This window comes from Halomonas sp. (genome assembly GCF_034520545.1).
GTDB lineage: Bacteria > Pseudomonadota > Gammaproteobacteria > Pseudomonadales > Halomonadaceae > Halomonas.
In genome coordinates, this window is sequence record NZ_JAXHNN010000011.1 from 56,659 (window position 1) to 146,981 (window position 90,323).

General features: G+C 64.9%; 86 protein-coding genes and 1 pseudogene (1 of these 87 running past the window's edge). 46 read left to right on the forward strand and 41 right to left on the reverse strand.

Annotated elements, in window-relative coordinates; all coding sequences use genetic code 11:
- A protein-coding gene (locus U5L98_RS14585) for a prolyl oligopeptidase family serine peptidase (RefSeq protein WP_322559033.1) crosses the window boundary here: on the forward strand, nt 1-1,026 show its 3' portion. Its footprint begins 24 nt before the window's first position; the window shows 1,026 of its 1,050 coding nt (coding positions 25-1,050); its start codon lies off the left edge, out of view; its stop codon occupies nt 1,024-1,026.
- 25 nt (nt 1,027-1,051) lie between these two features.
- Here U5L98_RS14585 and U5L98_RS14590 read toward each other — a convergent pair whose 3' ends face one another.
- Both U5L98_RS14590 and U5L98_RS14595 read right to left on the reverse strand, forming a co-directional pair.
- Nucleotides 1,052-1,648: an SCO family protein gene (locus tag U5L98_RS14590; protein WP_322559034.1), complete on the reverse strand. Its 597-nt coding sequence runs from the start codon at nt 1,646-1,648 to the stop codon at nt 1,052-1,054.
- A gap of 2 nt (nt 1,649-1,650) precedes the next feature.
- Nucleotides 1,651-2,160, reverse strand: a complete 510-nt coding sequence (locus U5L98_RS14595; protein ID WP_322559035.1) for a hypothetical protein — start codon at nt 2,158-2,160, stop codon at nt 1,651-1,653.
- A gap of 110 nt (nt 2,161-2,270) precedes the next feature.
- On the opposite strand from U5L98_RS14595, the gene U5L98_RS14600 reads away from it, so the two are divergent.
- Nucleotides 2,271-3,185, forward strand: a complete 915-nt coding sequence (locus U5L98_RS14600) for an AEC family transporter (protein WP_322559036.1) — start codon at nt 2,271-2,273, stop codon at nt 3,183-3,185.
- Between the two features lie 196 nt (nt 3,186-3,381).
- On the opposite strand, the gene trmB is transcribed toward U5L98_RS14600, so the two are convergent.
- On the reverse strand, nt 3,382-4,122 hold the full coding sequence (gene trmB, locus U5L98_RS14605) for a tRNA (guanosine(46)-N7)-methyltransferase TrmB (protein WP_322559037.1): 741 nt from the start codon (nt 4,120-4,122) through the stop codon (nt 3,382-3,384).
- A 122-nt stretch (nt 4,123-4,244) separates the two neighbouring features.
- Here trmB and U5L98_RS14610 point away from each other — a divergent pair, with 122 nt between their 5' ends.
- Nucleotides 4,245-4,637: a DUF423 domain-containing protein gene (locus U5L98_RS14610; RefSeq protein ID WP_322559038.1), complete on the forward strand. Its 393-nt coding sequence runs from the start codon at nt 4,245-4,247 to the stop codon at nt 4,635-4,637.
- On the opposite strand, the gene U5L98_RS14615 is transcribed toward U5L98_RS14610, so the two are convergent.
- Complete coding sequence (locus U5L98_RS14615) at nt 4,613-5,026, reverse strand: PaaI family thioesterase (RefSeq protein ID WP_151442151.1); 414 nt, start codon at nt 5,024-5,026, stop codon at nt 4,613-4,615. The two genes, U5L98_RS14610 and U5L98_RS14615, sit on opposite strands and share 25 nt — an antisense overlap.
- A 189-nt stretch (nt 5,027-5,215) precedes the next feature.
- The gene (locus tag U5L98_RS14620; protein WP_322559039.1) at nt 5,216-7,402 is read right to left on the reverse strand and encodes a malate synthase G; all 2,187 of its coding nucleotides are present in this window, start codon (nt 7,400-7,402) and stop codon (nt 5,216-5,218) included.
- Between the two features lie 219 nt (nt 7,403-7,621).
- Between U5L98_RS14620 and U5L98_RS14625 the strand changes: the two genes are divergently transcribed.
- Nucleotides 7,622-8,596 (forward strand): alpha/beta hydrolase, encoded by a 975-nt coding sequence (locus tag U5L98_RS14625; protein ID WP_322559040.1) that lies wholly within the window; start codon nt 7,622-7,624, stop codon nt 8,594-8,596.
- Nucleotides 8,593-9,075 (forward strand): hypothetical protein, encoded by a 483-nt coding sequence (locus U5L98_RS14630; protein ID WP_322559041.1) that lies wholly within the window; start codon nt 8,593-8,595, stop codon nt 9,073-9,075. Before U5L98_RS14625 ends, U5L98_RS14630 begins: the two co-directional genes overlap by 4 nt.
- 27 nt (nt 9,076-9,102) lie before the next feature.
- Here the strand turns inward: U5L98_RS14630 and U5L98_RS14635 are convergent, their stop codons facing one another.
- Together U5L98_RS14635 and U5L98_RS14640 are read right to left on the reverse strand one after the other, a co-directional pair.
- Nucleotides 9,103-10,605 carry a YifB family Mg chelatase-like AAA ATPase gene (locus U5L98_RS14635; protein ID WP_322559042.1) on the reverse strand — a complete coding sequence of 501 codons (1,503 nt, stop codon included), beginning with the start codon at nt 10,603-10,605 and terminating at the stop codon, nt 9,103-9,105.
- 73 nt (nt 10,606-10,678) lie between these two features.
- Entirely contained in the window at nt 10,679-11,020 is a 342-nt protein-coding gene (locus tag U5L98_RS14640; protein ID WP_322559043.1) for an accessory factor UbiK family protein, read from the reverse strand.
- Between the two features lie 290 nt (nt 11,021-11,310).
- Here U5L98_RS14640 and U5L98_RS14645 point away from each other — a divergent pair, with 290 nt between their 5' ends.
- The 3 genes from U5L98_RS14645 to glnK all read left to right on the forward strand — a co-directional run bounded on the left by U5L98_RS14645 (nt 11,311) and on the right by glnK (nt 13,436).
- On the forward strand, nt 11,311-11,649 hold the full coding sequence (locus tag U5L98_RS14645) for a P-II family nitrogen regulator (RefSeq protein ID WP_151442145.1): 339 nt from the start codon (nt 11,311-11,313) through the stop codon (nt 11,647-11,649).
- A 35-nt stretch (nt 11,650-11,684) separates the two neighbouring features.
- The gene (locus U5L98_RS14650) at nt 11,685-12,944 is read left to right on the forward strand and encodes an ammonium transporter (protein ID WP_416208264.1); all 1,260 of its coding nucleotides are present in this window, start codon (nt 11,685-11,687) and stop codon (nt 12,942-12,944) included.
- 153 nt (nt 12,945-13,097) lie between these two features.
- Entirely contained in the window at nt 13,098-13,436 is a 339-nt protein-coding gene (gene glnK / locus U5L98_RS14655; protein WP_322559044.1) for a P-II family nitrogen regulator, read from the forward strand.
- 150 nt (nt 13,437-13,586) lie between these two features.
- Here the strand turns inward: glnK and U5L98_RS14660 are convergent, their stop codons facing one another.
- Nucleotides 13,587-14,363 (reverse strand): ferredoxin--NADP reductase, encoded by a 777-nt coding sequence (locus tag U5L98_RS14660; RefSeq protein WP_322559045.1) that lies wholly within the window; start codon nt 14,361-14,363, stop codon nt 13,587-13,589.
- 143 nt (nt 14,364-14,506) lie between these two features.
- Here U5L98_RS14660 and U5L98_RS14665 point away from each other — a divergent pair, with 143 nt between their 5' ends.
- Entirely contained in the window at nt 14,507-15,433 is a 927-nt protein-coding gene (locus U5L98_RS14665; protein WP_322559046.1) for a LysR family transcriptional regulator, read from the forward strand.
- A 55-nt stretch (nt 15,434-15,488) separates the two neighbouring features.
- Here U5L98_RS14665 and U5L98_RS14670 read toward each other — a convergent pair whose 3' ends face one another.
- The 3 genes from U5L98_RS14670 to hemE all read right to left on the reverse strand — a co-directional run bounded on the left by U5L98_RS14670 (nt 15,489) and on the right by hemE (nt 17,519).
- Nucleotides 15,489-15,917: a host attachment protein gene (locus tag U5L98_RS14670; protein WP_322559047.1), complete on the reverse strand. Its 429-nt coding sequence runs from the start codon at nt 15,915-15,917 to the stop codon at nt 15,489-15,491.
- 140 nt (nt 15,918-16,057) lie between these two features.
- Nucleotides 16,058-16,450, reverse strand: a complete 393-nt coding sequence (locus U5L98_RS14675; RefSeq protein WP_322559048.1) for a VanZ family protein — start codon at nt 16,448-16,450, stop codon at nt 16,058-16,060.
- A complete protein-coding gene (gene hemE / locus U5L98_RS14680; protein WP_322559049.1) occupies nt 16,443-17,519 on the reverse strand; it encodes a uroporphyrinogen decarboxylase in 1,077 nt (358 codons plus the stop codon). Before hemE ends, U5L98_RS14675 begins: the two co-directional genes overlap by 8 nt.
- A 155-nt stretch (nt 17,520-17,674) precedes the next feature.
- Between hemE and ribA the strand changes: the two genes are divergently transcribed.
- Complete coding sequence (gene ribA / locus U5L98_RS14685) at nt 17,675-18,310, forward strand: GTP cyclohydrolase II (RefSeq protein ID WP_322559050.1); 636 nt, start codon at nt 17,675-17,677, stop codon at nt 18,308-18,310.
- Between the two features lie 51 nt (nt 18,311-18,361).
- On the forward strand, nt 18,362-19,030 hold the full coding sequence (gene trhA, locus U5L98_RS14690) for a PAQR family membrane homeostasis protein TrhA (RefSeq protein ID WP_322559051.1): 669 nt from the start codon (nt 18,362-18,364) through the stop codon (nt 19,028-19,030).
- 6 nt (nt 19,031-19,036) lie between these two features.
- Here trhA and djlA read toward each other — a convergent pair whose 3' ends face one another.
- From djlA to U5L98_RS14710, 4 genes are read right to left on the reverse strand one after another with little or no spacing between them, the layout of a single operon-like run.
- Nucleotides 19,037-19,795 carry a co-chaperone DjlA gene (gene djlA / locus U5L98_RS14695; RefSeq protein ID WP_322559052.1) on the reverse strand — a complete coding sequence of 253 codons (759 nt, stop codon included), beginning with the start codon at nt 19,793-19,795 and terminating at the stop codon, nt 19,037-19,039.
- Between the two features lie 28 nt (nt 19,796-19,823).
- Nucleotides 19,824-21,734, reverse strand: coding sequence for a 1-deoxy-D-xylulose-5-phosphate synthase (dxs, locus tag U5L98_RS14700; protein WP_322559053.1), 1,911 nt, complete (start codon nt 21,732-21,734; stop codon nt 19,824-19,826).
- Nucleotides 21,735-21,749: 15 nt separating this feature from the next.
- Entirely contained in the window at nt 21,750-22,637 is an 888-nt protein-coding gene (locus tag U5L98_RS14705) for a farnesyl diphosphate synthase (RefSeq protein ID WP_322559054.1), read from the reverse strand.
- Nucleotides 22,624-22,908: an exodeoxyribonuclease VII small subunit gene (locus U5L98_RS14710; RefSeq protein ID WP_322559055.1), complete on the reverse strand. Its 285-nt coding sequence runs from the start codon at nt 22,906-22,908 to the stop codon at nt 22,624-22,626. The genes U5L98_RS14705 and U5L98_RS14710 overlap by 14 nt, the downstream gene beginning before the upstream one ends.
- Before the next feature lie 262 nt (nt 22,909-23,170).
- On the opposite strand from U5L98_RS14710, the gene serA reads away from it, so the two are divergent.
- The 6 genes and pseudogenes from serA to paaX all read left to right on the forward strand — a co-directional run bounded on the left by serA (nt 23,171) and on the right by paaX (nt 30,511).
- Nucleotides 23,171-24,421, forward strand: a complete 1,251-nt coding sequence (gene serA, locus U5L98_RS14715; RefSeq protein WP_322559056.1) for a phosphoglycerate dehydrogenase — start codon at nt 23,171-23,173, stop codon at nt 24,419-24,421.
- Between the two features lie 147 nt (nt 24,422-24,568).
- A complete protein-coding gene (locus tag U5L98_RS14720) occupies nt 24,569-25,924 on the forward strand; it encodes an 8-oxoguanine deaminase (RefSeq protein ID WP_322559057.1) in 1,356 nt (451 codons plus the stop codon).
- 61 nt (nt 25,925-25,985) lie between these two features.
- The gene (locus tag U5L98_RS14725) at nt 25,986-27,329 is read left to right on the forward strand and encodes a nucleobase:cation symporter-2 family protein (RefSeq protein ID WP_322559058.1); all 1,344 of its coding nucleotides are present in this window, start codon (nt 25,986-25,988) and stop codon (nt 27,327-27,329) included.
- Between the two features lie 74 nt (nt 27,330-27,403).
- Nucleotides 27,404-28,189 carry an enoyl-CoA hydratase gene (locus U5L98_RS14730; protein ID WP_322559059.1) on the forward strand — a complete coding sequence of 262 codons (786 nt, stop codon included), beginning with the start codon at nt 27,404-27,406 and terminating at the stop codon, nt 28,187-28,189.
- A gap of 106 nt (nt 28,190-28,295) precedes the next feature.
- A pseudogene (locus tag U5L98_RS14735) lies at nt 28,296-29,099 on the forward strand (IclR family transcriptional regulator); the annotation flags it as partial.
- 485 nt (nt 29,100-29,584) lie between these two features.
- On the forward strand, nt 29,585-30,511 hold the full coding sequence (gene paaX, locus U5L98_RS14740; RefSeq protein WP_322559060.1) for a phenylacetic acid degradation operon negative regulatory protein PaaX: 927 nt from the start codon (nt 29,585-29,587) through the stop codon (nt 30,509-30,511).
- A 163-nt stretch (nt 30,512-30,674) separates the two neighbouring features.
- Here the strand turns inward: paaX and paaY are convergent, their stop codons facing one another.
- Both paaY and paaN read right to left on the reverse strand, forming a co-directional pair.
- Nucleotides 30,675-31,289 (reverse strand): phenylacetic acid degradation protein PaaY, encoded by a 615-nt coding sequence (gene paaY, locus U5L98_RS14745; RefSeq protein ID WP_322559061.1) that lies wholly within the window; start codon nt 31,287-31,289, stop codon nt 30,675-30,677.
- Nucleotides 31,290-31,299: 10 nt separating this feature from the next.
- Entirely contained in the window at nt 31,300-32,979 is a 1,680-nt protein-coding gene (paaN, locus tag U5L98_RS14750; protein ID WP_322559062.1) for a phenylacetic acid degradation protein PaaN, read from the reverse strand.
- Nucleotides 32,980-33,379: 400 nt separating this feature from the next.
- On the opposite strand from paaN, the gene paaF reads away from it, so the two are divergent.
- From paaF to paaZ, 12 genes are all read left to right on the forward strand, one after another.
- A complete protein-coding gene (gene paaF / locus U5L98_RS14755) occupies nt 33,380-34,153 on the forward strand; it encodes a 2,3-dehydroadipyl-CoA hydratase PaaF (protein ID WP_322559063.1) in 774 nt (257 codons plus the stop codon).
- Nucleotides 34,154-34,168: 15 nt separating this feature from the next.
- Nucleotides 34,169-34,960: a 2-(1,2-epoxy-1,2-dihydrophenyl)acetyl-CoA isomerase PaaG gene (gene paaG / locus U5L98_RS14760; protein ID WP_322559064.1), complete on the forward strand. Its 792-nt coding sequence runs from the start codon at nt 34,169-34,171 to the stop codon at nt 34,958-34,960.
- A 1-nt stretch (nt 34,961) separates the two neighbouring features.
- A complete protein-coding gene (gene paaH, locus U5L98_RS14765) occupies nt 34,962-36,488 on the forward strand; it encodes a 3-hydroxyacyl-CoA dehydrogenase PaaH (protein ID WP_322559065.1) in 1,527 nt (508 codons plus the stop codon).
- Nucleotides 36,485-36,952, forward strand: a complete 468-nt coding sequence (gene paaI / locus U5L98_RS14770) for a hydroxyphenylacetyl-CoA thioesterase PaaI (protein WP_322559066.1) — start codon at nt 36,485-36,487, stop codon at nt 36,950-36,952. Before paaH ends, paaI begins: the two co-directional genes overlap by 4 nt.
- A complete protein-coding gene (gene pcaF, locus U5L98_RS14775; protein WP_322559067.1) occupies nt 36,949-38,154 on the forward strand; it encodes a 3-oxoadipyl-CoA thiolase in 1,206 nt (401 codons plus the stop codon). Before paaI ends, pcaF begins: the two co-directional genes overlap by 4 nt.
- 37 nt (nt 38,155-38,191) lie before the next feature.
- Nucleotides 38,192-39,481 (forward strand): phenylacetate--CoA ligase PaaK, encoded by a 1,290-nt coding sequence (gene paaK, locus U5L98_RS14780; RefSeq protein WP_322559068.1) that lies wholly within the window; start codon nt 38,192-38,194, stop codon nt 39,479-39,481.
- A 172-nt stretch (nt 39,482-39,653) separates the two neighbouring features.
- Nucleotides 39,654-40,613, forward strand: a complete 960-nt coding sequence (gene paaA / locus U5L98_RS14785; protein ID WP_322559069.1) for a 1,2-phenylacetyl-CoA epoxidase subunit PaaA — start codon at nt 39,654-39,656, stop codon at nt 40,611-40,613.
- Nucleotides 40,614-40,625: 12 nt separating this feature from the next.
- Nucleotides 40,626-40,913: a 1,2-phenylacetyl-CoA epoxidase subunit PaaB gene (paaB, locus tag U5L98_RS14790; protein WP_183324891.1), complete on the forward strand. Its 288-nt coding sequence runs from the start codon at nt 40,626-40,628 to the stop codon at nt 40,911-40,913.
- Nucleotides 40,914-40,932: 19 nt separating this feature from the next.
- The gene (gene paaC, locus U5L98_RS14795; protein ID WP_322559070.1) at nt 40,933-41,697 is read left to right on the forward strand and encodes a 1,2-phenylacetyl-CoA epoxidase subunit PaaC; all 765 of its coding nucleotides are present in this window, start codon (nt 40,933-40,935) and stop codon (nt 41,695-41,697) included.
- 22 nt (nt 41,698-41,719) lie between these two features.
- On the forward strand, nt 41,720-42,259 hold the full coding sequence (gene paaD, locus U5L98_RS14800) for a 1,2-phenylacetyl-CoA epoxidase subunit PaaD (RefSeq protein ID WP_322559071.1): 540 nt from the start codon (nt 41,720-41,722) through the stop codon (nt 42,257-42,259).
- Between the two features lie 8 nt (nt 42,260-42,267).
- Complete coding sequence (paaE, locus tag U5L98_RS14805) at nt 42,268-43,365, forward strand: 1,2-phenylacetyl-CoA epoxidase subunit PaaE (RefSeq protein WP_322559072.1); 1,098 nt, start codon at nt 42,268-42,270, stop codon at nt 43,363-43,365.
- Nucleotides 43,366-43,560: 195 nt separating this feature from the next.
- Nucleotides 43,561-45,603: a phenylacetic acid degradation bifunctional protein PaaZ gene (gene paaZ / locus U5L98_RS14810; protein WP_322559073.1), complete on the forward strand. Its 2,043-nt coding sequence runs from the start codon at nt 43,561-43,563 to the stop codon at nt 45,601-45,603.
- A 164-nt stretch (nt 45,604-45,767) separates the two neighbouring features.
- On the opposite strand, the gene U5L98_RS14815 is transcribed toward paaZ, so the two are convergent.
- The 7 genes from U5L98_RS14815 to U5L98_RS14845 all read right to left on the reverse strand — a co-directional run bounded on the left by U5L98_RS14815 (nt 45,768) and on the right by U5L98_RS14845 (nt 52,115).
- Nucleotides 45,768-46,172 carry a hypothetical protein gene (locus tag U5L98_RS14815; protein WP_322559074.1) on the reverse strand — a complete coding sequence of 135 codons (405 nt, stop codon included), beginning with the start codon at nt 46,170-46,172 and terminating at the stop codon, nt 45,768-45,770.
- Between the two features lie 165 nt (nt 46,173-46,337).
- Nucleotides 46,338-47,633, reverse strand: a complete 1,296-nt coding sequence (locus U5L98_RS14820) for a TRAP transporter large permease (RefSeq protein ID WP_322559075.1) — start codon at nt 47,631-47,633, stop codon at nt 46,338-46,340.
- Nucleotides 47,626-48,168: a TRAP transporter small permease gene (locus U5L98_RS14825; RefSeq protein ID WP_322559076.1), complete on the reverse strand. Its 543-nt coding sequence runs from the start codon at nt 48,166-48,168 to the stop codon at nt 47,626-47,628. The genes U5L98_RS14820 and U5L98_RS14825 overlap by 8 nt, the downstream gene beginning before the upstream one ends.
- Nucleotides 48,169-48,320: 152 nt before the next feature.
- Nucleotides 48,321-49,379 carry a TRAP transporter substrate-binding protein gene (locus U5L98_RS14830; protein WP_322559077.1) on the reverse strand — a complete coding sequence of 353 codons (1,059 nt, stop codon included), beginning with the start codon at nt 49,377-49,379 and terminating at the stop codon, nt 48,321-48,323.
- A gap of 378 nt (nt 49,380-49,757) precedes the next feature.
- The gene (locus tag U5L98_RS14835; RefSeq protein WP_322559078.1) at nt 49,758-50,255 is read right to left on the reverse strand and encodes a MarR family winged helix-turn-helix transcriptional regulator; all 498 of its coding nucleotides are present in this window, start codon (nt 50,253-50,255) and stop codon (nt 49,758-49,760) included.
- Between the two features lie 29 nt (nt 50,256-50,284).
- Entirely contained in the window at nt 50,285-51,580 is a 1,296-nt protein-coding gene (locus U5L98_RS14840; protein ID WP_322559079.1) for a TRAP transporter large permease, read from the reverse strand.
- Complete coding sequence (locus tag U5L98_RS14845; protein ID WP_322559080.1) at nt 51,573-52,115, reverse strand: TRAP transporter small permease; 543 nt, start codon at nt 52,113-52,115, stop codon at nt 51,573-51,575. The genes U5L98_RS14840 and U5L98_RS14845 overlap by 8 nt, the downstream gene beginning before the upstream one ends.
- A 299-nt stretch (nt 52,116-52,414) precedes the next feature.
- On the opposite strand from U5L98_RS14845, the gene U5L98_RS14850 reads away from it, so the two are divergent.
- The 8 genes from U5L98_RS14850 to U5L98_RS14885 all read left to right on the forward strand — a co-directional run bounded on the left by U5L98_RS14850 (nt 52,415) and on the right by U5L98_RS14885 (nt 60,203).
- The gene (locus tag U5L98_RS14850) at nt 52,415-53,383 is read left to right on the forward strand and encodes an MBL fold metallo-hydrolase (RefSeq protein WP_322559081.1); all 969 of its coding nucleotides are present in this window, start codon (nt 52,415-52,417) and stop codon (nt 53,381-53,383) included.
- A 78-nt stretch (nt 53,384-53,461) separates the two neighbouring features.
- Nucleotides 53,462-55,174, forward strand: a complete 1,713-nt coding sequence (locus tag U5L98_RS14855) for an FAD-dependent oxidoreductase (RefSeq protein WP_322559082.1) — start codon at nt 53,462-53,464, stop codon at nt 55,172-55,174.
- Nucleotides 55,161-55,400: a DUF2783 domain-containing protein gene (locus tag U5L98_RS14860; protein ID WP_322559083.1), complete on the forward strand. Its 240-nt coding sequence runs from the start codon at nt 55,161-55,163 to the stop codon at nt 55,398-55,400. Before U5L98_RS14855 ends, U5L98_RS14860 begins: the two co-directional genes overlap by 14 nt.
- Before the next feature lie 14 nt (nt 55,401-55,414).
- Nucleotides 55,415-56,725, forward strand: a complete 1,311-nt coding sequence (hmgA, locus tag U5L98_RS14865) for a homogentisate 1,2-dioxygenase (RefSeq protein WP_322559084.1) — start codon at nt 55,415-55,417, stop codon at nt 56,723-56,725.
- Between the two features lie 70 nt (nt 56,726-56,795).
- Nucleotides 56,796-57,815, forward strand: coding sequence for a fumarylacetoacetate hydrolase family protein (locus tag U5L98_RS14870; RefSeq protein WP_322559085.1), 1,020 nt, complete (start codon nt 56,796-56,798; stop codon nt 57,813-57,815).
- Nucleotides 57,816-57,825: 10 nt separating this feature from the next.
- Nucleotides 57,826-58,470, forward strand: coding sequence for a maleylacetoacetate isomerase (maiA, locus tag U5L98_RS14875; RefSeq protein WP_322559086.1), 645 nt, complete (start codon nt 57,826-57,828; stop codon nt 58,468-58,470).
- A 120-nt stretch (nt 58,471-58,590) separates the two neighbouring features.
- Nucleotides 58,591-59,829 carry a multidrug effflux MFS transporter gene (locus U5L98_RS14880; protein ID WP_322559087.1) on the forward strand — a complete coding sequence of 413 codons (1,239 nt, stop codon included), beginning with the start codon at nt 58,591-58,593 and terminating at the stop codon, nt 59,827-59,829.
- Nucleotides 59,826-60,203 carry a Rieske (2Fe-2S) protein gene (locus tag U5L98_RS14885; RefSeq protein WP_322559088.1) on the forward strand — a complete coding sequence of 126 codons (378 nt, stop codon included), beginning with the start codon at nt 59,826-59,828 and terminating at the stop codon, nt 60,201-60,203. The genes U5L98_RS14880 and U5L98_RS14885 overlap by 4 nt, the downstream gene beginning before the upstream one ends.
- A gap of 70 nt (nt 60,204-60,273) precedes the next feature.
- On the opposite strand, the gene U5L98_RS14890 is transcribed toward U5L98_RS14885, so the two are convergent.
- The gene (locus U5L98_RS14890; RefSeq protein ID WP_322559089.1) at nt 60,274-63,759 is read right to left on the reverse strand and encodes an indolepyruvate ferredoxin oxidoreductase family protein; all 3,486 of its coding nucleotides are present in this window, start codon (nt 63,757-63,759) and stop codon (nt 60,274-60,276) included.
- Nucleotides 63,760-63,947: 188 nt separating this feature from the next.
- On the opposite strand from U5L98_RS14890, the gene U5L98_RS14895 reads away from it, so the two are divergent.
- Nucleotides 63,948-64,421, forward strand: coding sequence for an Lrp/AsnC family transcriptional regulator (locus tag U5L98_RS14895; RefSeq protein WP_322559090.1), 474 nt, complete (start codon nt 63,948-63,950; stop codon nt 64,419-64,421).
- A 148-nt stretch (nt 64,422-64,569) separates the two neighbouring features.
- Complete coding sequence (locus U5L98_RS14900; protein ID WP_322559091.1) at nt 64,570-66,939, forward strand: EAL domain-containing protein; 2,370 nt, start codon at nt 64,570-64,572, stop codon at nt 66,937-66,939.
- 24 nt (nt 66,940-66,963) lie between these two features.
- Here the strand turns inward: U5L98_RS14900 and U5L98_RS14905 are convergent, their stop codons facing one another.
- Together U5L98_RS14905 and U5L98_RS14910 are read right to left on the reverse strand one after the other, a co-directional pair.
- The gene (locus U5L98_RS14905; protein ID WP_322559092.1) at nt 66,964-67,161 is read right to left on the reverse strand and encodes a hypothetical protein; all 198 of its coding nucleotides are present in this window, start codon (nt 67,159-67,161) and stop codon (nt 66,964-66,966) included.
- A gap of 2 nt (nt 67,162-67,163) precedes the next feature.
- On the reverse strand, nt 67,164-68,843 hold the full coding sequence (locus U5L98_RS14910; RefSeq protein WP_322559093.1) for an FAD-dependent monooxygenase: 1,680 nt from the start codon (nt 68,841-68,843) through the stop codon (nt 67,164-67,166).
- A 169-nt stretch (nt 68,844-69,012) separates the two neighbouring features.
- Between U5L98_RS14910 and U5L98_RS14915 the strand changes: the two genes are divergently transcribed.
- Complete coding sequence (locus U5L98_RS14915; RefSeq protein ID WP_322559094.1) at nt 69,013-69,759, forward strand: helix-turn-helix transcriptional regulator; 747 nt, start codon at nt 69,013-69,015, stop codon at nt 69,757-69,759.
- Nucleotides 69,760-69,808: 49 nt separating this feature from the next.
- Here the strand turns inward: U5L98_RS14915 and U5L98_RS14920 are convergent, their stop codons facing one another.
- Together U5L98_RS14920 and U5L98_RS14925 are read right to left on the reverse strand one after the other, a co-directional pair.
- A complete protein-coding gene (locus tag U5L98_RS14920; protein WP_322559095.1) occupies nt 69,809-70,867 on the reverse strand; it encodes a TRAP transporter substrate-binding protein in 1,059 nt (352 codons plus the stop codon).
- A gap of 80 nt (nt 70,868-70,947) precedes the next feature.
- Nucleotides 70,948-73,329, reverse strand: coding sequence for a cytochrome P450/oxidoreductase (locus U5L98_RS14925; RefSeq protein WP_322559096.1), 2,382 nt, complete (start codon nt 73,327-73,329; stop codon nt 70,948-70,950).
- Between the two features lie 161 nt (nt 73,330-73,490).
- Here U5L98_RS14925 and U5L98_RS14930 point away from each other — a divergent pair, with 161 nt between their 5' ends.
- On the forward strand, nt 73,491-74,168 hold the full coding sequence (locus U5L98_RS14930) for an IclR family transcriptional regulator (RefSeq protein WP_322559097.1): 678 nt from the start codon (nt 73,491-73,493) through the stop codon (nt 74,166-74,168).
- On the opposite strand, the gene U5L98_RS14935 is transcribed toward U5L98_RS14930, so the two are convergent.
- Nucleotides 74,165-74,608, reverse strand: coding sequence for a hypothetical protein (locus U5L98_RS14935; RefSeq protein WP_322559098.1), 444 nt, complete (start codon nt 74,606-74,608; stop codon nt 74,165-74,167). The two genes, U5L98_RS14930 and U5L98_RS14935, sit on opposite strands and share 4 nt — an antisense overlap.
- 187 nt (nt 74,609-74,795) lie before the next feature.
- On the opposite strand from U5L98_RS14935, the gene pyrB reads away from it, so the two are divergent.
- Both pyrB and U5L98_RS14945 read left to right on the forward strand, forming a co-directional pair.
- Nucleotides 74,796-75,824, forward strand: coding sequence for an aspartate carbamoyltransferase (pyrB, locus tag U5L98_RS14940; protein ID WP_322559099.1), 1,029 nt, complete (start codon nt 74,796-74,798; stop codon nt 75,822-75,824).
- Nucleotides 75,825-75,917: 93 nt separating this feature from the next.
- The gene (locus U5L98_RS14945; protein ID WP_322559100.1) at nt 75,918-76,565 is read left to right on the forward strand and encodes a hypothetical protein; all 648 of its coding nucleotides are present in this window, start codon (nt 75,918-75,920) and stop codon (nt 76,563-76,565) included.
- A gap of 11 nt (nt 76,566-76,576) precedes the next feature.
- On the opposite strand, the gene ruvX is transcribed toward U5L98_RS14945, so the two are convergent.
- From ruvX to U5L98_RS14985, 8 genes are all read right to left on the reverse strand, one after another.
- Nucleotides 76,577-77,020 carry a Holliday junction resolvase RuvX gene (ruvX, locus tag U5L98_RS14950; protein ID WP_322559116.1) on the reverse strand — a complete coding sequence of 148 codons (444 nt, stop codon included), beginning with the start codon at nt 77,018-77,020 and terminating at the stop codon, nt 76,577-76,579.
- Between the two features lie 70 nt (nt 77,021-77,090).
- Complete coding sequence (locus U5L98_RS14955) at nt 77,091-77,663, reverse strand: YqgE/AlgH family protein (RefSeq protein ID WP_322559101.1); 573 nt, start codon at nt 77,661-77,663, stop codon at nt 77,091-77,093.
- 17 nt (nt 77,664-77,680) lie between these two features.
- Nucleotides 77,681-78,604 carry a TonB family protein gene (locus tag U5L98_RS14960; protein ID WP_322559102.1) on the reverse strand — a complete coding sequence of 308 codons (924 nt, stop codon included), beginning with the start codon at nt 78,602-78,604 and terminating at the stop codon, nt 77,681-77,683.
- Between the two features lie 19 nt (nt 78,605-78,623).
- The gene (gene gshB, locus U5L98_RS14965) at nt 78,624-79,589 is read right to left on the reverse strand and encodes a glutathione synthase (protein ID WP_322559103.1); all 966 of its coding nucleotides are present in this window, start codon (nt 79,587-79,589) and stop codon (nt 78,624-78,626) included.
- 118 nt (nt 79,590-79,707) lie between these two features.
- Nucleotides 79,708-80,421, reverse strand: a complete 714-nt coding sequence (locus tag U5L98_RS14970; RefSeq protein ID WP_322559104.1) for a S1 RNA-binding domain-containing protein — start codon at nt 80,419-80,421, stop codon at nt 79,708-79,710.
- Between the two features lie 44 nt (nt 80,422-80,465).
- Entirely contained in the window at nt 80,466-81,197 is a 732-nt protein-coding gene (locus tag U5L98_RS14975) for a 16S rRNA (uracil(1498)-N(3))-methyltransferase (RefSeq protein WP_322559117.1), read from the reverse strand.
- A gap of 28 nt (nt 81,198-81,225) precedes the next feature.
- On the reverse strand, nt 81,226-81,741 hold the full coding sequence (secB, locus tag U5L98_RS14980; RefSeq protein ID WP_322559105.1) for a protein-export chaperone SecB: 516 nt from the start codon (nt 81,739-81,741) through the stop codon (nt 81,226-81,228).
- A 31-nt stretch (nt 81,742-81,772) separates the two neighbouring features.
- Nucleotides 81,773-82,195 carry a rhodanese-like domain-containing protein gene (locus U5L98_RS14985; RefSeq protein WP_322559106.1) on the reverse strand — a complete coding sequence of 141 codons (423 nt, stop codon included), beginning with the start codon at nt 82,193-82,195 and terminating at the stop codon, nt 81,773-81,775.
- A gap of 212 nt (nt 82,196-82,407) precedes the next feature.
- Here U5L98_RS14985 and gpmI point away from each other — a divergent pair, with 212 nt between their 5' ends.
- The 3 genes from gpmI (at nt 82,408) to U5L98_RS15000 (ending at nt 86,581) form a co-directional block, all read left to right on the forward strand.
- A complete protein-coding gene (gene gpmI, locus U5L98_RS14990) occupies nt 82,408-83,982 on the forward strand; it encodes a 2,3-bisphosphoglycerate-independent phosphoglycerate mutase (RefSeq protein ID WP_322559107.1) in 1,575 nt (524 codons plus the stop codon).
- Between the two features lie 99 nt (nt 83,983-84,081).
- Nucleotides 84,082-85,191: a murein hydrolase activator EnvC family protein gene (locus tag U5L98_RS14995; RefSeq protein ID WP_322559108.1), complete on the forward strand. Its 1,110-nt coding sequence runs from the start codon at nt 84,082-84,084 to the stop codon at nt 85,189-85,191.
- A 73-nt stretch (nt 85,192-85,264) separates the two neighbouring features.
- Nucleotides 85,265-86,581, forward strand: coding sequence for a S41 family peptidase (locus tag U5L98_RS15000; RefSeq protein WP_322559109.1), 1,317 nt, complete (start codon nt 85,265-85,267; stop codon nt 86,579-86,581).
- Here the strand turns inward: U5L98_RS15000 and U5L98_RS15005 are convergent.
- The 3 genes from U5L98_RS15005 to U5L98_RS15015 all read right to left on the reverse strand — a co-directional run.
- The gene (locus tag U5L98_RS15005) at nt 86,559-87,830 is read right to left on the reverse strand and encodes a UbiH/UbiF/VisC/COQ6 family ubiquinone biosynthesis hydroxylase (protein WP_322559110.1); all 1,272 of its coding nucleotides are present in this window, start codon (nt 87,828-87,830) and stop codon (nt 86,559-86,561) included. The genes U5L98_RS15000 and U5L98_RS15005 overlap by 23 nt on opposite strands.
- A gap of 102 nt (nt 87,831-87,932) precedes the next feature.
- Nucleotides 87,933-89,144, reverse strand: coding sequence for a 2-octaprenyl-6-methoxyphenyl hydroxylase (ubiH, locus tag U5L98_RS15010; RefSeq protein ID WP_322559111.1), 1,212 nt, complete (start codon nt 89,142-89,144; stop codon nt 87,933-87,935).
- Between the two features lie 65 nt (nt 89,145-89,209).
- On the reverse strand, nt 89,210-90,323 hold a 1,114-nt coding region (locus U5L98_RS15015), incomplete at its 5' end, for an aminopeptidase P N-terminal domain-containing protein (RefSeq protein WP_322559112.1).

A 90,323-nucleotide genomic window follows, 5' to 3' on the forward strand; every position in this document is an offset into this window, starting at 1 on the left:
GCCGCCAGCCTCTGCCTGGGGCTGGCGGCCCCACTCGCCGCCCAGGAACCACCGGTACAACTGCCGCACCTCGGCGTCGACCGGGATGGGGTCAGCGTGCTCGGCGTCTCCTCGGGGGGATACATGGCCACTCAGCTGGCGGTTGCCTGGCCCGAGCGATTCGCCGGGCTGGGCGTCGCCGCCGCCGGCCCTTGGGCCTGTGCACGCGGCTCCTTGGGCCTGGCTCTGGGCCAGTGCATGACGACCCAGCGTGGCATGCCAGACTCGGCGGAGCTGCAGGACCGCTACCAGGGATACCAACGGCGTGAGCTGGTCGGCGAGCCCGAGGCCCTGGCCAAGCTGCGGGTCTTCATCTGGCATGGCGAGGAAGACAACACCGTAGCGCCGTCACTGGGCCGCGCACTGGCCGAGCAGTTCCGTGACTGGCTGGCCTCCCCCGATGACCAGATGAAGTTCATGAAGAGCGAGCAGGCCAGCCACGGCTGGCCACTGGCAACGCGTGCGGGCACGCCCGTGGACGCCCTGGCGGATTGCCGCGGTGGGGGCGGCACCCACCTGCTGGCCTGTGACCTGGACATTGCCGGAAAGATGCTGGGCTGGCTGCACGGCGACCTGGCGCCTCCCGAGCCGAGCGACCCGCAGGGCGAACTCGTGCGCTTCGACCAGTCGGACTTCGATGCCCGAGGACTGGGTGACGCCGGTTACCTGTTCGTGCCGGCGGGCTGCGAGGCAGGTGGCTGTAAGCTGACGGTGGCACTGCATGGTTGTGCCATGGATGTCGAGCAGATCGACGAGGCCTTCGTTCGCCACAGTGGCCTCAACGAGTGGGCCGCTGCCAATCAGCGAGTGGTGCTCTACCCTCAGGCGGAAACCAGCCTGCCCAATCCCCAGGGCTGCTGGGACTGGTGGGGCTTTGCCGAGAGTACCTGGCAACTCGACCCTCTGCATGACAGCCGCCAGGGTTCCCAGACGGGCGCACTGATGGCCATGATCGAACGTCTGCAGCAGTCACCCGACGAGAAGTGAGCCGGCCGATTATGGCCGGCGCACCTCATCCTTCTTCCAGCGCCTGCGCCAGGGCGGCCTGCAGCGGCCCCGAGGTGGGTGAGTGCAACACCCGGCGTCGAATCTCACCGTTGCGGTCCACCAGAAACAGCGAGGCACTGTGGTCGATGGTGTAGGCCATGGCGGAGTCCGGTGTCTCCACCCTGCGCCAGACCACGCCGTAGCGTTGGGTCAGTTCCTCGAGCGCTTCCTGGCTGCCGGTGGCGCCGATGAACTCCTCCCCGAAGAAGCCCAGATACTCCTCCAGTCGTGCCAGGGTGTCCCGCTCGGGATCCACAGAGACCATCAGCGGCACCACCCGGCGCCGCTGTTCGGGATCGAGACGCCCCATCACCTGACGCACCACCGCGAGGCTCATCGGGCAGACATCCGGGCACCAGGTGTACCCGAAGAAGACGACTGCCAGCTGATCGTCCTCGAGCTGGCTCAGCGAGAATTCGCCCTCGGTCGACGGTAGCTCGATCGGCCCTCCCTGGGGTTCGCCATTCGCCTGGTTACTCAGCTGCTGCTGGTAGAAACCGAGGCCAACCGCCATCACCACCAGTATCGCGCTCAGTCCCAGCCAGATGCCTCGTCGTTTCATGATCATCGCCTCGTCACTTCGAAATCGAACCAGCTTCCCAGGCGTCCTTGCGGCGTGTCTACCACTACCTTCGCGCGCCAGGGCATGACTGCATCGGAACAGATCGCCACCTGCCCCTCTCCGCGGAAGACGCCGCCTCCCACAGCCTCGAGGGGGAAGCGGTGCAGCCCCATGTCCATGTCACGGCCGACAAAGTCGACGCGGGCGGACTCGGCCTGGATGCCGGTCAGGCGAACCTCCAGCGGCAGGCGCTCCAGGGCTCGGATGGGACCCTTGGATGCGACCGTCAGACGCAAGGCGATATCCTGCCCCAGGCTCGCCGTGCAGGGGGCCGCGTGGAGATCGCAGCGATCCTCTGTCGGCGGATGCCATTGCACGCCGGCCTCGTCGCGCAGGCTATAGCGGGTCAGGTACCAGAACGCCACGGCGAGAGTCAGCAGGGTAAGGATGATCAGCAGGCGCAGCAGCGGAGGGCGGGCAGCGCCGGTCGACGGCAGAATGCACTGTGGCATGGCGAGGATCGGGACCTCCATCGGTGGCAGGATGGAGGTAAGCTTATCAGCATTTGCCTGCGGCGAAGTGCGCAAGGATGTCGCAGGGGAAGCATCGCGAAGGAGGTGTCATGGAAGGCGTGGGCAATGCACTGGGGCCGTTGTTCCTGCTCATCCTGCTGGGCGCCGGGCTCGGCTGGTGGCGCCAGCCGGGCGGCGACTTCTGGCCACGCATGGAACGGCTGATCTACTTCCTGCTGTTTCCCGCCATGCTGGTCTCGACCCTGGCCACTGCGGATGTCGATCGGGTGCCGGTGGTCCGGCTGGCCGTCGCCCTGCTCGGTGCCATGGCGCTGTTCGGCCTGCTGATGTGGGGACTAAGACACCGGCTACGACTCGAGGCGCCCGCCTTTACCTCGGCCTTCCAGGGTGCTCTACGCTTCAACACCTATGTCGGCGTGGCCGGTGCTGCCGCCTTGCACGGCAGTACCGGGGCCACTGTCGCCGCGGTCGCGGTGGCCCTGATGGTGCCGGTGGTCAATGTCCTCTGCGTGGCCAGCTTCATCGCTACCGGTACCCTGGGCGCTGCAAGCCTGGGCCAGAGTCTCGCCGCCCTGATACGCAATCCGCTGATCCTGGCCTGCTTGACCGGCATTCTCCTCAATGTGAGCGGCATCGGGCTGCCCGGCTGGAGCCAGCCAGGCGTGGAGCTGCTGGGCCGGGCTGCCCTGCCGCTGGGCCTGGTGGCGGTGGGCGTGGCGCTGCGCCCCGCTGCCCTGCTGAGGATCGATCGCGGGGTCTGGGCCGCCAACCTGATCAAGCTGGGGCTGATGCCGGCCCTGGTGCTCGTACTGGCGCAACTGCTGGGCCTCGATTCCGTGACTCGCGATGTGGCCCTGCTCTTCGCCGCCCTGCCCACCGCCACCTCGGCCTATATCCTGGCCCGCCAGCTGGGCGGAGACGCCGAGCTGATGGCGGCTTTGATCACCGGCCAGACATTAATAGCCATGGTGACCCTGCCGCTCTGGCTACGCCTGGCCGGTTGAGAAAAGATTATTAACGGAAAACGTTCGCATTTGTGTTGACAGCGCAAACGAGAATTATTACGCTTGGGTTGTGGCGTTGATGAGGCGCCACGCCAAGCAGGAATCCGCCAGTTTCCTGCCTTGGTTTCTCCCTCTCATTGCTAGTCACGGTCTTTTTGCCGCCTCTTTCGAGGCGGCTTTCTTTTGCTTGGCCCGGTCAGTCGACCCGCTGGAAGATCAGGTCCCAGACGCCGTGTCCCAGTTTCTCGCCGCGCGCCTCGAACTTGGTGAGCGGGCGAAACTCGGGGCGTGGCACATAGGGTGCCGTCTCGAGGCCGGCGGTGTTGGTGAAGCCGGGAGCGGCTTCCATCACCTCGGCCATCCACTCGGCATAGGCCTGCCAGTCGGTGGCCATGTGCAGGGTGCCACCGGGCTTGAGGCGGGTGCGCACCAGTTCGACGAAAGCGGGCTGGACGATACGGCGCTTGTGATGCTTCTTCTTCGGCCAGGGGTCGGGAAAGAACAGCTGCAGGGTATCCAGGCTCGCCTCGGGCAGACACTGCTCGAGCACCGCCAAGGCATCCTCGCGGTAGACACGCAGGTTGGTCAGGCCACGCTTGTCGGCCTCGTCGAGCAGCTTGCCGACTCCCGGCGCATGTACCTCGATGCCGATGAAGTCGGTGTCGGGGTGACGCTCGGCCTGCTCGATCAGCGAGGCCCCCATGCCGAAGCCAACCTCCAGCACCCGGGGCGCCTGTCGCCCGAAGAGCGCATCGAGGTCCTGGCGGCCATCGGCGAGGGTCAGCCCCAGGCGCGGCCAGACCTCCTCGAGCCCGCGGGTCTGGGCCTGGGTCATGCGGCCAGCGCGCAGCACATAGCTCTTGATGCCGCGGCGGTGCAGCGGGGCATCCACCCCCTCGGGGCCGGTCGTCTTGTCGTCGTGTCGCGGGTCGCTCATGGCGTAGGAGCTCTTGTCGGGAGAAACGCTTGCCTGGACGAAGCTGGGGGCGCGTATTGTAGCGGCTAACGCATTCGCCGGGTACGGTAGCGACCGATTCCACAGGCAGAGAGGAGACGGATATGCAGGACAGGGGATGGTGGCTGGGAGCGGCGCTCTCCGGCGCCCTGGTGGTGATGGCCGGCGCCTTCGGCGCCCATGCGCTGGAGGGACAGCTGGCCCCACGGCTGGCGGCGGCCTTCGAGACCGGGGTGCGCTATCAGGCGTGGCATACCCTGGCGTTGCTGGCGGTGCTGGCCTGGCGGGCATCGCAACCACAGGCGGGGCAGCGGCTGGCCATGGGGCTCTGGGTGCTGGGCATGGGGTTATTTTCGGGCTCACTCTACGCCATGGCGCTGACGGGCCTGAGCGGCCTGGGGATGGTCACGCCCATCGGCGGTGTGCTGATGATCGGCGGCTGGTTGGCGCTGGCCATGGCCGTGCTGCGCGCTCAGTCGTTATCCGGCAGCGCATAGGTCGCCGTGACCAGGGCCATCGGCCGCTCGTCGCCGGCCGAGAAGAGCTGCACCTCGCCCACGGCCAGGCGCCGACCCAGCTTGAGGATACGCGCGTTGGCGATGATGTCGCGGTCTCCGCGCGGGCGGCGCAGAAAACGGCAATGCAGGTCGCTGGTCACGGCCATGGGCTCGGGGCCGATCTGGGCCAGTATCGCTACATAGAGGCAGACATCGGCCAGCCCCATCAGGGTAGGCCCGGACACGCTGGCGCCGGGCCGCAGATGCTCGTCGTCGATGGCCAGGCTCATGGTCGCGCGCATCTCGTCGACGCCCTCGATGGTCCCCATCCGCTGGGGGAAGACCTCATCGAGAAAGTCCTCGATGGCGGCGGCGGTCATCACGGTCATCAGCAGGCTCCTTGCGATTCATGGGGAAGGTGACGCTTGCGTCAACATAACCGAAAGCGCCCCGAGCAGGTAGCCGGGGCGCTTAATGGCCATACGCTATGGGCTACGAGTACAAGCTACGGATATCAATGTCTCCGCCACGCTGCGCTGCGTTGAGCCCGAAGCCCGAAGCCCGAAGCCCGAAGCCGATTATTTCGCCTTGTGCACGGCACGCCAGTGATGCAGCAGCGGCTCGGTATAGCCGGCGGGCTGCTCGCGCCCCTTGAAGATCAGGTCGCTGGCAGCCTGGAAGGCCGTCGAGGCGGAGAAGTCGGCACTCATCGGCGTATACGTCGGATCGCCGGCGTTCTGCTGGTCGACTACCTTGGCCATGCGCTCCAGGGTCTCCCGGACACGGTCGGCGTCGACCACGCCATGGCGCAGCCAGTTGGCAATGTGCTGGCTGGAGATCCGCAGGGTGGCACGATCCTCCATGAGGCCAACGTCATGGATGTCCGGCACCTTGGAGCAGCCCACGCCGTGCTCCACCCAGCGCACCACGTAGCCGAGGATACCCTGGCAGTTGTTGTCCAGCTCCTGCTGAAGCTCCTCGTCGCTCCACTGCGGTGACTCGGCCACCGGAACGGTAAGCAGGTCGTCGAGAAGCGTTTCACGCAGGTCCGATTCGCCTTGGCCTTCCATCTCGCGCTGCACCGCCGCCACATCTACCTGATGGTAGTGCAGGGCATGCAGGGTGGCGGCGGTGGGAGACGGCACCCAGGCGGTGTTGGCACCGGCCTTGGGATGACCGATCTTCTGCTCGAGCATGGCCGCCATCATTTCGGGCATGGCCCACATGCCCTTGCCGATCTGAGCGCGGCCGCGCAGCCCACAGGCCAGGCCGACCAGGACGTTGCTCTTTTCGTAGGCCTGGATCCAGGCGGAGCCCTTCATGTCACCCTTGCGGATCATCGGGCCCGCCTCCATGGCGGTATGCATCTCGTCACCGGTGCGATCGAGGAAGCCGGTGTTGATGAACACCACCCGCGAGGTCGCCTCGGCAATGCAGGCCTTGAGATTGACCGAGGTACGACGCTCCTCGTCCATGATGCCCATCTTCAGGGTATCGCGAGCCATGCCGAGGATATCCTCGATGCGCCCGAACAGCGCATTGGAGAAGGCGACTTCCTTCGGGCCATGCATCTTCGGCTTGACGATGTACATGGAGCCGGTACGTGAGTTACGCGCCTCGTTCTCGCCCTTCTTCAGGTCGTGCAGGGCAATCAGGCCGGTGACGATCCCGTCGAGGATACCCTCGGGCAGCTCATTGCCATCGGCATCCAGCACCGCCGGCGTGGTCATCAGATGGCCCACGTTGCGCACGAACATCAGCGAGCGACCCGGCAGGGTGACGGTCCCCCCCTCGGTGTTGTGCCAGGTGCGGTCGGCGTTGAGGCGGCGTGTGATGGTCTTGTCGCCCTTCTCGACCTGCTCCTCCAGATCGCCCTTCATCAGGCCGAGCCAGCTGGCATAGACCCCGACCTTGTCCTCGGCGTCAACCGCGGCTACGGAGTCCTCGCAATCCATGATGGCGGTCAGCGCTGCCTCCACCACCACGTCCTTTACGCCGGCAGGGTCGGTCTTGCCGATCGGGTGGCTCGGATCGATCTGGATCTCCAGATGCAGGCCGTGATTGGCCAGCAGGATGGACTCGGGACTCTCGGCCGAGCCGTTGAAGCCCACCAGTTTGCCCGGGTCCTTGAGGCCGGTCTCGCGACCGCCGTCCAGTGAGACCACCAGGTGGCCGTCGCGCAGCACGTACTTGACGGCATCGTGGTGGGAGCCGGTGGCCAGCGGCACGGCCCGATCGAGGACGCCACGAGCATAGCCGATGACCTTCTCGCCACGCTTGGGGTTGAAGCTCGACCCCTTCTCGGCACCGCCCTCCTCGGAAATGGCGTCGGTACCGTAGAGCGCGTCATAGAGGCTGCCCCACCGGGAGTTGCCGGCATTCAGCGCATAGCGCGGATTGTTGACCGGCACCACCAGCTGCGGCCCAGCCTGGACGGCGATCTCGCGGTCGACGTTGCCGGTAGTGACCTTGACGTTGGCCGGGGCCTCCACCAGGTAACCGATCTCCTCGAGGAAGGCACGGTAGGCAGCCATGTCATGGATCGGGCCGGGGTGCTCGCTATGCCAGGCATCGAGCTTCTCCTGCAGGCGATCACGCTCGGCGAGCAATTCGCGGTTCTGCGGGGTCAAATCGTGGAAGAGGGCGTCGACGCCGGCCCAGAAGGCCTCAGGGTCGACACCCGTGCCCGGCAGGGCCTGTTCGTTGATGAAATGGTCCAGCTCGGCGGCCACCTGTAGGCGATGGCGAGTGATGCGTTGGGTCATGGGTCGTGCTCCTCATGCTTGGCTGCTCGGTGCCCCCTGGCACCGACCGGCCGGACAGGGAATGATGACTGCGTGGTACCGATTTTGTGGAAAATACTTCCACATGTAAACCCGTACAGGCCTCTTGCCATTTGCCGCTATACCAAAAGATTAGGCCAAGGCATCGCTGGCCGGCCTATCGGCTTGGCGCTAGCATGAACGGGCATTGCGGAGAAACCGATGAGCGACTTCACCCCCCTGCAGGCCTTGGGCACCCTGGCCCCTGCAGACCTGTCTGGCAAGAATCTCGAGCGCTATCTGGGCCATTATGGCCTGGCGCCGCTGCTTGCCGAGCATGTGGGGCTCTATGTGGGCTACCTGGAGGCCGGCGACTTCCGCCTCTGGACCCAGGTGTGGAGTCCCGAAGCACCCATCGGCACTACCTTCGTGGTACACGGTTACTTCGACCATCTCGGCCTCTACCGACATCTGCTGGAATGCCTACTCGAGCGTGGCTGGCGGGTCGTACTCTGGGACCTGCCCGGCCATGGCCTTTCCAGCGGCCGTCGTGCCTCGATCGACGACTTCAAGGACTATGGCAACTGCCTGCACCACCTGCAGCAACATCTCGAACAGGTGGGGCTGGCCCCCCGTCCCTGGCTCGGCATCGGCCAGAGCACCGGGGCGGCGATTCTCGCCACCGACGCCCTGACCCGCGGAGACGATGGCGCCTGGTCGGGGCTGGCGCTGCTAGCGCCGCTGGTGCGCCCCTGGGGCTGGAATCAGTCGAGCTGGCTGCATCTCCTGGTGGGGCCCTTCGTGAACTCGATCCCGCGTAAGTTCCGCGCCAATTCCACGGATGCCGACTTCGCTGACTTCCTGCGCGAGGGCGACCCTCTCCAAACCGATCGCCTGGCGATGGACTGGGTGGGGGCCATGCGACGCTGGATGCCGCAACTGCTGGCACTGCCACCGAGCCCGGTTCCCACCCTGATCCTGCAGGGTGAGCAGGATCTAACCGTGGACTGGGAGTGGAACCTCGAGGTGCTGGCGCGCAAATTTCCCAACGCCGAGATCCATCGCCACCCCGAGGCTCGTCACCACCTGGTCAACGAGGCCGAGCCGATTCGTCGCGAGCTCTTCGCGCTACTCGATCGCTTCATTGCCGGACTGGAGCCGGCCGACACCCCAACCCACGAGACAACCTCGACATGAAACCCCATTTGCCTTTGCTGCTGGCGACCCTGCTGCTTGTCGGCTGTGCCGCTGCGCCGGATCAGCCGACCACCGACCGACAGGCCCTGTTCGGGCTGGGCGAGCGCGCCGCCGAGCAGCTCGTGGCGACCCCCCCCATGCCCAAACCGGCGGCCGATCAGGTCCTGCTGCTGGCCGAACCGGAGGTCGACCCGAGCCTGGGACTCAGCGACGAGCGTCTGCTCGAGAGCCTGACTCGCGCCCTGCTGGCCGTTTCCGACGGCCCACAGGTGCTGGCGTGGCGCGAGGCCATGGCCGAAGGGAGCTTCGATAACCACTGGCGCCTGGACAGTCGCCTCGAGGCCGATGGCCCGCGGCTGCGACTCTCTGACCGCGAGTTACTGCCCTATCGGCTCAGCCTGGAACTGCGACGCAGAGGCGGCGACGCCCCAGATTGGCGCAGCGAGATCAGCGGGGCCTTGGACGCCACGGCGCTGTAGCGCGTCATTCCCCCTCACTTCAACTCCTTATCCCTTAAGCAGACGATCGAGCTGGCGGTAACCGATGGCCTCGATCAACTGGTCTCGCCCGGGGCGCGCTTCGCCGGCAAGGTCTGCCAGGGTCAAGGCCACCCGCAGTACCCGGTGGTAGGCCCGTGCCGACAGCTTGAGCCGCTCCAGCACGCCGGCCAGCCAGGCGCGATCCGCCGCCTGCAGAGCACAGGCTTCCTCCAGGGCCTGTCCGGCCAGCCGTGCATTCAGCGCACCACGGGCCGCCTGGCATTTTCGTGCCGCAAGCACCCGCTCGCGCACCACCGCCGAGGACTCGCCCGGTTCACGAGAGGTGAGCTGCTCCGGAGCCAGCGCAGGCACTTCCACCTGCAGATCGATGCGGTCGAGCAGCGGTCCCGAGAGGCGCGCCTGGTAACGCTGGATCTGGGCGGCCGTGCAATGGCAGGCCTGACGCGGATCGCCCAGGTGGCCACAGGGGCAGGGGTTCATAGCTGCTACCAGTTGGAAGCCTGCTGGGTATCGTCTTTCATGGCTGGCCCGGGCGATATGGATCTGTCCCGATTCCATGGGTTCGCGCATCACCTCGAGCACATGCCGCGAGAACTCCGGGAGCTCATCGAGGAATAACACGCCGTTATGAGCCAGGGAAATCTCACCGGGCCGCGGCTTCGAACCACCACCCACCAGGGCCACGGCACTGGCGGTATGATGCGGGGCTCGGAAGGGGCGGACACCCCACTGTTCGGCATGCGCCAGCCCGCTGACCGAGCGGATCGCCGCCACTTCGAGGACCTCCTCTTCGGTGAGCGGCGGCAGGATGCCCGGCAGGCGGCTGGCCAGCATGGTCTTGCCGGTGCCGGGCGGGCCGGCGAACAACAGGTTATGGCCGCCGGCCGCCGCCACCTCCAGGGCTCGACGCGCCTGATGCTGGCCGCGCACCTCCGCCAGGTCGGGTCCCGCCACGGGTGTCGGGACGATACTCGGTGAGCGATGGGGCGCGATGAGCGTCTGACCCAGCAGATGAGCCACCACCTCCAGTAAGTGATCTGCGGGCAGCACCTCGAGATCGCCGGCCAGGGCCGCCTCGTCGGCATTGGCCCGTGGCACGATCAGTCGCCGGCCGGCGCGCCGTGTCGCCATGGCCAGCGGCAGGACGCCGGTCACCGGGCGCAGCCGACCATCCAGGGCCAGCTCGCCGGCGCATTCGACGTCCGCCAGCGCCTCGAGCGGCACCTGGCCGGAGGCTACCAGCAGGCCCAGAGCGATGGGCAGATCGAAGCGGCCCCCCTCCTTGGGCAGATCGGCGGGCGCCAGGTTGAGGGTGATGCGCCTCAGCGGGAAATCGAAGCCGGCATTCACCAGGGCACTGCGTACCCGTTCGCGGCTCTCCTTGACGGCGGCTTCCGGCAGGCCCACCAGGGTCATGCCGGGCAGCCCATTGGCCAGATGCACCTCGACCAGCACCTCGGGCGCTTCGAGCCCGAGACCTGCCCGAGTGTGGATGATTGCCAGCGTCATCGGCGCTCCCTCGCAGCCCGTCTGACCTCAGGCTAGCCCAGGCGGCCGGGATGCGCCCGGCACCGGATGGGGATCAGCGGTCGGTTTCACCGGCGCCGGCATCCTCCTCGGGAGTCTGCTCGCTCGGCAACGCGGCCGGAGGCTCACTCGCTTCCGCCTCTGGCGAGGCGTTGCTGTCCAGCGCCTCCTCGAGGGCTGCCACCTGCACCTCCAGCGCCTCGACCCGCGCCCGGGTGCGCTGCAACACGTCCATCAGGATATCGAAATCCTCCCGCGAGACCAGCTCCAGGCGATCGAAGGCGCCCTTGACCACCTGCTGGACCCCCTTCTGCACCTCTTCCGGGGCTTGGGAAGCGCCCTGCAGGCGGTCGCCGATCTGCTGGGCCAGGCGGCTGATGCGATCTTGGCTCACCATGGTGTCTCTCCTGAATCGTGATGGATGCCTGACCACAGGATACGCAAGGCTTCCGCCCAGCGCATTCCCCACTTCCGCTCTCTCATGGGGCACGCGCACCACGACAAGGCACCACAAGAGTGCATTCAAGGCAGCACTGAGCTTCACACCACCAAAATCCCACCTAAAAAATCTCTACAAAGTGCTGATATAAAATACATATTTTCAATGATGGCATGATTTACGCTTTAGCAAGGCAGCCACCCATCGCGCGGCATCACGCCGCCGACATCCAGCAGGGGAGAACCGGGATGAAGCTGATCACTGCCATCATCAAGCCATTCAAGCTCGACGACGTGCGCGAAACACTCGCCGACAACGGCGTCCAGGGCATCACCGTCACCGAGGTCAAGGGCTTCGGTCGCCAGAAGGGCCACACCGAGCTGTATCGCGGGGCCGAGTATGTCGTCGACTTTCTGCCCAAGGTAAAGGTCGAGGTCGCGGTGGACGACGATCGTCTGGAGACGGTGCTCGATGCCATCTGCAGCGCCGCCAACAGCGGCAAGATCGGGGACGGCAAGGTCTTCGTCACGCCCCTGGAGGATGTTATCCGCATCCGCACCGGCGAGCGCGGCGCCGATGCCGTTTAACGACGCCCACGACTTCCCAGAACGGAGACTGACGCATGAATGATATTCCTCAACTGACCGAACTGATGTATGCGGTCGACACCTTCTACTTCCTGATCTGCGGCGTATTGGTGATGTGGATGGCCGCCGGCTTCTCGATGCTCGAGGCGGGCCTGGTACGCTCCAAGAACACCGCCGAAATTCTCACCAAGAACATCGCGCTGTTCGCCATCGCCTGCACCATGTACCTGATTCTCGGGTACTACCTGATGTACTCCAGCAGCGCGGGAGGCTTTCTGCCCAACCTGGGCTTCCTGATCGGCGGCGAAAATACCGTGGATGCCATTACCGCCGGCGGTGAAGACGCGCCCTATTACTCGATGCGCTCCGACTTCTTCTTCCAGGTGGTGTTCGTGGCAACCGCCATGTCCATCGTCTCCGGCGCGGTTGCCGAGCGCATGAAGTTGTGGGCCTTTCTGGCCTTCGCGGTGGTGATGACCGGTGTCATCTACCCGGTGTCCGGCTACTGGACCTGGGGCGGCGGCTGGCTGGCCGAAGTCGGCTATTCCGACTATGCCGGTTCCGGCATCGTCCACCTGGCCGGCGCCGCTGCGGCCCTTGCCGGCGTGATCGTGCTCGGTCCGCGCAAGGGCAAGTACGGCAAGGACGGCAGCATCTATGCCATCCCCGGTGCCAATATGCCGCTGGCCACCCTGGGTACCTTCATCCTGTGGATGGGCTGGTTCGGCTTCAACGGGGGCTCCGAACTCAAGCTCTCCGACGCTGCTTCCGCCAACAACGTCGCCCAGGTCTTCGTCAACACCAATGCCGCTGCTGCCGGAGGGGTGATCGCCGCCCTTATCCTGGCCAAGCTGTGGTTCCGCAAGGCCGACCTGACCATGGCCCTGAACGGTGCCCTGGCCGGCCTGGTGGCCATCACCGCCGATCCGCTCTCTCCCAGTGCCGTCGGCGCCTCCCTCATCGGCATCGTGGGTGGCCTGATCGTGGTCGCCGCCATCGTCACCCTCGACAAGCTCAAGCTGGACGACCCGGTGGGTGCCATCTCCGTTCACGGGGTGGTGGGTATCTGGGGGGTATTGGCGGTCCCGCTCACCAACGCGGAAGCCGGCTTCGGTCCCCAGATCATCGGTATCCTCGGCATCTTCTTCTGGGTCTTCGTGGCCAGCCTGATCGTCTGGCTGATCCTCAAGGCCGTAATGGGCATCCGGGTCACCGAGGAGGAGGAGTACGAAGGCGTCGACCTGACCGAGTGCGGCATGGAAGCCTATCCCGAGTTCAGCGCCTCCAAGAAGTAAGACACGTTCAAGACCGAGCTGACGTACTACTGCTGGCCCCCTTCTGGGGGCCTTTTTTATTCTTCCCGTAGCGGGTGTATGCTCTGGCACAATGAATGCTACAGGGGTGGCGACCAGCGTCACCAACCAACTGACAGGACGAGGATCAAGACCATGAAACTGGTGACCGCCATCATCAAGCCGTTCAAGCTCGACGACGTACGGGAATCGCTCTCCGAGATCGGCGTCCAGGGCATCACCGTCACCGAGGTCAAGGGCTTCGGTCGCCAGAAGGGCCACACCGAGCTCTATCGCGGGGCCGAGTACGTGGTCGACTTCCTGCCCAAGGTGAAGCTCGAGGTTGCCGTGGACGACGAGATGTCCGAGAAGGTGATCGACGCCATCACCCAAGTCGCGAATACCGGCAAGATCGGCGACGGCAAGATTTTCGTCACGACGCTCGAGCAGGTACTCCGTATTCGTACCGGGGAAACCGGCAAGGATGCTGTGTAGCTGGAAGCTGGAAGCTGGAAGCTGGAAGCTGGAAGCTGGAAGCCAACCAAGGTACTAGCAAGCCTTCAGACGAAAACCCCCGTGGCCTAGGACACGGGGGTTTTCTCTTCCGGCTTCCAGCCGCGTAGCGGCGCTCTTCAATCTTCGAGCTTATTTTTCCACGAATGCCCGCTCGATGACGTAGTCCCCTGGCTCGCCCATACGCGGCGAGATGGTGAAGCCGAGCTCATCAAGCAAGGCGCTGGTGTCGTCGAGCATCGCCGGGCTGCCACAGATCATGGCACGGTCCTGCTTGGGATCGATGGCCGGCAGGCCGGTATCCTCGGCCAGCTTGCCATTGCGAATATGGTCTGTCAGCCGCCCCATGGTATGGAAGGTCTCACGCGTCACGGTCGGATAGTAGATCAGCTTCTCGCTGATTTCCTCGCCGAGATACTCGTGGGCAGGCAGGTCCTTCTGGATGAAGTCGGCATAGGCCAGTTCGCTGACATTGCGCACGCCATGCACCAGCACCACCTTCTCGAAGCGCTCGTAGACTTCCGGGTCCTGGATCAGGCTCATGAACGGAGCCAGGCCGGTACCGGTGGAGAGCAGGTAGAGATTGCGCCCCGGGAGCAGATCATCGGTGACCAGGGTACCGGTGGGCTTGCGGCTGACCATGATCTGATCGCCCACCTCGAGATGCTGGAGGCGCGAGGTCAGGGGACCATCGGGCACCTTGATGCTGAAGAACTCCAGGTGGTCCTCGTAGTTGGGGCTGGCGATGGAGTAGGCCCGCATCAACGGCTTGCCGTTCACCTCGAGGCCGATCATCACGAACTGGCCATTCTTGAAGCGCAAGCTGCGTTCGCGGGTAGTCCGGAAACTGAACAGGGTATCGTTCCAGTGGTGCACACTCAGAACGTCCTCAAGCGCAAACTTGCTCATGCCGACTCCTTGATATTCTATAAACGAATAGACCGGACAACCAATCTTTGTGTCAATTCTAAGAGTCGTGCCATTATCTGTTAAATGGATTGTATGGATAACACTTATCTATCCTGTAGATATCATGAGTCCAGAGGAGCATCATGCGCTACACCCTGCGCCAGCTGGAAGTCTTCGTCGCCGTGGCCCAGCACGAGAGCGTCTCCCGGGCGGCTCGCGCCCTGGCGCTCTCGCAGTCGGCGACCAGCACCGCCCTCGCCGAACTGGAACGGCAGTTCGACTGTCGGCTGCTCGACCGCATCGGCAAGCGCCTGAAGCTCAATGCACTGGGCTTCCAGCTGCTTCCCAAGGCAGTGGCCTTGCTCGATCGCGCCGAAGAGGTGGAGGAGCTGCTGCGTGGCCAGAAAGGCATCGGTACCCTGGATGTAGGCGCCACCCTGACCATCGGCAACTACCTGGCAACCCTGCTGATCAGCGACTTCATGCAACGCCACCCGGGCAGCCGGGTGCGCCTCTCGGTGCGCAACACCCGGACCATCATCGACAGCGTTCGCCAGCACGGGCTCGACCTGGGGCTGATCGAAGGGCAGTGCGAGGAGGAGGACGTGATCACCCAACCCTGGGTGGAAGACGAGCTGGCGGTGTTCTGCTCACCCCGCCATCCCCTCGCCACGGCTGGCCCGGTGGAACTGGATCGCCTGCTGCGTGAGGCCTGGATCATGCGCGAGCAGGGCTCCGGCACCCGGCTGACCTTGGAGCAGGCGGCTCGGCACCGCCGCGGGCGCTTCAACATCCTGCTGGAACTGGAGCATACCGAAGGCATCAAGCGGGCGGTGGAATCGGGGCTCGGCATCGGCTGCATCTCGAAGCTGGCCCTGCGCGACGCCTTCCGCCGCGGCAGCCTGGTGCCCATCGCCACCCCGGAGCTGGACCTGAGCCGCCAGTTCACCTTCATCTGGCACCGTCACAAGTATCTGGCCACCGGCATGCGCGAGTTCCTCAAGCTGTGTCGGCAGATGACCGAGGGCATCCGCCGCAGCGACCAGATCGACCTGCCCCAGGTGCCCTGATACAGCGCGGCCCGGCGAGACAGGGCCGGGCCGCAGGGGAGACGTCGGTGCGTGACTAGCGAAGGTCGCTGACGGCCTCCTGGATATCGGCGAGGGACGCCTTGGTGAGATCCTTGGCAAGAGTGTGGATCACCAGCTTGGCGGTAGGGCCGTCGACCTTGTCCCGCAACTGACCGAGGAAGCGTGGCGGTGCTACCAGGATCAGCTTCTCCATGGTGTTGTCGACGCGGGCACGATACAGACGCTCGGCAACCTCGCGGGCGAAGATTTCCTCGTGGTGCTGGGTCGCCACGTTCTCGCCGCCGGCGCTACGCGAGGTCGTCGAGGTCGACTCGTGGACATCGCCACCGCGATCCGTAACCAAATCCCCCTCGTGCATTCGACCCTCGGCGTGGACGAGGCTGTCCTTCTCGCTGACCTTGAGTCCATCGCGGGTGAACAGTCGAGCCCGTGCCGCATCAGCCACCACGATATAGGTTGTCATAGCCGCTCCTTGATGCTGGTGAATTGACGGAAGTCCTCCCTAAGGGATATTTACCTCCGCCTCTCGTTCCACATTGGCAAGCGCGCACCCGTTGGTCAACCGGGCGATACGCGATGGCTCCCGAGCGGCGGGACCCGGGCTCAGCGACGGCGCCCGGCTGCCAGGTACTTACGCAGGCCGACCAGCAGCAGCAAGGCCGCACCGGCCCCGAGGCCATTGGCCAGGATATCGGCCCAGTCGCCGCCGCTGCGACCGGGAACCAGGAGCTGGGCAAATTCGATGGCGATGCCCAGCAGCAGCGCAGCCAGGAAGCCAAGCGGCAGGTAGACGCCGGCGAGCCCGATCAGGCCTGCCAGGCCGGCATAGCCGATGAAATGGCTGGCCTTGTCCCAGGGCAGTGTCTCGGGCAGCTCGCTGCTCGGCGTCAGACTGCCCCAGGCAATCACCAGGGCCGCCAGGCAGGCCAGCACGGCCCAGCGGCGACGCCACGATGAATCTTCCCCCACGACCAACCGGTGAAACCAGTCAGCCATGGGCGATGTTGCGATGATAGGCCGGACTCAGATCATGCAGGGCGTCCATGAAGGCCGTGACATGATCCGGATCGGTGAACTGGTTGATGCCGTGTCCCAGGTTGAAGATATGGCCGGGTCCGTGGCCGAAACTGTCGAGGGTGCGCGCCACTTCTGCACGGATCGCAGAGGGGCGGGCAAACAGCACGTGAGGGTCCAGGTTGCCCTGCAGGGCGACACGATGCCCGACCCGGGCCCGGGCATCGGAGAGTTCGGTGGTCCAGTCGAGGCCAACGGCATCGGAGCCGGTCGCCGCGATGTGCTCGAGCCACTGGCCGCCGTTCTTGGTGAACAGGATTACCGGCACCCGACGTCCTTCGTGCTCGCGTATCAGGCCGGCAACAATCTGCTCCATGTAACGCAGCGAGAACTCCAGGTAGGCCGGCGTGGAAAGTGCACCGCCCCAGGTATCGAAGATCTGCACCGCCTGGGCGCCGGCACGAATCTGGGCGTTGAGGTAGTCGGTGACCGCATGGGCCAGGGTATCGAGCAGCCGGTGCATGGTGTCCGGCGCATCGTAGAGCATCGTCTTGACGTGGCGGAAGTCCTTGCTCGACGCGCCCTCCACCATGTAGGTGGCCAGCGTCCAGGGGCTGCCGGAGAAGCCGATCAGCGGCACCCGACCGTTTAGCTCGCGGCGGATGGTCGAGACCGCCCGCATCACGTAGTCCAGGTCGCGCTCGGCATCCGGCGCCCGCAGGGCATTCACCTCGGCTGAGGTGCGCACCGGCTTGCGAAATTTCGGGCCTTCACCGGTCTCGAAGTAGAGCCCCAGCCCCATGGCATCAGGGATGGTCAGAATATCCGAGAAGAGTATGGCCGCGTCCAGAGAATAACGCTCCAGCGGCTGCAGGGTGACTTCACAAGCCAGCTCCTGGTTGCGACACAGGTCCATGAAGCTACCGGCATGGCCACGTACCTCGCGATACTCCGGCAGGTAGCGGCCGGCCTGGCGCATCATCCACACCGGGGTGCGGTCGACGGGTTGACGCGCCAGGGCGCGCAGAAAGCGGTCGTTCTTGAGTTCCATGCGGGCGCTCATCCACGGAAAATGTGGGCGCCATTGTACCCCATCGAAAGGCCCGGGGATGAGCCCCGTGACACAACGATGAGCCAGCCCGGCCTTCCTGATAGAATGATCCTTTACCCCGTCGGCATTGCCGTGGTCTTCCACCGAGGTACATCGTGACGATTCGATTCATCGCCGCCTCCCGGCTGCCCACTCCCTGGGCCACTTTCATCATGCACGGCTTCGAGGATGACGCCACTGGCAAGGATCATATCGCCCTTACTCTGGGTGACGTGGCCGATGGCGAACCGGTGTTGGGGCGGGTCCATTCCGAGTGCCTGACCGGCGATGCGCTCTTCTCCATGCGCTGCGACTGCGGCTTCCAGCTGCAGGAAGCGCTCAAGCGCATCGCCGAGGAAGGGCGGGGCGTGCTGCTTTACCTGCGTCAGGAAGGTCGCGGTATCGGCCTGCTCAACAAGATCCGTGCCTACCATCTCCAGGATGCCGGCGCCGACACCGTGGAAGCCAACGAGCAGCTGGGCTTCGCTGCCGACCTGCGCCGCTACGACCTCTGCGTGCCGATGCTCGATCACCTGGGTATCAAGGCGCTACGCTTGATGACCAACAATCCTCGCAAGGTCGACTCCCTGACCCAGGCTGGCGTGGTGGTAAAGGAACGCGTCCCGCTGACCACCGGTCTGAATCCGCACAACGAACAATATCTCACCACCAAGGCCGGCAAGCTGGGCCACATGATGGCGCTGGGCGACTTCACTCAGGCCAGTGACGTGGATATTGAACGCAAGCCCTGAGCCACCGGCTCCCGGTATCGGGGCGGCTCCTTGCCAAGAGGCTCCCTGAAGATGCAACCCACCCGCGACGACGAGGCACCCTTCAGCGGCCTCGAGGAACTGGTTCACAGCATCAGCCATGGCATCGGTGCGGTGCTCAGCCTTGTCGGGGTAGTAGTACTGCTCGTGCTGGCCAGCCTGGCCACTCGGATCGACCCCTGGAAGCTCGTGGGTATCGGCTTGTATGGCGCAAGCCTGGTGCTGCTCTACACCGTCTCCACCCTCTACCATGGCGTCCGCCACCCACGCCTGAAGCGCATGTTCCAGTTGCTGGACCACTGTGCGATCTACCTGCTGATCGCCGGCACCTACACGCCCTTTCTGCTGGTCAACCTGCGCGGCCCGACGGGCTGGACGCTGTTCGCCGCCGTGTGGTCCCTGGCGATAGCCGGCATCGCCTTGAAGCTGGCCTGGCCCCACCGCTTCGCGGCATTGCGAGTCACTATCTATCTGGTGATGGGCTGGCTGATTGTCTTCGCCGGCGACGAACTGGCGGCTCGCTTTTCCGATACCGGCCTCACTCTGCTGGTCGCCGGCGGCGTCATCTATACCCTGGGGGTGGCCTTCTATGCCATCAGTGCCATCCCCTACAACCACGCCATCTGGCACCTGTTCGTCATGGGCGGCAGCACCTGTCACTATTTCGCGGTCTACACTACCGTACTGCCCTTCACGGCCTGAGCCATATCAGGCATCACGGGCCTTGCGAATGCGCTCGTAGGCGCTGCCAATCTCGCTGGTGCGCTCCTTGGCGACCTCGCGCATGCTCTCGGGCAACCCCTTGGCGGCGAGCTTGTCGGGATGGTTCTCGCTCATCAGGCGGCGATAGGCCTTCTTGATTTCGGCGTCAGTGGCGTCCTGATCGACGCCCAGCACCCGGTAGGCATCCTCCAGCGATGGACCATGTTCATCCGCGCCTCCGGAGCCACCACGCAACATGGCCTCGATCTGGGCAATCTCGGCCTCGCTGCAGCCCAGGCCCCGCACCACCCGCATCAGCATCTCGTGCTCGGCGGGGTGCAGCTCGCCATCGGCGGCCACCGCGGCCAGCTGCACCTGCAGGAAGACCTGGCGCAGGGCTGGCTGATTCGCCGCGATGTGGCGAATCTTGGCCAGCTCGGCGTCCAGATCGAAGTTGGGGTCCTTGCCGCGGTTGAAGTCTGCGCGAGCCTGGGCGCGCTGGGCCTCGCCGAGTCTCAACCGATCCCAAAGCTGCCGGGAGGCTTCCAGCTCGTCCTCGGAGACCTGGCCATCGGCCTTGCACAGGCAACCCATGACGGCGAAGGTCGATTCCAGGAACTGCGACTGGGCGCCGAGGAGCTTGTTCATCAGGCGCTTTCGCAGGGACTTTCCCAGCCAGTAACCCAGGGCGCCGCCCACCAGCAGGCCGATGGGGCCGCCGATGGCCAGCCCCAGCAGGGCACCGATCAGTATCAGGAACAGCATCGCAACCTCGTGACAGTAAAGTGAAATCTCAGGGTAGCCGGGCGCGGATCGAGGCCTCGATGCCATCCGCGTCCAGGCCGCACTCGGCGATCAGCTCGGCAGGCTTGCCATGCTCGATGAAGGCATCGGGTAGCCCGAGATTGAGCACCTCCACCTGCACTCCCTCGGCCATCAACAGTTCGTTGACCGCGCTGCCGGCCCCGCCAGCGACCACGTTTTCCTCCAGGGTCACCAGCAGGTCGTGATCGTCGGCCGCGGCCAGTACGGCGTCACGGTCCAGCGGCTTGATCGAACGCATGTTGAGGTGGCTAGCCGCGAGGCGTTCGGCCACCTCCGCCGCCGGCCCATTGAGGCTGCCAAAGGCCAGCAGGGCCACTCGTACCTCGCCTCCAGTGCCACGACGCCGCCATTCGGCGCGGCCGATCTCGATCGGCTCGAGGTGCTCGGGCGTCGCGACGCCCGGGCCGGTGCCACGCGGATAGCGCACCGCGGCCGGGCCGGGGTGGTGGTAGGCGGCACTGAGCATCGCGCGGCACTCGGCCTCATCGGCGGGTGCCAACACCACCAGCCCCGGCACGCAGCGCAGGTAAGAGAGATCCAGGCTGCCGTGGTGGGTGGGGCCGTCCTCGCCCACCAGGCCGGCGCGGTCGATGGCGAATGTGACATCGAGCTCCTGCACCGCCACGTCATGGATCAGCTGGTCATAGCCGCGCTGCAGGAAGGTGGAGTAGATCGCCAACACGGGCTTCATGGCCTCGCAGGCCAGGCCCGCGGCCAGGGTCACCGCATGCTGCTCGGCGATGGCCACGTCGAAGTAGCGCTCGGGGTACTCCTTCGAGAAGCGCACCAGGTCGGAGCCCTCGCGCATGGCCGGCGTGATGCCGACCAGGCGCTCGTCCACCGCCGCCATGTCGCACAGCCAGTTGCCGAAGACACGGCAGTACTTCTGCTGGCGGCTTGCCGGTGGGCTCTTTGGCTTGAGCGGCGGTGGCGTCTCGCCGTTCTTTTCCAGCTTGGTGATGGCGTGGTAGCCGATAGGGTCGGCCTCGGCGGGCAGGAAGCCCTTGCCCTTGCACGTCTTAACATGAAGGAACTGAGGCCCCTCCAGGTCGCGCATGTTATGCAGGGTATCGATCAATAACGGCAAATCGTGGCCGTCGATGGGTCCAATATAGTTGAAGCCCATTTCCTCGAAGAGCGTGGCCGGGCTGACCATGCCCTTCATGTGTTCCTCGGTGCGCCGTGCCAACTCCAGGGCACCGGGCAGGTGAGAGAGCACCTTCTTGCCACTCTCGCGCATGTTGAGGTAGGGCTTGCTGACCAGGATGCGCGCGAGGTAGCTCGCCATGCCACCGACGTTCTCGGAGATCGACATCTCGTTGTCGTTGAGCACCACCAGCAGGTTGGCATCCACGTGACCGGCATGCGCCAGGGCCTCGAAGGCCATCCCGGCGGTCAGGGCGCCATCGCCGATCACCGCACAGACGCGGCGCTTCTCGCCGCGGGTGCGGGCGGCCAGGGCCATGCCCAGGGCCGCAGAGAGCGAGGTGCTCGAATGGCCCACGCCGAAGGTGTCGTACTCCGACTCGGCGCGCCGCGGGAAGGCAGCAAGGCCGCCGTACTGGCGGATGCCGGTCATCGCCTCACGACGCCCGGTGAGAATCTTGTGGGGATAGGCCTGGTGGCCCACATCCCATACCAGGCGGTCGTAAGGGGTCTCCAACGCCTGATGCAGGGCCACGGTAAGCTCCACCACGCCCAGACCGGCGCCGAAATGGCCGCCGGAAACGCCCACGCTATAGAGCAGATAGGCGCGCAGCTCATCGGCCACCTGGGCCAACTGGCCGGCATTCATGGCGCGCAGCGCCGCCGGTGTCTCCAGGGTATCGAGCAGCGGCGTGGCCGGACGCTCGACGGGGATGTCATCGAACAGCTTCATGTAGACCCTGTAGTGTCAATGGTCACGCTCGATCATGTAGCGGGCCAGGTCGGCCAGGGGAGTGGCGGCCACGCCCAGTGGCGTCAGAGCCGCCAAGGCCGTCTCGACTAACTCATCGGCCCGCCGGCGAGCGCCCTCGAGCCCCAGCAGACTCGGATAGTTGGGCTTGGCCCGGGCGGCATCCGCCCCTGAGGTCTTGCCCAGGGTAGCGGTATCGCCGGTCACGTCGAGGACGTCGTCGTGGATCTGAAAGGCCAGGCCGATGGCATCGGCATAGGCGTCCAGGGCCGCCAGCCGCGGGTCGGCCTCGTCGACGGCAACCAGGCCGCCGAGACGCACGGCGGCGCGGATCAGCGCACCGGTCTTGTGGCCATGCATGGCTGCCAGCGCCGCCGAATCAGGATGCCCGCCGACCGCGGCGAGATCCAGCGCCTGGCCGGCCACCATGCCGTCGCGTCCGGCGGCGCCGGCCAGGCTGGCGACCAGTGCCGGCAGCCGGGGGTGGGCGGTCCGCGCCAGCACCTCGAAGGCAAGGGCCTGAAGCGCATCACCGGCGAGTATCGCGGTGGCCTCGTCATAGGCGCGATGCACCGTTGGCTGGCCGCGGCGCAGGTCATCATCGTCCATGGCCGGCAGGTCGTCATGGACCAGCGAGTAGGCATGAACCAGTTCCAGTGCCATGGCCGGGGCATCCAGATCGTCGTCCGCGGCGTCCAGGGCACGGCCGGCCGCATAGACCAGCACCGGCCTCAGCCGCTTGCCACCCACCAGCAGGCCGTGGCGCATGGCCGCTTCGAGACGCGGCGAAGGGGCCGAGCGCGCCGTGAAGAGCGCCTCGAGACCCGTATCGACCCGGGCACGATCCGCGGCCAGGCGTCCTGCTAGGGAATCAGCGCTCACCATCGTCCTCCGCAGAAGGGGCGTCGAAGGGTTGCAGGTCAACCCCGCCGGCCTCGCCCTCGGTCAGGGTGCGCACTCTCAGCTCTGCCTCGTCGAGCCGACGCTGGGCGTCTCGAGTCAGGCGCACCCCCTGCTCGAAGGCGGCCAGCGACCCCTCCAGCGACAGTTCGCCGGACTCCAGTCGCTCGACAAGCTGCTCGAGCCGCTCGACGGTGGCGGCGAAGTCGGCCGGTGCCGGCTCCTCGCCGTTTCCTTGGCTGTGATGTTCCGCCATCGCCTTTCTCGCTGGTGGCTTGTACATGGGCGGACAGTATACACGCTCTCCCCGGGGGGTCGTCTGCCCCGGCCCGGTCTCACCCAACTTGCATGCCATTCACTCCGGAAGCTCAGCATTTTCATCCTCGCTCATGGCGGCTGTGGTAAGCTACCGGCCCTGTTTCGAGCCTGTCCTAGCCCCTCTCCGGCGGGCCATAGGCTCTTCAGCATCTTCATGACACATGCAAGCGGCGCGCGCCGACCAAGGGGTTGAATCGACCATGGCCAAAACGTCCCTGGACAAGAGCAAGATCAAGATCCTGCTGCTCGAGGGCGTCCACCAGAGCGCGGTGGACAATCTACTCAATGCCGGTTACACCAACATCGAGCACCTGCCGACCTCGCTGGACGAGGCAACGCTGATCGAGAAGATCCGCGACGTCCACTTCATCGGCATCCGCTCGCGGACTCAACTCAACGAGCGCGTCTTCGACGCGGCCGAGAAGCTGGTCGCGGTGGGCTGCTTCTGTATCGGCACCAACCAGGTGGATCTCGATGCTGCTCTGGTGCGAGGCATCCCCGTCTTCAACGCGCCTTTCTCCAACACACGCTCGGTAGCCGAACTGGTGCTGGCCGAGGCGATCATGCTGCTGCGCGGCATCCCCGAGAAGAGCGCCAGCGCCCACCGGGGCGGCTGGATGAAATCCGCGAAGAACGCCCATGAGGCGCGCGGCAAGACCCTCGGCATCATCGGCTACGGCAGCATCGGCTCGCAGCTCTCGGTGCTCGCCGAGTCGCTGGGCTTCGACGTCATCTACTACGATGTGATAACCAAGCTGGCGATGGGCAATGCTCGCCAGGTGGCAAGCCTCGAGGAACTGCTGGCCCGGGCCGATGTGGTCAGCCTGCACGTGCCGGACCTGCCCTCCACCCGCTGGATGGTCGGTGAAGCCGAGATCGCCCTGATGAAGCCGGGCGCCATCCTCATCAACGCCTCCCGCGGCAGCGTGGTGGTGATTGAGGCCCTCGCCGAGGCACTGAAGGCCGGTCGCCTCCACGGCGCCGCCATCGACGTCTTCCCGGTAGAGCCCAAGGGCAACGACGAGGAGTTCGAGAGCCCGCTGCGCGGTCTGTCCAACGTCATTCTCACCCCGCACATCGGCGGCTCCACCCTCGAGGCCCAGGAGAACATCGGCATCGAGGTCTCCGAGAAGCTGGTCACCTACTCCGACAACGGCACCACCGTCAGCTCGGTCAACTTCCCCGAGGTGGCCCTGCCGGCTCACCCGGGCAAGCACCGTCTCCTGCACATCCACGAAAACGTGCCCGGGGTCCTCTCCGAGATCAACCGCGTACTCTCCGAGAACGACATCAACATCCTCGGCCAGTACCTGCAGACCAATGAGCGCATCGGCTACGTGGTCATCGACGTGGACAAGGCCTACGGCTCGCGGGCGCTGGAGGCCCTGCGCCAGGTGAAGCATACCCTGCGCGTACGGGTGCTCTACTCGGAGAGCAGCTACGCCGGCTGAGCCCCGCCCTCCTTCGGCAGACCAAAGCCGCCGCGTCGATGACGCGGCGGCTTTTTCATGGTTCTACCACGACTTGACAGATCACACTTACCCTATCACTTTGTACACAATCCATGCCGCTTATTGACTGATACTGAAAGTACACACATGAAGCCGACTTCACAGACCTTATGGATCCGGGCTCCCCTCGCCTGCAGCGATACGCGTGCCGCCGGCGGTGTGGTGATCCGCGACTCGCGCATCGTCGAGGCCGTGCCGGCGGGCGGCACCCCCGCGACGCCGATCGACACGACCTTCGACGCTTCGGCGCATGTGCTGCTGCCGGGGCTGGTGAACACACACCATCACTTCTACCAGACCCTGACCCGCGCCTATTCGCCGGCCCTGAACAAGGAACTCTTTCCCTGGCTGACGACCCTCTACGACGTCTGGGCCAACCTCACCGAACCCCAACTGGCGCTGGCCAGCGAACTCGCCATGGCCGAGCTGCTGATGTCCGGCTGTACCACTGTGGCCGACCATCACTACGTCTTCTCCGGCGCGCTGGAGAGCGCCATCGATGTCCAGGTGGAAACCGCCCGTCGCCTCGGCGTGCGTGCCGCCCTCACCCGGGGGTCGATGAGCGTGGGCCGAGACGACGGCGGCCTGCCGCCCCAGTCGGTGGTGCAGGACGAGGCCACCATCCTCGACGAGAGCGCCCGCCTCATCGACGCCTATCACCAGCGCGGTGACGGCGCCATGACCACCATTGCCCTGGCGCCCTGCTCGCCCTTCTCGGTGAGCCGCGAGCTGATGCAGGAGAGCGCCCGCCTGGCCGAGGAGAAGGACGTACGCCTGCACACCCACCTGGCGGAGACCGAGGACGAGACGGCCTACTGCCAGCGACTCTTCGGCATGCGCCCGCTGGACTACCTGGAAGCCACCGGCTGGCTGGGCCCGCGCACCTGGCTGGCCCATGGCATCCACTTCAACGACCAGGAAGTCGCTCGCCTGGGGCAGGCCCGCACCGGCATCGCCCACTGCCCGTCGTCGAACATGGTGCTGGGCTCCGGCATGTGCCGAACTCTGGAGCTCGAGGCGGCCGGCTGCCCGGTGGGCCTGGCGGTGGACGGCTCGGCCTCCAACGATCACTCCAACCTGGCCGAGGAGATGCGCCAGGCCCTGCTGCTGGGCCGGCTGCGCTACTCGCCGAGCCAGGTGACCCACGACGACGTGATCCGCTGGGCCACCCAGGGCTCGGCGGGGTGCCTGGGCCGCACCGACATCGGCGGACTGGCGCCCGGCCAGCAGGCCGACCTGGCGCTGTTCCGGCTCGATGAGGCTCGTTTCTCGGGAGCCGAGAACCCGGTGGCGGCCCTACTGCTGTGCGGGGCCCATCGCGCCGACCGGGTGATGGTCGCCGGGCGTTGGCGCATCGAGGACGGCCGACCCCGAGACTTCGACCTCGACGCCCTGCTGGCCCGCCATGACCAGGCCGCCCGCGAGCTGCGCGGGTCACTCTGATTCCCTTCCCGTTTCCAGCCGTGTTCAACCACGTCCAACAATGACAACAGGAGACACCCCCATGACCACCGAATCCAGCGACGCAAGGACGGAGCATCGGGTGCGCAGCACCCGGGACGTGGACGCCATGCCGCCCCTGGGACGCGCCATTCCCCTGGGGCTGCAGCACGTGCTGGCGATGTTCGTCGGCAACGTGACCGTGCCCATCATCATCGCCGGTGCCGCGGACCTCTCCGCCGAGCAGACCACCTTCATGATCCAGGCCGCCATGTTCGTGGCCGGGGTGGCCACCCTGGTGCAATCGCTGGGGCTCGGTCCCATCGGGGCCCGGCTGCCCATCGTCATGGGCACCAGCTTCGGCTTCGTGCCGGTACTGATCCCCATCGCCGTGGGCATGGGGCTGCCGGCGGCCCTGGGCGCGGCGCTGTGCGGCGGGGTGGCCATGGCTCTGGTGGGGCTCTTCCTGCCCTGGTTCCGCTTCCTCTTCCCGCCGGTGGTCACCGGCACCTTCGTGATCATGCTCGGCACCCTGCTGATGCCGGTGGGCCTGGCCTATGTAGGCGGCGGCTTCGGCGCCGAGGACTTCGGGGCCTCGCACCACCTGCTGCTGGCGGGACTGGTGCTGCTCATCACCTTGGGCCTTCACCAGTTCGGTCGCGGCATATGGTCTGAGGCGGCCCCGCTGATCGGCCTGCTGGCCGGCTACGTAGCGGCCACCGCCTTCGGCCTGGTGGATTTCTCCGCCATCGGTGGCGCCGCCTGGGTCTCGCTGCCCACGCCGCTGGCCATCGGCCTGGAGTTCCACTGGGCCGCGGTGCTGCCGGTGGTGCTGCTGGCCGTGGTGACCTGCGCCGAGTCGATCGGTGATATCGCCGGCACCACCGCGGGGGGGCTGGATCGCGCGCCCACGGCGAAGGAACTCTCCGGCGGGGTGATGGCCGACGGCCTCGCCAGCGTCTTCGCCGCCATCTTCAACGCCTTCCCCCAGATCAGCTTCAGCCAGAACGTCGGCATGGTGGCGCTGACCGGGGTGGTCAGCCGCTACGTGGTAGCCATCGGTGGCGGTTTCCTGGTCATCGCCGGCCTGCTGCCCAAGCTCGGCGCCATCGTCTCCAGCATTCCCAATGCGGTACTCGGCGGCGCAGTGGTGATCATGTTCGGCATGATCGCCAGCGCCGGCATCAAGATGCTCTCCCATATCGACTTCAACAAGCGCAACATGGTGATCATCGGGGTCTCGCTGTCGGCGGCCATCGGCCTGCCGGCTCAGGAGGGGCTCTATGCCAACCTCTCCGACAACCTCCAGGCGATCATAGAATCGGGGCTGATCCCCGGCGCGCTGTGCGCCATCGTCCTCAACCTGATCCTGCCCAACGAGGAGCGCCCCTTCCGCAGCGACGTCTGACGACACCTACCCCGGCGAGGAAGGCCCCCGAGGTGCTATTCTGGGGGGCATTCCCTTTCATCGGAGACCCCAGCATGCAGGATGACAGCCCCCTCGTTCGGCGCCACGATCTCGATGGCGTGACCACCCTGACGCTGAACCGGCCGACGCACTTCAATGCCCTCTCCGAAGAGATGCTCGAGGCACTGGGCGGCGAACTCGACCGCCTGGCCAACGATGAGGGCGTGCGCTGCGTGGTGCTCGCCGCCGAGGGCCGCGCCTTCTGTGCCGGCCATGACCTCAAGCAGATGCGCGCCACGCCCGACGAGGCCTACTACCAGCGGCTCTTCGCACGCTGCGGGGCACTGATGCAGGCCATCGTCGCCCTGCCGGTGCCAGTGATCGCCAGAGTCCAGGGTATCGCCACCGCGGCCGGCTGCCAGCTGGTGGCCAGCTGCGATCTGGCCGTGGCCGCCCGCTCGGCACGCTTCGCCGTCTCGGGCATCAATGCCGGACTGTTCTGCTCCACCCCGGCGGTGGCACTCTCGCGCAATGTCGGCCGCAAGCGGGCCATGGAGATGTTATTTACCGGTGAGTTCATCGACGCCGACCGCGCCCACGACTGGGGGCTGGTCAACCGGGTTGCCGACGACGCGGCCCTCGATGAGGCCGTGAACCAGCTGACCGCCAGCATCTGCGCCAAGAGTGCCGTGGCGGTGCGCACCGGCAAGGCGATGTTCCACCGCCAGCTGCAGATGCCTCTGGACGAGGCCTACGCCTATGCCGGGGATGTGATGGCACGGAACATGATGGCCGAGGATGCCGGCGAGGGCATCGACGCCTTCATCGAGAAGCGTTCGCCCGAGTGGCGACACCGCTAAAGACGCGGTGTCGGGGCTGGATGGAAGCCATTTCCGCAACCGCGACAGCGCCAAGTCGACACGGTATCCTGTAGCCTCCAAATAACGTGGCAAGAGGACAAACCGGGTGAGCGACGGCAAGCGCAGAACAGCGGGACGACCCGCCGGGTCAGGCAAGAGTACCAGCGGCCACAGCCAGTCGCTGGTGCGCGGACTCAATCTGCTCGAGCGCCTGTCGGCTAGTCCCGGCGGCCTGGCACTGTCTGAAGTGGCCGAGCAGGCGGATCTCGCTCCTTCCACTACCCACCGGCTGCTGCAGGCCCTGCAGAGCCAGGGGTTCGTGACCCAGGACAGCGAGCTCGGCGTATGGAAGATCGACGTAAAGACCTTCCGCATCGGCAACAGCTTCATCGAGGCCCGCGACTTCGTGGGCACCAGCCGCCCCTTCCTACGCCGCCTCACCGCCCAGACCGGCGAGACGGCCAATCTCGGCGTGCGCGACAACGGCACGGCGGTCTTCCTGGCCCAGAGCGAGTCACCCCAGATGATGCGCATGATCACCCGGCTCGGCTCCCGGGCGCCGCTGCACGCCTCGGGTGTCGGCAAGGCACTGATGGCCTGGCTGCCTGACGACGATTTCGAGCGCATTCTCGACGAGCGGGGCCTGGCCCGCGTCACCGAGAACACCTTGCACACTTCCGAAGCGCTGCGTGAGGGACTGGCCGAGATCCGCCGCCAGGGCTTCGCCTGTGATCGGGAAGAGCACGCCATCGGCCTCCACTGCGTGGCCGCCTGCCTCCACGACGAACACGGCATCCCACTGGCCGCCATCTCGGTTTCCGGCCCAAAGGCCCGCATACCCGAGGAGCGACTGGCCGAACTGGGCGCACGAGTACGCGACACCGCCGCCGAAATCACCGCGCAGCCTGGGCTGGTGCGCGTTCTCCACGGCCGCGCGAGCTCGTGGTCGAGGCGTGCGCAGGCCGCGGGTCGCCATGCAGCTAGCCGCCACGCGCCTGCCTGGGGCTGCCACGCTTCCGATTGCGCTCGCTGGCAACGGATGCGTCCCAGCTCGGTTTCCCGACACGCCGCATGGCTGGTACTGGAATCAGGTGAGCGCCGGGGGCCACTCCCAGCAGGACTGCTTCGTCGACTTCACCGGCAACGGGCGCACGCGCTGCAACATGGCCGGCAACTTCTACGTGCGCCTGGTGATGGACCGTGACGCCGCGGCCACCCCCGCCATCTGCAGCACGTCCTGACCGCGACATCACAGCCGCCACCGATAGCGCCGAGCGGTCTGATACACTTTCTGTGGTAAAATATCCTTTGCAGTAACATTTACCCGCCATGGTCTAGACGCGCTCGAAACCAGGGCTGTTCGCAATACCTGGAAGAGGGAACCGGCTCGTATTCATGTCATCCGCCTCAGAGTGTGTCGCTACTCTTGTCGACAACTTCCAGAAACGCCGGCCGATTCGCGCCGGCTCGCTGATCATCACCCTCTACGGTGATGCGATAGCGCCACGCGGCGGTACCGTCTGGCTGGGCAGCCTGTCGAAGCTACTGGAACCGATCGGCATCAACGAGCGACTCGTACGCACCTCGGTCTATCGGCTGACGCGGGAAACGTGGCTGCAGGGCGAGAAGGTCGGCCGACGAAGCTACTACAGCCTGAGCGGGCCGGGGCGCCGCCGCTTCGAACAGGCCTTCAAGCGCGTCTATCACGGCGCTCAGGCACACTGGTCGGGCCAATGGACCCTTGTGCTACTGAGCCAGCTGGACACCGCACGCCGCCAGAAGGTGCGGGATGAATTGGAGTGGCTGGGCTTCGGCCACTTCGCCCCCGGCCTGCTTGCCCACCCCATGCTCAGCCGCGCCGAAGCCATTGCCGCCCTGCAGGAGATTGGAAACGCCGACGATGTCATCGTCATGCAGACCGAGGCCCTGGAGCCACTGGCCAGCAAGCCCCTGCGCCTGCAGGTACGGGAAAGCTGGAACCTCGATGAGCTTGCTGAACACTATCAGTGGTTTCTGACCCTATTCCGCCCGCTGTGGAAAGCACTCAACGAGGAAAACCACCTCGGCGAGGAAGATTGCTTCATCGCCCGCACCCTATTGATCCATGAATACCGGCGGGTACAGCTGCGTGACCCCCAACTGCCCGACGAACTGCTGCCCACCGCCTGGGAGGGGCGCAATGCTCACCAGCTGTGCCGCAACATCTATCGCACCATCTACCAGCGCGCCGAACGCTGGCTCGACCGTCACCTGGAAACCGCCGAGGGTCCGCTGCCGGCGCCTGGCCCAAACTTCTACCAGCGCTTCGGAGGGCTGGAGTAAAAGTGGCATTCGCGCCAACGAGGTCGGAGCCCGCTAAGCGCCAACCCACCGGGCTATGTCTAGCGCCTACCCTTGGCCCGCAAACGCAAGCGCCCCCTGCCATGGCAGAGGGCGCTTTGAGGTACCGTCGGCCACGATGGGCCTCATTGAATGATCTCTTAGCTTATGAGGCCTGGCCCTTGTCGAGGGTCTGCTGTTTGGGCTGAGTGTCTCCGGCGTTCAGCCGGGGACGGTCGACGTCCAGCTCGGCCAGCGGCTCGCAGGGCTCCAGGCTGTCGCGGCAGCGCTCGGTCAGGCGCTGATACTCACGTGTGCCCTGCTGCTTCCAGGCCACCTCCTGGTCGCTCAGCTCACGCTTGACCTTGGCCGGGGCCCCCATCACCAGCGACTGCGGCGGGCATTCGAAGCCGGTCTTGACGAAGGCCGCCGCGGCGACAATGGAGCGCGCGGCGATCACAGCGCCGTCCATCACCACCGCGTTCATACCCACCATGGCATCCTGGCCCACCACGCAGCCATGAAGCACGGCGCCGTGGCCGATATGGCCATTCTTCTCCACCCGGGTGACGCAGCCGGGGAAGCCGTGCATCACGCAGGTATCCTGGAGGTTGGCGCCCTCCTCCAGTACCAGTTGTCCGAAGTCGCCGCGCATCACCGCCCCGGGTCCCACATAGCAGCCCGGGCCGACGATGACGTCACCGATCAGCACCGCGGTGGGGTGTACATAGGCGGTAGGATGCACCACCGGCGTCACCCCCTCGAGTCGATAACAGGGCATGTGTGCCTCCTTATTCCGGTTGGCCGTGACGGCGGCTCTGCACCACCACGAAGCGGGATGTCACGAAGGCCTGGTCGCTCAACGAGGCGTTGGCCGCCGGATTGCCCCCGGTTGCATGGAAATCGCTGAAGGCGGCGGACTGGTTGACGAACACGCCGCCATCCAGGTTGAGCGAAAGCGGTGCCGCCACCTCCATGGCTAACGTCTCGAACTTCTCGGCCACGCCGTCATCGGTGGTATAGGCACCCAGCGTGATCGCCCCCTTCTCGCCGATCACCTCGCGGGCCAGATGAATGCTGTGGTCGGTGCTGTCGGTGGCGATCACGAAGCTGATCGGTCCGAAGCGCTCCTCACTGTAGGCATCGCGCTGGCTGGCGTCGACCTTGAGCAGCAGCGGGGTATGAACGCGCGCTTTGGGAAACTGGGCATGCTCGCGGGGCTCGCTGTCAAGCAGGACCTCTCCGAGGCCGCGGCACTCATCGATGCGTGCCGCGGTCGCCGGCGACTGGATGGCCCCGAGCACCGCGCAGGCGCGGTCGTTATCGGAGAGGAACTTCTCGACGGCCTTGGCCAGGGCGCCAGCAACCTCGTCGAAGCTCAGGGGCCCCTCGGCGGTCTCGATCCCCCCTTTCGGCACATAGATGGCCTGGGTAGTGGTGCACATCTGGCCGGAGTAGAGACTCAGTGCGAAGGCCAGGTTCTGGGCCACCGCCTTGAGATTGTCGACGCTGTCGATGATCACGGTATTGATGCCGGACTTCTCGGCAAAAACCTGGGCCTGGCGGGCGTTGTCGATCAGCCAGTCCCCGAAGGCGCTGGAGCCGGTGAAATCGATGAGCTTGACGGCCGGGTCCAGGGCCAGCTGCTTGGTCACCGGGGCATCAACGCTGTCGGGCATGAGACTGACCAGACAGGGATCGAAACCGGCCTCCTCGAGCACCTCCTGGGCGACGCGGGCGGTCATGGCCAGGGGAAGGATGGCCCCCGGGTGCGGTTTGAGGAACACCGGGTTGCCGGTTGCCAGACTGGCGAACAGGCCCGGGTAGGTATTCCAGGTCGGGAAGGTGGAGCAGGACACCACCAGGGAGATACCACGTGGCACGATATGGTAGCGCTTGTCGAGCACCAGCGGATCATGCTTGCCCTGGGGCTTGACCCACTTGGCCGTCGCCGGGACCTGCGACATCGCCTGCCAGGCGTAAGCGACGGCCTCGAGACCGCGATCCTGGGCATGGGGCCCGCCGGCCTGGAAGGCCATCATCGGCGCCTGGCCGCTGGTATGCATCACTGCCTGAGCCAGATCCGGGCTCATGGCGTTAAGCCGGGCCAGGATCTCCAGGCAGACCCCGACCCGCACTTCGGCGCCGGCATCACGCCAAGCCGGCATGGCGGCCTGCATCGCCTTGATCAGGCCGGCCTGCTCGGGCTGGTCGTAGGTCACGCCCAGTTCGAAACCATAGGGGGAAACCTCAGCGCCGACCTGACTGGCCACCGCCGGTGCCTTGACCAACGAAAAGGGTCGCTTGAGCAGCGCCTCGAAGCGCTGTGGGGCGCCCTTGACGGCCTCTTCCGGATACTTCTTGATGTTTTCCGGGTAGGGCGTCCAGTAACCGCGGGTCGTGATGGCATCGACGGCCTGGTCCAGGGTCTCGCGATGACGATCGAGCATCTGCTGGGCTTGCTGAGACATGCATGGCTCCTGCAATGAGCGGCCGTATTCGATACGGAATAGAGCGAAAGAATATTCATAGCGTAACAAAACATCAAACCGCTCCCCGGGCGCGTCTTGCCACCCATGGCCGGAACTCCAGCGTAAAAAGTCAATATATCAATCTATTACACTTATTCTGCTGCGGCGAACAGCAATCTTTCGACCATGGTCTAACCCCTCCGCAATGGTGGACATTACGAAGCTATAACTTACTGAAAAAATAGCAAAAAAACCTCATTTTCAATGAAACACGATACATCAGTGCGCGAGCCTGCAGGTTGATGCGTATCAAAAAAAACCTATACTCGGCCCCATGACCGCCCATGGCAGGCAGCGAATTCGTGCGTCTTGCCATCGCCATGCCGAAGACGAGGACAGCATGCCGAATCACCTGATCGTCGAAGGACCACAGCAGGGGGTGCTACGCATCACCCTGCATCGCCCGGAGGCGCTGAACGCCCTCAATACTGCCCTGCTGGGCGAGTTGGCCGAGACCCTGTCCGCCGCCGAGGACGATAGTGAGGTGCGTGCCGTGGTAATCACCGGCAGCCAGCGCGCCTTCGCCGCCGGCGCCGATATCAAGGAGATGGCCGCCCGTGATCTGGTGGGCATGCTGGAGGACCCTCGCCAACGCCACTGGTCCACCATCGCACGCTTCGGCAAGCCGATCATCGCCGCCGTCAACGGCTTTGCCCTGGGTGGCGGCTGCGAGCTGGCCATGCACGCCGACATTCTCATTGCCGGCGAGGATGCCAAGTTTGGTCAGCCCGAGATCAATCTCGGGATCATGCCCGGCGCCGGCGGCACCCAGCGCCTGGTGCGCGCCGTCGGCAAGTCACTGGCAACCCAGATGGTACTCACCGGTGAGCCGATCGACGCCCGCCGCGCCCTGGAGGCCGGCCTGGTCAGCGAGATCACCCAGCCCGAGCTGACCGTCGAGCGCGCCCTGGCCATCGCCGAGAGCATCGCCGCCAAGGCCCCGCTGGCGGTCCGCTTGGCCCGGGAGGCGCTGCACAAGGCCGAAGATACCGACCTGGCTACCGGCCTGCGCTTCGAGCGCCACGCCTTCACCCTGCTGGCCGGCACCGACGATCGCGAGGAGGGCATTCGCGCCTTCCAGGAAAAACGCCCCGCCACCTTCAACGGGCACTGACACAGGATACCCCTCATGAGTGAAGCGCCCCTGCTCTACGCCGTGGAAGACGGCGTCGCTCGCATCACCCTGAATCGACCCGACAGCCTCAACAGCTTCAACGCCGAAATGCACGCCGAGATGCGTCAAGCACTCAAGGCCCTGCGCCAGGACGGCAGCGTTCGCGCCCTGCTGCTGACCGGCAACGGGCGCGGCTTCTGCGCCGGCCAGGACCTCTCCGACCGCAACGTGGCCCCCGGCGCCGAGGCACCGGACCTGGGCGAGTCCCTGGAGAAGCGCTACAACCCCATGCTGCGCACCCTCAAGGACCTGCCGTTTCCCGTCATCTGCGCGGTGAACGGGGTGGCCGCCGGCGCCGGGGCCAACATCGCCCTGGCCTGTGACATCGTGCTCGCCGCTCGCTCGGCCAGCTTCATCCAGGCGTTCTGCAAGATCGGCCTGATCCCCGACTCCGGCGGCACCTGGACGCTCCCCCACCTGGTCGGCATGGCCCGCGCCAAGGGGCTAGCCATGCTGGGCGACAAGCTCAGCGCCGAACAGGCCGAACAGTGGGGCATGATCTGGAAGGTCGTGGATGACGAGTCCCTGCAGGATGAAGCGCTCTCCCTGGCCCACCATCTGGCCAACCAGCCGACGCGCGGCCTGGCCCTGATCAAGCGCGCCCTGCACGCCAGCACCGACAACAGCTTCGACACCCATCTCGACCTGGAGCGTGACCTGCAGCGCCTCGCCGGCCGTACCGACGACTACCGCGAAGGCGTCAGCGCCTTCATGGACAAGCGCCAACCCAGCTTCAAGGGGGAGTGAGATGCCAGCTCTCGCAACCAACGACATCATCGCCGTGATCGGCGCCGGCGCCATGGGGGCCGGCATCGCCCAGGTCGCCGCCCAGGCCGGTCACCCGGTGCGGCTCTACGACAACCGCGACGGCGCCGCCCGGGAGGGCGTCACCGGGGTACGCCGCCAGCTCGAGAAGCGCGTCGCCAGAGGCAAGATGGCCCAGCAAGAGGTGGATACCATCATCGCGCGCATGACGCCAGTGGATGGCCTTGCCGAGCTGGCCGACAGCCGCCTGGTGGTGGAGGCCATCGTCGAGAACCTCGAGGTCAAGCGTCAGGTGTTCGCCGAACTCGAATCCCTGTGCGGGCCAGATACGCTGCTGACCAGCAACACCTCCTCGCTGTCGATTACCTCCATCGCCGCCAACCTCGAGCGTCCCGAGCGCATGGCTGGCATGCACTTCTTCAACCCCGCGCCAGTGATGAAGCTGGTCGAGGTGATCTCGGGACTGGCTACCGACGCCGAGGTTGCCGAGACCCTCTACGCCACCGCCGAGGCCTGGGGCAAGGTGCCGGTCCATGCCAGCTCCACGCCCGGCTTTATCGTCAACCGGGTAGCACGCCCCTTCTATGCCGAAGGGCTGCGTCTGCTTCAGGAGGGTGCCGCCGCACCCGCCACCCTGGACGCTCTGCTGCGCCAGGCCGGCGGCTTCCGCATGGGCCCCTTCGAGCTGATGGACCTGATCGGTCACGACGTCAACTACGCCGTGACCCGCTCGGTGTTCGACGCCTACTTCGGCGACACCCGCTTCGAGCCTTCACTGGTGCAGCAAGCACTGGTCGAGGCCGGTCGCCTGGGCCGCAAGAGCGGCCTGGGCTTCTACGACTACAGCGAGAATGCCGAGAGCGACGTCCCCGACTTCGCCTCGCCCGTTAAGGCCGAGCTGCCGCCGCTGGTCGCCGAGGGCCAGCTCGGGACCATCGCCCCGCTGGTGGCCCGCGCCGAGCAGGCAGGCCTCGAGGTCGTTCGTCGCGGGAGCGTCACCGGTCAATCGCGCTTGCACCTGGGCGGCCTGACCCTGGCCCTGAGCGACGGCCGCTGCGCCACCGAGCACGCCCTTGACGAAGGTCTCGAGGCCCTGGTGCTTTTCGATCTCTGCCTCGACTACGGCGAGGCCAGCGCCATCGCCCTAGCGGCCAGCCCCGGCGTCGACGCCGAGAACCGCGACCTGGCCACGGCTCTTTTTCAGCGCCTGGGCCTGGACGTTGCCTGGATCACCGATACGCCCGGGCTGGTGGTGCTACGCACCGTTGCCATGCTGGCCAACGAGGCCGCCGACGCCGTGCTGCAGGGCGTATGCAGCGCCCGCGACGGTGACCGTGCCATGCAGGCCGGCCTCAACTATCCCCGCGGCCCGCTGGCCTGGGCCGACGACCTGGAGCTGCGCTTCGTTCACCGCACCCTGACGCATCTACAGCAGAGTTACGGCGAGGAACGCTATCGCGCCTCCTTCCTGCTGCGCCGCAAGGCCCTGGCCGAGGAGTCCTTCACATGAGCGACAGCGAACTGAACCCCCAGCAGTTGGCCGAGGCCTGCGCCGAGGCGATGTTCTCCCGCGACGGCGCCAGCCAGGGGCTGGGCATGCGTATCGAGAGCGTCTCCCCGGGCCGGGCGGTGCTCTCCATGACGGTGCGTGAGGACATGGTGCAGGGACACGGCAACTGCCACGGCGGCTTCCTCTTCACCCTGGCTGACTCCGCCTTCGCCTTCGCCTGCAACACCTATGACGAAGCCACCGTGGCCTCGGGCTGCAGCATCGACTACCTGGGCCCGGGACAGCTGAACGACGTGCTCACCGCCACCGCCGAGGAACGCAGCCGCCGCGGCCGCACCGGCATCTACGACATCACCGTGCGCAACCAGCACGGTAACGAGGTCGCTCTGTTTCGCGGCCGCTCCTACAAGGTCCGCGGCACCGTCCGCCGCCTGGAAGACACTGCCGCCGGAGAGAACGCATGAAAGACGCACTGATCATCGACGCCATCCGCACCCCCATCGGCCGCTACGGCGGAGCCCTCGCCCCGGTTCGCCCCGACGACCTGGGCGCCGTGCCAATGCGCGCCCTGATGGAGCGCAACCCCTCGGTGGACTGGGCAGAGATCGACGACATCTACTACGGCTGCGCCAACCAGGCCGGTGAAGACAACCGCAACGTGGCGCGCATGTCGGGGCTGCTCGCCGGCCTGCCGGTGGAGGTTCCCGGCACCACTATCAACCGCCTGTGCGGTTCCGGCATGGATGCCGTGGGCAACGCCGCCCGCACCCTCAAGACCGGCGAGGCGGGCCTGATGATCGCCGGCGGCGTCGAGAGCATGTCGCGCGCGCCCTTCGTCATGGCCAAGGCCGAGTCGGCCTTCTCGCGCCAGGCCGCAATCTACGACACCACCATCGGCTGGCGCTTCCCCAACCCGCAGTTGAAGAAACTGTTCGAGACGCACTCGATGCCGCAGACCGCGGACAACGTTGCGGCCGAGTTCAACATCTCCCGCGAGGATCAGGACGCCTTCGCGCTGCGCTCGCAGCAGCGCTGGGGCGCGGCCAATGCCGCCGGGCGTTTCAAGGACGAGCTGGTGCCGGTGGAGATCCCGCGCAAGAAGGGCGACCCGGTCGTGTTCGACACCGACGAACATCCGCGCCCAGACACCACGCTCGAGACGCTGGCCAAGCTGAAGGGCGTGAATGGCCCCGAACTCAGCGTCACCGCGGGTAATGCCTCGGGCGTCAACGACGGCGCCTGCGCTCTTCTGCTCGCGTCCGAGGCGGCCGCCACCCGCTACGGCCTCGCCCCGTTGGCGCGCGTGGTAGCCATGGCGACTGCCGGCGTGCCGCCGCGCATCATGGGGTTTGGCCCGGCGCCCGCCGTTCGCAAGGTGCTTGCCCAGACCGGCCTGACCCTCGAGCAGATGGACGTCATCGAGCTCAACGAAGCCTTCGCGGCACAGGGACTGGCCGTGCTGCGTGACCTCGGCCTCGCCGACGACGAAGAGCGCGTGAACCCTAACGGTGGCGCCATCGCCATGGGCCATCCGCTGGGCATGAGCGGCGCGCGCCTGGTCACCACTGCGGCGTACGAGCTGCAGCGGCGCAATGGCCGCTATGCACTGTGCACGATGTGCATCGGCGTGGGTCAGGGTATCGCCCTGATCATCGAGCGCCCTTAATAACAGCTCACAACACCCCCTGCGACCGGAGTCCCCCATGAACCAACGCGTAAAGTCCACCGACACCGCCAGCCTCGACGAGCTGCGCGCCACTCAGCTCAAGCGTCTGCAGTGGAGCCTCAAGCACGCCTACGAGAATGTGCCCCACTACCGGAAGTCCTTCGACCAGGCCGGCGTGCATCCTGAGGAGATCAAGAGCCTCGAGGACCTTGGCAAGCTGCCCTATACCACCAAGGCCGACCTGCGCGACCACTACCCCTTCGGCATGTTCGCTACGCCGATGAGCGAGGTGGTGCGCGTGCATGCCTCCAGCGGCACCACCGGTCAGCCCACCGTGGTCGGCTACACCCAGAACGATATCGATATCTGGGCCGACGTGGTGGCCCGCTCCATCCGCGCCGCCGGCGGCAGCCGTAACGACAAGGTACATGTGGCCTACGGCTACGGCCTGTTCACCGGCGGGCTCGGCGCCCACTACGGCGCCGAGCGGCTGGGTTGTGCGGTCATCCCCATGTCGGGTGGCCAGACCGAGAAGCAGGTTCAGCTGATCCGCGACTTCGAGCCGGACATCATCATGGTCACCCCTTCCTACATGCTCAACATCGCCGATGAGATGGAGCGCCAGGGTATAGATCCCCGCGAACTACCGCTGCGTACCGGCATCTTCGGTGCCGAGCCCTGGACCAACGACATGCGTCTCGCCCTGGAGCAGCGCCTGGGCATCGACGCCCTGGACATCTATGGTCTCTCCGAGGTGATGGGTCCGGGCGTCGGCATGGAGTGCCTGGAGACCAAGGATGGCCCGACCATCTGGGAAGACCACTTCTACCCCGAGATCATCGACCCGGTGAGCGGCGAAGTGCTGCCGGACGGCGAGTACGGCGAGCTGGTGTTCACCACTCTCACCAAGGAGGCGCTGCCGGTGATTCGCTACCGGACACGCGATCTCACACGTCTGCTGCCGGGCACCGCACGCCCCATGCGCCGCATCGACAAGATTACCGGGCGCAGCGATGACATGCTGATCATCCGTGGCGTCAATGTCTTCCCGACCCAGATCGAGGAGCAGCTGCTCAAGATCGAACAGCTCTCACCCCACTACGAGATCGAGGTCACGCGGCAGGGCAACATGGACATGGTGCTCGTGCGGGTCGAAGCGTGCAGCCACGACGTCGCCCGTGATCCGGTGGCCTGCGAGCAGCTGGCCAAGCACCTGCAGCACGCCATCAAGACCTATATCGGCATCAGCACCCAGGTGGATGTCTGCGGCGTGGAAGAGGTCATGCGCTCCTTGGGCAAGGCCAAGCGGGTGAAAGACTTACGTTGATCGACAGTCTCGACATTAAAACCCTTTATAAACAAATAGCTATATAAATACCATAAATGGCGACACAGAATTTGATAGAAAACCTGAATTTTCGTGTCGCTTCAAGAGTCGGTCTGCTATGCTGAGCTGAACAGCACCGCTGTATAAGCTCAACCGATAACTGGAGAGCATGATGATGTCTTCCGAACAAAATATTTCCCTTCAAGAACAGCAGTTCATGCACAAGATCAAGGCAGAAGAGAAGATCGAGCCCAAGGACTGGATGCCCGAGAAGTACCGCAAGAACTTGATTCGTCAGATTTCACAGCATGCGCACTCGGAAGTCATTGGCATGCAACCGGAAGGCAACTTCCTGAATCGCGCGCCTTCCTTGCGCCGCAAGGCGATACTGTTATCGAAGATCCAGGACGAGGCTGGCCACGGTCTCTATCTTTACAGCGCCGCGGAAACCCTGGGGATTACTCGTGAGGAGATGATCGAAGCGCTGCAGAGCGGCCAGGCCAAGTACGCTTCCATCTTCAACTACCCTGCCCTGACCTGGGCCGACATGGGGGCGATTGGCTGGCTGGTTGACGGTGCGGCAATCGTCAACCAGGTATCCCTGCAGCGGACCTCCTATGGCCCCTATTCGCGCGGGATGATCCGTATCTGTAAGGAAGAGAGTTTCCACCAGCGTCAGGGCTACGACATCATGTTGTCGCTGGTCAACGGCAGTGCCGAGCAGAAAGCCATGGCGCAGGACTCGCTGAACCGCTTCTACTGGCCGGCGCTGATGATGTTCGGTCCACACGATTCTGAATCCGCGCACTCCGCCAAATCCATGGAGTGGAAAATCAAGCGCGAGACGAACGATGATCTTCGCCAGAAGTTCGTCGATCAGACCGCTTCTCAGATCGAGTTCCTCGGGCTCGAGCATCCGGACAAGGATCTCGAGTGGAATGAAGAGCGCGACCATTACGATAGCGGCGAGATCGACTGGGAAGAGTTCCATAATGTGATTGCTGGTAACGGTCACTGTAACCGTCAGCGCCTGGAGCATCACATCAAGGCCCATGAAGAAGGCGCCTGGGTGCGTGAAGCTCTGGCTGCCTACAATGCCAAAAAACAGGCCCATAGAACGGAAGCCGCTTAAGGAGACATCGCCATGCAAGATAACGCCCTGGAACTCTTCGAAGTCTTTATCCGCTCCAAGCGCGGGCTCGATCACAAGCATGTAGGAAGCCTACATTCCGAGGATCACGCCCAGGCGCTTGAGTATGCCCGGGATGTCTATACCCGACGCAGCGAAGGCGTGAGCATCTGGGTCGTCAAGTCTGCCGATATCTGTGCCTCCCAGGAGGATGATGCGGAAGATTTCTTCGATCCCAACGATGACAAACCGTATCGGCATGCGACTTATTACGACCTCCCCGATGCCGTCAACAACATGTAGCTGCTCAGGAGCACACGTAATGAGCGACACCATCAAGGATGCCACCCTCGAGTATGCGATTCGCTTGGGCGATGACGCCAATGTCTTGGGTCACCGAATCTCCGAATGGGTGAGTCGTGGCCCCTTCCTGGAGGAAGACATCGCCTATGCCAACGTAGCGCTGGACTACATCGGGCGTGCCCGCATGTTCTATGGCTACGCGTCGGAGCTAGCCAACGACGGGCGCACGGAGGACGATTTCGCCTATATGCGCGATGACCGTCAGTACCATAACCTGCTACTGATGGAAATGCCGAAGGAAGACTTCGCCTACTCTCAGGTCCGCCAGCTGTTCATCGATATCTATTACAGCTTGTTGCTACCCAAGCTCGTCGAGTCCAAGGACGACACCCTGGCAGCCATCGCCGCCAAGGCGATCAAGGAAACCCGGTACCACCTGCGCCGTAGCCGCGACTGGGTGCTGCGTCTGGGCGATGGCACCGAGGAGAGTCACCGACGCACGCAGCGCGCGGTGGACAGCCTGTGGGGTTATACCCACGAAATGTTCGAGATGGACGAGACCGAGCAATTATTGGCTGACAATGGCATTGGCGTCGATATCACCAGGCTGCGTGACGAGTGGCATCGACAAGTCAGCAGTATCCTCACGGAAGCCACCCTGAACGTACCTGAGGATGGCTGGGCGGTACGCGGCGGGCGTATCGGCTATCACACTGAGAACCTGGGTCACATGCTGACAGAAATGCAATTTGTTCACCGCTCCTACCCTGGCTGCCAGTGGTAACCGGGGCTAATGGGTGATTTTTATGAGCAAAATTTCATTAATGCCGGAGGAACAGTACCACCGGCTTCAACAGCGTGACACTTCTGAGGTTAAAGAGCTCTGGGATCTGCTTGATGAGGTCAAGGATCCTGAAATACCGGCACTGAGCATCTGGGATCTAGGAATCTTGCGCGATATCGAGCGTCGAGGCGACCATGTTATCGTCACTATCACGCCAACCTATTCCGGATGCCCGGCGATGGACACCATTACCGAGGATGTCAAGGCCGCACTGAACGCCAGGGGCTATGAAAGTCTTGAAGTAAAATTGCAGCTCTCACCGGCCTGGAGCTCCGAATGGATGACACAGGAGGGGCGTCGTAAATTACGCAACTACGGTATCGCCCCGCCGGATGATGCCGATGCCTCCGAGGACGGCTTGACACCCGACGCCCATGCGCTTTGCCCACACTGCGGCTCGCGTGATACGCGACTCATCAGCGAATTCGGCTCCACCGCCTGCAAGGCACTGTTCCAGTGTCAAGCATGCAAGGAGACCTTCGATTACTTCAAGACCATATAGGCCATGTGATGTCTGACACGAACTTCTATACGTTGAGAATCGCCGACGTCCAGCCGGAGACAGATACCGCCGTCCGGGTGACCTTCGATGTCCCGGAGGAGCTGAAGGAAACATTCGACTTCATTCAGGGCCAGTTCTTGACGCTGCGAACCAGGATCGATGGAGAGGAAGTACGCCGTTCCTATTCTATCTGTTCCGGTGTCAAGGATGGCCACATGCGCGTTGGTATCAAGCGTGTAAGGGATGGAAAGTTCTCCAACTACGCCAATGATCACTTCAAGCGTGGTATGGAGATCGACGTCATGCCACCACAAGGAAATTTCTATACCAGGCTCGACCCCGAAAATGCCAAGAGCTATATGTGCATTGCCGCGGGCTCGGGCATCACACCGACACTATCTATCATCAAGTCGGTACTTGATGTCGAGCCCAAGAGCAAAGTGACACTGATTTACGGTAACCGCCGAACCAATTCCGTCATGTTCAAGGATGAGCTGAGCTTCGTCAAGAACCGTCATATTGACCGCTTCCAGTGGATCAATATCATGAACTACGAAGATCAAGGAGCGGATCTTCTTAACGGCAAAATAGACAACAGGAAAGGCTATGAGCTGCAGAAAAGCGGCCTGATCGATATCAAGAATACCGACGAGGCTTTTATTTGCGGCCCTGAAGCCATGATGGCCGAAGTTTCACATGGCTTTCGTCTCGAAGGCTTAAGCAATGAGCAGATTCATTACGAACTTTTCGCAAACTCTGCGGAAGACTCCGAAAAGATGCTAGCGAAGGCGCAGCAACGCATCGCAGAATATGGTGAAGAGAAGAGCAGCAAGGTAACGGTGGTTGCGGATGGCCGCTCGGTGATGTTCGACCTGGCTACGGTAGGCGAGAACATCCTCGACGCAGGCATCGCCAACGGCATGGATCTTCCTTACTCTTGCAAGGCCGGTGTCTGCTCCACTTGCAAGTGCAAGCTGGTAGTAGGCGAAGTGGATATGGATGTGACCCATGGTCTCGAGAAACATGAAATCGAAGCGGGCTATGTTCTGAGCTGCCAGGCTCATCCCCTTTCCGATGAAGTGACCCTTGATTTCGATCAGCGCTGATGCTCGGCTTGTTCTACCTGAATACAAATAGCACCCTTACAATCAAGCTACCACATCGAAAATGAACGCTGTTGCGGGCTAGCTGATCACTTATATGGCTCAGACCATTTCAGCCGTCGGCAAGGAATCGGCGAATCGGATGATCGCTGATCAATATGCGTAATCAGGTCAAATTTTTCATTGAGAGAACGCTTAATGTCAGTCCTTCAAAGTTACATTGCCGGCCAGTGGCTGGGTGAAAGCCCAGCCAAGGCTCTGCCAAGCGCCATCAACGGCGATATCATTGCCCATACCCACGAGGAAACCATCGACTTTGCACAAGCCGTTGAATACGGCCGCAACACCGGTGTGAAAAGCCTCCTGGCGCTGGATTTCCAGCAGCGCGCAGCCATCATCAAAGAGTTGGCCATTTATATTCAGGAACGCAAGGAAGAGCTGTACGACATTTCCCATCATACCGGCTGCACCCGAGCGGATTCCTGGATTGATATCGAGGGCGGCTTCGGTACCCTTTTCACCTACGCCACCACCGGCCGCAAGGAACTACCTTCTGGCAACGTGGCCCATGAGGGGCCGGTGACCCAGCTGGGCAAGGACAACCACTTCAATGGCACTCATATTCTGGTGCCCCGGCGTGGCGTGTGCGTTCACATCAATGCCTTCAACTTTCCCATCTGGGGCATGCTGGAGAAATTCGCTCCCGCGTTCCTGGCCGGCATGCCCTGCATCGTGAAGCCGGCCACCGCCACCAGCTACGTGACCGAAGCCGCGGTTCGCGTCATCAACGACTCCGGCCTGCTGCCCGAAGGCGCACTGCAGCTGATCATCGGTGGCACCGGGGACCTGCTGGACCGCCTGGAGGAACAGGATTTCGTCACCTTCACCGGTTCCGCACACACCGCCCGGAAGCTTAAGAGCCATCCCAACATCATGGCCCGCAGCATTCCCTTCAACGCCGAAGCGGATTCCCTCAACAGCGCCATCCTGGCGCCGGATGTCAGCCCTGAAGACGAGGAATTCGGGATCTTCGCCAAGGAAGTGGTCAAGGAGATGACCGCCAAGGCCGGCCAGAAATGTACCGCGATCCGCCGGGTCATGGTACCGGCCGAGCACCTGGATGCGCTGGCGGACACCATCAGGGGACGGCTGTCGAGGATCGTCGCGGGCGACCCGAAAGAGGAAGGCGTGCGGATGGGCCCCCTCTCATCCAGCGATCAGTTCCGGGACGTCAACGAAGCCATCGACCGACTGCTGGAAACCAGCGAATGCGTCTTCGGCAAGGATGGCAGCTTCACGCCCGTGGGCCAGGGTGTCGAAAATGGCGCCTTCATCGCCCCGCACCTGCTGATCAACCACAGCCCGCTCAAGGACGGTGGCGCCCACGATATCGAGGCCTTCGGCCCGGTAGCCACCCTGATGCCCTATAACGGCATCGACGAGGCCCTGGCCATTGCCGCCAAGGGCAAGGGCAGCCTGGTGACCACCCTCACCACCCGGGACCCCGCCATCGCCGCACAGATGATCCCGGTACTGGCCGCCCAGCATGGCCGCCTGCAGATCCTCGACGCACAAGCCTCGAAGGAATCCACCGGCCATGGCTCTCCGCTGCCCATGCTCAAGCACGGCGGCCCGGGACGCGCCGGTGGCGGCGAAGAGCTCGGGGGCATTCGGGCGGTTCACCACTATCTGCAGCGCACCGCTATCCAGGGCTCCCCGACCATGGTCGCCGCGGTTACCCGTGAATACGTCCGCGGCGCGAACGTTATCGAAAATGACGTTCATCCGTTCCGTCGCCACTTCGAAGACCTGCAGATTGGCGAATCCCTGCTGACCCACCGCCGTACCGTCACCGAGGCGGATATTGTCAACTTCGGCTGCCTCTCCGGCGACCACTTCTACATGCACTTCGACGATATCGCCGCGCGCAAGACCCAGTTTGGACAACGCATCGCCCACGGCTACTTCGTGCTGTCCGCCGCTGCCGGCCTGTTCGTCTACCCGGGTGAGGGCCCCGTGCTGGCCAACTACGGCCTGGATACCCTGCGCTTCATTACCCCCGTCGCTCCCGGGGACACCATCCGCGCCCGTCTGACGTGCAAGCGCAAGATCGACCAGGGCCGAAGCTCACCGGACGGACATCCTCAGGGCGTCGTGATGTGGGACGTGGAAGTGACCAACCAGGATGACGAGCTGGTGGCCAGTTACGACATCCTGACACTGGTGGCGAAGCGACAGTAACTTGTAACTCCTCGGCCTTAGTGATTTGGGGCCATGCGCCCCAAATCCCGAGAATCCTTGCCGCGGTGCGAAAGCACCCGCCTGACAGATCACTTGACGCCATCTTCAAGCGGGTGCCCGCCTGCACTATCCCCTGCCCCGACGGCCACGAACACTCGCGCCGTTTATCCCGTCGCGCGTTCACTCTGCTCGGCCCCATGACCCATGAAGGTCTCGGCGTTGGGGCAGAAGCTGCCACACGCCTCGGCATCGACGCCGTCACGCATCGACCCCCAGCAGTGACCGACCACCTCGCAGCGGTTACAGGCAGATTCCAGTACCGCCAGCTCCTCCTCCGCAATGGCTGCCGGGCTCACCGCGAAAGTCGTCATCATCGCCGGCATCAACACCTCGGCGGGCTTGAAGGCCGGAACCCAACGGTCATCGAGGGTCCGCATCATCGCCCGCTCCAGTGGCAGGCTCAGCGGCTGCTCCAGATCCCGGGCCAGCTCTTCCAGGGCCTCGGGGGCATGATAGCGAAGCTCGCGAACCACGCGCTCCCCTTGAATGTAATCAGACAACCTTTCCATTGTTACTCTCCTCATCCGGTATCAGTTACTGCTCACTTTCAGGGTAGCCAAAAGAAAGTCACCCTGATTTGACTGCCGTCAAATCAGGGTGACTTTAGATACAAAAGAATATAGTTTATACAGTTTTTTGTATCATTTATCGCGAATCGGTGCCTCGAGCTTATCTCAATAGAGCAGTTCCGGCAGGAAGAGTACGATGCCCGGGAACACCAGCACCAGCAGCGCACGAATCGTGCCCGCCACCCAGAACGGCGTCACCCCGCGGAAGATCGTCGCCGTGGCCACATCCGGCAGTACCGCCCGCAGCACGAAGACATTCATCCCCACCGGGGGCGTGATCAGGCTGATCTCGATCACGATCACCACCAGGATGCCGAACCACACCAGGTCGTAACCGAGCCCCGCCACCACCGGGAAGAACACCGGCACCGTGAGCAGCATCATCGACATGCTCTCGAACACGCAGCCCAGCACCACATAGATGGCGATGATCATCAGGATCACCACGAAGGGCGCCACGTTCAGGCCGCTGACCAGGTTGAGCAGATCGTCGGGCAGCCCCGCCCGGTTGACGAAGTTGGCGAAGATCAGTGCCGTCAGCACCACCGCGAACAGCATCGCCGTGGTGCGCACCGTGTCCATCAGCACGTTCATCAGCACCCGCGGACTCAGCGCCCGGCGTGACAGGGCGATCAGGAAGGCGCCCATGGCGCCGATGCCCGCCGCCTCGGTGGGCGTGAACACGCCCAGATAGATGCCGCCGATCACCAGCACGAACAGGGCCAGGGTACTCCCCACGCTCTTCAGGGCGGCGATGCGCTCCGCCCACGGTACCCGCTCGGCCGCCGGGCCAGCGTCCGGGTCGCGCCACAGTACCCACTTCACCGCGCCGAGATAGAGGAAGATCCCGAGGATCCCGGGAATGAAGCCCGCGGCGAACAGCTCGCGGATACTGGTCTCGGTAATGATCCCGTAGATCACCAGCATCACGCTGGGCGGAATCAGGATGCCCAGGGTGCCGCCGGCGGCGATCGATGCTGACGCCAAGGAGTCCTTGTAGCCATACTTGCGCATCTGCGGCATGGCGACCCGCCCCATGGTGGCGCAGGTGGCCAGGCTCGAACCGCAGATGGCGCTGAAGCCACCGCAGGCCACGATGGTAGCCATGGCCTGACCGCCCTTGCGGTGACCCAGGAAACCGTTGGAGGCCCGGAACAGGGCGTCCGATAGCCCGGCATGGGAGACGAAGTTGCCCATCAGGATGAACAGCGGGATCACCGACAGGCCATAGTCCATGGCGGTATCCACCACCCGGCGTGCCGCCATCGCCTCGGCGGCACTCCAGTTGCCGGTCAGGTAGTAGAAGCCGACGAACCCCACGATGCCCATGGCGAAGGCCAGCGGCACGCGCAGGAACACCAGGATCAGCAGGGCGGCGAAGCCGTAGAGTGCTTCAGTCATGATTCTCTCCCGGGCTCAATGGACCGCCCCGCTTGACCACCTTGACCCCTTCCAGCAGATAGAGCACCGCCCGCGCCAGGGTCAACAGCCCCGACAGGGCCAGCATGATCGAGATCAGCCCGATCAGATAACCGTAGGGAATGCGCAGGAACTCGGTGACGTCGCCCCACGAGAAGGCGCGCTCGGCCAGCGCCCAGACACGCTCGGCCATCGCCCACAGCGCCACCGTGACCAGCAGGTTGATGATCACCTCGCGCACCCAGATCAGGCGAGACGGGAAGACCGCATCCAGCAGGTCCACGCTGACGTGCTCCTGGCGCCAGCACACCACCGGCAGCGACAGGAACACCAGCGCTGCCAGCATCAGCTGGGTCAGCTCGACGGTGCCGAGAATCGGTGCATTGAAGAAGTAGCGGCCGCCCACATCCACCGTAGTCAGCAGCATCATGCCGAACAGGGTGGCACCCGCCACCCCCTCCAGCGTCAGCTGCAGCACACGGCCAAGGCGCGTCGCACGAGACGTCAGGGTATGCATGGTCGCTCTCCGGATGGCGACAGGGTTGGGTAGACATGATCACAGAACATGGCGTCGGTACTTGTCAGGCCGACACAAACTCGCGCCACGCCGACAGATTCAGAGATCTGTCAGTGTGGCGCGGATCATCCTCGGGTGGTCGAGATGCCGGTTTACTTGTACTCGTTCGGTACCAGAGACACGACGCTACCCTCCTCGGCGGCATCCTCCAACTGCTCGCGGAAATACTCAATGGCGGCCAGGGCATCCACGCCACGCTCTTCCGTCACTTCCTCGGCCCACTCCGCAATCATCTCGTCACTGATACCGCGCAGGGTCTCCAAGTCTTCCTCGCCCAGTTCGGTAAAGGTGTGGCCTAGCTCCTCGGCAAACTCCACGCCGCGCACATCCGAGACGTCCATCATGTAACCGAACAGCCGCGACAACTGTTCACCGGAAACAGCCTCGATGGCCTCGCGATCCTCAGCAGAGATACGATCCCAGAACATCGGGTTCACGGCGATAGTGAAGCTGCCGCGATAGAAGCCACCATCCACCTTGAGGGTGTACGGGAAGATTTCGGCCACGCGGAAGCTGCGCAGGCCTTCCGGGACCAGCATGGCGCCATCGATGACGCCCTGGGAGCCGGCCTCGTAGACACCGGTGGGTGGCAGTGCCACGCCGGTCAGATTGAGAGCATTGGAAAGGTCTCCCATCACGCCGCCGCCGACGCGGATGCGCTTACCCTCGAGTTCGTCGAGTGTCTCGACCTTTTCACTGGTGAAGATCCAGCCCGGGCCGTGTACGCCCGCCGCTACCACGTCAACACCGCGATGCTCTCCGGCCTCGGCCAGGTACTCCTGGTGGGTGCGCCAGTAGGCGGCAGAGGCGTTCTCAGAAGAGAACTCCTCGAATGTCGGAAATTCCGGTAGCTTGGTCAACTCGAAACGGCCGGCGTTATAGCCGTGGAAGATCCAGGTAGCATCGGCGATACCGTCGGCCACCATGGCCATCTGCGAGTCGGGCGGTCCCAAGTCGTGGACCACATCGACGGTGACACGCCCCTCGGTGGCTTCCTCGATCCAGGCCCCCCAAGTGGGCCAGACGATGGTGTTGATACCATGGTTGGGGCCGGCCCAGGTGCTGATCGTCAGCGTGGTCTCGGCCAGGGCGGATGTGCTCATGATCGCGGCGGTCAGGGTGCCGACCACCAGGCCTGTTCTCTTGTACATTGTGTAGTTCCTCCATCATCACAGGCAGCAGACATTCTCGTCGGGAAGCGGCTTAGGGCACTATAATACGATACACCAACAGCCGATTTACCGGTTCTTCGAGAAACACGTTCGCACATACAATGCCTTCGGCGACCACCTGTGTGCAACGCATTCACGACCAATAGCTAATACTACTTAAGTAGAATGGAAAATAAAGCCTTTTTAAACAAAAGGTTAAAAAGGCTGAAGAAGGAGAAACTCAACAAGAACGGCTTCCACATTTCCCCTAGCCGTTATCAGCTTTTGTTACGCCAGGCACCCTTGCAAAAAGAAGTCCGGCAACATATTTCCGCCGGACGCAGGGAGCCTGGCCAGGTACAGCATCACGCGTCGCGATCATCCCATACGCTCCAGCTGCCGCTCGAGCTTGCCCATGGCATTGAGAAGATCACGATACTCACCCACACTCAGGGTCGCCACAAGCTCCGCTTCCCAGTCCTGAGCCTGCGGGATCAGGCGCGAGAGCAGCTCTGCCCCGTCACCCGTCAGGTGCAGTTCATGCACTCGCTGGTCCCTGACGGAGGGCGTCCGGCTCACCAGGCCGCGATCGACCAGCGCCTGCACCGCCCGGGAGACCCGTGCCTTGTCCATGTTGGTGTAGGTGCAGACCTTCTTGGCTGTCAAGTCATCGCAGTGGCTGAGCCAGGCCAGCACACGCCACTGGGCCACGTTGAGCTCATAGCGCTGAGCATACATGCGCTCCAGCTCGTCGCTGATGCGATCGGCCAGCCGGTTGAGCCGATAGGGCAGGAACTGGTTGAGGTCCAACTCCTGCCTGGTAGGGAGTCCTGCTTCGGCAACCCCGTCCACAGCATCTGCCGGTTCTTGAGGCATCTTTGGTCGCCCTTCCATTTCCACCTTTCCTAGTAAAGCAGTTCCGGCAGGAAGAGTACGATGCCCGGGAACACCAGCACCAGCAGCGCACGAATCGTGCCCGCCACCCAGAACGGCGTCACCCCGCGGAAGATCGTCGCCGTGGCCACATCCGGCAGTACCGCCCGCAGCACGAAGACATTCATCCCCACCGGGGGCGTGATCAGGCTGATCTCGATCACGATCACCACCAGGATGCCGAACCACACCAGGTCGTAACCGAGTCCCGCCACCACCGGGAAGAACACCGGCACCGTGAGCAGCATCATCGACATGCTCTCGAACACGCAGCCCAGCACCACATAGATGGCGATGATCATCAGGATCACCACGAAGGGCGCGACGTTCAGGCCGCTGACCAGGTTGAGCAGATCGTCGGGCAGTCCCGCCCGGTTGACGAAGTTGGCGAAGATCAGTGCCGTCAGCACCACCGCGAACAGCATCGCCGTGGTGCGCACCGTGTCCATCAGCACGTTCATCAGCACCCGCGGACTCAGCGCCCGGCGTGACAGGGCGATCAGGAAGGCGCCCATGGCGCCGATGCCCGCCGCCTCGGTGGGCGTGAACACGCCCAGATAGATGCCGCCGATCACCAGCACGAACAGGGCCAGGGTACTCCCCACGCTCTTCAGGGCGGCGATGCGCTCCGCCCACGGTACCCGCTCGGCCGCCGGGCCGGCGTCCGGGTCGCGCCACAGTACCCACTTCACCGCGCCGAGATAGAGGAAGATCCCGAGGATCCCGGGAATGAAGCCCGCGGCGAACAGCTCGCGGATACTGGTCTCGGTAATGATCCCGTAGATCACCAGCATCACGCTGGGCGGAATCAGGATGCCCAGGGTGCCGCCGGCGGCGATCGACGCTGACGCCAAGGAGTCCTTGTAGCCATACTTGCGCATCTGCGGCATGGCGACCCGCCCCATGGTGGCGCAGGTAGCCAGGCTCGAACCGCAGATGGCGCTGAAGCCGCCGCAGGCCACGATGGTAGCCATGGCCTGACCGCCCTTGCGGTGACCCAGGAAACCGTTGGAGGCCCGGAACAGGGCGTCCGATAGCCCGGCATGGGAGACGAAGTTGCCCATCAGGATGAACAGCGGGATCACCGACAGGCCATAGTCCATGGCGGTATCCACCACCCGGCGTGCCGCCATCGCCTCGGCGGCACTCCAGTTGCCGGTAAGGTAGTAGTAGCCGACGAACCCCACGATGCCCATGGCGAAGGCCAGCGGCACGCGCAGGAACACCAGGATCAGCAGGGCGGCGAAGCCGTAGAGTGCTTCAGTCATGATTCTCTCCCGGGCTCAATGGACCGCCCCGCTTGACCACCTTGACCCCTTCCAGCAGATAGAGCACCGCCCGCGCCAGGGTCAACAGCCCCGACAGGGCCAGCATGATCGAGATCAGCCCGATCAGATAACCGTAGGGAATGCGCAGGAACTCGGTGACGTCGCCCCACGAGAAGGCGCGCTCGGCCAGCGCCCAGACACGCTCGGCCATCGCCCACAGCGCCACCGTGACCAGCAGGTTGATGATCACCTCGCGCACCCAGATCAGGCGAGACGGGAAGACCGCATCCAGCAGGTCCACGCTGACGTGCTCCTGGCGCCAGCACACCACCGGCAGCGACAGGAACACCAGCGCTGCCAGCATCAGCTGGGTCAGCTCGACGGTGCCGAGAATCGGCGCATTGAAGAAGTAGCGGCCGCCCACGTCCACCGTGGTCAGCAGCATCATGCCGAACAGGGTGGCACCCGCCACCCCCTCCAGCGTCAGCTGCAGCACACGGCCGAGGCGCGACCATCGTGATACTGAGTTCGTCATGAGTCTGGCTAGCTCCTGATTATCACGGGACATTGTTATGGGCGCCACCATGCCGCCAGACAGTCTCATGCGCAACTACTTACCTGTTGGATATGCTTAGACTTAGGTCTTAAATTAACCCAACATTATTGATCTTTCGAAGATTTTTCGGGTTGGAGAAGATGCCTGGGCAAAGGGAAGGCGCTACCGAACTGGACATATAGTTTCAAGAGCAACTATGCTCGCCCCACATACAACCGCACCCAAGGCGGACTGTCCCGCAGGGCAGCCCGCCTCCCCGAGACGATGCTGGAGGGACCATGAGCAAGAAGTTCGCGTCACACGCCGATACCGAAGAGAAAAACATCAGCTTTACCAAGCTGGCAGAGGGCCTTTACGCCTACACCGCGGAGGGCGACCCCAACAGCGGCGTCATCATCGGTGACGAAAGCGTGATGGTCATCGACACCCAGGCCACGCCGATCATGGCCCAGGACGTGATCCGCCGCATCCGCGAGATCACCGACCTGCCGATCAAGCATGTGGTGCTGACCCACTACCACGCCGTGCGCGTGCTCGGGGCCTCGGCCTACGATGCCCAGAACATCATCGCCAGCCAGCACACCTACGACCTGATCGTCGAGCGCGGCCAGCAGGACTACGAGTCCGAGGTCGGCCGCTTCCCGCGCCTGTTCAAGGGCGTCGACTCCGTGCCCGGCCTGACCTGGCCGAACATCGTCTTCCAGGAGGAGCTGACGGTGTACATGGGCAAGCGTGAAGTTCGCATCATCCACCTGGGTCGCGGCCACACCAAAGGCGACACCATCGTCTGGCTGCCTGAGGAGAAGGTCATGTTCTCCGGGGATCTGGTCGAGTTCGGTGCCACGCCCTATACCGGTGACGCCTACCACGAGCACTGGCCCACCACCCTGGACCGCCTGCAGGCCATGGCCCCCCAGAAGCTGGTGCCCGGCCGTGGCGAGGCACTGACCACATCCGAGCAGTGCCAGGAAGCCATCCAGGGCACCCGCGACTTCCTCGCCGACATGTACGAGAGCGTCAAGGCGGGCAAGGCCGCCGGCAAGACGCTGTCCGAGTGTTACGCAGAGACCTACGCCAAGCTCAAGCCGAAGTATGGCCACTGGGTGATCTTCGATCACTGTATACCCTTCGACATTACCCGCTGCTATGACGAGGCCGGCGGCGAGTATCCGGATCCGCGCATCTGGACCGCCGAGCGCGACAACGACATGTGGCACTCGCTGCAGGAAGTCGTCGAGAGCCAGTAAGCATCCCCCAAGAACCTTCCTAAGGACCGTGACCGGCCGTCGGCTGCATTGCACCCGATGGCCCCGTGGGAGCATCGCATGCCAACGACCTACAACAATCCCGTCTATCCGTATCGACGTCCTCCCGAGCTGGACAGCCAGGACGTGCGCCACTGCCCGGTAGTGATCGTGGGGGCCGGCCCCAGCGGCCTGGCGGCCGCCATCGACCTGGCCCAGCAGGGAATCGACAGCGTGGTGCTGGACGACAACAACACCGTAAGCGTCGGCTCAAGGGCCATCTGCTTTGCCAAGCGCACCCTGGAGATCCTGGACCGACTCGGCTGCGCCCAGCCCATGCTCGACAAGGGCGTGACCTGGCAGCACGGCCGCGTCTTCTTCCAGGACCGCGAGGTCTACGATTTCAACCTGCTGCCGGAAGAGGGGCACCGCGCCCCGGCCTTCATCAATCTGCAGCAATACTACTTCGAGGAGTACCTGGTCGACCGAGCCGATGCGCTGAACGAACACATCGACCTGCGCTGGCTGCACAGGGTCATCGATGTCGACGCGCAGCCCGGTCAGTCCACGATCACGGTTTCCACCCAGGACGGCGACTATCGCCTGACCTGCGACTACCTGCTGGTGGCCGACGGCGCCAACAGCAACATCCGCGACATGCTGGGCCTGGAGAGCAAGGGCCAGGTGTTCCAGGATCACTTCCTGATCGCCGATGTGATCATGAAGGCCGACTTCCCCACCGAGCGCTGGTTCTGGTTCGACCCGCCTTTTCACCCGGGCCAGTCGGTGCTGCTGCACAAGCAGCCGGACAATGTCTGGCGCATCGACTTCCAGCTGGGCTGGGACGCCGACCCGGAAGAGGAGAAGAAGGAGGAGAACATCCGCCCCCGCGTGCAGGCCATGCTCGGCGAGGACGTGGAGTTCGAGCTGGAGTGGGCCAGCGTCTACACCTTCCGCTGCCGCATGATGGATGACTTCATTTATCGCCGGGTGATGTTCATGGGCGACGCCGCTCACCAGGTCTCGCCCTTCGGCGCCCGCGGCGCCAACGGCGCCCTGCAGAGCACCGAGAACCTGGCCTGGAAACTGGCCCGGGTGTTGAGAGGGGAAGCCCCTCAGACACTGCTCGAGACCTACAATACCGAGCGCCAGCACGGCGCCGCGGAGAACCTCCTCAATTCCACCCGGGCCACCGACTTCATCACGCCGAAGAGCCGCATCAGCCGGCTGTTCCGCGATACGACCCTGGAATTGGCGGAGAAGTATCCCTTTGCACGTAGCCTGGTCAACAGTGGCCGCCTCTCCATGCCGTGCCGTTATCACGACTCGCCGCTCAACGGCCCCGACGCAGTGGGCTCTCCGGAGGAGCTGCGGCCCGGCAGCCCGGCCAAGGATGCGCCGATTCGCCTGGGCAGCGAGAACGCCTGGCTGCTCAACCAGTTCGGCAACCGTTTCGTGCTGCTGCTGGACGGCCGCGTCACGACCGGCCAAGCCGAGTCACTGACATCCGAGCTCGAGGCACTGCTGGAAGAAAAGCTGGACCTGGACCTGCTCGTCCTCGGCCCGGCCTCACAGGCCCTGACGCGATTGCCGCGAACCACCCTGATTGAAGATGCCGAAGGGCTGGTCGTTGAGCGCTATGGTCTGGCCCCGGCAGCAGCCTACCTGGTCCGTCCCGACCAGCATGTTGCTGCCCGCTGGACCGAGTTCTCCCGCGAGGCGGTCAATCTGGCCTTAGATCGCGCCCTGGGCAAGCAGCTTTTCACCAAGGAGTCTCGCCATGCCACGGCTTGAATTGAACCCGAACTTCACCGATCCGGACGCCTTCTACGCCGCACTGACCGAAGTGCACCGCGAGCGCAGCGAGGAGTCGAGCGAACGCATCAACGCCCGGCTGATCCTGCTGCTGGCAAATCATGTCGGTGACCAGCAGGTGCTCGAGGAAGCCCTGGCCATCGCCGGCCAGGCCGCCAAACCGGCACCGGCTCGAAGCCAATCAGCCCAACAAGAACAGCACTGAAAGAGGATATCTTCATGACCACCGAAACGCTTCAGTACCAGAGCGGCTTCCGTAACCATTTCTCCACCGAAGCCCTGCCCGGCGCCCTGCCCGTGGGCCAGAACTCCCCCCAGAAGTGTGCCTACGGCCTCTATGCCGAACAGCTGACCGGCTCGGCCTTCACTGCGCCGCGTCACCAGAACCTGAGAAGCTGGTTCTATCGTATCCGCCCATCCGTGGTACAGAGCGCCTATCAGCCGCTGGAAAACCGCCAGGTTCACACCTCCCCGCTGGACAAGCCCGCCGCCGATCCCAACCAGATGCGCTGGGACCCGGCCCCGCTGCCCAACGAGCCCACCGACTTCATCGATGGCCTGCTGACCATCGCCGTCAACGGTGATGCCGGAGCCCAGAGCGGTGTTGGCGTGCACGTCTACGCCTTCAACCAGGACATGACCGAGCGCTTCTTCTACAACGCCGACGGCGAGATGCTCTTCGTCCCCCAGCTGGGCGCGCTGCGGCTGCGTACCGAGTTCGGCGAGATCGACGTCGCCAACGGCGAGATCGCCGTTATTCCCCGCGGCGTCAAGTTTCAGGTCCGTCTGGCGGAAGGCGTCGACGCCGCTCGCGGCTATATCTGCGAGAACTACGGCAACCCGATGGAGCTGCCCGGTCTCGGCCCCATCGGTGCTAACGGCCTGGCCAACCCGCGTGACTTCCAGAGCCCCGTGGCCGCCTTTGAGGACCTCGAGGGCGATTTCGAGCTGGTCGCCAAGTTCTCGGGGCGCTTCTGGGCAACCCGCCTCGGCCACTCGCCGCTGGACGTGGTGGCCTGGCACGGTAACTACGCGCCCTACAAGTACAATCTGGCCGACTTCAATGCCATCAACACGGTGAGCTTCGACCACCCCGACCCGTCGATCTTCACGGTGCTGACCTCGGCCTCCGACACCCCCGGAATGGCCAACCTGGACTTCGTCATCTTCCCCCCGCGCTGGATGGTGGCCGAGAACACCTTCCGTCCGCCCTGGTTCCACCGCAACCTGATGAGCGAGTTCATGGGTCTGATCCACGGTGAGTACGACGCCAAGGCCGAAGGCTTCCTCCCGGGTGGTGCCAGTCTGCACAACTGCATGTCGCCCCATGGCCCCGATGCCGACACCTTCGAGAAGGCCTCCAACGCCGAACTCAAGCCGCAGTACCAAGGCGATACCATGGCCTTCATGTTCGAGAGCCGTTACGTCTACCATCCAACCGAGGCAGCACTTGCCGCGGAGTATCGCCAGCGCGACTACGTGGACGTATGGTCGACCCTGCGCTCGCACTTCGACCCGACAAAACCCTGAACCGCCAACGCCATGAATCGACCGGACGGGGCCAATGCGCCCCGCCCCTGACGACAAGGACCGAGACAAGATGAAACTTGCCACCCTCAAGAACGGCCGCGACGGCGAACTGGTTATCGTCTCCCGCGACCTGACCCGTGCCGTCCGCGCCACGGACATTGCTGCCACCCTGCAGCAGGCCACCGAAAACTGGGACACCCTCAGCCCGAAGCTCGAGGCCCGCTACGCCGAGCTCAACGAGGGCCAGGCTGAAAACGCCTTCGATCTCGAGCAGAACACGCTGCATTCGCCGCTGCCGCGCACCTATCACTGGGCCGACGGCTCTGCCTACTTGAACCACGTCCAGCTGGTGCGCCAGGCGCGCAATGCCGAGATGCCCGAGACCTTCTGGAGCGACCCCCTGATGTACCAGGGCGGCGGCGACAAGTTCCTGGCGCCCACTGAAGACATCGAGGCGATCAGCGAGGAACACGGCATCGACTTCGAAGGCGAGATCGCCGTGATCACCGACGACGTGCCCATGGCGGTGACCCCGGACCAGGCCGCCAAGCACATCAAGCTGGTGATGCTGGTCAACGACGTCAGCCTGCGCGGCCTGATCCCCGGCGAGCTGGCCAAGGGCTTCGGCTTCTTCCAGGCCAAGCCGGCCTCTGCCTTCTCGCCCATCGCCGTGACGCCGGACGAGCTGGGCGACACCTGGCAGGACGGCCGCGTCCACCTGCCGCTGACCGTGCACCTCAACGGCGAAAAATTCGGCGAACCGGAAGCCGGGCCGGACATGATCTTCAACTTCCCGAAGCTGGTCGCCCATGCGGCGAAGACCCGCTATCTAGGCGCCGGTGCCATCGTCGGCTCAGGCACGGTATCCAACCCCGACCCGGACGGCGGCCCCGGCAAGCCGGTGGCCGACGGCGGCGTGGGCTACAGCTGCCTGGCCGAGGTACGCATGGTGGAGAAGATCCAGCACGGCGACAGCAAGACGCCATTCATGCGCTTCGGCGACCGGGTGCGCATCGAGATGTTCGACCGGGAAGGCAAGAGCATCTTCGGCGCCATCGACCAGCAGGTCGTCAAGTATCAGCCCGAGTAAGGGAGTTCACATGACGACGCTATACGGCTATTTCCGTTCGTCAGCCGCCTACCGGGTCAGGATCGCACTGAACCTCAAGGGCCTGGACTATGACCAGGCCCCGGTGAATCTGGTGAAGGGTGAACAGCGCGGCGAAGAGAACCTGGCGCGCCATCCTCAGGGCATGGTGCCGACACTGGTGACCGATAACGGGCTCCAGCTGACCCAGTCCCTGGCCATCTGCGAGTACCTCGACGAGAAGCATCCCGAACCGTCCCTGCTGCCGGCCGATGCCGAGGGGCGAGCGCGGGTACGGGCGCTGGCCCAGCTGGTGGCCTGCGAGATCCATCCCCTCAACAACCTGCGAGTGCTCAAGTACCTGGTGCGCGAGTTGGAGGTGGACGAGGACGCCAAGCTGGCCTGGTACCGGCACTGGATCATCGAGGGTTTCGATGCCCTGGAGACCCTGCTGAAGCGAGAGCTGGGTACCGGCGACTTCTGCCATGGCGATACCCCGACACTGGCCGACGTCTGCCTGGTACCGCAGGTGTTCAATGCCGAACGCTTCGAGTGTGACCTCTCGGCCTACCCCACCCTGCGGCGCATCGTCGACCACTGCAACGCCCTGGAGGCCTTTCAGAAGGCGGCACCCGGCGAGCAGCCCGACGCCGGGTAAGCAAACCGTCGCCGGTTGCGCTACAGTAAGCAAGCTAACAAAGCGGGCGAGTCCCTGAACTGGACCGGGGCCTTGCCCGCTTGTCGTTGGTTTCCGGGAAGGTTCGTTCAGGAGAACGCTGTGCTGAAGTTGACATCCCCCGCCACCGTGGTGGTTCTGGCGGCGCTGACCGCGCTGGGGCCGCTGGCCACAGACATGTACCTGCCGGCCATGCCGGCCATGGCCGAGGCGCTGGATACCGGCCCCGACCAGGTCCAGCTCACCCTGAGCCTTTACATGGCGGGCTTCGCCCTGGCGCAGCTGTTCTGCGGGCCCGTGTCAGACCGTTTCGGGCGTAAGCCGGTGATGATCGCCGGCTTCGGTGTGTTTCTGCTGGCCAGCCTGCTGTGTGCCTTAGCCCCGAGTGTCGAATGGTTGCTGGCGGGTCGCTTCCTGCAAGCCTTCGGTGGTGCCGCTGGCCCGGTGCTCGCCCGCGCCGCAGTGCGCGACATCTACGGCCCGGTAGAGGCGGGACGAGTGCTCTCCTACATGGCCAGCACCATGGCGATGGCGCCGGCGCTCGCGCCAGTGGTGGGGGCGGGGCTGCTGCTGTTCTTCGGTTGGGAGTCGGTCTTCCTGTTGCTGGCCGTCTATGCGGCGATCATGCTGCTTGTTCTCACCCTGATGATGCCCGAACCGCTGCCCGCCGACCGTCGGCAGTCGGTAGCTCCCAAAGTGATCCTCGCCAACTATTGCATGCTGCTGACGCAGCGCAGCTTCATCGGCTATACGCTGATCAACGCCAGCGGCTTCGCCGGCCTCTTCGCCTTTCTCTCGGGCTCTTCCTTCGTGCTCATCGAATACATGGGCCTGTCACCGTTCCAGTACGGGACCGGCTTCACGCTGATCGTCCTGGGGTTCTTCTCGGGCACCCTGTTCAGCGGGCGCTACAGCCACCGGCTGGGACGCGACCGCCTGCTGCTGCTGGCCACCCTGATGTGCGCCCTGGCCGGCACCACCATGGCGGGGCTGTCGATAGCCGGCGTTCATGAGCCCTGGGCCGTGATCGGGCCCCACATCGTGTTCCTGTTCGGTTTCGGGATCGTGATGCCCCAGAGCATGGCCGGGGCCCTGGCCCCCAATCCGCAGTGTGCCGGCTCGGCCTCGTCGCTGTTCGGTTTCCTGCAGATGACCATCGCCGCCCTGGGCGGCGCTCTGGTCGGCCAGTTCCACGACGGCACCTCGCGCACCATGGCCATGGCAATCGCCTTGGGAGGCCTCGTCTCGCTCTGCGTTTTCCTGACCCTGATTCGGCGAGGCGGCGAGAGCAGCGATTGCCCAAGGCCGGCCATCGATGGCACCACAAGGAGATCACCATGACCCAAGCCTGGAAGCAGTATCGCAGCGCCCCCGCGATGGGCACCCCAGTCGCCCGCCTGGAGGAACTGCCCCGGCACGGCACCCTGAGCGTGAGCCTCACGGGAGAAAAGGGCAGCTTCCCACTGCTGCTAATACACCTCGACGACGGCAGCCTGCTCGCCTACGTCAACGCCTGCCCGCACCAGTATCTGCCGCTCGACCAGCGTGGTAAGCGTGTCCTCAGCCAGGATGGCGAGCGGCTGCGCTGCACCAACCACGAGGCGAGCTTCGCGACGCGTACCGGCGAGGGTGTGGCGGGCCTGGGCCTGGATTGCGCACTCGACCCGGTGCTCGTGCATGCCGACGATCAGGGTTGGCTGGTGATCGGCGAATGAAGAAGGGGCCACGCTAAGCGTGGCCCCTTCATTTACCCAGTGTGCGAGACGGTGGATCGAGACGCGAGCCTCAGGCCACCTCGGCGGCAATGGTCATGGGTCGTCCATGGCGTAGCTCTTCCAGCAGCTTAGTCTGGCGGGCCTTGGCCTTCTCGGCGGCGGCCTCGCGCACCGGGCCAAAGCCTCTGACCTCTTCCGGTAGCTTGGCCAGGGCCAGGGCGGTGGCGTGGGTGCTGTCGTTGAGGTGCGCTACCAGCTCGTCAAGCTGTGCCTCGTACTCCGTCAACAGCTGGCGATCCAACTTGCGGTCGGCAGTGAAGCGGAAGGGATCCAGTGCGCTGTTGCGAAGGCCACGCAGCCTGGCCAGCCCCTTCATGGCCTTGAGCATCCAGGGCCCGAAGCGGCGCTTCACCGGCCGCCCCTGGGCATCCTTGCGGCCCGAGAGCAGCGGCGGCGCCAGGTGAAGAGTGAGCTTGTACTCGCCGCCGAAGGTGGCTTTCACTTCGTCGAGGAAGTCGCTCTCGGTGTAAAGGCGCGCCACCTCGTACTCATCCTTGTAGGCCATCAGCCGGTAAAGCTGTGTGGCCACCGCCTGGGTCAGTGCCTCGCCGGCCTCGAGCCTGGCTTCAGCCTCGCGAATCTGGGCGACCCGCTGTCTGTAACGCTCGGCATAGGCACGTTTCTGATAGCGCGTAAGCGCCCGAGCGTTGCGAGCGATCACCTCGTCGAGGCTGGCGTCAGCGGAAAGCGGCGTGTCGTCCAGGCGCCGCTGCAGGTACTCCGGCTCCACCGCCGCCAGGCGGCCCCAGGCGAAGGCGCGCTGGTTCTTGTCGATGGCCACGCCGTTGAGCTCGATGGCGCGCTTGAGCGCCGCCTCGCTTACCGGCAACAGGCCCTGCTGCCAGGCGAAGCCCAGCATCATGACGTTGGAGAAGACGGTATCTCCCAGCAGCTGCTCGGCCAGGCGGTTGGCGTCCAGGGTGGCGAAGTTGGCCTCGCCCACGGCGTCGCGCAGCAGGGCCAGGCGCTTGTCCGCCTGCATATCGGCGTCGCGGTAGAGCACATAGTCGGCAGTGGGCAACTCGGCCAGGTTGGCCACCACCCGGGTGGTATCAGCCTGGAGCACGTCCAGGGCCTTCTTCGAGCTGGCCACCACCATGTCACAGGCGATCACGGCATCGGCTTGACCGGACTCGGTGCGCACCTGGTTGAGATCGCCGGGGGCCGGGGCCAGGCGCACATAGCTGAGCACGGTGCCGCCCTTCTGTGCGAAGCCCATGAAGTCGAGCACGCTGGTGCCGCAACCCTCGAGGTGAGCGGCCATGGTGATCAGCTGCCCCACGGTGACCACGCCGGTACCGCCGACGCCGCCCACCAGCAGGTCATAGGGGGCATCCAGAGCCGGTACCTTGGGCGCCGGCAACCCCTCCACCTTGCGCCAGAAGGCTTCGTCCACGCCGACGCTCTGGCCCTTGCGCAGCTCGCCGCCTTCCACGGTGACGAAGCTGGGGCAGAAGCCGCCCAAGCAGGAGTAATCCTTGTTGCAGGAGGATTGGTCGATCTTGCGCTTGCGACCCAGCTCGGTTTCCCGGGGCACCACCGACAGGCAGTTGGACTGCACCGAGCAGTCGCCACAGCCTTCGCAGACGTGGTGGTTGATAAAAACACGCTTCGCCGGATCCGCCATCAGGCCACGCTTGCGGCGACGGCGCTTCTCAGCGGCGCACACCTGGTCATAGATCAGCACGCTACAGCCGGGGATCTCGCGCAATTCACGCTGCAATGTATCCATCTCGTCGCGATGGTGAAAGGTCGCTCCCTTGGGGAACTGACCCTCCTGGCCGCGATACTTCTCGGGCTCGTCGCTGACCACCACGATGCGCTTCACGCCCTCGGCGGCGGACTGCAGGGCGATCATCGGCACGGTGATCTGACCGTCCACCGGCTGGCCGCCGGTCATGGCCACTGCGTCGTTGAACAGCACCTTGTAGGTGATGTTGACCCCGGCAGCCACCGCCTGGCGGATCGCCATAGAGCCGGAGTGGAACCAGGTGCCCTCACCCAGGTTCTGGAAGATATGGCCGTTGCCGGTAAAGCGGCTCTTGCCCACCCAGTTGACGCCCTCGCCACCCATCTGGATCAGCGACTCGGTGTTACGTCCCATCCAGGAGGCCATGAAATGACAGCCGATGCCAGCCAGCGCCTTGCTGCCTTCCGGCACCTTGGTGGAGCTGTTGTGGGGACATCCAGCGCAGAAGTAAGGCAGGCGGCGCACCCCGCCAAGCTCCTGGACCTCGGCACGGCAGCGGTCCAGCTTGCTTAGGCGCTCGCCGAGGTCGATGGCGAAGAAGCGTTCCAGGCGCTCGGCCACATAGCCGGCAAGCAGACGCGGGCTCAGTTCACCCACGTAGGGGATCAGCGGCTTGCCCACCTCGTCCTGCTTGCCGGTGATCAACACCTCGCCGGGGCGGTCCGGCTCGGACATGTACTCCTTGATCTGACTCTCGATGATGCCGCGCTTCTCCTCGATCACCAGGATCTCCTGCTTATCGCGCACGAAATCGAGGATGCCGCGACGATGCAGGGGCCACACCATGCCTACCTTGTAGAGTTCCACCCCCAGCTCGCGCAGGGCGGCCTCGTCCAGACCCAGCAGCCGCAGCGCTTCGAGCAGGTCCAGGTGGCCCTTGCCGGTGGTAACGATGCCGAAGCGCGCCTGGTCATTGCCGTAGAGACGCTTGTCGATGGGATTGGTGCCGGCGAAGGCCTGCACCGCCGCGAGCTTGTGCTCGATGCGGGTCTCCAGCTGAGGCCCGGGCAGATCCGGCCAGCGATAGTGTAGGCCACCCTCCGGCGGCGTGAAGTCCGTCGGGGTCTCGAAACGGGGCAGCGGCTGCACCTCGATGGAAGCACCGCTCTCCACGGTCTCGGAGACTGCCTTGAAGCCCACCCAACAGCCAGAGTAACGCGACAACGCATAGCCCCAGAGGCCGAACTCCTCGTACTCGGCAAGCGACGCCGGATTGATCACCGGCATGAACCAGGCCATGAAGGCCACATCGGACTGGTGAGGCATGGAGGAGGAGACGCAGCCATGGTCGTCACCAGCCACCACCAGCACACCGCCGTTGGGGGAGCTGCCGTAGGCGTTGCCGTGCTTGAGGGCATCGCCGGCGCGATCCACCCCTGGCCCCTTGCCGTACCAGAAGCCGAAGACACCCTCCACCACCTTGTCGGGATCGGTCTCCACCTGCTGGCTGCCCAGCATCATGGTGGCCGCCAGGTCCTCGTTGATGGCCGGCACGAAGTCAACATGGCAAGCCTCCAGACTCGCCTTGGCTTGCCACAGGGCCTGGTCGACACCGCCCAGGGGCGAGCCGCGGTAGCCGCTGATCAGACCCGCCGTGTCGCGTCCGTCACGACGATCAAGCTGCGCCTGGCGCAGGGCGATACGCACCAGGGCCTGGGTGCCGGTCACGAAGATCCGGCCCGTTTCGCGGGAGTAACGGTCGTTGAGCTGATAGTCGTCGAGGACAATGGGGGAGGTCGTAGTCATGGTCGCCACCTTCACGGGAAATGGGCTTTATCGTTATATGCCCGGCAGTCTACTCAAGGCCCCGCAAAAGGTGCTTGCGAACTTGCTCCCGAAACCGCCACCATTCGAAAGATTATTTCTTTTACGAAGCCCTGCAGGAATAATCTTCGAATCATTCGACCTTTGTTTACATCTGGAGGGAGCTCCTCATGGTCTCCAACCCTCCCTTGGACGCCTTCGACAAGAAAATTCTGAGCTTGCTGCAGGCGCAGGGACGTATCACCAACCAGCAGCTGGCGGAGAAGATCGGTCTCTCCTCGGCTGCCTGCTGGCGACGCGTCAAGTCGCTGGAGGAGAGCGGCACCATCAAGCGCTTCACCGCCCTGGTGGACCCGAGCCGGGTGGGGCAGCCCCTGACCACCCTGGTGATGGTGACCCTGGTGCGCCACCATATCGACAACACCGCTGAGTTCGAACGACGCATCCTGGAGTACCCGGAGGTACTGCAGTGCTATGCCACCACCGGCAACGCCGATTTCGTGCTGCGCGTGGTGATCGAAGACATGGCCGCCTACGACCGCTTCCTCAACGAGAAGCTTTTTTCCCTGGCGGGCATCTCCCACGTCAGCTCCAATTTCGCCTTGCGCGAGATCAAGAACGAGACCGCCATCCCGATTCGATGACAAGCAACTCGATATCACTCCAGTTAGGATGGTCGTGTCCCCCACTACGCGACATGCGCCGGAACCGATGCCAGAAGTGAGAGTGTCTGTAATGCTTGCCTCGATCCTCTGCTGCTTCAGCGGAGGCAGATACCCTGGCTGGCTGCTTATGCTGGCATTAGCCGGCTGGGCACCGGCGCTCGCGGCCCAGCAACCCGCCCCGACCTACAGCGATGCCATTCAGGTAGTGGCGTCCTATCATCGCGGCAGCCCGTGGTCCGATGAGCTCGTCGACAGGGTCGCCGAGGCGGTGGAACTGCTGGAATGGCCGGATGGCATGGATGTGGACTACCTCGATGCGCGCCGCCTCGACGAGCCTGCCGCCTTCGAGATCGAGCGTCGGCGCCTCGAGGGGCGCGCCGCCGTGGACCCCGCATCGCGCCTGCTGCTGATCGATGATGCCGCCCTGCGCTTCTACCTGCGCCATACTGAAGCACTGGGCAATCCTCCCCGAGTAGTCGCGATCGGCATCAACGACCCCGAGCTTCACCGGCGTGCCGTGGCAGAGGGAGTGAAGCTGATCATCACCCGCGCGGTGGAGCGCCAATCGCTGGCCTTTTTGAAGGAGCTGTTCGGCGAGCCCTTGCCACTCCTGGTGCTGGGAGACAGCACCGGCAGTGGTCGGCATCTGTCACGTACCTTCCTGTCCAGCGTGGAGGCAATGCCGGGCGCGACGGCAGAGCGAGTCCTCTGGGAATGGACGCCCGAGAAGGTCATGGAGGCACTGCCCAGCCTGCCTGACAACACCCTAGTGTATCTCATCGAGGGTCAGACCACCGGAGCGGCGGACCTGTACCCCGAGGCACGCAAATGGCTCACACTCCTCGCCGATGAGGGAGTACGGGTCTTCTGTCACCTGCCCTATCAGGTCCGACTGGGCTGCGCTGGCGGCGCCTTGCTGGATACACGACGCCTGAGCCGACTGGCGGTGGAATCGCTGATCAGCCCGGCCTTCGAGGCCCTGCCACCCATCCAGGAGGTCGGAGCGGAACGTCGTGCCCTGCATGCCGCCTTCTACCAGCGCCTTCCGGAGGCACGCCGCGAGGAGGTGGAGTGGCTCGGTGTCGAGGGTTCCATGGCTATTGCCGAGGGCCGCATCTCCCGGCTGTTCTGGGGTGGCACCCTGGTGACCAGCGTGTTGTTGGCTGCTCTGCTGCTGCTGTGGCTCTCCCGACGTCGCGCGCGACAGGCCCAGCGGCGCCTCGCCATCGACCCCGGCAGCGGATTGCCGACGCGCCAGGTACTCGAGAGCGAGTTCGAGGCGCTGAGAGACAGGGAGCCCGGCGGCTGGCTCTTCGCGCTGGTGTCGCCGAGCCTGCGGAACTTACGGCGACACCTGGGCCTCCCCGAGGCTCAAGCGCTGTTCCGGGAGCAGCTGAAGGTCTTGCGCGCTCAGCTGCCGCGCGATGCCCGCCTCTATCTGAATGCCGACCTGGGGGTGATAGGTCGCCTACCCCTCAGCTACGGCGATAACGGTGACACGGCATTCGACCGCTTCATTGCCAGGCTGGGGCACAACGGGCACGAACCGGCGGGACGGCGCCTGGCCTGGTACGGTAGCCTGCTGCGCTGGTCCGGCGCCGATACCGATTTCGCGCAGTGCCGGGCGGCGCTGGACGATGGCCTGTTTCGGCTGGAACGCCAGGGCTGGCGACAGCCGGTGATCCGAGTGGAGCCCATGGAGCGCCGCCAGGCCACACGTTTCCGCCAGCTTTCTGAGGCACTTGAGCGGCTGATCGCCGACCCCGACCAGGAGTGGCGCCTGGTCATTCAGCCCAAGGTATCGCCGCATGACGGCCGGCTATGTGGTGCCGAGATACTGCTGCGCTGGCAGCACCCCGAGTTCGGCGAGATATCGCCCGGCGAGTTCTTGCCGGTGGTCGAGATTCTCGATCTGTCCTCGGCCCTGGACCACTGGGTAATGGCGCGTAGCCTGACCTGGCTGGCCAGCGCTCGGGATACCTTGCCCGGGTTGGAACACCTGTCCATCAACGTCAACCTGGCCACGCTCTCCGAAACCCATTTCCGTGAAGCGCTGATGAAGCAGTTGCAAGCGCTCGGGTTGTCGCCGGACATGATCGAGCTCGAGATCACCGAGCACTCCGACTTCAGCGATCTCGATACCGTGGAGAAACACATGACTCTCCTGCGACAGCAGGGAGTGAGACTGGCGTTGGACGATTTCGGTACCGGCCATACCGCCTTCAAGCTACTGCAGCGCCTTCCCTTTACCGTGATCAAGATGGACCGCAGCCTGCTCCTGGCTGCCGACGAGCATCACCAGGGGCAGGAGGCCTATGCGGCCATGGTGCAGTTCGCCAGCGGCCTGGGGCTGAGGGTCGTCGCCGAAGGGGTCGAGGAGCCTACCCAGGCCGACTGGCTGACCTCACTGGGTATCGACGAGGTACAAGGCTTCCTGTTCGCCAGACCGCTGGAACTGGACGACATGCTAGTCGCCTACGGAAAACCCGAGGCCTGACCTCCGGGCCCCGGGAAATGCGGGTCAATTTCCGCTCGTGCCCTCGCGCGCCTCGTCGATAGCGGCCATTACCCGATCGACCTCGGGCACGCGGTGGGCCAGCGCCAGCGCCAGCTGGGCAAGAAAGTGGCTTTCCTGTTCCTCGGGCAGGGCGTCAAGGGTCTCGGCCAGGCGCTCGTAAACCCGCTCAAGGTCATCGAAGGGCAGTGTCGATCCCGTCATGGTCATTCTCCTCCCAGGGCGGTAATGAGGGCTACGTCGAGGGCAGTTGGCTCAAGAGACTTCCAGCGGACAGCCACGTGACGGTCGGGGCGTGCCAGGTACGCCGTGCCCGGCGCGGCGCCATAGCCGGCAAACAAGCTGCCATCGGGGTCGACCAGGGCCCCCTCGGCGCCCGGCTCACGAGCCAGGCGCAGCAGGGTGAGATCGATACCCTTGGCCTGAATCGCCGCAAGCCATTGCTGCAGGGCGTGCTCGATTTCGCCTTTCTCGCTGAAGTGCAGCAGGTTGAAGCCGATGCCAAGGTGGTCGAGCAGGAAGTCGTTATCGCCCAGGCGGCGATTGATCAGCGGCGCCCCTGGGACAGGGCCGGCCTCGAAGGCGGGATCATCGACCAGGGTCAACGGGCTCTCGGCATAGGTATAGGGGGTGACCTGACGCGGGTTGGCGAAGCCACTGGCGTAGTCGTTGTGGAAGGCCAGGGCCAGGGCGGCGTCACGCATCAGCGCATAGCCAGGGGTCGGCGGGGTCATGAAGCGCGTACTCTTGCCGGCGTTGGCGAAGACGTCCAGGGTTGCACCGCGTCGCTCCGGGCTGTAGCTGTCGAGCAGGCGATCCGACGCCTGGCCGTTGAGCACACAGGCCAGCTTCCAGCCCGCATTGGCGGCATCCGCCAGGCCGTTGTTGAGGCCCCGCACGCCGAAGATCGGCACCAGATGGGCACTGTCGCCGATGAACAGCACGCGTCCGTGGCGATAGTCGTCAAGCGCCAGGGTGTGAGCCTTGTAGAGGCTCCACCACTCCAGCTCCCAGTCGCCGCTCTCTTGCATCACCTCGCGCACGATCAGCTCGACCCGTTCACGGATATTGGCTTCCTCCACCGCCTGCTCGGGGTCCTCGCCGGGGCCAAGCTGGTAGTCGATGCGCCAGATGTCATCGGGCTGCTTGTGCACCAGGATGGTGGTATCGGGCAGCGCATGGGAGTGGAAGAAGGCGCGGCGCTCGGTGGGAAAGTCGGATTCGAGGCGCACGTCGGCGATCACGTAGCGCCCCTCGTAGGCCTCCCCGTGCAGCGAGAGGTCGAAGGCCTTGCGCACCACGCTGCGCGCGCCGTCGGCGGCCAACAGGTAATCGGCCTCGAGAAGATAGTCGCCTTCGGGGGTGGTCACCTCCAGGGTGACGCCATCATCGCCTTGACTCACATCGGTCACGGCACTCTGCCAGCGCATTTCGACGAGCTCGCTCTCGGCGGCCTTGTCGATCAGGAACTGTTCGATGTACTGCTGCTGCAGGTTGTACATCGGATAGAAGCGCTCCTGGTCGGAGTGCGGCATCTGGAAGCGGTAGATCTCGCGGTCTCGGAAGTAGGTGCGGCCCTGGGTCCAGCCCAGCCCCTTCTGCTCGAAGGGCCCATCGACGCCAAGCTGCTGCAGGATCTCGAAGCTATGGCGTGAGATGCATATCGCCCGCGAACCGTCATTGACGGTGGCCTTGTCGTCCAGCACCACAGAGGCGATACCGTGACGAGCCAGTTCCAGGGCGGCCGTCACCCCCACGGGGCCGGCCCCGACGATGGCCACGCGGTGTCGAATCGCCTGGGCATCCAGCTCGGGAGGTCGAACGAAGGGAAAATGCGGATAATCGAAGTAGAGCGAATCGGTTTCTGAGCGTCCGGCGGGTCGCATGGACATCTCCTGCAGGGGGTTAGGGTTTTTGTGGTCTGACGTGGACGCAGCTTATCCCCGTGCTACCCTCCCCTCATGTCCCCAGGAAAAGGGGACATCCGACGCTTTCCCCTCGACCAAAGTAGAAGCCGACGTGTCCACTGGCTTACCCGAAAACCGGGACCCAGACTTGCCTGCGCTCATGGCCATCCTGGCCGACTGCGTTGCCGAGCTTGGCGACGAGGCATTCGGCGATCATCTGACCGCTCTACTCCGCAGGAGCCTGGGGGTTGAGCAGTGTATCCTCTTCGCCTATACCAGCGACGACGCCATGTCATACCTGCTGGTGGATAACAGCCGCTACCCCAAGGTGGCCGGGCGGCTCGCCCGCCTGTATGCCGGCGGGCTCTTCCGTCAGGACCCCAACTACCCTAGGCTGCGCCAGCTTCTTCAGGCAGGCGATGGGCGAGCGGATGCCGAGCTGATCACGATGCCCGAGGACATGTCACCGGCGTACCGCAGCCACCTGTTCGCCTTTCCAGACCTGGCCGACAAGGCCTCCATAGTGATCCCTGCCCCCGATACCATCTACTATCTGAACCTCTACCGGGACCTGGCTCGCGGCCCTTTCAGCCCCCCAGAACTAGAAAGATTGCAAAACCTCACACCACTGATTGCCAGCCTGATCCGGCGCCATTACCGCCAGGCCCGCTCCACTGCCCTGTTCGCCAGTCACGAAGAGGCCTCGGCCCTGTCACGGCTCTCCGAACGCGAGCGCCAGCTCTGTCTCCATCTGCTGCGTGGCCATACCCTCAAGACCGCCGCCGCCGAGCTCGACATCGCTCTCTCCACCGCCGAGACCTTCCGCAAGCGGGCCTATGCCAAGCTCGGCTTACGCTCCAAGGCGGGGCTGGTGACACTGTGCCGACAGGGTTGAATGCCAGAATGAGAAAGCCCCGGCACCTGGCCGGGGCTATGACACTCTCTCAGCCCTCTTCGACGATATCATCCTCGGTCAGCCCCGGCTCCTCACCGGCGGCATCGAGCTGTTCGTAAAAGTGCGCCAGGGCGGCCTCGCCGTCCACGCCACTGTCGGCCACCGACTCGGCCCACTGCTCGGGCAGGTCCTCCACCATGGCCATGAAGCGATCGACCTCTTCCGGGGGCAGCTCGATGAAGGTGTTGCCCATCTCCTCGGCGAAGGCCATGCCGCGTTCGTCGACCACATCCATCATGAAGCCGAACAGACGTGAAAGGCGCTCGCCGGAGACTGACATCAATGCCTCGCGATCCTCCTCGGATAGCGAGGCGAGGGTATCGGGGTTCATCACCAGCGAGAAGCTGCCGCGATAGAAGCCGCCGGGGATCAGCACGGTATTGGGCAGCACCTCGGCGAGACGAAAGCTCTTGAGGCCTTCCCGGGTCAGCATGGCGCCATCGACCACACCCTGGGCGGCCGCCTCGTAGGTGTTGCCCGGCGGCAGGGCGACCCCGGTCAGGCCCAGGGCCTCGGTGATATCCGCCATGACGCCACCGCCGATGCGCACTCGGTTGCCGGGCAGATCGGCAAGGCGCTCGATGGGCTCCTCGAGGAAGAGCGTACCCGGACCATGCACCCCCAGCCCGATCACCTCGACGCCGCGATGCTCGTTGATGTCGGCAAAATACTCACGGTGCGTGCGCCAGTAGGCCACCGAGGCATCCTCGGAGGAAAAGGCCTCGAAAGTGGGAAACTCGGGCAGCTTGGTCAGCTCAAAGCGTCCCGGCATCAGACCATGAAACAGCCAGGTAGCATCCGCCACGCCATCGGCAATCAGCTCCATCTGGGAGCCGGGAGGACCCAAGTCATGGACCACATTGATGGTAACACGTCCCTCGGTAGCGTCCTCTACCCAGCTTCCCCAGGTGGGCCAGACAATGGTGTTGACCCCATGGTTGGGGCCCGCCCAGGTGCTGATCTGCAGCTCAGTGGCCGCCGCGGCGCCCTGAAAGGCGCCCAGGGTCATCAGCGCGGAGAGTGTCGATAGTGTCGCCAGTTTTTTCATTGTCGGTTTCCTTTTCGTTCACGTCGGAGTTGGCGTACGCCCTGTGGCGTCTTGTTGTTGCCTGGGTCACGGAGGTCGGATTACAGGGAGAGCACCAGTCGCTTGCCCTTGGCGCGCGAACAGCACGACATCATGCGGTCGTTGGCATCGCGCTCGGCACGGCTGAGCACCAGGTCGCGGTGATCGATGTCGCCCTCGGCCACGGTCACTTCGCAGGTACCGCACAGGCCTTCGCAGCAGTCGCTGGGCACGTCCACACCGGCCGCCGTCAGCGCCTCGAGCAGGGTCTGGTCGTTGCCGACCTGTACCGTCAGGTCGGAGTCCGCCAGCACCGCTTCGAAGGCGTGTTCGTGCTCGGGGTCGAGAATACTGGAGCGGGCGGTGAAGTGCTCGACATGCAGCGTGCCCTCGGGCCACTCCCTCTCCTCCGCCAGCGCCTCGAGCAAGCGCTCCGGGCCGCAGGAGTAAACCTGCTCTCCCTCGGACAGGCCGCTTAGCACTTGCGGCAAGTCGAGACGGCAGCCTTCGTCGCCAGCATGGATGGTCAGCGCCGCGGCGTGGTCGCGTTCGACACGGTCAAGAAAGGCCATGGTCCGCCGACTGGCGCCGCAGTAGTGCAGCGCATAGGGCTTGCCGAGTGCCTTGAGCCGGTCGGCCATGGCCAGGATCGGCGTGATGCCGATACCGCCGGCAATCAGGGTATAGCGCGGCGCGCTTTCGTCCAGAGGGAAATGGTTCTTGGGACCGGCAATATGCAGCACGTCACCCGACTTGACCGTCTCGTGGAAATGGGCCGAGCCGCCGCGCCCCTCGGGCTCGCGCAGGATGGCGATGGACAGACGGCTGCGATCATCGCGTGTCCCGCACAGCGAGTAGTAGCGCCGCCACTCGCCCTCTACCGGCTCGCTATGCAAGTCGGGGGAGCAGGCAGGCAGCTCACGCGATACCAGCTCGATATGCGAGCCGGGGGACCAGTCGGGCAGCCCGCGCCCGTGGGGATCGGCCAGGTCGATACGGATCACCGCCTCGGCCTCGCGTACCACATCGGTGACCACGACCCGGCGCAGGATGTCATCCTTGGCCGGCGCGCCGATGGAGAAATGCGTGGGGTTATCCAGCACGTCACGGGTGCGCCGTTCGGGATTCTGCGCGGGCTCCCATTCCACCCACAGTGACTTGGGTCCACGGAACGAGGTGTTGGGCAGATATTCGAACGTCTGGTCCTCGACCAGCTGCATATGCGGCAGGCGGCGAACAAATTCGTCGAGGATGACCCGCATCTCCAGCCGGGCGATGTTCTTGCCCATGCACTGGTGCGCCCCATAGCCGAAAGTAAGATGATCCGCCGCGTTCTGGCGGTAGATATTGAAGTCGTCGGGATTCTCGAAGTGACGCGGGTCCCGATTGGCCGACGCCTGCACGATCAGCAGCTTGCCGCCCTCGGGAATCTTGACGCCGCCCACTTCGGTATCGCGGGTGGCGATACGACGCCAGGCCACGACCGAACCGGCGACGCGCAGACACTCCTCGACCGCGCTGGGAATCAGAGCGGGGTTCTCGCAGAGGTCATTCCAGGATTCGCGGTTCGACAGCAGGGTACGAAAGGCATTGGCGGTGGCGAAGGCGGTGGTCTCATGCGCCGCCACCAGGATCGCCATCATCATCGAGCGCAGATAGCTCTCCGGGACGATGTCGGGGTGCACTTCGTGCATGCGGATCGAATCGTACATCCAGCCCTCGCCGGTGGGATCGGCACGCATGCGGTCGAGGATCTCCTGCGCCGTCTTCCAGAACTTGCCGACATCCTCGGCGATCTGCAGCTGCTCTTCCGGGGTGGGGCGGCCCCAGATATTGAGCGTGTGAGCGACCGAGAACTTGCGCAGCTCCTGGGCATCCTCCTTGGGCACACCCAGGAAGCTCAGCGCCACTGTCATGGGAATCTCGCGGAACATCTCCGCCACCAGGTCGACACGCCCCTTGTCGATGAAGCGGTCCATGTAGTCGCGCGCCAGCTCGCGCACCCACCCCTCGTGCTTCTCGAGATTCTCGGGCAGAAAGGCGTCCATCAGCAGCCGGCGGCGCTCCATGTGGTCCGGTTCGTCCTCGTTGACCATGGTGCGGCGCATCGCGTAGCCGTAGCTCTCGAGAATCTTCGTTGCCTCAGGCGGCGCCGGGGTGATTTTCTCCAGCGCAATGGAGGGCGAGAAGGTGTGGTTGTCGCGAAAGACCGCCTTGACGTCCTCATAGCGGCTGACCACCCAGTAACCGAGCCGGGGGCTCCAGAACACCGGCTCCTGGTCCCGGGACCAGCGCAGCGCCTCGGCCGGATCGAGCTGATAGGGGCGATCGAAGGGATCGAAGGCGGCCGCCTCGGGAGAGACAGGGCAACCGTTGGGGGCCGACTCGGCCGCCCGATGGAAGGGGCAACCGCCCGCACCGGCGGAAGGAGAGGTGGAGGTCATGCTGGGCTCCGGAAGGCTCGATCGGTATTTACTTTTATCGCACACTATGTATCAATGAACGCACATATCGAAAGGTAAGCCCCTTCGCCATTGCCGTCAAATGCCTTTCGCTGTCCCGGGCGCGGCCCTGCCCGGGCCCCAAGCCGAACGAGGTGACCCCTATGTCCTCCACCCTGCAGACCTTGGATCGCGGTCTGACGGCCCTGGAGATCATCGCCGAGCGTGCCGAGGGGCTCAGCGTGGCGGAGCTGGCCGAACGGCTCGAGGTGCATCGAGCCATCGCCTATCGCATCGTCACCACCCTCGAGCAGCACGACCTGGTGGCACGCGGGGCCGATGGCAGACTGCGCCTGGGCGCCGGTGTGGCACTGCTGGCCGGCCACTTCGAGCCACAGCTACGACGCGTCGCCCAGCCGCTGCTGGAAGATCTGGCTGGGCAGACAGGCGCTACCGCCTTTATCTCTGTCGCCCAGGGCGAGGAAGCCGTGGTGATTCTGGTCGCCGAACCCGAGGGGGGACTGTTGCGGGTCGGATATCGGGTAGGTAGCCGCCATCCCTTGTCGCTGGGGGCAGCGGGCATCGCCATCCTGGCCGGACGGCCGCCCCATCCAGCGGATAGCGACGCGGTTCGGGAGGCACGGGGGCTGGGTTACAGCCTGACACGCGGCCAACTACAGCGCGGGGCGGTGGGCGTGGCCAGCCCCATCGTCGGCGCAGACCTGCACCGTGGCGTGGAGGCCTGCGTGGGAGTAGTCGCCATGGAGGACCTGGAGACCAGGGAGGCGGCACAGGCAGTCATGACCTGTGCACGCCAGCTGGCCGAACTGGCCGGCGGCTAGACGCCGGTGCGGCTCTCGAACGCCTTCGCATTGGGGCAGAAGCCGCGACACTCCTCCACATCGGCTCCGGCCCGCATGGCCTTCCAGCATTGGCCGACGACCGGGCAGCCGTTGCAGACAGAGCGCATCGCCGCATGATCCGGATCGGCGGCCATCTCCGCCTGCTGCAGACCGAAGCGCTGCATCATGACCGGCATCAGGGTCTTCGACGGCACGAAGCCGAGGGGCTGTCCCTGCTGCAGCTGGCGTGCCATTTGCTGTTCGAAGCGGTGATCCAGCGGGGTCGAAAGGTCCTCGAGCATCTCGCTGTAGGTCCTCGGCGCCTCGTGCTGAATCTCCTGTACCAGCCGCGGCGTGGTGGCCTGGTAGCAGCGATCCGCAAAGCGGGTCCACCAGGCTTGTTGGGAAACGTCTTTGGGGGTGGCGTTTGTCGGGCTCATGACATCGCTCCTGTTGTGACCTTTTTGGGATATCGCGTCCTATGGAATGCAGTATTGCGATGAATGCCGTATCCCGCCTTGACTCAGGTCATAAAAGTTTCATTTGAAACCATTCCGGGAAACCGATGAAGTTGCTGCCGCTCGACGCTACACTAGCGCTCGTCACTTTACAGCCGAGGCCGCACCGATGAGTTCCCACCTGCTCTCCATCGACTCCCTGTCCCGCGACGACATCGACCACCTGATGCGCGTCGCCACGCGGATGGAGCCCATCGCCCAGCGGCGCAAGATCACTCGGGTCCTGGAAGGGGCCGTGCTCGGCAACCTCTTCTTCGAGGCCAGCACCCGCACCCGAGTCAGCTTCCATGCTGCCTTCTGCCGGCTCGGCGGCAGCGTCTGCGACACCACCGGCTTCACCTTCTCCTCCATGGCCAAGGGCGAGTCGCTCTACGACACCAGCCGAGTGATGAGTGGCTACTGCGACGCCATCGTCATGCGCCACCCGGACCAGGGCTCGGTGGCGGAGTTCGCCGCCGCGACGAATGTGCCGGTGATCAACGCCGGGGATGGCCCCGGCGAGCATCCCAGCCAGGCGCTACTGGACTTCTATACCATCGACAAGGAGTTCGCCCTGCAGGGCAAGACGCTCAGGAACGCCCATGTGCTGATGACCGGCGATCTGAAGTACGGCCGCACCGTCCACTCCTTGATCAAGCTGCTGTCGCTCTATGCGCCAATGCGCATCACCCTGGTGGCACCGCCGGGCCTGGAAATGCCGAGCCACCTGATCGAACGGGTCAGTCGCCAGGGGCTTACCGTGGACGTCCGGGAGACCCTGGCCGGCGACTTCTCCGACGTGGATGTGGTCTACACCACTCGCATCCAGAAGGAGCGCTTCACCGCCGAGATGAGCGAGGGCTTCAACCTGACTCGCGACTTCACCGTGGATCGCGCCTTCATGGACAGCCGTTGTGGCTCCTCCACCATCGTCATGCACCCACTGCCCCGCGACAGCCGCCCCGAGGCCAACGACCTGGATGTGGATCTCAACGGCGATCCACGCCTGGCGATCTTCCGTCAGACCGACAACGGCATCCCGGTGCGCATGGCGATCTTCGCCACCCTGCTCGGGGTCGAGGCGCTCATCGACAAGGACCTGCGTGACGTGCCCTGGTTCGTCCCCGAGCGCCTGGGCGTTGACGACGCCACCTTCTGAACAGCCTACAATTGACGACCGATCGCCTATGCTGGTGGGGAACAACAATTCGTGTCGCCGCGCATGGCGACCAGGCCTGGAGGCGCAATACCGATGAACCTGAAACGTTCGTATCTCTTGCTGTGTGGTTTCTACACCCTGCTGATCCTGATCGGCGTCATCGCCCTGCTGATGGGCGGTGGGTCGCTGCTGGCCATGATCCAACTAGGCGTTGGAGCATTGGTGGTGATCGGCCTGTGGGGCTATTTCCTGGGCAGGGGCTTCATGAACCCGCGGATGTGGCGTCCCCTGGCGGGGCTGCTGGCACTGAGCATCGTCGTTCAGCTGGTCGCGGTGTTCACGGCGAACCTCTCGGGCGCAGCGATGACCTGGACCCTCACGACCGCCATCTTCTCGGTGCTGCCGATGATCTTCCTTTATCGCTACGGCGATCGTGACCAGCCCCTCTGGGCCACGCCAGAGGAAATCGAAGGAGGCAAGCTGCTGGGGGAGCTGCTCGAGGAACAGCGTGAGCTGATGGTCGAGAAGCAGGCCCAGGGCAGCCAGGCAACCGTCAGGGTCCGCAAGACCGGTGACGCCTACCTGGCCAGTGTCGAGCGAGAGCGAGAAGGGGAAAGGGAGGCCTTCGAAGAGCGCTTTCGTTGCCCAGCGACCCTGGCGTTCTTCATAGAGAAGTTCACCTGCCTCTCGGTAGGCGACTTCGCCAACAAGTATACCAACGACGGCACCCATCCGGCCTGATCGCCCGGGCATCAGCGCGACGGCAGGCCTTCGCGCCGGGCGAACCAGCCCTCCAGGATCAACACCGCGGCAATACCGTCGACCCCTTGGTCACGATAGTTGCCGCGGTGGCCAGCTTCTCGGGCGATCGACTTGGCCTCGCGAGTCGAGCCGCGCTCGTCGACCATCTCACAGGGGATGCCGTAACGGCCGTAGAGACGCTTGCCGAACTTGCGCGCTCGGGTACTCATGACCGACTCGCTGCCGTCCATATTCAGCGGCAACCCCACCACGAAGAGATCGGGACGCCACTCGTCCACCCGCCGCGCCACCTGCGACCAGTCGGGGATGCCATCCCGGGCCGGCAGAGGCTCGAGCTCCCTGGCGCTGGCGAGCAGCTCGTTGCCCACCGCCACACCGATACGCCGGGTGCCGAAATCGAAGGCCAGGATCAGTCGCGAACCGGGATCGGCCATCACGCCGGCTTCGTCATCGCGCGCCGCACCCTCATCACTCGCCGTACCCTCATCACGCACCGGCTCTTGATCAAGAGTGGCCTGCCTCGCGGGTCATCAGGTTCAGGTCGATGCCCAGGATGCCCGCGGCGGCCCCCAGGCGCTGCTCGGGCGGCACCGTGAAGAGAATCTCGGCACGTCCCTCCACCGTGAGCCAGGCATTGTCCTTGAGCTCAGCCTCCAGCTGGCCGGACTCCCAGCCGGCGCAGCCCAGACAGATCAGGAACTGCTCGGGTCCCTTGCCGTCGGCCAGCGCCTGAAGGATATCCATGGAGGTGGTCAGGGCGATGTCGTCGGCGACCTGAATGCTGGAATCCCAGGCGTCGCTGGACCCACGATGCAGGATGAAGCCGCGGTCCTTGTGAGTCGGGCCACCATAGAAGACCGGCGCATCGCGATGGGGGCTCTCGTCGCCACCCAGCTCGAGCTGCTCGAAGAGGGCATCCAGGGTCAGCTCCAGCGGCCGGTTGACGATCACGCCCATGGTGCCGTTCTCGTCATGATCGCAGAGGTAGCTGAGGCTGCCGGCGAAATTGGGGTCTTCCAGATGCGGCATCGCCAGCAGGAAGTGGTTTTTCAAGCCGAAGTGTTGCACGGATTGCATGAGACTCCCCGGCGGACCTATTGCACGCCGTAATGATTGCCTTGGCCGAACCGCCAGACCCGGGTGATGGACAGGCTGTCCAGGTTGCCCATGCCCCGATCGAAGGGTCGATAGGGGGCGGCACCGTGTACCGTGTCCAGAGCCGCCTGGTCGAGTTCGGCATGTCCCGACGATTGTATCACCTCTGCCTGGCGAACCTGACCGTCACGACCGATCACCACCCGGATGCGCAGCTGTCCCTCCAGATGACGCGGCGCCGGGTGCACCCGATTGCCGTAGTCCTCGACCCGGCGGGTCCAGTCGTCGATGTAGCGCGCCTCGGCGGCCTGCTGGGCGGCCTGGCGCCCCTCGCCCGGCTGCTCGCCGGCGAAGTCCGAGGCGAGACCCTGCTCGCGAATACTCGAGGTAGCCTGAGCGAGCAGGTCGCGCCCCGAGGCAGAAGGGGCCGTGGCGGTGGGCGGCGCCGAGGTCTCGGCCGACTGGGGTGCGCTGTCGCGAGGCTCGGAAGTCGCCTGGGTATCGCGGGAGCGTTCGGCCGCCGGGGGCTGGGGAGTCTCGCTCGAGCGGTCAGGGTCGGGACGGGCGGGACGCTCCGCTTCGGCCGGAGTGGCCGGGTCCACCTCGGGCTCGGCAGCCTGCAGCTCGGGCAGCTCGTCCATGGGCGCTGCCCTGGCCTCCGCCGGAGCCTGGTTCTGGGAAGTGCCGGCGGCGCGCTGGTCGGCCTCGGCGATGGCCGCGGCCTCTACCATCTCCGGTGACGGCCGGCTCACCAGCACCACATCGATACTCGAGTGCTCGACGGGCGCCGGCGCGAACTGGCGGCTCGCCACCACCCCGATGATCACCAGATGCAGCAGCAGCGCCAGCACCCAGGCCAGCCAGTGCCGGAACGGCCGGGTGACCGGGGCATACTGGATGGGATCGCTGACAGGGCTGGACATGGGCCGCTGGCCTCCCGGATCAGCGCCGCTCGCCGAGACGGCGCTGGATGGCATTCATCAGCAGGCCGGCGATATCGGTACCGCGCTGGTCATCGATCTCGCGCACACAGGTGGGGCTCGTGACGTTGATCTCGGTGATGTAGTCACCGATCACATCGAGGCCGACGAACATCAACCCCTTCTCGCGGATCATCGGCTGAACCTGTTCGATCAGCCAGTGGTCGCGGGCGGTGAGCTCGCGACTGACCCCCGTGCCGCCGGCGGCCAGGTTGCCGCGAGTCTCCCCGGCCATGGGCACGCGGGCAAGACCGAAGGGGACCGGCTCGCCGTCCACCAACAGGATGCGGGTATCGCCCTCAGAGATTTCGGGGATATAACGCTGGGCCATGATCTGGCGCCGGCCACGTTCGCTCAGCATCTCGATGATGGCGCCGATGTTGCGACCTTCGGGGCGCACATGGAAGATTCCGTTGCCGCCCATGCCATCCAGCGGCTTGAAGATCACATCACCGTGCTCGGCGTGAAAGTCGCGCAGCACGGCCTCGTTGCAGGAGACCAGGGTCGGCGTGCAGCACTCGGGAAACTGCTGGGCGAAGAGCTTCTCGTTGCACTCCACCAGCGCCTGGGTGGGATTGACCACCAGCACGCCCTCGCGCTCGGCGAAACCCAGCAGGTAGACGGCATTGAGGAAGTAGCCATCGACCGGCGGGTCCTTGCGCATCAGGATCACGTCGAGCTCGGCCAGGGGTGCCACCTCGGGCTCGCCAAGGTCGAACCAGTGGCCGGAATCGCGATGCACCTCGAGTGCACGCATGCGGCCGAAGGCACGCCCCTCGCGCAGGAAGAGGTCCTCCTGCTCCAGGTAGTGCAGTGACCAGCCGCGGTCTCTGGCGGCCCACAGCATGGCCAGGCTGGTGTCCTTCTTGTAGGTGAGATCGGCGATGGGATCCATCACCACGCCGATCTTCAGCGCGCGTTCGCTCATGACGTCGGGTTTCCGGTCGGAGAGTCAATGCGGTCAGTATGCAGCAGGGGTATCGCCTCCACCAAGGCAGTTAACCTGGTCAGCAAGAACCATTGCCCCACGGCAGTAACGCTCGAGGCTATTCCGGCAGCAGGCGAATCCCACCGGGCTCCAGGGTGATCAGTTGGCGCTTGTAGAGGCGCCCGATGGCCTGCTTGAAGGCGTTCTTGCTCACCCCCAGCCGCGCCTTGATCTCTGCGGCGTCGCTCTTGTCCCCCAGCGGCAGGTAACCACCGCTTTCGCGCAGCGCCTTGAGCACCTGATCGCCCACCACATCCAGCCTCGCCTCACCCGGCGGCAGCAGCGACAGATCCAGCCGGCCGTCATCTCGCAAGCGCTTCACATAGCCGGAAACCCGCTGCCCTCGGCGCAGCGGTCGATTCACGTCATCGCGATAGAGCAGACCCCAGAAGCGATAGTCAACCACCGCCTTGTAGCCCAGATCGGTCTGATCGGCGATCACCAGTGCTACCTCATCCCCCGCTCTCAGCCCTGTGGCCTCGTCGGCGATAAAGCGCTCGAGCTTCTGAGAGGCCACCGGCCGGCGCTGCTGGTCCTCGTAAATCATCACCAGCACCCGCTTGCCCACGCTGGGACGGAAGCGCTGCTCGCCGTAGGGCAACAGCAGATCACGGGGATGGCCCCAGTCGAGGAAGGCACCGGTGTCATTGACGGTCACCACCTCGAGGTAGGCCACGTCCCCGACTGCTGCCCGCGGCGCGCGAGAGCTCGGCGAGCCGGCCGGGCGAGACGAGGGGAACGGCGGTGGGCGACGGTTTCGAGAATCGGGCATAGGGGACCTCCGCTGAGGAATAGCGCTATGTGTCTAGTGAGTGCTCACAGATCCCCGAAGCGGGATTGCAGCAGCGACAGCGCCACCACCGGCGCGGTCTCGGTGCGCAGAATACGTGGACCAAGAGACAAAGGAGCGAAGCCGCCGGCCAGAGACGCCTGGACCTCGGCCTTGGACAGCCCGCCCTCCGGACCGATCAGCAGAACGGCGGTGGCGGGCGCCTCGCCCTGTGCAAAAGCCCCGGTGGTGCCGGGATGCAGTACCAGGCGCAGCGCCTCGTCGCGGCCCGCCAGCCACTCGGGCAGGCCGGCCGGGGGATGCACGGGCGGCAGGGTCGCACGGCCGCATTGTTCGCAGGCGCTGGCCGCCACGGCCTGCCAGTGGGCGAGTTTCTTTGCCTCGCGCTCGCCCCTGAGGCGCACGTCACCGTGTTCGGTGTAGAGCGGGGTGATCGCCGCCACGCCGAGTTCGACCGCCTTCTGGATGGCATAATCCATGCGGTCGCCCTTGGAAATCGCCTGTCCCAGATGCACCGCGAGCGGCGACTCGCCGGTGCCGGGGGCCAGGGCTTCGACGCGCGCCACCACCCGCTTGCGAGAGGCCTCGACGATGACCGCCCTGGCCTCCAGGCCGGCGCCGTCGAAGAGCCGAAGCGGCGCACCCTCGGCGAGGCGCAGCACCCGGGCCACGTGACGAGCCGGCCCCTCGGGCAGAACGACGTCGCCGCCGACGGTGAAGTCGGCGGCGACGAGGATACGCGGAGCCTTCACTCGCAGGTCGTTCACTGACACAGGCCCATCACGCTTACTGGGTCGTCTGCGCGCCCGACTGCTCGGTCTCACGCTTCTTCTTCTGGGCGTAGATCGCTTCGAAGTTGACCGGTGCCAGCATCAGCGGCGGGAAGCCGCCCCGGTTGACCAGATTGTCGATGCACTCGCGGGCATAGGGGAAGAGCATGTTGGGGCAGAAGGCTCCCAGGGTATGCTCGAGCTGCTGGCCCTCGATGCCGCTGATGCGGAACAGGCCGGCCTGCTCGATCTCGGCCAGGAAAGAGGTGGTGCCTTCCTCGCTGTGGGTGACCTGGGCGGTGACCTTGACGACTACCTCATAGAGACCTTCCCCGACCTGGCGACTGGTAGTATCCAGGTTCAGGCCGACCTTAGGCTTGAACGGCTGCTGGAACACCGCCGGCGAGTTGGGTGCCTCGAAGGAGATATCCTTGACGTAGATGCGCTGCAGCGCGAACTGCAGCTGGGGCTTGTCCTGCTCGCCGGCCGCCTGGCCGTTGGCGCCGGCGTTCTGGTTGTTCTCTTCCGCCATGGGAAAGATCCTTTGATTCGATGAACGAAATTTACTTCTTGACGACCGGCAGGCCATCCGCCTGCCACTGGGCCATGCCGCCCTTGAGCTTGAACACCCGCTCGAAGCCCGCCTTGGTCAACTTGGCCTGGGCGACACCAGCACTCTGACCATGCTTGCAAGCCACGATGATCGGCTTGTTCTTGACCTTCTCGAGTTCGCGCATGCGCTCGTCGAGCTTGCTCTGGGGAATGTTGCGTGCGCCAGCAATGTGGCCCGCCTTGAATTCGCCGGCCTCGCGAAGATCCAGCACCGCAGCGTCTTCGCGGTTGATCAGTTGGGTCGCTTCGCCGGAGGTCACGCCTCCGCTGCTGCTATTGCGGACTTCATAGGCGATCCAGGCAATCAATACCAGCAGGAAGGCCCCCACCAGCAACGGGTGATTCTGCACGAATTCGAACAGCTGATCGATCATGGGTTCGGCTAACTCTTGTCTCGGGTGCACGTTGAACGGGGCCGGCCAGTCGCGGCGGCGCCCAGTATACACGAAGCCAGGGCGGCCCGTGGGCCGGTCAAATGACGTACGGCGGTACCGTGCGATATGATGCCGCAAGCAGATACAAGTCGCGACCCCCGGTATCGGCCCGTGCGCCTGCCGGGCAGACAAAGACAATAGAGGCCCTCCGCATGACCGAGACCCGCACCACTACCCCGCGTCCGGTGGCGCTTATCATCCTCGACGGCTATGGCTACAACGAAGACGCCAGGGACAACGCCGTGCTCGCCGCCCGAACCCCGGTAATGGATCGCCTTTGGCAGGAGCAGCCGCGTGGCCTTATCCATACCGACGGCCGCCACGTGGGCCTGCCGGACGGTCAGATGGGCAACTCCGAGGTCGGCCACATGAACCTGGGGGCCGGACGCATCGTCTACCAGGACTTCACGCGCATCACCAAGGCCGTCGAGGACGGCGACCTGGACACCCTCGAAGCCTTGACCGTGCCGGTCGATGCCGCCGTGGCTGACGGCAAGGCGGTGCACCTGCTGGGCCTGCTGTCGCCGGGCGGCGTGCACAGCCACGAGGATCACTTCCTGGCCATGGCCGAGCTGGCCGCCCGCCGCGGGGCGCAGCGAATCTACATCCACGCCTTCCTCGACGGCCGCGACATGCCGCCGAAGAGCGCCATGGGATCGCTGGAGCGTACCAACGCGCGCCTCGCCGAGCTGGTGGGCCCCGAGAATGGCTTCGTGGCATCGATCATCGGCCGCTACTTTGCCATGGACCGCGACAACCGCTGGGATCGCGTCGAGAAGGCCTATCGCCTGATCACCGAGGGAGAAGGTGAGTTCGTGGCGATCGGCGCAGAAGAGGGGCTACGCAAGGCCTACGAGCGCGACGAGACCGACGAGTTCGTCACCGCCACCAGCATTCGCCCGAACGACGCACCGGTGACCATGGAAGACGGCGATGCCGCCATCTTCATGAACTTCCGTGCCGACCGCGCCCGCGAGCTGACCCGCGCCTTCGTCGAGGACGGCTTCCATGGCTTCGATCGCCAGGCGCGACCGAATCTCGCCGCCGACGGCCTGGTGATGCTGACCCAGTATGCCGCCGACATCCCCGCCCCGGCGGCCTTCCCCCCGGCGGAGCTCGTCAATACGCTGGGCGAGGTGATGGAGCAGCGCGGCCTGACTCAGCTGCGCATCGCCGAAACCGAGAAGTACGCCCACGTCACCTTCTTCTTCTCCGGCGGCCGGGAGGACGAGTACCGGGGCGAGACCCGGGTGCTGGTGCCCTCCCCTCAGGATGTGAAGACCTATGACGAGAAGCCAGAGATGAGCGCCGAGGAAGTCACCGACCGGCTGGTAGAGGCCATCGATGCCGGACAGTTCGACCTGATCGTCTGCAACTACGCCAACGGCGACATGGTCGGTCACAGCGGCGACTTCGATGCCGCCGTCCAGGCCATAGAGGCAGTGGATGCCTGCGTCGGCCGGGTGGTGGAGGCGATCCAGCGCGCCGGTGGCGCCTGCCTGGTCACTGCCGACCACGGCAACGCCGAGCAGATGGTCAACCCCGAAACCGGCGAGCCCCAGACGGCCCACACCACCTTCGAGGTGCCGCTGATCTATGTCGGTGAACGTCCGGCAAGGCTCGCGGACGACGGCAGCCTGTGCGACATCGCGCCGACCCTGCTGACGATGATGGACCAGTCGATCCCCGAGGAGATGACCGGCCGGGTGCTGATCGAGCGCGACTGAGTCAGGCGCGGGAGTCGGGCAATGACGATAGGCGTCGCGACGCTCGGCGCATGGCGGACCAGACGAATCCTATCTGCGGGCCTGGCTCTGGTACTGGCTATGATGATGGGCCTGGCTGCTCCACTGGCCGCCCAGCCCTCCGAGCGTGAGGCACAGGATCGCCTGGATGCCTTGGGTAAAGCACTCCAGGAAGCCTCCGCGCAGCTCTCCACCACCCGGGAGGCCAGGGACGAGGCTAGCGAAGCTCTGCGCGAGGTAGAGACCGCGCTCGCCGAGACCCACCGTCGTCTCGACTCCCTGCAGGCCGAGCGGCGTGCCCTCGGCGACGAGATCGCCACCCTCGAGACACGCCGCGAGCAGTTGGCCGCCGAACGCTCGGAGCAGGTGGAGGCGCTGACGGCCCAGCTCGATGCTCTCTATCGCCTCGGCCGTACTCCACAGCTCAAGCTGCTGCTCAACCAGGATGATCCGGCACGACTCGACCGCCTCCAGCACTATCTCAACCGCCTGGCCCGTGCGCGCAACGCGCGCCTCGACGAACTGGCGAGACTCGATGCCGAACTGGCGGATAATCGCCGGGCACTGGAGCAGCGCGGCGAACGCCTCGAGACCGTGGCCGAGGAACTTGCCGCACGCAGTGCCACCCTGGCCGAACAGATGGCCGAGAGGAGCGCACTGGTAGCCAGGCTGGACGAGCGCTTCGCCAGTGAACAGGCGCGCCTGGCCACACTCGCTCAGGACCGTGCCCATGCCGAGCGTACCCTGAGAGAGGTACAGGAGCAGCTGGCGCGCCTCGAGCGCCCGCCCCCCTCCACGGCCATCGAGCAGACCCAGGGCGAGCTGCCCTGGCCGATACAGGGCAACATCGCCTCCACCTTCCACGAGGGCGCGGGGGTGCATCGCAACGGCCTGCTGATCCGGGCCGCCGCGGGCACCCCCGTCAAGGCCGTGCATGCCGGCCGGGTGGTGTTCGCCGACTGGATGCGCGGCTTCGGTAACCTGTTGATCGTCGATCACGGCGACCAGGTGATGACTCTGCATGCCCATCTGCAACACTTCACCGCCGGGGTTGGCGAGGCCGTGTCCCGCGGTGATCCCCTGGGTGCCGTAGGCGTCAGCGGGGGCCAGGACCGGCCGGCGCTCTACTTCGAGGTGCGTCGAGGCGGCGACCCCATCGATCCACGGCGCTGGATCGCCCGTCAGCCATGAGCCCCCGCTATTCCATAGACGCCCGGCCACGGGCTATGCTGGGCGGCCACCACCGGTAACCGCGAGAATCTGCATGCCCCTACGTCCCGCCGCTCTGCCCATCGCGATGCGCCGCCTGGTGTCGGCACTGCTGCCGGCCGCCCTGCTGGTGCTTGCCCCCCTCCCCGCCGCCGCACAAGGCCAGAGCCAGAGCCAGAGCCAGGAGGATGACCTGCCGGTGGCCGAGATCCAGGCCTTCGCCGAGGTATTCGAACGCATCAAGCGCGCCTATGTGGAGGAGGTCGAGGATGCCGACCTGCTGCGTAACGGCATGCGCGGCATGCTCAGTGAGCTCGATCCTCACTCTGCTTACCTGGATAGTGAGGAATTCGAGAGCCTGCGCGAGTCCACCCAGGGGGAGTTCGGTGGCGTGGGTATCGAGGTGGGCATCGAGGATGGCCAGCTGACGGTGATCACCCCCATCGACGATACGCCGGCCTCCCGGGCCGACCTGCAATCGCGCGACAAGATCCTGCGCATCGACGACACGCCCACCGACCGGCTCTCGCTGCAGGAGGCGGTCAACCTGATGCGTGGCGACCCTGGTACCGAGATCCGACTGACCATCCTGCGCCAGGACGAGAGCGCTCCCCTGGAAGTCACCCTGACCCGCGAGGTCATTCGCACCGTAAGCGTCAAGAGCGAGCTGCTGGAGACGGGCTATGGCTACCTGCGGGTCAGCCAGTTCCAGACCCGCACCGGTGCGCAGGTCGACAGCGCCATCCGCCGCCTGGAGCGCGACGCGCCGCTCAAGGGCCTGGTGCTCGACCTGCGCAACAACCCCGGCGGCGTGCTGCAGGCCGCGGTGGACGTGGCCGACGCTTTCCTCGACGAGGGGCTGATCGTCTACACCGAAGGGCGTCTGCCGGACAGCGAGATGCGCTTCTCGGCCGGTCGCGAGACAGTGGCGGCTGACGTGCCGATGGTGATCCTGATCAATGGCGGCAGCGCCTCGGCGGCGGAGATCGTCGCTGGCGCCCTGCAGGACCAGCGGCGGGGTGTGGTGATGGGAACCGAGAGCTTCGGCAAGGGGTCGGTGCAGCAGATCATGCCGCTGGGCAACGGCGAGGGGCTAAAGCTGACCACCGCCCTCTACTTCACTCCCGACGGCCGCTCGATCCAAGCCCAGGGCATCGAGCCCGATGTGGAGGTGATCCGCGGCCGTCTGGAAGTCGCCGAGGGCAGTGGCCTGGACGTACGCGAATCGGACCTGGAGGGTCACCTGCGCTCCCCTGACGAACAACGCACTCGCAGCAGGATCAGCGAGCGGCTGCGCGAGGACTACCAGCTCGGCGAGGCCCTCAACCTGCTCAAGGCCCTCGACGTGCTCAGCCAGCGTCGCGGCGGCTGAGGGGTCGACAGGCGGCAGGCAGGCGGCCGCGATGCCCCGTCGCCTGCTGCATCAGCAGTCGCTTGAGAGGTCCGAGCCGGTCGACGCCCGAGAGCCCAAGGTTGCGCGCCAGGGTCAGCGCCGGGTGGCGCGCCCCGAACAGCAGCCGGAAGCCGTCCATCAGTGCCAGCATGGCGGCATTGTCGCCGCGTCGACGCCGAGCGTAGCGGCCCAGCAACGCAGCATCCCCTAGGGACAGCCCCCGTCGCCGCCCCGTGACCAACTCTTCGGCAAGCACCGCCGCATCCATCAGGCCCAGGTTCACCCCCTGGCCCGCCAGTGGATGAATGCTGTGCGCCGCATCCCCCACCAGTGCGAAGCCAGACAGCGCATAGCGTTCGGCATGGCGCTGGGTGAGCGGTACCGCCAAGGCTCCATCGATCACCGTCACCTCGCCCAGTCGATGGTCGATGGCAGCCGCCAGTTCCCCACCCAGCGCTTCCTGGGGCAGGGCCACCAGGCGCTCGGCCTCCTCCGGAGTGGTGGACCAGACGATGGAGCAGTGATGCTCGCCGCCCTCGATATAAAGCGGCAGGAAGGCCAGCGGTCCCGTAGGGAGAAAGACCTGGCGCGCACAGCCGCCATGAGCGAGACGCGTACGCACCGTGGTGACCACGGCCACCTGGCCGGTATCGCGAGAACGGACGTCGATGCCGGCCATCGCCCGCAGCGGTGACCGGGCGCCGTCGGCGGCCACCACCAGCGGGGCCTTCAGTCGACTGCCATCTTCCAGTAGTACCGCGCGCCCGGTATCGTCCGACTCGAGCCCGGCCACTCGGGCTCCGTAGCGCATCTGGACGCTAGGCAGCTCGGCCAGGCAAGCCTCCAGCGCCGCCAGGGTGACATCGTTCTCGACGATATGCCCCAGCACCGGCACCCCGGCCTGCTCTGCCGAGAAATTCACCTCGCCGCTGCCTTCGCCATCCCATACCTGCATGAAGCGATAGGGACTCACCCGGCGCGAGGCCATCCATGCCCAGGCACCCAGCCCCTCCAGCAGTTGCCGCGATACCGGGGTCAGGGCACTGACCCGCATGGAGGGCGGCCCCTGGCCCACGACGTCACGATCTAGCGGCACCTCGCGGGCATCCAGCAACACCACCTCCAGCCCGGCCCGACCCAACAGACAGGCAAGGGCCGCTCCCACCATACCGCCGCCGACGATAATCACCTCGAACGGCGAAGACGCGCGTCCCTGTGCTGTAGTCATGATCTCTGCTCTCTCTGACAAGCCCGCTGGCCACCTTGACTGTACACCCCGACGATTCCCAACCGTCACACTCTGCCCTTCCAGGGCCTATTGCCCCATCCGCTATCGTTGCAGCCCCATGGCCCGCCGAGCCAGGCCACGACGCAGTGGCCCTACCAGGTTCAGCCCCACCAGGCCTGCCCCTCGGGCTTGGGAAAGCAGGGGAAGATCGAGCCCGAACAGGCGTATCAAGCCGTCGCTGAAGCGGATGACGTTGTCGCGGTCGACGTCTCGGCGCGCCTCGAAGTCCTGCAGGACGGTCGTGCTACCCGGGCTCTCGCCTCTCTCGATGCCGGCCTCGATGGCGGCCACCAGATCCATGACGCCGCGCAGTGCCAGGTTGAAGCCCTGGCCGGCCACCGGGTGCAGGGCATGGGCCGCATTGCCCAGCACCACCAGCCCGGGGCGAGCGGTTTCGCGGGCGGTAATCAGCGACAGCGGGTAGGCATGCCGGCAGCCCACTCGCCGGAAGTGCCCCACCCGATCGCCGAAGGTCTGCTGCAACTCGCCCAGGAAATCGCCGTCCGAAAGTGCCAGGCGGCGTTCCTCCTGGCCACGCTCGTGGGTCCATACCAGCTCCATGGTCTGGCCCCGAAGGGGCAGCAGGGCAATGGGCCCCGCCGGCGTAAATCGCTCGTAGGCGACCCCGCCATGGGGACGGCTGACCTCGACACTGGCGATCAGCGCTACCTGGTCGTAGGGCCGTTCCTGGCTCTCGATGCCCAGTCGCTCCTTGAGTCCCGAGCGTCCGCCATCGGCGAGTACCGTCAACCCGGCGCACAGTGTGGTGCCATCCGACAGCTGCAGCCGATGTCCTTCGACAATCGGTTCAATCGTCTCGACCCTGGCCGGGCAGTGCCAGGCCAAAGGCAGCTCGCTCAGCCGGCCATGCAGCACTCGCCCCATCCAGGCATTGGGAATCACATGACCCAGCGCCTCGACACCCAGTTCCGCCGCGCGCAGCCGCGTCACGCCAAAACGGCCCTGCTCGCTGATGTGGATGGTGCGGATCGGGGCAGCCATCTCGGCCATCGTATCCCAGACGCCAAGGCCCTCGAAGTGCCGGGCTGAACCACCGGCGATGGCGCTAGCACGGGCATCGAAGCTGGGCTGCCAGGGTTTATTCTGTCGCGACTGCAACGGTGCCGCCTCGATCACCGCCACCCTGAGTCCCGCCCGTCCGATCAGCGAGGCAAGGGCACAACCCAGGCTGGCCCCCACCAGGCCACCGCCGATGATGGCGATATCCACCTTCTCTTCCCGCATCGCCGTCATGGCCATAGCCCGGCTGTTTCATAACGTACATTACATAAAGGCATTTCCGGCAGCTCCTGGGCTGATCAATTCCTGTCCATCAAGGCTTCGATATCCTCTACCCGCTTGGGTACATCCGCGGTCAGCACCTCGTGGCCCTCGTCGGTCACGACAACATCATCCTCGATGCGAATGCCGATACCGCGAAAGGCCTCGGGCAGGTCGTCGTCTGCAGGTATATAGAGACCGGGCTCCACGGTGAGCACCATACCCGGCTGTAAGACGCGGGATTGGCCCTCGAGGCGGTAGGGACCCACGTCATGCACGTCGAGTCCCAGCCAGTGGGAAGTCGAATGCAGGTAAAAGCGCTTGTAGCTGCCATCGTCCATGCACTCCTGGACCTCCCCCTTCAGTAGCCCCAGCTGGATGAGACCGCCGGTGAGGTCGCGCACCACGCTTTCGTGAATCCCCGCCAGAGTCGCGCCAGGACGAACCGCGGCGACGGCGCGCTCCTGAGCGGCCAGCACAACTTCGTAAAGGGCCCGCTGGGCTTCGGAGAAGCGGCCGTTGACCGGGAAGGTGCGGGTGATGTCGCCGGCATAGAGATCGAACTCGGCACCGGCATCGATCAGTACCAGCGCGTCATCCTCCAGGAGGGCTTGATTCTCGATGTAGTGCAGCACACAGGCATTGATGCCGCCACCGACGATGCTGGCGTAGGCAGGACCGCTGCCGCCCTGCCAGCGGAACTCGTGCTCGAGCTCGGCCTGCAGCTGCCACTCCATGAGACCCGGCCGCGCCGCGCGCATGGCCCGTACATGGGCCCGAGCGGAAATCGCGCCGGCATGACGCATCAGGGCCAATTCCGCTTCGCTCTTGCACAGGCGCTGCTCATGAATCAGCGCGCTGACGTCGGCGAAGGCCGAGGGCGCCACCGCTCCGCGAAGGGCGCCCTCAACCAGCTCGCCACGCACCTCCTCGGCGAGTGCCAGGGCCTCGGCATCGTCCAGCGGCAGGTAGAGCGTAGTGCGGCCGTCGAGCAACCCGGCCAGCAGCTCCTCGCGCGCTGTATTCTCGAAGGCCTGGTCGATGCCATGCACGCGCACGGCGCCCTCGGCCCCCAGGCGAATGCCGGTCCAGGCTTCCCGTGTCGGGTCACGATCCTGGCAGAACAGTACACTCTCGCCAGCCTCGCGGCCC

Excerpts from the sequence above, each read along its gene's own strand:
- U5L98_RS14590 (WP_322559034.1), bottom strand. The coding sequence starts at position 1,648 with ATGAAACGACGAGGCATCTGGCTGGGACTGAGCGCGATACTGGTGGTG.
- U5L98_RS14595 (WP_322559035.1), bottom strand. The coding sequence starts at position 2,160 with ATGCCACAGTGCATTCTGCCGTCGACCGGCGCTGCCCGCCCTCCGCTG.
- U5L98_RS14600 (WP_322559036.1), top strand. The coding sequence starts at position 2,271 with ATGGAAGGCGTGGGCAATGCACTGGGGCCGTTGTTCCTGCTCATCCTG.
- trmB (WP_322559037.1), bottom strand. The coding sequence starts at position 4,122 with ATGAGCGACCCGCGACACGACGACAAGACGACCGGCCCCGAGGGGGTG.
- U5L98_RS14610 (WP_322559038.1), top strand. The coding sequence starts at position 4,245 with ATGCAGGACAGGGGATGGTGGCTGGGAGCGGCGCTCTCCGGCGCCCTG.
- U5L98_RS14615 (WP_151442151.1), bottom strand. The coding sequence starts at position 5,026 with ATGACCGTGATGACCGCCGCCGCCATCGAGGACTTTCTCGATGAGGTC.
- U5L98_RS14620 (WP_322559039.1), bottom strand. The coding sequence starts at position 7,402 with ATGACCCAACGCATCACTCGCCATCGCCTACAGGTGGCCGCCGAGCTG.
- U5L98_RS14625 (WP_322559040.1), top strand. The coding sequence starts at position 7,622 with ATGAGCGACTTCACCCCCCTGCAGGCCTTGGGCACCCTGGCCCCTGCA.
- U5L98_RS14630 (WP_322559041.1), top strand. The coding sequence starts at position 8,593 with ATGAAACCCCATTTGCCTTTGCTGCTGGCGACCCTGCTGCTTGTCGGC.
- U5L98_RS14635 (WP_322559042.1), bottom strand. The coding sequence starts at position 10,605 with ATGACGCTGGCAATCATCCACACTCGGGCAGGTCTCGGGCTCGAAGCG.
- U5L98_RS14640 (WP_322559043.1), bottom strand. The coding sequence starts at position 11,020 with ATGGTGAGCCAAGATCGCATCAGCCGCCTGGCCCAGCAGATCGGCGAC.
- U5L98_RS14645 (WP_151442145.1), top strand. The coding sequence starts at position 11,311 with ATGAAGCTGATCACTGCCATCATCAAGCCATTCAAGCTCGACGACGTG.
- U5L98_RS14650 (WP_416208264.1), top strand. The coding sequence starts at position 11,685 with ATGAATGATATTCCTCAACTGACCGAACTGATGTATGCGGTCGACACC.
- glnK (WP_322559044.1), top strand. The coding sequence starts at position 13,098 with ATGAAACTGGTGACCGCCATCATCAAGCCGTTCAAGCTCGACGACGTA.
- U5L98_RS14660 (WP_322559045.1), bottom strand. The coding sequence starts at position 14,363 with ATGAGCAAGTTTGCGCTTGAGGACGTTCTGAGTGTGCACCACTGGAAC.
- U5L98_RS14665 (WP_322559046.1), top strand. The coding sequence starts at position 14,507 with ATGCGCTACACCCTGCGCCAGCTGGAAGTCTTCGTCGCCGTGGCCCAG.
- U5L98_RS14670 (WP_322559047.1), bottom strand. The coding sequence starts at position 15,917 with ATGACAACCTATATCGTGGTGGCTGATGCGGCACGGGCTCGACTGTTC.
- U5L98_RS14675 (WP_322559048.1), bottom strand. The coding sequence starts at position 16,450 with ATGGCTGACTGGTTTCACCGGTTGGTCGTGGGGGAAGATTCATCGTGG.
- hemE (WP_322559049.1), bottom strand. The coding sequence starts at position 17,519 with ATGGAACTCAAGAACGACCGCTTTCTGCGCGCCCTGGCGCGTCAACCC.
- trhA (WP_322559051.1), top strand. The coding sequence starts at position 18,362 with ATGCAACCCACCCGCGACGACGAGGCACCCTTCAGCGGCCTCGAGGAA.
- djlA (WP_322559052.1), bottom strand. The coding sequence starts at position 19,795 with ATGCTGTTCCTGATACTGATCGGTGCCCTGCTGGGGCTGGCCATCGGC.
- dxs (WP_322559053.1), bottom strand. The coding sequence starts at position 21,734 with ATGAAGCTGTTCGATGACATCCCCGTCGAGCGTCCGGCCACGCCGCTG.
- U5L98_RS14705 (WP_322559054.1), bottom strand. The coding sequence starts at position 22,637 with ATGGTGAGCGCTGATTCCCTAGCAGGACGCCTGGCCGCGGATCGTGCC.
- U5L98_RS14710 (WP_322559055.1), bottom strand. The coding sequence starts at position 22,908 with ATGGCGGAACATCACAGCCAAGGAAACGGCGAGGAGCCGGCACCGGCC.
- serA (WP_322559056.1), top strand. The coding sequence starts at position 23,171 with ATGGCCAAAACGTCCCTGGACAAGAGCAAGATCAAGATCCTGCTGCTC.
- U5L98_RS14720 (WP_322559057.1), top strand. The coding sequence starts at position 24,569 with ATGAAGCCGACTTCACAGACCTTATGGATCCGGGCTCCCCTCGCCTGC.
- U5L98_RS14725 (WP_322559058.1), top strand. The coding sequence starts at position 25,986 with ATGACCACCGAATCCAGCGACGCAAGGACGGAGCATCGGGTGCGCAGC.
- U5L98_RS14730 (WP_322559059.1), top strand. The coding sequence starts at position 27,404 with ATGCAGGATGACAGCCCCCTCGTTCGGCGCCACGATCTCGATGGCGTG.
- paaX (WP_322559060.1), top strand. The coding sequence starts at position 29,585 with ATGTCATCCGCCTCAGAGTGTGTCGCTACTCTTGTCGACAACTTCCAG.
- paaY (WP_322559061.1), bottom strand. The coding sequence starts at position 31,289 with ATGCCCTGTTATCGACTCGAGGGGGTGACGCCGGTGGTGCATCCTACC.
- paaN (WP_322559062.1), bottom strand. The coding sequence starts at position 32,979 with ATGTCTCAGCAAGCCCAGCAGATGCTCGATCGTCATCGCGAGACCCTG.
- paaF (WP_322559063.1), top strand. The coding sequence starts at position 33,380 with ATGCCGAATCACCTGATCGTCGAAGGACCACAGCAGGGGGTGCTACGC.
- paaG (WP_322559064.1), top strand. The coding sequence starts at position 34,169 with ATGAGTGAAGCGCCCCTGCTCTACGCCGTGGAAGACGGCGTCGCTCGC.
- paaH (WP_322559065.1), top strand. The coding sequence starts at position 34,962 with ATGCCAGCTCTCGCAACCAACGACATCATCGCCGTGATCGGCGCCGGC.
- paaI (WP_322559066.1), top strand. The coding sequence starts at position 36,485 with ATGAGCGACAGCGAACTGAACCCCCAGCAGTTGGCCGAGGCCTGCGCC.
- pcaF (WP_322559067.1), top strand. The coding sequence starts at position 36,949 with ATGAAAGACGCACTGATCATCGACGCCATCCGCACCCCCATCGGCCGC.
- paaK (WP_322559068.1), top strand. The coding sequence starts at position 38,192 with ATGAACCAACGCGTAAAGTCCACCGACACCGCCAGCCTCGACGAGCTG.
- paaA (WP_322559069.1), top strand. The coding sequence starts at position 39,654 with ATGATGTCTTCCGAACAAAATATTTCCCTTCAAGAACAGCAGTTCATG.
- paaB (WP_183324891.1), top strand. The coding sequence starts at position 40,626 with ATGCAAGATAACGCCCTGGAACTCTTCGAAGTCTTTATCCGCTCCAAG.
- paaC (WP_322559070.1), top strand. The coding sequence starts at position 40,933 with ATGAGCGACACCATCAAGGATGCCACCCTCGAGTATGCGATTCGCTTG.
- paaD (WP_322559071.1), top strand. The coding sequence starts at position 41,720 with ATGAGCAAAATTTCATTAATGCCGGAGGAACAGTACCACCGGCTTCAA.
- paaE (WP_322559072.1), top strand. The coding sequence starts at position 42,268 with ATGTCTGACACGAACTTCTATACGTTGAGAATCGCCGACGTCCAGCCG.
- paaZ (WP_322559073.1), top strand. The coding sequence starts at position 43,561 with ATGTCAGTCCTTCAAAGTTACATTGCCGGCCAGTGGCTGGGTGAAAGC.
- U5L98_RS14815 (WP_322559074.1), bottom strand. The coding sequence starts at position 46,172 with ATGGAAAGGTTGTCTGATTACATTCAAGGGGAGCGCGTGGTTCGCGAG.
- U5L98_RS14820 (WP_322559075.1), bottom strand. The coding sequence starts at position 47,633 with ATGACTGAAGCACTCTACGGCTTCGCCGCCCTGCTGATCCTGGTGTTC.
- U5L98_RS14825 (WP_322559076.1), bottom strand. The coding sequence starts at position 48,168 with ATGCATACCCTGACGTCTCGTGCGACGCGCCTTGGCCGTGTGCTGCAG.
- U5L98_RS14830 (WP_322559077.1), bottom strand. The coding sequence starts at position 49,379 with ATGTACAAGAGAACAGGCCTGGTGGTCGGCACCCTGACCGCCGCGATC.
- U5L98_RS14835 (WP_322559078.1), bottom strand. The coding sequence starts at position 50,255 with ATGCCTCAAGAACCGGCAGATGCTGTGGACGGGGTTGCCGAAGCAGGA.
- U5L98_RS14840 (WP_322559079.1), bottom strand. The coding sequence starts at position 51,580 with ATGACTGAAGCACTCTACGGCTTCGCCGCCCTGCTGATCCTGGTGTTC.
- U5L98_RS14845 (WP_322559080.1), bottom strand. The coding sequence starts at position 52,115 with ATGACGAACTCAGTATCACGATGGTCGCGCCTCGGCCGTGTGCTGCAG.
- U5L98_RS14850 (WP_322559081.1), top strand. The coding sequence starts at position 52,415 with ATGAGCAAGAAGTTCGCGTCACACGCCGATACCGAAGAGAAAAACATC.
- U5L98_RS14855 (WP_322559082.1), top strand. The coding sequence starts at position 53,462 with ATGCCAACGACCTACAACAATCCCGTCTATCCGTATCGACGTCCTCCC.
- U5L98_RS14860 (WP_322559083.1), top strand. The coding sequence starts at position 55,161 with ATGCCACGGCTTGAATTGAACCCGAACTTCACCGATCCGGACGCCTTC.
- hmgA (WP_322559084.1), top strand. The coding sequence starts at position 55,415 with ATGACCACCGAAACGCTTCAGTACCAGAGCGGCTTCCGTAACCATTTC.
- U5L98_RS14870 (WP_322559085.1), top strand. The coding sequence starts at position 56,796 with ATGAAACTTGCCACCCTCAAGAACGGCCGCGACGGCGAACTGGTTATC.
- maiA (WP_322559086.1), top strand. The coding sequence starts at position 57,826 with ATGACGACGCTATACGGCTATTTCCGTTCGTCAGCCGCCTACCGGGTC.
- U5L98_RS14885 (WP_322559088.1), top strand. The coding sequence starts at position 59,826 with ATGACCCAAGCCTGGAAGCAGTATCGCAGCGCCCCCGCGATGGGCACC.
- U5L98_RS14890 (WP_322559089.1), bottom strand. The coding sequence starts at position 63,759 with ATGACTACGACCTCCCCCATTGTCCTCGACGACTATCAGCTCAACGAC.
- U5L98_RS14895 (WP_322559090.1), top strand. The coding sequence starts at position 63,948 with ATGGTCTCCAACCCTCCCTTGGACGCCTTCGACAAGAAAATTCTGAGC.
- U5L98_RS14900 (WP_322559091.1), top strand. The coding sequence starts at position 64,570 with ATGCTGGCATTAGCCGGCTGGGCACCGGCGCTCGCGGCCCAGCAACCC.
- U5L98_RS14905 (WP_322559092.1), bottom strand. The coding sequence starts at position 67,161 with ATGACGGGATCGACACTGCCCTTCGATGACCTTGAGCGGGTTTACGAG.
- U5L98_RS14910 (WP_322559093.1), bottom strand. The coding sequence starts at position 68,843 with ATGCGACCCGCCGGACGCTCAGAAACCGATTCGCTCTACTTCGATTAT.
- U5L98_RS14920 (WP_322559095.1), bottom strand. The coding sequence starts at position 70,867 with ATGAAAAAACTGGCGACACTATCGACACTCTCCGCGCTGATGACCCTG.
- U5L98_RS14925 (WP_322559096.1), bottom strand. The coding sequence starts at position 73,329 with ATGACCTCCACCTCTCCTTCCGCCGGTGCGGGCGGTTGCCCCTTCCAT.
- U5L98_RS14930 (WP_322559097.1), top strand. The coding sequence starts at position 73,491 with ATGTCCTCCACCCTGCAGACCTTGGATCGCGGTCTGACGGCCCTGGAG.
- U5L98_RS14935 (WP_322559098.1), bottom strand. The coding sequence starts at position 74,608 with ATGAGCCCGACAAACGCCACCCCCAAAGACGTTTCCCAACAAGCCTGG.
- pyrB (WP_322559099.1), top strand. The coding sequence starts at position 74,796 with ATGAGTTCCCACCTGCTCTCCATCGACTCCCTGTCCCGCGACGACATC.
- U5L98_RS14945 (WP_322559100.1), top strand. The coding sequence starts at position 75,918 with ATGAACCTGAAACGTTCGTATCTCTTGCTGTGTGGTTTCTACACCCTG.
- ruvX (WP_322559116.1), bottom strand. The coding sequence starts at position 77,020 with ATGGCCGATCCCGGTTCGCGACTGATCCTGGCCTTCGATTTCGGCACC.
- U5L98_RS14955 (WP_322559101.1), bottom strand. The coding sequence starts at position 77,663 with ATGCAATCCGTGCAACACTTCGGCTTGAAAAACCACTTCCTGCTGGCG.
- U5L98_RS14960 (WP_322559102.1), bottom strand. The coding sequence starts at position 78,604 with ATGTCCAGCCCTGTCAGCGATCCCATCCAGTATGCCCCGGTCACCCGG.
- gshB (WP_322559103.1), bottom strand. The coding sequence starts at position 79,589 with ATGAGCGAACGCGCGCTGAAGATCGGCGTGGTGATGGATCCCATCGCC.
- U5L98_RS14970 (WP_322559104.1), bottom strand. The coding sequence starts at position 80,421 with ATGCCCGATTCTCGAAACCGTCGCCCACCGCCGTTCCCCTCGTCTCGC.
- secB (WP_322559105.1), bottom strand. The coding sequence starts at position 81,741 with ATGGCGGAAGAGAACAACCAGAACGCCGGCGCCAACGGCCAGGCGGCC.
- U5L98_RS14985 (WP_322559106.1), bottom strand. The coding sequence starts at position 82,195 with ATGATCGATCAGCTGTTCGAATTCGTGCAGAATCACCCGTTGCTGGTG.
- gpmI (WP_322559107.1), top strand. The coding sequence starts at position 82,408 with ATGACCGAGACCCGCACCACTACCCCGCGTCCGGTGGCGCTTATCATC.
- U5L98_RS14995 (WP_322559108.1), top strand. The coding sequence starts at position 84,082 with ATGATGATGGGCCTGGCTGCTCCACTGGCCGCCCAGCCCTCCGAGCGT.
- U5L98_RS15000 (WP_322559109.1), top strand. The coding sequence starts at position 85,265 with ATGCCCCTACGTCCCGCCGCTCTGCCCATCGCGATGCGCCGCCTGGTG.
- U5L98_RS15005 (WP_322559110.1), bottom strand. The coding sequence starts at position 87,830 with ATGACTACAGCACAGGGACGCGCGTCTTCGCCGTTCGAGGTGATTATC.
- ubiH (WP_322559111.1), bottom strand. The coding sequence starts at position 89,144 with ATGACGGCGATGCGGGAAGAGAAGGTGGATATCGCCATCATCGGCGGT.